Origin of the sequence: Acinetobacter sp. V91_7 (assembly GCF_031799075.1) — a bacterium.
In the GTDB taxonomy this organism is placed as follows: domain Bacteria; phylum Pseudomonadota; class Gammaproteobacteria; order Pseudomonadales; family Moraxellaceae; genus Acinetobacter; species Acinetobacter calcoaceticus.
The window spans coordinates 173,015-288,357 of sequence record NZ_JAVQNT010000044.1 but is presented as its reverse complement, the minus strand read 5'-3'; the positions used below and the strand labels follow the sequence as shown (position 1 = coordinate 288,357).

The 115,343-nt window shown below is 38.2% G+C and carries 112 protein-coding genes, 1 tRNA gene and 5 pseudogenes (2 of these 118 running past the window's edge); 61 read left to right on the top strand and 57 right to left on the bottom strand.

Annotation, left to right across the window (positions count from 1 at the left end; all coding sequences use genetic code 11):
- The 4 genes from RMB03_RS19515 to RMB03_RS19500 form a co-directional block, all read right to left on the bottom strand.
- Positions 1-1,665, bottom strand: the 5' portion of a protein-coding gene (locus tag RMB03_RS19515) for an AAA family ATPase (protein ID WP_311077298.1). 192 nt of this gene lie to the left of the window's left edge; only the first 1,665 of its 1,857 coding nucleotides appear in the window; its start codon is at positions 1,663-1,665; its stop codon lies beyond the left edge, outside the window.
- Between the two features lie 315 nt (positions 1,666-1,980).
- Positions 1,981-3,270 carry a phage integrase central domain-containing protein gene (locus RMB03_RS19510; protein ID WP_311077297.1) on the bottom strand — a complete coding sequence of 430 codons (1,290 nt, stop codon included), beginning with the start codon at positions 3,268-3,270 and terminating at the stop codon, positions 1,981-1,983.
- Between the two features lie 371 nt (positions 3,271-3,641).
- A complete protein-coding gene (locus RMB03_RS19505) occupies positions 3,642-4,424 on the bottom strand; it encodes an SDR family oxidoreductase (protein ID WP_311077296.1) in 783 nt (260 codons plus the stop codon).
- Positions 4,424-4,747 (bottom strand): nuclear transport factor 2 family protein, encoded by a 324-nt coding sequence (locus tag RMB03_RS19500; protein ID WP_311077295.1) that lies wholly within the window; start codon positions 4,745-4,747, stop codon positions 4,424-4,426. The genes RMB03_RS19505 and RMB03_RS19500 overlap by 1 nt, the downstream gene beginning before the upstream one ends.
- Positions 4,748-4,855: 108 nt before the next feature.
- On the opposite strand from RMB03_RS19500, the gene RMB03_RS19495 reads away from it, so the two are divergent.
- Positions 4,856-5,758: a LysR family transcriptional regulator gene (locus RMB03_RS19495; RefSeq protein WP_311077294.1), complete on the top strand. Its 903-nt coding sequence runs from the start codon at positions 4,856-4,858 to the stop codon at positions 5,756-5,758.
- 740 nt (positions 5,759-6,498) lie between these two features.
- Positions 6,499-7,377 (top strand): MetQ/NlpA family ABC transporter substrate-binding protein, encoded by an 879-nt coding sequence (locus RMB03_RS19490; protein WP_017391793.1) that lies wholly within the window; start codon positions 6,499-6,501, stop codon positions 7,375-7,377.
- Positions 7,378-7,530: 153 nt separating this feature from the next.
- Here RMB03_RS19490 and RMB03_RS19485 read toward each other — a convergent pair whose 3' ends face one another.
- Entirely contained in the window at positions 7,531-8,316 is a 786-nt protein-coding gene (locus tag RMB03_RS19485) for a DUF4145 domain-containing protein (RefSeq protein WP_311077293.1), read from the bottom strand.
- Positions 8,317-8,664: 348 nt separating this feature from the next.
- Between RMB03_RS19485 and RMB03_RS19480 the strand changes: the two genes are divergently transcribed.
- Positions 8,665-10,341, top strand: a complete 1,677-nt coding sequence (locus RMB03_RS19480) for a hypothetical protein (RefSeq protein WP_311077292.1) — start codon at positions 8,665-8,667, stop codon at positions 10,339-10,341.
- A 783-nt stretch (positions 10,342-11,124) separates the two neighbouring features.
- On the top strand, positions 11,125-11,694 hold the full coding sequence (locus RMB03_RS19475) for a TetR/AcrR family transcriptional regulator (RefSeq protein ID WP_311077291.1): 570 nt from the start codon (positions 11,125-11,127) through the stop codon (positions 11,692-11,694).
- Positions 11,695-11,763: 69 nt separating this feature from the next.
- Here the strand turns inward: RMB03_RS19475 and RMB03_RS19470 are convergent, their stop codons facing one another.
- Complete coding sequence (locus RMB03_RS19470; protein WP_311077290.1) at positions 11,764-12,627, bottom strand: metal-dependent hydrolase; 864 nt, start codon at positions 12,625-12,627, stop codon at positions 11,764-11,766.
- A 108-nt stretch (positions 12,628-12,735) separates the two neighbouring features.
- Between RMB03_RS19470 and RMB03_RS19465 the strand changes: the two genes are divergently transcribed.
- Positions 12,736-13,353 carry a TetR/AcrR family transcriptional regulator gene (locus RMB03_RS19465; RefSeq protein WP_311077289.1) on the top strand — a complete coding sequence of 206 codons (618 nt, stop codon included), beginning with the start codon at positions 12,736-12,738 and terminating at the stop codon, positions 13,351-13,353.
- 116 nt (positions 13,354-13,469) lie between these two features.
- On the opposite strand, the gene RMB03_RS19460 is transcribed toward RMB03_RS19465, so the two are convergent.
- Both RMB03_RS19460 and RMB03_RS19455 read right to left on the bottom strand, forming a co-directional pair.
- Entirely contained in the window at positions 13,470-14,075 is a 606-nt protein-coding gene (locus RMB03_RS19460) for a nitroreductase family protein (protein WP_017391802.1), read from the bottom strand.
- Positions 14,076-14,108: 33 nt separating this feature from the next.
- Entirely contained in the window at positions 14,109-14,894 is a 786-nt protein-coding gene (locus RMB03_RS19455) for an SDR family oxidoreductase (protein WP_056481576.1), read from the bottom strand.
- 122 nt (positions 14,895-15,016) lie between these two features.
- Here RMB03_RS19455 and RMB03_RS19450 point away from each other — a divergent pair, with 122 nt between their 5' ends.
- Positions 15,017-15,583 (top strand): TetR/AcrR family transcriptional regulator, encoded by a 567-nt coding sequence (locus RMB03_RS19450; protein WP_311077288.1) that lies wholly within the window; start codon positions 15,017-15,019, stop codon positions 15,581-15,583.
- Here the strand turns inward: RMB03_RS19450 and RMB03_RS19445 are convergent.
- The gene (locus tag RMB03_RS19445) at positions 15,580-16,737 is read right to left on the bottom strand and encodes a glycerate kinase (RefSeq protein ID WP_311077287.1); all 1,158 of its coding nucleotides are present in this window, start codon (positions 16,735-16,737) and stop codon (positions 15,580-15,582) included. The genes RMB03_RS19450 and RMB03_RS19445 overlap by 4 nt on opposite strands.
- 214 nt (positions 16,738-16,951) lie before the next feature.
- Here RMB03_RS19445 and RMB03_RS19440 point away from each other — a divergent pair, with 214 nt between their 5' ends.
- From RMB03_RS19440 to epmA, 3 genes are all read left to right on the top strand, one after another.
- The gene (locus RMB03_RS19440) at positions 16,952-17,344 is read left to right on the top strand and encodes a YkvA family protein (protein ID WP_005038789.1); all 393 of its coding nucleotides are present in this window, start codon (positions 16,952-16,954) and stop codon (positions 17,342-17,344) included.
- Between the two features lie 105 nt (positions 17,345-17,449).
- Positions 17,450-18,517: a 4-phosphoerythronate dehydrogenase gene (locus tag RMB03_RS19435; RefSeq protein WP_311077286.1), complete on the top strand. Its 1,068-nt coding sequence runs from the start codon at positions 17,450-17,452 to the stop codon at positions 18,515-18,517.
- Positions 18,514-19,488 (top strand): EF-P lysine aminoacylase EpmA, encoded by a 975-nt coding sequence (epmA, locus tag RMB03_RS19430; RefSeq protein ID WP_017391808.1) that lies wholly within the window; start codon positions 18,514-18,516, stop codon positions 19,486-19,488. The genes RMB03_RS19435 and epmA overlap by 4 nt, the downstream gene beginning before the upstream one ends.
- Positions 19,489-19,546: 58 nt before the next feature.
- Here epmA and RMB03_RS19425 read toward each other — a convergent pair whose 3' ends face one another.
- Together RMB03_RS19425 and radA are read right to left on the bottom strand one after the other, a co-directional pair.
- A complete protein-coding gene (locus RMB03_RS19425) occupies positions 19,547-20,536 on the bottom strand; it encodes a Tim44-like domain-containing protein (RefSeq protein WP_311077285.1) in 990 nt (329 codons plus the stop codon).
- An 82-nt stretch (positions 20,537-20,618) separates the two neighbouring features.
- Positions 20,619-22,007: a DNA repair protein RadA gene (gene radA, locus RMB03_RS19420; protein ID WP_004643802.1), complete on the bottom strand. Its 1,389-nt coding sequence runs from the start codon at positions 22,005-22,007 to the stop codon at positions 20,619-20,621.
- Between the two features lie 488 nt (positions 22,008-22,495).
- Here radA and RMB03_RS19415 point away from each other — a divergent pair, with 488 nt between their 5' ends.
- The 6 genes from RMB03_RS19415 to RMB03_RS19390 all read left to right on the top strand — a co-directional run bounded on the left by RMB03_RS19415 (position 22,496) and on the right by RMB03_RS19390 (position 27,997).
- Positions 22,496-23,902, top strand: coding sequence for an amino acid permease (locus RMB03_RS19415; protein WP_004643801.1), 1,407 nt, complete (start codon positions 22,496-22,498; stop codon positions 23,900-23,902).
- Positions 23,903-24,042: 140 nt separating this feature from the next.
- Positions 24,043-24,267 (top strand): LPS translocon maturation chaperone LptM, encoded by a 225-nt coding sequence (gene lptM, locus RMB03_RS19410; RefSeq protein WP_005038802.1) that lies wholly within the window; start codon positions 24,043-24,045, stop codon positions 24,265-24,267.
- Between the two features lie 22 nt (positions 24,268-24,289).
- The gene (gene lysA, locus RMB03_RS19405; RefSeq protein WP_004643799.1) at positions 24,290-25,540 is read left to right on the top strand and encodes a diaminopimelate decarboxylase; all 1,251 of its coding nucleotides are present in this window, start codon (positions 24,290-24,292) and stop codon (positions 25,538-25,540) included.
- A gap of 5 nt (positions 25,541-25,545) precedes the next feature.
- Complete coding sequence (gene dapF / locus RMB03_RS19400; RefSeq protein ID WP_003650169.1) at positions 25,546-26,391, top strand: diaminopimelate epimerase; 846 nt, start codon at positions 25,546-25,548, stop codon at positions 26,389-26,391.
- Positions 26,392-26,469: 78 nt separating this feature from the next.
- Positions 26,470-27,393: an ADP-ribosylglycohydrolase family protein gene (locus tag RMB03_RS19395; RefSeq protein WP_311077284.1), complete on the top strand. Its 924-nt coding sequence runs from the start codon at positions 26,470-26,472 to the stop codon at positions 27,391-27,393.
- Between the two features lies 1 nt (position 27,394).
- Positions 27,395-27,997 (top strand): alpha/beta hydrolase, encoded by a 603-nt coding sequence (locus RMB03_RS19390; protein WP_311077283.1) that lies wholly within the window; start codon positions 27,395-27,397, stop codon positions 27,995-27,997.
- A gap of 48 nt (positions 27,998-28,045) precedes the next feature.
- Here the strand turns inward: RMB03_RS19390 and RMB03_RS19385 are convergent, their stop codons facing one another.
- The gene (locus RMB03_RS19385; protein WP_311077282.1) at positions 28,046-28,669 is read right to left on the bottom strand and encodes a LysE family translocator; all 624 of its coding nucleotides are present in this window, start codon (positions 28,667-28,669) and stop codon (positions 28,046-28,048) included.
- Between the two features lie 174 nt (positions 28,670-28,843).
- Here RMB03_RS19385 and xerA point away from each other — a divergent pair, with 174 nt between their 5' ends.
- The 6 genes from xerA to gyrA all read left to right on the top strand — a co-directional run bounded on the left by xerA (position 28,844) and on the right by gyrA (position 36,993).
- Positions 28,844-29,734 carry a site-specific tyrosine recombinase/integron integrase gene (xerA, locus tag RMB03_RS19380; RefSeq protein ID WP_202743108.1) on the top strand — a complete coding sequence of 297 codons (891 nt, stop codon included), beginning with the start codon at positions 28,844-28,846 and terminating at the stop codon, positions 29,732-29,734.
- A gap of 461 nt (positions 29,735-30,195) precedes the next feature.
- Entirely contained in the window at positions 30,196-30,945 is a 750-nt protein-coding gene (locus RMB03_RS19375) for an electron transfer flavoprotein subunit beta/FixA family protein (protein ID WP_003650176.1), read from the top strand.
- A 17-nt stretch (positions 30,946-30,962) separates the two neighbouring features.
- Positions 30,963-31,895: an electron transfer flavoprotein subunit alpha/FixB family protein gene (locus tag RMB03_RS19370; protein ID WP_004643792.1), complete on the top strand. Its 933-nt coding sequence runs from the start codon at positions 30,963-30,965 to the stop codon at positions 31,893-31,895.
- A 75-nt stretch (positions 31,896-31,970) separates the two neighbouring features.
- A complete protein-coding gene (locus RMB03_RS19365) occupies positions 31,971-32,813 on the top strand; it encodes an AraC family transcriptional regulator (RefSeq protein ID WP_311077281.1) in 843 nt (280 codons plus the stop codon).
- Between the two features lie 90 nt (positions 32,814-32,903).
- The gene (locus RMB03_RS19360) at positions 32,904-33,863 is read left to right on the top strand and encodes an MBL fold metallo-hydrolase (RefSeq protein ID WP_311077280.1); all 960 of its coding nucleotides are present in this window, start codon (positions 32,904-32,906) and stop codon (positions 33,861-33,863) included.
- Positions 33,864-34,278: 415 nt separating this feature from the next.
- Positions 34,279-36,993 (top strand): DNA gyrase subunit A, encoded by a 2,715-nt coding sequence (gyrA, locus tag RMB03_RS19355; protein ID WP_311077279.1) that lies wholly within the window; start codon positions 34,279-34,281, stop codon positions 36,991-36,993.
- 44 nt (positions 36,994-37,037) lie between these two features.
- On the opposite strand, the gene RMB03_RS19350 is transcribed toward gyrA, so the two are convergent.
- From RMB03_RS19350 to RMB03_RS19335, 4 genes and pseudogenes are all read right to left on the bottom strand, one after another.
- Positions 37,038-38,135: an ABC transporter permease gene (locus RMB03_RS19350; RefSeq protein WP_311077278.1), complete on the bottom strand. Its 1,098-nt coding sequence runs from the start codon at positions 38,133-38,135 to the stop codon at positions 37,038-37,040.
- Complete coding sequence (locus tag RMB03_RS19345) at positions 38,132-39,262, bottom strand: ABC transporter permease (RefSeq protein WP_311077277.1); 1,131 nt, start codon at positions 39,260-39,262, stop codon at positions 38,132-38,134. Before RMB03_RS19345 ends, RMB03_RS19350 begins: the two co-directional genes overlap by 4 nt.
- A gap of 3 nt (positions 39,263-39,265) precedes the next feature.
- A complete protein-coding gene (locus RMB03_RS19340; RefSeq protein ID WP_080027618.1) occupies positions 39,266-40,387 on the bottom strand; it encodes an HlyD family secretion protein in 1,122 nt (373 codons plus the stop codon).
- A 12-nt stretch (positions 40,388-40,399) separates the two neighbouring features.
- Positions 40,400-41,888 (bottom strand): annotated as a pseudogene (locus tag RMB03_RS19335) (TolC family protein).
- Between the two features lie 385 nt (positions 41,889-42,273).
- Between RMB03_RS19335 and serC the strand changes: the two are divergent.
- On the top strand, positions 42,274-43,353 hold the full coding sequence (gene serC / locus RMB03_RS19330; protein ID WP_005038821.1) for a 3-phosphoserine/phosphohydroxythreonine transaminase: 1,080 nt from the start codon (positions 42,274-42,276) through the stop codon (positions 43,351-43,353).
- Between the two features lie 59 nt (positions 43,354-43,412).
- Here the strand turns inward: serC and RMB03_RS19325 are convergent, their stop codons facing one another.
- Together RMB03_RS19325 and RMB03_RS19320 are read right to left on the bottom strand one after the other, a co-directional pair.
- Positions 43,413-43,559 carry a hypothetical protein gene (locus RMB03_RS19325; RefSeq protein WP_005038822.1) on the bottom strand — a complete coding sequence of 49 codons (147 nt, stop codon included), beginning with the start codon at positions 43,557-43,559 and terminating at the stop codon, positions 43,413-43,415.
- Positions 43,560-43,592: 33 nt separating this feature from the next.
- The gene (locus RMB03_RS19320) at positions 43,593-44,534 is read right to left on the bottom strand and encodes a hypothetical protein (protein ID WP_311077276.1); all 942 of its coding nucleotides are present in this window, start codon (positions 44,532-44,534) and stop codon (positions 43,593-43,595) included.
- Positions 44,535-44,780: 246 nt separating this feature from the next.
- On the opposite strand from RMB03_RS19320, the gene RMB03_RS19315 reads away from it, so the two are divergent.
- Together RMB03_RS19315 and RMB03_RS19310 are read left to right on the top strand one after the other, a co-directional pair.
- On the top strand, positions 44,781-45,269 hold the full coding sequence (locus tag RMB03_RS19315) for a YaiI/YqxD family protein (RefSeq protein WP_016801978.1): 489 nt from the start codon (positions 44,781-44,783) through the stop codon (positions 45,267-45,269).
- Between the two features lie 7 nt (positions 45,270-45,276).
- The gene (locus RMB03_RS19310; protein WP_311077275.1) at positions 45,277-46,185 is read left to right on the top strand and encodes an EamA family transporter; all 909 of its coding nucleotides are present in this window, start codon (positions 45,277-45,279) and stop codon (positions 46,183-46,185) included.
- 29 nt (positions 46,186-46,214) lie between these two features.
- Here the strand turns inward: RMB03_RS19310 and RMB03_RS19305 are convergent.
- A pseudogene (locus RMB03_RS19305) lies at positions 46,215-46,295 on the bottom strand (PilZ domain-containing protein); the annotation flags it as partial.
- 149 nt (positions 46,296-46,444) lie between these two features.
- Here RMB03_RS19305 and RMB03_RS19300 point away from each other — a divergent pair.
- The 3 genes from RMB03_RS19300 to RMB03_RS19290 all read left to right on the top strand — a co-directional run bounded on the left by RMB03_RS19300 (position 46,445) and on the right by RMB03_RS19290 (position 50,875).
- A complete protein-coding gene (locus tag RMB03_RS19300; protein WP_003650195.1) occupies positions 46,445-47,680 on the top strand; it encodes a lipoprotein-releasing ABC transporter permease subunit in 1,236 nt (411 codons plus the stop codon).
- A complete protein-coding gene (locus RMB03_RS19295; protein WP_004643715.1) occupies positions 47,673-48,359 on the top strand; it encodes an ABC transporter ATP-binding protein in 687 nt (228 codons plus the stop codon). The genes RMB03_RS19300 and RMB03_RS19295 overlap by 8 nt, the downstream gene beginning before the upstream one ends.
- An 83-nt stretch (positions 48,360-48,442) precedes the next feature.
- Positions 48,443-50,875, top strand: a complete 2,433-nt coding sequence (locus RMB03_RS19290) for a DNA internalization-related competence protein ComEC/Rec2 (protein ID WP_311077274.1) — start codon at positions 48,443-48,445, stop codon at positions 50,873-50,875.
- Here the strand turns inward: RMB03_RS19290 and RMB03_RS19285 are convergent.
- Positions 50,828-51,811 (bottom strand): lysophospholipid acyltransferase family protein, encoded by a 984-nt coding sequence (locus RMB03_RS19285; RefSeq protein WP_281835158.1) that lies wholly within the window; start codon positions 51,809-51,811, stop codon positions 50,828-50,830. The genes RMB03_RS19290 and RMB03_RS19285 overlap by 48 nt on opposite strands.
- 133 nt (positions 51,812-51,944) lie before the next feature.
- Here RMB03_RS19285 and sppA point away from each other — a divergent pair, with 133 nt between their 5' ends.
- Together sppA and RMB03_RS19275 are read left to right on the top strand one after the other, a co-directional pair.
- The gene (sppA, locus tag RMB03_RS19280) at positions 51,945-52,961 is read left to right on the top strand and encodes a signal peptide peptidase SppA (protein ID WP_005038834.1); all 1,017 of its coding nucleotides are present in this window, start codon (positions 51,945-51,947) and stop codon (positions 52,959-52,961) included.
- A gap of 21 nt (positions 52,962-52,982) precedes the next feature.
- On the top strand, positions 52,983-53,792 hold the full coding sequence (locus tag RMB03_RS19275; RefSeq protein ID WP_080027613.1) for an alpha/beta fold hydrolase: 810 nt from the start codon (positions 52,983-52,985) through the stop codon (positions 53,790-53,792).
- Between the two features lie 69 nt (positions 53,793-53,861).
- On the opposite strand, the gene purN is transcribed toward RMB03_RS19275, so the two are convergent.
- Together purN and purM are read right to left on the bottom strand one after the other, a co-directional pair.
- On the bottom strand, positions 53,862-54,491 hold the full coding sequence (gene purN / locus RMB03_RS19270) for a phosphoribosylglycinamide formyltransferase (protein ID WP_311077273.1): 630 nt from the start codon (positions 54,489-54,491) through the stop codon (positions 53,862-53,864).
- A complete protein-coding gene (gene purM, locus RMB03_RS19265) occupies positions 54,488-55,558 on the bottom strand; it encodes a phosphoribosylformylglycinamidine cyclo-ligase (protein ID WP_056481524.1) in 1,071 nt (356 codons plus the stop codon). The genes purN and purM overlap by 4 nt, the downstream gene beginning before the upstream one ends.
- A gap of 135 nt (positions 55,559-55,693) precedes the next feature.
- On the opposite strand from purM, the gene cxpE reads away from it, so the two are divergent.
- The 4 genes from cxpE to RMB03_RS19245 all read left to right on the top strand — a co-directional run bounded on the left by cxpE (position 55,694) and on the right by RMB03_RS19245 (position 62,228).
- Positions 55,694-56,887 carry a chloramphenicol efflux transporter CxpE gene (gene cxpE, locus RMB03_RS19260; protein WP_311077272.1) on the top strand — a complete coding sequence of 398 codons (1,194 nt, stop codon included), beginning with the start codon at positions 55,694-55,696 and terminating at the stop codon, positions 56,885-56,887.
- Positions 56,888-56,907: 20 nt separating this feature from the next.
- Positions 56,908-57,606 carry a DnaA regulatory inactivator Hda gene (hda, locus tag RMB03_RS19255; RefSeq protein WP_132068756.1) on the top strand — a complete coding sequence of 233 codons (699 nt, stop codon included), beginning with the start codon at positions 56,908-56,910 and terminating at the stop codon, positions 57,604-57,606.
- 335 nt (positions 57,607-57,941) lie between these two features.
- A complete protein-coding gene (rbtA, locus tag RMB03_RS19250) occupies positions 57,942-59,792 on the top strand; it encodes a rhombotarget A (protein ID WP_231762735.1) in 1,851 nt (616 codons plus the stop codon).
- Positions 59,793-59,807: 15 nt separating this feature from the next.
- Positions 59,808-62,228 (top strand): CSLREA domain-containing protein, encoded by a 2,421-nt coding sequence (locus tag RMB03_RS19245; RefSeq protein WP_311077271.1) that lies wholly within the window; start codon positions 59,808-59,810, stop codon positions 62,226-62,228.
- 105 nt (positions 62,229-62,333) lie between these two features.
- On the opposite strand, the gene RMB03_RS19240 is transcribed toward RMB03_RS19245, so the two are convergent.
- The 5 genes from RMB03_RS19240 to RMB03_RS19220 all read right to left on the bottom strand — a co-directional run bounded on the left by RMB03_RS19240 (position 62,334) and on the right by RMB03_RS19220 (position 65,604).
- Positions 62,334-62,723, bottom strand: a complete 390-nt coding sequence (locus RMB03_RS19240) for a DUF3106 domain-containing protein (RefSeq protein WP_004790640.1) — start codon at positions 62,721-62,723, stop codon at positions 62,334-62,336.
- Positions 62,713-63,033, bottom strand: coding sequence for a hypothetical protein (locus tag RMB03_RS19235; RefSeq protein WP_004643705.1), 321 nt, complete (start codon positions 63,031-63,033; stop codon positions 62,713-62,715). The genes RMB03_RS19240 and RMB03_RS19235 overlap by 11 nt, the downstream gene beginning before the upstream one ends.
- Positions 63,023-63,637 (bottom strand): RNA polymerase sigma factor, encoded by a 615-nt coding sequence (locus tag RMB03_RS19230; protein WP_005045802.1) that lies wholly within the window; start codon positions 63,635-63,637, stop codon positions 63,023-63,025. The genes RMB03_RS19235 and RMB03_RS19230 overlap by 11 nt, the downstream gene beginning before the upstream one ends.
- Positions 63,638-63,796: 159 nt before the next feature.
- Positions 63,797-64,573, bottom strand: a complete 777-nt coding sequence (locus RMB03_RS19225; protein WP_056481512.1) for an RNA methyltransferase — start codon at positions 64,571-64,573, stop codon at positions 63,797-63,799.
- 59 nt (positions 64,574-64,632) lie between these two features.
- Entirely contained in the window at positions 64,633-65,604 is a 972-nt protein-coding gene (locus tag RMB03_RS19220; protein ID WP_017391832.1) for a class 1 fructose-bisphosphatase, read from the bottom strand.
- A 184-nt stretch (positions 65,605-65,788) separates the two neighbouring features.
- Between RMB03_RS19220 and RMB03_RS19215 the strand changes: the two genes are divergently transcribed.
- Positions 65,789-65,974: an NF038105 family protein gene (locus RMB03_RS19215; RefSeq protein ID WP_003650227.1), complete on the top strand. Its 186-nt coding sequence runs from the start codon at positions 65,789-65,791 to the stop codon at positions 65,972-65,974.
- A gap of 58 nt (positions 65,975-66,032) precedes the next feature.
- Here the strand turns inward: RMB03_RS19215 and pal are convergent, their stop codons facing one another.
- From pal to RMB03_RS19165, 10 genes and pseudogenes are all read right to left on the bottom strand, one after another.
- A complete protein-coding gene (gene pal, locus RMB03_RS19210) occupies positions 66,033-66,593 on the bottom strand; it encodes a peptidoglycan-associated lipoprotein Pal (protein WP_311077270.1) in 561 nt (186 codons plus the stop codon).
- A gap of 27 nt (positions 66,594-66,620) precedes the next feature.
- Entirely contained in the window at positions 66,621-67,901 is a 1,281-nt protein-coding gene (gene tolB, locus RMB03_RS19205; protein ID WP_080027605.1) for a Tol-Pal system beta propeller repeat protein TolB, read from the bottom strand.
- A 93-nt stretch (positions 67,902-67,994) separates the two neighbouring features.
- A complete protein-coding gene (gene tolA / locus RMB03_RS19200) occupies positions 67,995-69,344 on the bottom strand; it encodes a cell envelope integrity protein TolA (RefSeq protein ID WP_311077269.1) in 1,350 nt (449 codons plus the stop codon).
- Between the two features lie 3 nt (positions 69,345-69,347).
- Positions 69,348-69,800 carry a protein TolR gene (tolR, locus tag RMB03_RS19195; RefSeq protein ID WP_003650231.1) on the bottom strand — a complete coding sequence of 151 codons (453 nt, stop codon included), beginning with the start codon at positions 69,798-69,800 and terminating at the stop codon, positions 69,348-69,350.
- Positions 69,800-70,498 carry a protein TolQ gene (tolQ, locus tag RMB03_RS19190; protein ID WP_003650232.1) on the bottom strand — a complete coding sequence of 233 codons (699 nt, stop codon included), beginning with the start codon at positions 70,496-70,498 and terminating at the stop codon, positions 69,800-69,802. Before tolQ ends, tolR begins: the two co-directional genes overlap by 1 nt.
- Before the next feature lie 23 nt (positions 70,499-70,521).
- Positions 70,522-70,929 carry a tol-pal system-associated acyl-CoA thioesterase gene (gene ybgC / locus RMB03_RS19185; RefSeq protein WP_004643695.1) on the bottom strand — a complete coding sequence of 136 codons (408 nt, stop codon included), beginning with the start codon at positions 70,927-70,929 and terminating at the stop codon, positions 70,522-70,524.
- A 210-nt stretch (positions 70,930-71,139) separates the two neighbouring features.
- Positions 71,140-72,473: pseudogene (locus RMB03_RS19180) on the bottom strand (M20 family metallopeptidase).
- 205 nt (positions 72,474-72,678) lie between these two features.
- Positions 72,679-73,683, bottom strand: a complete 1,005-nt coding sequence (gene ruvB / locus RMB03_RS19175; protein WP_004643694.1) for a Holliday junction branch migration DNA helicase RuvB — start codon at positions 73,681-73,683, stop codon at positions 72,679-72,681.
- A gap of 7 nt (positions 73,684-73,690) precedes the next feature.
- The gene (gene ruvA, locus RMB03_RS19170; RefSeq protein ID WP_311077268.1) at positions 73,691-74,290 is read right to left on the bottom strand and encodes a Holliday junction branch migration protein RuvA; all 600 of its coding nucleotides are present in this window, start codon (positions 74,288-74,290) and stop codon (positions 73,691-73,693) included.
- A 93-nt stretch (positions 74,291-74,383) separates the two neighbouring features.
- A complete protein-coding gene (locus tag RMB03_RS19165; protein WP_003650236.1) occupies positions 74,384-75,724 on the bottom strand; it encodes a deoxyguanosinetriphosphate triphosphohydrolase in 1,341 nt (446 codons plus the stop codon).
- Positions 75,725-76,033: 309 nt separating this feature from the next.
- Between RMB03_RS19165 and purL the strand changes: the two genes are divergently transcribed.
- From purL to RMB03_RS19145, 4 genes are all read left to right on the top strand, one after another.
- Positions 76,034-79,867, top strand: a complete 3,834-nt coding sequence (gene purL / locus RMB03_RS19160; RefSeq protein ID WP_311077267.1) for a phosphoribosylformylglycinamidine synthase — start codon at positions 76,034-76,036, stop codon at positions 79,865-79,867.
- 76 nt (positions 79,868-79,943) lie between these two features.
- Positions 79,944-81,149 carry a multidrug effflux MFS transporter gene (locus tag RMB03_RS19155; protein WP_311077266.1) on the top strand — a complete coding sequence of 402 codons (1,206 nt, stop codon included), beginning with the start codon at positions 79,944-79,946 and terminating at the stop codon, positions 81,147-81,149.
- Between the two features lie 200 nt (positions 81,150-81,349).
- The gene (locus RMB03_RS19150) at positions 81,350-81,475 is read left to right on the top strand and encodes a KGW motif small protein (RefSeq protein WP_265092361.1); all 126 of its coding nucleotides are present in this window, start codon (positions 81,350-81,352) and stop codon (positions 81,473-81,475) included.
- A 70-nt stretch (positions 81,476-81,545) separates the two neighbouring features.
- Positions 81,546-81,866, top strand: coding sequence for an NGG1p interacting factor NIF3 (locus RMB03_RS19145; protein WP_311077265.1), 321 nt, complete (start codon positions 81,546-81,548; stop codon positions 81,864-81,866).
- Here the strand turns inward: RMB03_RS19145 and RMB03_RS19140 are convergent.
- Positions 81,859-82,659, bottom strand: a complete 801-nt coding sequence (locus tag RMB03_RS19140) for an enoyl-CoA hydratase-related protein (RefSeq protein WP_003650247.1) — start codon at positions 82,657-82,659, stop codon at positions 81,859-81,861. The genes RMB03_RS19145 and RMB03_RS19140 overlap by 8 nt on opposite strands.
- A gap of 109 nt (positions 82,660-82,768) precedes the next feature.
- Between RMB03_RS19140 and RMB03_RS19135 the strand changes: the two genes are divergently transcribed.
- A complete protein-coding gene (locus tag RMB03_RS19135) occupies positions 82,769-83,344 on the top strand; it encodes a nicotinate-nicotinamide nucleotide adenylyltransferase (protein WP_080028323.1) in 576 nt (191 codons plus the stop codon).
- 11 nt (positions 83,345-83,355) lie between these two features.
- On the opposite strand, the gene RMB03_RS19130 is transcribed toward RMB03_RS19135, so the two are convergent.
- The 8 genes from RMB03_RS19130 to dapD form a co-directional block, all read right to left on the bottom strand.
- Positions 83,356-83,718, bottom strand: a complete 363-nt coding sequence (locus RMB03_RS19130) for a glyoxalase superfamily protein (protein ID WP_004643686.1) — start codon at positions 83,716-83,718, stop codon at positions 83,356-83,358.
- Positions 83,719-83,730: 12 nt separating this feature from the next.
- The gene (locus tag RMB03_RS19125; RefSeq protein ID WP_311077264.1) at positions 83,731-84,300 is read right to left on the bottom strand and encodes a CAP domain-containing protein; all 570 of its coding nucleotides are present in this window, start codon (positions 84,298-84,300) and stop codon (positions 83,731-83,733) included.
- A 118-nt stretch (positions 84,301-84,418) separates the two neighbouring features.
- Positions 84,419-84,880 (bottom strand): peroxiredoxin, encoded by a 462-nt coding sequence (locus tag RMB03_RS19120; RefSeq protein WP_311077263.1) that lies wholly within the window; start codon positions 84,878-84,880, stop codon positions 84,419-84,421.
- Between the two features lie 18 nt (positions 84,881-84,898).
- Complete coding sequence (locus tag RMB03_RS19115; protein WP_017391842.1) at positions 84,899-85,585, bottom strand: diphthine--ammonia ligase; 687 nt, start codon at positions 85,583-85,585, stop codon at positions 84,899-84,901.
- 95 nt (positions 85,586-85,680) lie between these two features.
- A complete protein-coding gene (locus RMB03_RS19110; protein ID WP_005038873.1) occupies positions 85,681-86,097 on the bottom strand; it encodes a hypothetical protein in 417 nt (138 codons plus the stop codon).
- A gap of 16 nt (positions 86,098-86,113) precedes the next feature.
- Positions 86,114-86,782 carry a 7-cyano-7-deazaguanine synthase QueC gene (gene queC / locus RMB03_RS19105; protein ID WP_004643680.1) on the bottom strand — a complete coding sequence of 223 codons (669 nt, stop codon included), beginning with the start codon at positions 86,780-86,782 and terminating at the stop codon, positions 86,114-86,116.
- A gap of 40 nt (positions 86,783-86,822) precedes the next feature.
- The gene (gene queE / locus RMB03_RS19100) at positions 86,823-87,533 is read right to left on the bottom strand and encodes a 7-carboxy-7-deazaguanine synthase QueE (protein WP_311077262.1); all 711 of its coding nucleotides are present in this window, start codon (positions 87,531-87,533) and stop codon (positions 86,823-86,825) included.
- 78 nt (positions 87,534-87,611) lie between these two features.
- Positions 87,612-88,433, bottom strand: coding sequence for a 2,3,4,5-tetrahydropyridine-2,6-dicarboxylate N-succinyltransferase (dapD, locus tag RMB03_RS19095; protein ID WP_311077261.1), 822 nt, complete (start codon positions 88,431-88,433; stop codon positions 87,612-87,614).
- A gap of 295 nt (positions 88,434-88,728) precedes the next feature.
- Here dapD and carO point away from each other — a divergent pair, with 295 nt between their 5' ends.
- Positions 88,729-89,478 carry an ornithine uptake porin CarO type 1 gene (carO, locus tag RMB03_RS19090; RefSeq protein WP_005038876.1) on the top strand — a complete coding sequence of 250 codons (750 nt, stop codon included), beginning with the start codon at positions 88,729-88,731 and terminating at the stop codon, positions 89,476-89,478.
- Between the two features lie 90 nt (positions 89,479-89,568).
- Here the strand turns inward: carO and RMB03_RS19085 are convergent, their stop codons facing one another.
- From RMB03_RS19085 to RMB03_RS19060, 6 genes are all read right to left on the bottom strand, one after another.
- Positions 89,569-90,492 carry a CysB family HTH-type transcriptional regulator gene (locus RMB03_RS19085; protein ID WP_003650277.1) on the bottom strand — a complete coding sequence of 308 codons (924 nt, stop codon included), beginning with the start codon at positions 90,490-90,492 and terminating at the stop codon, positions 89,569-89,571.
- A gap of 28 nt (positions 90,493-90,520) precedes the next feature.
- Positions 90,521-91,582, bottom strand: a complete 1,062-nt coding sequence (locus tag RMB03_RS19080) for a sulfate/molybdate ABC transporter ATP-binding protein (RefSeq protein ID WP_003650279.1) — start codon at positions 91,580-91,582, stop codon at positions 90,521-90,523.
- Between the two features lie 11 nt (positions 91,583-91,593).
- Positions 91,594-92,478 (bottom strand): sulfate ABC transporter permease subunit CysW, encoded by an 885-nt coding sequence (gene cysW, locus RMB03_RS19075; RefSeq protein WP_004643676.1) that lies wholly within the window; start codon positions 92,476-92,478, stop codon positions 91,594-91,596.
- Positions 92,475-93,308, bottom strand: coding sequence for a sulfate ABC transporter permease subunit CysT (gene cysT / locus RMB03_RS19070; RefSeq protein WP_311077260.1), 834 nt, complete (start codon positions 93,306-93,308; stop codon positions 92,475-92,477). The genes cysW and cysT overlap by 4 nt, the downstream gene beginning before the upstream one ends.
- Before the next feature lie 80 nt (positions 93,309-93,388).
- Entirely contained in the window at positions 93,389-93,997 is a 609-nt protein-coding gene (locus RMB03_RS19065) for an alpha/beta hydrolase (RefSeq protein ID WP_056481452.1), read from the bottom strand.
- 30 nt (positions 93,998-94,027) lie between these two features.
- Positions 94,028-95,035, bottom strand: coding sequence for a sulfate ABC transporter substrate-binding protein (locus RMB03_RS19060; RefSeq protein WP_005038882.1), 1,008 nt, complete (start codon positions 95,033-95,035; stop codon positions 94,028-94,030).
- 263 nt (positions 95,036-95,298) lie between these two features.
- On the opposite strand from RMB03_RS19060, the gene pabC reads away from it, so the two are divergent.
- The 4 genes from pabC (at position 95,299) to RMB03_RS19040 (ending at position 98,343) form a co-directional block, all read left to right on the top strand.
- Complete coding sequence (gene pabC / locus RMB03_RS19055; protein ID WP_311077259.1) at positions 95,299-96,111, top strand: aminodeoxychorismate lyase; 813 nt, start codon at positions 95,299-95,301, stop codon at positions 96,109-96,111.
- 1 nt (position 96,112) lies between these two features.
- Positions 96,113-97,183: an endolytic transglycosylase MltG gene (gene mltG / locus RMB03_RS19050; RefSeq protein WP_017391848.1), complete on the top strand. Its 1,071-nt coding sequence runs from the start codon at positions 96,113-96,115 to the stop codon at positions 97,181-97,183.
- A gap of 9 nt (positions 97,184-97,192) precedes the next feature.
- Positions 97,193-97,792 (top strand): dTMP kinase, encoded by a 600-nt coding sequence (gene tmk, locus RMB03_RS19045; protein ID WP_311077258.1) that lies wholly within the window; start codon positions 97,193-97,195, stop codon positions 97,790-97,792.
- Between the two features lie 134 nt (positions 97,793-97,926).
- Positions 97,927-98,343 carry a PaaI family thioesterase gene (locus tag RMB03_RS19040; RefSeq protein WP_003650294.1) on the top strand — a complete coding sequence of 139 codons (417 nt, stop codon included), beginning with the start codon at positions 97,927-97,929 and terminating at the stop codon, positions 98,341-98,343.
- A gap of 57 nt (positions 98,344-98,400) precedes the next feature.
- On the opposite strand, the gene nadB is transcribed toward RMB03_RS19040, so the two are convergent.
- Positions 98,401-100,044 carry an L-aspartate oxidase gene (nadB, locus tag RMB03_RS19035; protein WP_311077257.1) on the bottom strand — a complete coding sequence of 548 codons (1,644 nt, stop codon included), beginning with the start codon at positions 100,042-100,044 and terminating at the stop codon, positions 98,401-98,403.
- Between the two features lie 230 nt (positions 100,045-100,274).
- On the opposite strand from nadB, the gene RMB03_RS19030 reads away from it, so the two are divergent.
- From RMB03_RS19030 to RMB03_RS18970, 13 genes are all read left to right on the top strand, one after another.
- Positions 100,275-101,651 (top strand): Do family serine endopeptidase, encoded by a 1,377-nt coding sequence (locus tag RMB03_RS19030; protein WP_045429606.1) that lies wholly within the window; start codon positions 100,275-100,277, stop codon positions 101,649-101,651.
- Positions 101,652-101,776: 125 nt separating this feature from the next.
- A complete protein-coding gene (locus tag RMB03_RS19025; protein WP_056481435.1) occupies positions 101,777-102,229 on the top strand; it encodes a thioesterase family protein in 453 nt (150 codons plus the stop codon).
- 20 nt (positions 102,230-102,249) lie between these two features.
- On the top strand, positions 102,250-102,798 hold the full coding sequence (locus RMB03_RS19020; protein ID WP_231764764.1) for a GNAT family N-acetyltransferase: 549 nt from the start codon (positions 102,250-102,252) through the stop codon (positions 102,796-102,798).
- Between the two features lie 183 nt (positions 102,799-102,981).
- The gene (gene lepA, locus RMB03_RS19015) at positions 102,982-104,799 is read left to right on the top strand and encodes a translation elongation factor 4 (RefSeq protein WP_003650302.1); all 1,818 of its coding nucleotides are present in this window, start codon (positions 102,982-102,984) and stop codon (positions 104,797-104,799) included.
- Positions 104,800-104,875: 76 nt separating this feature from the next.
- Positions 104,876-105,703 carry a signal peptidase I gene (lepB, locus tag RMB03_RS19010; RefSeq protein WP_056481432.1) on the top strand — a complete coding sequence of 276 codons (828 nt, stop codon included), beginning with the start codon at positions 104,876-104,878 and terminating at the stop codon, positions 105,701-105,703.
- 24 nt (positions 105,704-105,727) lie between these two features.
- The gene (locus RMB03_RS19005; protein WP_004643664.1) at positions 105,728-106,102 is read left to right on the top strand and encodes a DUF4845 domain-containing protein; all 375 of its coding nucleotides are present in this window, start codon (positions 105,728-105,730) and stop codon (positions 106,100-106,102) included.
- Complete coding sequence (gene rnc, locus RMB03_RS19000; protein WP_004643662.1) at positions 106,074-106,766, top strand: ribonuclease III; 693 nt, start codon at positions 106,074-106,076, stop codon at positions 106,764-106,766. Before RMB03_RS19005 ends, rnc begins: the two co-directional genes overlap by 29 nt.
- Before the next feature lie 11 nt (positions 106,767-106,777).
- Positions 106,778-107,800, top strand: coding sequence for a GTPase Era (gene era, locus RMB03_RS18995; protein ID WP_080028321.1), 1,023 nt, complete (start codon positions 106,778-106,780; stop codon positions 107,798-107,800).
- 17 nt (positions 107,801-107,817) lie between these two features.
- Entirely contained in the window at positions 107,818-108,015 is a 198-nt protein-coding gene (locus RMB03_RS18990) for an NF038104 family lipoprotein (RefSeq protein WP_004643661.1), read from the top strand.
- Between the two features lie 9 nt (positions 108,016-108,024).
- Positions 108,025-108,738 carry a DNA repair protein RecO C-terminal domain-containing protein gene (locus RMB03_RS18985; RefSeq protein ID WP_311077256.1) on the top strand — a complete coding sequence of 238 codons (714 nt, stop codon included), beginning with the start codon at positions 108,025-108,027 and terminating at the stop codon, positions 108,736-108,738.
- 13 nt (positions 108,739-108,751) lie between these two features.
- On the top strand, positions 108,752-109,477 hold the full coding sequence (gene pdxJ / locus RMB03_RS18980) for a pyridoxine 5'-phosphate synthase (protein ID WP_311077255.1): 726 nt from the start codon (positions 108,752-108,754) through the stop codon (positions 109,475-109,477).
- Positions 109,478-109,483: 6 nt separating this feature from the next.
- Complete coding sequence (locus tag RMB03_RS18975) at positions 109,484-110,128, top strand: tRNA-(ms[2]io[6]A)-hydroxylase (protein ID WP_132068806.1); 645 nt, start codon at positions 109,484-109,486, stop codon at positions 110,126-110,128.
- A gap of 299 nt (positions 110,129-110,427) precedes the next feature.
- Positions 110,428-111,186, top strand: coding sequence for an SDR family oxidoreductase (locus tag RMB03_RS18970; protein ID WP_209831293.1), 759 nt, complete (start codon positions 110,428-110,430; stop codon positions 111,184-111,186).
- A 187-nt stretch (positions 111,187-111,373) separates the two neighbouring features.
- Here RMB03_RS18970 and RMB03_RS18965 read toward each other — a convergent pair.
- Positions 111,374-111,449 (bottom strand) — tRNA-Asn (locus RMB03_RS18965).
- A 52-nt stretch (positions 111,450-111,501) separates the two neighbouring features.
- Between RMB03_RS18965 and RMB03_RS18960 the strand changes: the two are divergent.
- Positions 111,502-111,642 (top strand): annotated as a pseudogene (locus tag RMB03_RS18960) (hypothetical protein); the annotation flags it as partial.
- Between the two features lie 41 nt (positions 111,643-111,683).
- Positions 111,684-112,115, top strand: a complete 432-nt coding sequence (locus RMB03_RS18955; protein WP_209831292.1) for a hypothetical protein — start codon at positions 111,684-111,686, stop codon at positions 112,113-112,115.
- Positions 112,116-112,130: 15 nt separating this feature from the next.
- On the opposite strand, the gene RMB03_RS18950 is transcribed toward RMB03_RS18955, so the two are convergent.
- Entirely contained in the window at positions 112,131-112,568 is a 438-nt protein-coding gene (locus tag RMB03_RS18950; RefSeq protein WP_045429637.1) for a PaaI family thioesterase, read from the bottom strand.
- Between the two features lie 186 nt (positions 112,569-112,754).
- Here RMB03_RS18950 and RMB03_RS18945 point away from each other — a divergent pair, with 186 nt between their 5' ends.
- The gene (locus tag RMB03_RS18945) at positions 112,755-113,171 is read left to right on the top strand and encodes a GFA family protein (RefSeq protein WP_311077254.1); all 417 of its coding nucleotides are present in this window, start codon (positions 112,755-112,757) and stop codon (positions 113,169-113,171) included.
- 87 nt (positions 113,172-113,258) lie between these two features.
- Here the strand turns inward: RMB03_RS18945 and RMB03_RS18940 are convergent, their stop codons facing one another.
- A complete protein-coding gene (locus RMB03_RS18940) occupies positions 113,259-114,494 on the bottom strand; it encodes a pyridoxal phosphate-dependent aminotransferase (RefSeq protein WP_311077253.1) in 1,236 nt (411 codons plus the stop codon).
- A 207-nt stretch (positions 114,495-114,701) separates the two neighbouring features.
- Here RMB03_RS18940 and RMB03_RS18935 point away from each other — a divergent pair, with 207 nt between their 5' ends.
- On the top strand, positions 114,702-114,881 hold the full coding sequence (locus RMB03_RS18935) for a hypothetical protein (protein ID WP_045429644.1): 180 nt from the start codon (positions 114,702-114,704) through the stop codon (positions 114,879-114,881).
- Between the two features lie 32 nt (positions 114,882-114,913).
- On the opposite strand, the pseudogene RMB03_RS18930 reads toward RMB03_RS18935, so the two are convergent.
- Positions 114,914-115,343 (bottom strand): annotated as a pseudogene (locus RMB03_RS18930) (diguanylate cyclase domain-containing protein) (its annotated part continues 1,007 nt past the right edge of the window); the annotation flags it as partial.

Sequence of the window (115,343 nt, the reverse complement as noted above, 5' to 3'; positions counted from 1 at the left end):
GTATGCATTGTTAACTGTGTAAGCATCTAGAGCAGTCTTTCTATCTGCTCCTGACTTTTGAGCATTTAATTGGGCTTTTATATATTCAGCATCTGCGAAAGTATCATTTTGATGAGTTATGAATGCTTTATCTAAATCAGTGAGAATGGAACAATAGCTGCGGATTCTATCTTCATGAAATAGATCAGATATATGCTTAAATACCGTCCCGTCCATTTTTATTAGGCTAATGCCCATCTCTTCTAGGCTTACTCCTAGCGTCTTTTTGACTAGTGCTGGTATAAGTATTAATTCTGCATCACCCTCTACGAGAATTACACTTTTTGCAAATAGAATGTCACTTCGGATAGCATCAAGATATCTTTCAATACATCGAATATTGTCAAGTTTTAGATTGTTAGAGGGCGCATATACTTCAGTCTTTACATCTTTCCTCGAAAGTATATTCATAGACGAAATATTTGACACAGAGCTTATTTGTGTAGAGTGAGTTGATACGAATACCTGTGTGTTTTTAAAGTTGAAATTCTCAAAAAGTGTTTTCTGAATATGATTATGAATATGAGCTTCAGGCTCTTCAATCATCAAGAAGTGGGTGATATGTTCTTCGTTGTCACGAATTGATTCATATTCATAAAGTTTTAGTGCTAGATATATAAGGTTCGCCCCACCAAGGCTAAGGTCTTCTATTCTTCCAGTTCCTTGATAGCTTAAAGAGTCTTCTATTACTAGACCAAGAGATTGGATTAACTCGATAAAATCTTCTGGAAGCTGTGATGATACTTGGATCTTAGGTGAATAGGTTGAGCCTATGGTATTTACTAATGAGCGAGAAATGTCATTGCTGAGATTTTCGATTTCGGGTATTGAGGAAATTTTTTGATTCACTTTAACTATGTCATTAACAATACTTTTGTCATCATTGATCTGTTTACTTCTTAAGGTTAGTAGCTTGTATAGAGGATTAGTTTTGTAATATTTTAGATCTGCAACTACATTTCTAAGTGCTTTTACGTATGTACAGGCAACTTCATTTACTAAAGAAAAATATGGAGGTTTTTTATTCCCAATCAGTTCTTCACTTTCTAAATTTGGGTCTGGGAATATATATTGTTTAAAGTCTCCTACGTGGTCTCGGTATACGCTTTCGTCAGTGAGGTCGATTTTTGTTCGAACAAATGCTACAGGCTCATAAGTTTCTCTTGATATTGTGTGTGAGGAGCAGAACTCAAGAATTTTATCTTTACGAGTACCAAGGTCTTCATGATCATTACTAATTTGGTGAAGCTCTTGTCTGAATGAAAATTTCGGCCTAAAAATAAAGGTGTAAGTTCCTTTCGTTGAGGTTTCTTGGTCTTCTCCATCATTTAATATGTAGTTCGCTAAAACTTGCTGTTCTTCTGTATCCCCTAAACCAGCAAAATTGAGAGAGATTATTATCCAATGCCCAAACGCTTCTCCTAGTCCTCTGTGAAAATCATCTTTGGAAAGGAATTTCGCATTAGCAGGCAATGAGTCATCTAGAATTAATCTCATGGCTTGGAAAACATTGGTTTTACCTGAGGCATTTTCGCCAATGATGTTGTTTACCGATTTTCTTTTGAACTTAAATTTTTCCTGTTTGAAGTTTTTATAGTTAACGATGGATAATTGGCTAATATACATGATGTTATGGCGCCTTAAACTCTTGTTGGATTTGTAATGTCATAGATTTATTGTGTAGCATAAAATCATGTGATATGGAATCAAGAGTTTATGGAATAAGTTAAACATTCCATTGAATACTGGTAAAGCAATCTAATACGTAAACCAAACCTGATAGCTCAGGATATGAAATATCATATTTCTAATCCCTCAGACTAAATGGAACTGGGGGGTAGCATTAATACAGAAACTTATAAAGCTCCTTTGAGTCGATTGACTCCAAGTGAAGTGGACTAACTGTGTAGGGAGATGGCTGAAGAATTCGTTTTTTGTTACCTAGTTACAGTATGTACTAGATGTACTAGCGAACTCAGCCCAATCTTCCATTAATCCCTTACGTTTTTCTAGATAAGCTCCACGTAAGTAAGCTGCTTCAACTTCATCTGGTAGCTTGTGTGCTAATACATGTTCACAGACTTCACGAGGATAATCTGTTTTATCGGCTGACCAATCACGGAAAGTCGAACGAAAACCATGTGTTGTGATCACTCGATTTTGCTTAGGATCAATATAGCCAATACCATCTTCTTTTAATTTCTTGTCATGCATCCGTTTAATTAAAGTTGTTAAAGACATATCGGACAACATACCACCGCGTGGAGCAGGGAAAATAAAGTCACCTAGTTGAGGATGCATTTCTTGATAAAGTAGTTCAAGTAATCTAATTGCTGCTTGTGATAAAGGAACTCGATGTTCTTTATCAGCTTTCATTCGTTCTTTTGGAATAATCCAGATTTTATTTTTAAAGTCGATTTCTTTCCATAATGCACCAAATACCTCACCTGAGCGACAAGCCGTTAATATGGCAAATTCTAATGCTTTGGGAGAAATTCCAATTCGATGTCTCAAGTCATGAATAAAACTAGCCACTTGCATATACGGTAATGAAGGATGAGGTCTGGACTCTTGCTTTAAATTTCCAAGAATGGGTTCTAAGTTACCTTTCCATGATGCGGGATTATCTCCAACAAAATATTCCATAGCTTTAGCATAATCGAAAATAGTTTCTATTCGACCACGAACCCGTTTTGCTGTTTCATGTATTTCTATCCAGATAGGCTCAAGTGCTGCAACAATATCCGTTTTAGTAATAGAGCCAATCACCCGATCACCAATAACAGGATAGATATAGGTTTCTAGAGTAGATGACCACTGTGCAATATGTTTTTCATTTTTGAGCTCACGTGTTTTCTTCTCAATTACAATCTTGGCGCATTCACGGAAAGTTTTTTCACGCTGTTGTTTAAGAAGTAAAGCTTCGCGTTGTTCCTGTTTATGTCGAAGAGGATCAATTCCGTTTCGGATTTGTAATCTTAGTTCAGTAGCTTTTGCTCGTGCTTCAGCTAAAGAAACTTCAGGGTAGGGACCAAGACCAATATCATGGCGATGTGGTTTTAGCTTTCCATTTTCACCAAAGTGCTTTCCAAAAGTAGCGCGTAGAATCCATACACGAGAATTACCTTCAACATTCAAACATAAGCCATCAACACCCCCTACAGAATGTCGTCCAGTCTCTTTAATTTTTGATACACTGAGTGCTGAAAGCTCTTTAGATTTTTTTGGCATCTACCTTTTACCCCACAACCTACCCCTCAAAGAATATTGGAAAGAGCTAGATTGTGCAAGACTGTATTGGATGATTTTTGTTTTAATATATTGAATTATATAATTATTATTTATTATATTGGACTGTATAAGACTGCTGTTAGACGGACACCGCTTCCGCCAAATTCTTAAAAAGCCCTTGTTAATGACGAGGGCTTTTTTTTATGCCTGTTATTTTATCTTCAGCCCACCTCATGCTAAAACGTAGATTGGAATAGTCCGAATCCCCTATTCTTATTTTCTCAGCCATTTTTTTAATTGAACAGTCTAGTGTAATTATAAACTGCTCAAGTGAAGAGAAAATATAGTATGGGAGTGATTCAATATGACTATTAAATTGTAGGAATCGTCCCACCATCAATCACATATTCAGTACCTGTAATTGCAGACGCACGGGATGATGCCAAAAAAGCGATAAGATTTGCTATTTCATCAGGTTTAGCAGGTCGTCCCATAGGAATTCCTCCGATTGAATCCATAACTATCTTTTTACCACCCTCGTAATCTGTGCCAGCTTGTAAAGCCAGTCGCTCTGCAAAAGCAATAGATGCCTCTGTTTCAATCCATCCGGGCGAGACTTGAACAACCCGAATACCTTTAGGAGATATTTCTTTTGATAGGCTTTTACTATAAGTCGCTAGTGCCGCTTTTGCAGCAGCATAAGCTGTCGTAGCTTCTGGTAACGGAAGTGAGCGTTGTATTGACGTAACATGGATTACAACACCTTGGCCTTGCTGAATCATATCGGGAATTAATTGACGATCAATACGTATTGCAGGCATCAGATTTAGGTGAAGTTCTTTATACCATTCTTCATCGGTTAATGCTGCGAATCCACCTGCTGGTGCAGATGAACCACCAAGAATGTGTATAATTATGTCCACACCGCCTAATGTCTCTTGTACCGCTTTGACGACAGTTTCACAACCTTCTGGAGTTGTGAGATCAGCAGAAACAAAATGTGTATTATTTGGTAAATAATCTGGTTGAGTTCTAGCAGTGGTTAATACTGTTGCACCAAGTTCATGGAATAACTGAACTGTGGCAGCACCAGTACCTTTTGTACCTGCCGTGATTAAGGCACGTTTTCCTTTTAAAGTAATAAAATCTTGCATTAATAAATCCTCAATTTAACAACTTTGCCATTTTCAAGTGTGAACTGAAACTTAAGTTTCACAGGACTATTCGGAAAGTTGCCGCTCACTTGTGTTAAAACCGTGCTGATATGGTCTGCATTAAAAACCTCAATAAGTTCAAGAAAATATTGGTATTTTTCTTTCATTGCTAGCCACCATGTACGAATTTCCACAATTCCTCTGTATAGACTATTTTCATCTTCAACAATGGCAGAGTCAGAAAAAATTTGGTTTAAAGCATCTACATCGTTTGCTTGATTAGCATCAAAGTATGCGCTAACCACTTTTGGTATATCTTTCATGAGTCGCTCTTTTTTGAATGATCCAAATTGGTGTTTTAAATTTTATAATTTGACGATTGTTCTAACAATCCGTATAAAATGGGATGTTTAGTTGAATAAATCAGGATAATGGAAAAAGCAAATTTAAATGATCTAAAAGCAGTAATGGCAATTGCCAAACGCGGAACGTTTCGTGGCGCTGCGATTGAACTTGGGATGTCTACAACAGCTTTAAGTCATGCAATTAGTAAATTAGAAGAAAATTTGGGTGTACGTCTGTTTAATCGAACAACACGTAGTGTCTCATTGACAGAGGCAGGCAGACTTTTTGTAGAACAAGTCGGGCCTGCTCTTCAGGATATTCATAGCGCTTTAGATATTGTACGTTCGCAGAGAGAAACACCCTTAGGTACATTAAGAATCAATGCGGCCGCATTTGCAGCGAGAGAAATTATTTCTCCTGTGATTATCGAATTTCTTCGACGTTACCCAGAAATGAATATTGATTTGGTGACTGAGGGTAAACTTGTTGACATTATTGCTGATGGTTTTGATTTAGGTATTCGTGTTGCCCATCTTGTTCCAAGTGACATGATTGCAGTGTCTCTTGGTAAACTTCAAAGATATGTTGTTGTTGGTTCGCCTGAATATTTTGAGCGTTACGGAAAGCCAAAAATACCAACAGATCTTTTTAAACATAAATGTATTCGAGTACGTCTCCCTGATGGTGCATTATTTAGCTGGAAGTTTGAAAAAAATGGAGAAATTATTCAAATTGATGTGCAAGGACCGATTACCCTCGATGAAGCAAGCTTATCAAGAGCTACAGTATTAGAGAACATTGGCCTAGGATACTTTATGGAACAGGATGTTCGTGCTGAAATTGAGTCAGGTCAACTTGTTTCCGTGTTAGAGGATTGGATGCCTTGTATGTCTGGACTTTGTTTATATTATTCAGGAAGACGTAACCAATCTGCTGGTTTAAAAGCCTTCCTTGCTCTAGTTCGTGAAGTAGCCATGAATAATGAGTAATTCGTTGTATATGAATTTTGAGTAGTGGAATTAGAAAAAATAGTCTTCACTTATAATTGTTTAAAGAATCATTTATTTTTTACCTGATTATTCCTAACTTGTTAGAACAATAATTCTTTATGTTTTTCTAAATGAGTTCCACGTTAACGTATAATTTTTATCCCACAAAGAATATTATAAAGAGCTAGATTGTGCATGATAATGTTGGATAGATTTTTTCTAATTTTTTGAAATATATATTTTTATTTTTTAGCCGTATCAGAGAAGAGTTAGATAAAAACCGCTTCCGCCAGATTCTTAAAAAGCCCTTGTTAATGACAAGGGCTTTTTTTATGCATAGGACATAAATTACAGTCATAGTTAGCTTAAATATTGCTAACAAATCCTGAAAATTTCATATAAATCAAATAAGTACATATTTTAATCAAAACTGTTTTATTTATATAATATGTTTTTTATTATCAGTGCCTTACCAAGAGCACGTCTATATATCAAAATCGAACAAGTTATTTGTAGAATATTCACTTATTGATATATGATGATCCAATATTTAGAAACTGATTCAAAACATAATTCTATTGTTCAGCGAGCAAGATCAAGGAAGAAATAAGGCTGAATTCAGGCTTCTAAACCCTTATATATCTGGAAATTACTTCCAGCCAAATATTGCATTTCGACCCAATGGTTGGGAATGCTTCGCTCTTTTGTAGAGTAGGCGTTTCCTATTTTAGGATGTATCTATGAAGAAATTATTTAGTGTCTTGTTCAGCGCATCTGTACTCACACTGACCGCATGTAATAAACAACCTGCACAAACTGAAAATACAGCACCAGCTAAAGACAAAACTGAGTCAGTACGCACAATTAAACTTGTTTCAACAGGTTCAGACACTGACGTATGGAAATATGTTGCAACGCTTCCTGAGACTAAAGAAGCGGGCATTAAACTCGAAGTGACTAACTTGACTGACTACGTTGTGTTGAACACATCTGTAGCAAGTGGCGAACAAGACGTAAATGCGTTCCAGTCATTTAACTATTTAGCAGCTTACAACGCTTCAAATACTGCTAAAGTTGCTGCTGTTGCAACAACTTACTTGGAACCAATGGGCCTTTATGCAAATAAAGTTAAAACTGTTGATGAGTTCCCACAAGGCGCTACAATCGCGATTCCTAACGATACTGCTAACGAAGCGCGTGCATTAACATTATTACAGTCTGCTAAACTCATTAAACTTAAACCAGACTTTGACCCTGTAAAAGGGACAACGAATGACATCGCTGAAAACCCTAAAGGTTTAAAATTAAAACCAATCCAAATGACAACAGCAGTTCGTGTTAAAAATGACGTTGATGCAATTGTATTGGGTAATACATTGGCACTTGAAGGCGGCTTAAACGTACTGAAAGATTCTATCTTCCGTGAACCTATTGACCAGTCTACAAAGCTTTATGTGAACTTATTAGGTGTGGCTGAAGCGAATAAAAATGACCCGATCTATACGAAACTTGGTGAACTTTATCACTTACCTAAAGTACAAAAGTTTGTGAGCGAAAAATTTGCAGGTACAAAAGTTGAAGTGAACAAACCTGTTTCTGAGTTTACTGACATCAAATAAGTAATTTATTTAATTTAAAATTATTTTAAAGCTAAGCCTCGGTAATCGGGGCTTAGCTTTTTTATTTAGAGTATTGTGAGTAAATTAACCAATAGTATATAAATGACTATCATTTTTTATTCCATGTAATAGTCATTTATATAGAATATTGTTTTAGAGCTCTTTTTGTGGTCTTCTTTTATTCGTAGTTTCTCTTACTTTGGGAGTTTCACCTTTGGGACTTTTTCTAAGAGGGACGCCAGTCTCAAGTTTTTTTTGTGGCTCATCATATTTATAGTATGCAAATAAGAGCTGAATAAGATTAATAAGAATACTTAAACTAAGTTTATGTTTTTTTATGCTGTTTGCTTCTGCTCTATGAGCGGCATCATTCCCTATATAGCGGATATCATCAAGTAACTCCCTTTGTTTAGTTGAGATATAACCTTCACTTTCAAATTTTTTTAAAATTACTCCTAAATCATCATCTTTAATAAAGTGTTTACATATTTGCTCTAACAATGTTCTCAATCCTAAACCCGATAAAATTTCAAGCTTATTATTAAGAGCTATAACGACTTCATTAAATGTCTCTTGAATAGAGTCGGGAAGGAGATCAATGACATGATTTATATTGCCTAGCTCTTTATCCCTTGTAGGATAATAGTTAGGGCGTGTAGTTCTTACCCATTCAGATTGACCATATTCATCAGACACTTCTTCCATATCATAAGTTGAATAGAAATCTGTTCTATATGTTATAGAGTCACAATTTATACATTTTAATAGATCGTGTTCAGCATAATAGTTATCATCTTCAGTGCTTTCATGAGTTTCTAAACCAACTATGAATTCATGTTTTATTTCACTTTTGCAATGCAAGCAATAAATATTAGTTAGGCTCTTGGATATATTTCTCGAGTTATATGGAGTATTAGGAAGGATATATGTAATATTCATTTTATGTATGTTGCTATAAAAATTAGTATAGTACTCTCTTATCTAACATGTTGGTATAGAAACAAATAAGAATTTAGTATAAATAGATATTTTTTAAAATGTTTTGATTGGGTTTGATAAATAGTTAATTATATAAATTTATAAGATGATTATAATGATTTTTATAGTATATCCTTTTAAAGTAATTTGAAAATGTAGCTGTGGGATAGTTTGACTCTTATTTAGGTGCTAATAGTTTTTATTTTTTAAAATTACATTGATAAGACGATAATAAAAAAACATAATCTTATTGAAAAATAAAAAAATAGCTCTATTTTAGTTTAATTATGAGTAAAAAGAGTTTAAACGATGAACTTGGATTCAGAAAAACAAGAGTACGAAGAAAGATTAAGGTATCGACTTAAAATTCTTTCAGAGAAATTAAATGAAGGTAAAGTTAAATTTGCTAGACACCTAGTTGATGATTTTAAAGAAAGTATGAGAAAGATTAAATATGATGAAAATGGCGAGATAGTTTTAGATTCTGTTGATGGACGCATCCGTTCAATGGCTCTTGGTATAGAACAAATTGATAGTCGAGATAAATTAAAAAAACAAATTTCGTTGGTTGAAATTCAAAACCTATATTTTGAACTCATAGAGCAAAATTTTGGAGAATTTTATGACAAGATGAATGAGCTAAGAGAAAATCCTCATAATATTGCTGATTTTTTATCTAGGAAAGAAGATTTTGTTGATGGAATGGTTGAGCAAATCCCAAGTTTCATGGAGGCAATTTTAGAATTTTGGAGAAATGTTGGTGACGTGGGATATTGGCATTTAGAGGATAGCTTTGACAATATTACTGGAGTATTTGGAGGGGATCTGTTTCCAGCTCATGACGAAAATATTGCATCTAAATGTGGTATCTATACGGATACTATAGTTTTACCTGATCCTTATGTTAGATCTATTCATGTATTCAAACACTATCCTAAAGAAAGCAAAGTTTATTTTCTGATTAAGCATGCGCTCAATTTATTAAAGTATAAGAAATTAGCTTGTACAGATACGGGAAATCCTATTGTAGTTATTCTTCCAGATTTATCAAATTTAGAAGAAAATGGTAGAGATTTTATTTATCAATTCTCTCAACAGGATGCTTTAATTCATGGTAGTAAAATATTTGGAAGAAACTTTGAAAATATAGAGGAATTTGATGGATTTTGTTTAAGTTTAGATACTGTGGAGAAAACATTAAAAGCAATAAAAAATAAGGAAAGAGTTTTATTTGATAGTGAGTGGAAAGATTCATTGGATACTCAAATTAAAAGAGCTTTAAAATCTAATGAAATGAAAGCTTATGGTCGAACAGAACCGGGATTATTATTCCGAATGCAAACTGTAGGTAGAATGACAGTTACTAATGAGTTGCTACTCAAAGCTCGACAACTTTCAGGAACTCCAATTATAGAAGCGGCAACTTCTTGGCAGTTCTTTAACTGGAAATTGGAATATGATGCTGAGCAGGCTCAGGAATATTATGGTTCTGAGAACTTACATATTACTAAAGGCTTGACTGATTTATCTCAAACTGATTTACCTTGGCTAGGGAATATTCCACCTGAATCATTATTAGAGTTACGAAAGCAAGGCGCTTTAGAAGAAATTAGAAGTATCTTAGGCACTAATATTAAGGAGCTAATAAAAACTAATCCTACTAATTGTTTTAGAACTAGGGATCAGATATTAGAAAATATTGAACAAAGCTTTGATAAACATAGGAAAAAACTTGATGAGTTAAGGGCAAAAAATTGGAAATTTGCTGGAAAAGATATTGGCTCATGGGTTGTTACAGGAACTTTAGGAATAGGTGCTGCTTTAACTGGTGAGGCAACGTGGGGGTTAGGAGCTTGGGTAGCAAATGAAGTTATGGATGCGCCTAAATTAAAAGAAATACCACAAAGATTTCGTGATTTGGTTGATCAAAATAAACAAGTAAAGCAATCGCCAGTTGGAATGCTTTTTAAAGCAAGTAAAAGTTGATCTATTAATTTCCAATGTCTTCAACTAAATAGCTTTAATGTTTTTCGGTTGTAGTTTCTCGCTCATTGTAAGATAGAGTTGATAAAAAAGCGGTTATTAATTTAAAACTAGCCGTTTTTTTATTTTCGATATTTTCATTTCATCATTTACCATTTCTATTCTTAACTATCAAAACTAATATATCTATGTAAATTTCAATCCCTTTATAAACCCCCATTTAACAATAACTCACTCATTATTTATCCTTACTTTTTAATGATCTAATTTAAAACAAATGTCATTTTGTGTGCTTGACTGCAATAGGGCGGAGCACTATCCTTTGCCTGCTGGCCACATTGCCAGTCGGTTTTAGCAGACCGCATCAAACGTACATTAAAAGTTTCATACTTTTAGTGTTGAGCCCTCGTGCCCCCTCTGCGGCGGAACGGGAGGGGGACACCTTCGGGTGTGCTGGCCACGTTTGACCAGTCTGCTAACCCCCTTTCGTTCTGCCACCATAATTCCTATTCATGTCTGGCAGAACTCCCAATAAAAAGGAGTTGGCTTTGCACATCCATTATTTCTTGGCAGCCTTTGCCAAAGTCTATATCGACACAACTTAAACTTTTAAAGCAGTTTGATGGCCATTGGGCTTTTCAGGCTTTAAATCGTCACGACCAAAAGCTTAATCAACAATAAAACTTGAGATGTGCCAAGCACAGTCTTTACGGCTTTGCTATGCCTTTTTTTCTCCCAAAAAAGTATCTCGCTTATCTACAACAATAATTTTATAACGGTAAAACTATGCGACATTTAGTGATCTCACCACGTGCCATACAAGTCGTAAATAAATCGATTAATCTATTTCACAACCACGGATTTCATACCGTTGGAATAGACAAAATCGTGAAAGAATCTCAAATTCCAAAAGCGACTTTTTATCATTATTTTCATTCTAAAGAACGGTTTATCGAAATCTGTATGACTGTGCAAAAAGAACGCTTAAAAGAAAAAGTAGTATCAATTGCTGACTACGACCAAGGTGCAGGTGTAATGGATAAACTCAAAGCACTTTATCTTTTACATACCGATTTAGAAGGGCTGTACTATTTATTATTTAAAGCCATTTTTGAAACGAAACTGACCTATCCCAAAGCCTATCAAATCGCAGTGAGGTATAGAACATGGCTACTGAATGAAATCTATAGTCAACTTATAAAACTAAAAAACGATGCGACTTTTCAGGATGCCAAACTATTTTTATATATGATTGAAGGCGTAATTATTCAGCTTTTAAGCTCAGATAAAACAGGAGAGCGAGAGATGATATTAGAATGTTTTTTGAAGCAGTTTAAATTTGGCGAGCCTATGTAATCTCTACACATTTTTAAAGGAAATCAAATTTGTAAAAGCCCTCAGATGAGGGCTTTATATATTGCTTTTCTAGCTGAGCGATTCTTTGAGAAATCCTTCTTGGCCAAATAGCTTTTCTCGGAATTCGGCTTCGAGGCGCTCTGTTTGCATGTGTAAAGGATCAAAATTTTCATCTCTGACATCAAGCATATCCACAAATGCTTTCGATAAAATTCCTAACCGATTAACTCCTCCAAATCCTAAATAAATACCATCTTTCAACTGTTTTAAGGTGAATCTAATATCTTTTCTTTTCAAAATTTTTATCCAATATTCAAACATAATAGGCATGATAAGTTTTGAAACTCTAGCTAAAGCTGCTTTTCTGTTTTTGCTAGAATTTCCTCCTATTGCATTTAATACATCAAATGCGACCGATTTATGTTCAAGTTCTTCGAGTGCATGCCACTCCCAAAGATTTCTGCTCTCTTGCGTGGTTTTTTGTTTAATTAACTGGTCTGTGAGTAATAGGCGAGCGAGTGTAGCTGTATAGTGTTCCATTACTACTGTCGCCGCGACTTGTTCGACTGTTGAAAGTTTACGTAATTTATCCAATCGTGCTTTGGTTTTGGCCTCAATCTCTATCACTTCAGGATAATTAGAATGGATGAGATGATTGTTCAGTGTTTTATGTTCACGGCTATGAAAGGCTTCTTGAGCAATAAAGGCTCTGATATCTTCTAAAAGTTTTTCATCCTTAATTTGGCTTCGAACATTTCTGATACTTTCAATAAAGAACATTTCACCTGGGGGAAACATAGCTGAAAGTACAACGAATAAAGACGTAACGACAGGATTTTCTTCATAATAAAAAGAGTAACTTTTATTCACATCGTAAGAAAGTTCAACATTACGACGAACAATTTTTTGATTTGTAGCGAGAGCTGTATTCATTTTTTTAACTCATCTTTAAAAAAACAATTGATCAAATTTTGATTTCAACTAGAATTTATCAATGAATTTATACGGAAAAAAGACGGATTTTTTGAAGGATAAAAAATAATGGTAACTATAAGAAAACCAAAACAAAATAGAGCTAAAAACACATTTGAATCTATAGTGAGTGCAGGATTTATATCTGTTATGAAAAATGGCTTGGACCATACAACTGTACTTAAAGTGTGTGAGATAGCAGGCGTAGGATCGGGAAGTTTTTATGAGTATTTCAAAAATAAAGAAGCACTTTTTATTGAGATGCAGCAGCACTTTATTATGGAAATATCCAAAGTCATTTATGACGTAATTCCAGAAATTTTGGATTTAGAGATCCCTGAAGCAATCAGAAGAATTTTTTTAAAAATCGGTGAATTTTTGGCGAAGGATAATAATAAATATTTTTATTGGCTCAGTGTTTCTTCTAAATATAGTACTGAAGCAAGTCATGTAAAAGCTGTAAAAGCGATTAATGTGTTGGCGATTGAATATGCGATGAAGCATCCTGAAGTATTAAAAATCAAAAACTTAAAAATGATGGTTTATATTTTGATTCATTCAAGTATTGCCTTAACGATGAACTTTTTTGCTTCACAAAATATGGGTTTTACTTTTGAAGAGTTAGTTGACTGCTTAATTAATCTTACGATGTCATACATTGAGAATGAGAGGAATAAGGTGGTTTAATTTTCTGTTCGCAAATTTATGATTTTTAGTCCCTAAATGCTTGCCAAATTAAAGGCTTCCAACTATTCATATTAAAATTAAGAAATAGTATGGAAGCCTAAAATCTGACTAAAAACTTAGAATGTATTTTTAATAATGACATCATCAAAAGGAAGTTTACCCACACGTGGGTAAGGCTCGGAAGCTGATTTACCAACTGCAATCATTAAACACACCACATGATCTTCAGGTAGGTTAATTAACTTCGCCATCGCATCAAAGTCAAAACCATCCATTGGGCAACTGTCTAAACCATGCTCTTGAGCAAGCAACATTAAAGTTTGAGCAAAAATACCCGCACTACGCATCACTTCGTCACGCTGGGTTTGTGGGCGGTCACGGTAATATTGATCAATTGCACCAACCATAATATTTTGAACTTCCGGAGAAGCCCCATCCCACACACGTTTAGCATCTGCTTCCCACGAGCTTACTTTTGCGCATAACACAATCAGTAATGATGCTTCAGTAACTTGTGGCTGGTCCCATGCAATCGTGCGAATCTTTTGTCTTAACTCAGCATCTTCAATCACAACAGGGCGCCAGTGTTGCAAGTTAAACGCACTTGGAGCATTTGCTAAAACTTCTTGTAATAACTGCTTTTTGTTATCGTCAGAAAGTTGAAATGTAGGGTCAAAGCGCTTAACTGCACGGCGGTTACGGATGGCATCAATAACATTCATAAGATTTTCCTACTTGAGAATTGGGTAGCAGTATTAGTTAGTTTTATAACGTTGGGCTACATCAGCCGAAGAAAAGTTTGGTAGTAATGTGATACGTGATTTTTCAAAATTATTCCATTGATTTTCGTCTTTTAGCACAGGAATTGTGATCGTTTCTTTACGGTCAAAACCAATCAGAGCTGCATCGACCAAATCATTGACATCCATTAATGGTGGAACTTGGCTTAAGTCGATGCCTGAACGTTCCCAAATTTCGGTTTTAGTTGCAGAAGGCAATACCGCTTGAACATGCACGCCATGATCTTTTAACTCTAAATGTAAGCCTTGGCTAAAAAATTGGATGAAAGATTTACTTGCGCCATAAATGGTCGAACCAAATTCAGGAGCTAATCCAAGCACTGAACCTAAATTAATAATAGCGCCTTTACCTTTGCGTAGAAGAGGTTGCGAAATTGCATGAGACAACCGAACAACCGCAGTCATATTTAAAGTAATGAGTTTTTCAATGTCTTTAATATCTTGAGTCAAAAAGTTTCCGTTCAGTGCAATACCTGCGTTATTTACTAAAATTTCAATATCTGCATCATTTTTGAGTACATCTTCAATTTTACTGATGTCTTGATCTTTTGATAGATCGGCTTGAATGAACTCGACTTGAACACCGTATTTTTCTTGAAGGTCTTTTGAGATTTTATCTAAGCGGTTGGTGTCTCGTGCAACCAAGATTAAGTTATGGCCACGTTGAGCAAATCGGTCTGCATAGACAGAACCAATTCCTGACGAAGCTCCTGTAATAAGTACTTTTGATTGAACTGACATGTGATGTCTCCACGCTTTAATTTTAGATGATGACTATAATCTAAAATATACAAGTTTTGATGTCAATCATAATCAATGTATAATTATGAGCGGTAGGGTGAATAAAAAGTGAGTAGGCCAACATGAAAGTCAGTAAAACTCAGGTAAAAGAAAACCGAGAAAAAATTGTTGAAAAGGCGACTCAAGTCTTTCGTAACAAAGGCTATGACGGAGTTGGCATTGCCGAATTAATGTCTAGCGCAGGCTTTACTCACGGCGGCTTTTATAAACATTTCACTTCGAAAACAGACCTTGTCTCGATTACCGTTAAGCACGGGCTTGAGCAGATTTTAAAAAGAATAGAAGGTTTAAACTTAACTCAATTTATTCAGCTTTATGTGTCTCGCACTCATCGAGATAACCGAGATTTGGGTTGTACCTTAACAGCATTATCTTGTGATGCTGCACGACAGCCAGACGAAGTAAAAGTCGAATTTGAAGAGGGTATTGAGCAACTTATTCAGTTCATTATGAATGAACGAGCCAAACAAATTTCTTTGGAAACGCCAGAGTTGAGAAAGCAAGCAATCAACATTCTTGCCCAATCTGTAGGGGCAATTGCCTTGTCTCGCGCATGCCCAGACCAATCCATGTTTAGCGATGAAATATTGGAAAGCTGTAAAGAGAGCCTTTTAAAGTTAGCCGATTAAGCTTTTTTATCTTTCAAGCTGGTTTGGCTAAACTTAATTAACCTCGCAATATCCACTGTTCGCTCATAAATGAGTTCTGCTGCTTGTTCGCAGGCTTGTTCTAATGTGATTGGACCATTTGTTAGAGAAAAAGCAGCCGTAACACCGTGCTCATAAAGCGCTTGGTAGCCTTCGCCTAAAGTACCTGCAATCACAATAACAGGTACATTTTTCATTTTTGCGACTCGACTCACACCAAAAACTGTTTTGCCACTTAAGGTTTGTTGGTCAAATTTACCTTCACCCGTAATGACCCAATCCGCGTTAGAGATTTTATGAGCAAGCTGATTGAGCTCAGCTACAACATCAACTCCAGCTTTAAATTCAGCATTTAAATAACTTTTTGCTGCAAAGCCTAAACCTCCAGCCGCGCCAGAGCCAGCTTCATCTCTTTTATCGAAACCCATAAGTTGGGCAGAGACATTGGCAAAATGGGCAAGGGCCTGCTCAAGTAATTGTACTTGAGCAGGGGTAGCACCTTTTTGTGGACCAAAAATATAGGATGCGCCGTTTAGGCCGCAAAGTGGATTGGTGACGTCGGCAGCTAATAAAAAACGTGTCTGTTGAATGCGCGGGTCGAAATGGGTTAAATCAATTTTTGACAATGTTTGTAAAGCGAGGCCACCAGTGGGTAAAACATGTTGGTTTGAGTCTAATAAACGTGCACCTAATGCAGTTAACAAACCAGTGCCGCCATCGTTAGTTGCACTACCACCCACTGTTAAAATGATGTCTTTCGCACCTGTATCTAAAGCATCTAAAATAAGCTGACCTGTTCCAAAAGTTGTACTCTGGCAGGCATCACGTTCTGAAGGTGGCACTAACTCTATGCCGCTGGCTTGAGCCATTTCAATCATCGCTATTTTTTGTTTTTCTAACCATCCCCATTTTGCTTGAACAGGTTTACCTAAGGGGCCAATTACGGTTTTTTTACGCCATTCACCTTCGCAGACTTCTAACACCGCTTCAAGTGTGCCTTCACCACCATCTGCCATAGGGCATAGAATCGTTTCGGCTTCAGGAAAAACCTTTTGCCATGCTTGAGCAATTGTCTGAGCTACACACAAAGCAGATAGGCTGTCTTTAAAAGAATCTGGTGCAATCACAACCTTCATAAGTTCTCTAAATATTGCTTCTTTTCAACTAATTTATACTGCTTAAAGCAAAAAAGCCTAGATAATTTGTTTTATGGTCAAGATACTTTGATTTTGCTTTATTACCTGATAGTCAAATTAAGTGGAAATTTACATTTCTATTTTTTTCTAATTTTAAGCTAAGCAGAAGTTTTATACTTTATTATCAGACTTCGGTAGGTCGGAGTGTGTCCCAATGTCTTGGTTGCAGTCTCTAAAAGATTGGGCAAAACATCTAAAAAAACAAATTATTATGCTGTGGTTTGCGTCGAAGCACCCGCAAATGCCGTGGTTACCAAAAATTATTGCTGTTGTGGCGGTAGCTTATGCCTTTAGTCCCATTGATTTAATTCCAGATTTTATTCCTATTTTGGGTTTGCTTGATGAAGCTTTAATTTTACCCATACTCATTTGGTTAGCTGTTCGCTTTACGCCCAAACACGTCATTTTAGAGGCGGAACAACAAGCTGAAGAATGGCTTGAACAACAAGAACGCCGTCCTCAAAATTATTTGGTCGCTGTGTTGATTATTCTAGTTTGGATAACTTTGGCTGTGATGGCTTATTTCTATTTTAGCGGTGGTTTATAAGTTCTAAAGGTTCAAGATATAGAGTACTAATTTAAAGGCATTAACATTGTACTTTGCTACAACTCAAAGGATAATAACGTTTTTATAAGCTATGAGTTGCAGACAATGAAAATCGTCGCAGATGAAAATTTGGCATTTACCGATTACTTTTTTTCAGAGTTTGGCGATATTCAACACCATGCAGGGCGTACCTTAACTCATGCAGATGTAAAAGATGCTCAAGCTTTATTGGTTCGCTCGGTAACAGCAGTTAACGAGAGTTTAATTCGAGACACTTCAATAAAATATGTAGGTAGTGCCACAATTGGTACCGATCATTTAGATATTCCAGCTTTAGAAAAACAAGGGATTACGTGGGCAAATGCGGCAGGTTGTAATGCCCAAGCAGTTGCTGAATATGTAATTACTGCTTTACTGCATTTAGATACCAACCTTTTAGAACAACAAGAAAAATTTACCCTAGGCATTATTGGGCTTGGAAACGTGGGTAAACGTTTAGCATATATGGCTGAGTTGCTTGGCTGGCGTGTGATTGGCTTTGACCCCTATGTACAGTTAGATTCAATTGAAAATGTGAGTTTAGAAACGCTCTTGCAACAAGCGAATGCAATTTCAATTCATGTGCCTTTAACTAAAAATGGTGAGCATGCGACGTATCATCTTTTTGATGAGCAAGCGTTTGCAGCACTTCAACCTAATACAATTTTAATTAATAGTGCGCGTGGCCCAGTCGTTAAAGAAGCCGCTTTAATCGAAGATATTCAGCGTACCAAACGTAAAGTCGTGCTGGATGTATTTGAGCATGAGCCAGTCATCTCAGAAGAGCTTCTTGATATGTTGGCTTTGGCCACACCGCATATTGCTGGTTATAGCCTTGAAGGGAAGGCCCGTGGTACACAAATGATTTACGAAGCATTTTGCCAAAAATTTGGGTTCAATATAAATAAGCGTTTCGAGACACAATTGCCTGCGTGCGAAGATTATTTTTCAGGTAATGATTTAAAGGCTGTGTTAAAGCAAAAATTAACTCAAATTTATGACATTGCACAAGATGACGCCAACATACGTGCTTGTATTAAAGACGGCAAGGTTGAGCAAAAAGCATTTGATTTATTACGTAAGAACTATCCGCTGCGTCGCGAGTGGGCAGCACATGGAGGGCCGCAGGCATGAGTTTAAGTTATCAACCTACTTGTTCAATTGATGCCTTAAAAGCTCGTGCCAAGCTCTACACCCAAATCCGTCAGTTTTTTGCAGAACGTGGCGTCATGGAAGTTGAAACACCGATTGTTTCACAAGCAGGTGTCACCGATGTGCATTTAGCGTCTGTTCAAGCTTTGCGTCATATCAATGGCAAATTGCAAACTCAATATTTACAGACTTCACCTGAGTTTGCCATGAAGCGATTATTGGCAAGTGGTAGTGGGCCGATTTACCAGATTTGTAAGGTTTTTCGAGATGATGAACACGGGCGTAAACACAATAGTGAATTTACGATGCTTGAATGGTACCGCCCGAGTTTTGATCTAAAAGCTTTAATGCATGAAACCGCTGATTTATTGCAAAGCTGTTTGCAGCATCGTTTTGGTGAAGTTCGTCCGTTTATTCTAAGTTATAAACATGCCTTTCAGGACCGTTTAGACATTAACCCATTACAAGCAACGTTGAAGCAACTCAAAGATACGGCAAATCGTGTGGGATTAAACCTTGATTTAGGTGACGACCGTTTAGCTTATATCGATTTATTATTTTCGCATTTTGTTGAACCAAGTTTGGGGTTTGATGCACCTGTCTTTTTAACTGACTTTCCACCAGAAATGGCATCTTTGGCAAAGGTAAAACTTGATGAAGATGGGGAAGAGGTTGCTGCCCGTTTTGAGGTTTATATTGAAGGTTTAGAACTAGCAAATGCCTATGACGAATTGCTTGATGCTGAGGTGTTACGTTCACGCTTTGAAGCAGATAATGCAGAACGGGCTAAGCAAGGGCTTCATGTCATGCCTTTAGATGAACACCTATTAGCTGCTTTACCTCATATGCCAGAATGTTCGGGAATTGCTTTAGGGGTGGACCGTCTATTAATGGTTGCAATGGATCAGGTCAAAATTGAAAAAGTCATTACATTTCCAGCAGACATTGCTTAAAAACTAACAAATAAAAAAGCCACAATATTGTGGCTTTTTTATTTAGAGCTTATTCAATTTAAGCTTGTTGAATACCTGCAACAACCCAGTCTTGCTGAGAGCCAGCAGGTTTAACAAAGTGCCAGATTTCAGTAAATGGTTGTGGCAAGCTGTTTAAATCTTCACTCACATTACCTGTGAAGCGTACGCTCACAACGTATTGACCATTTTCATTCGCACTGTCTACAACCATCGCATTAAGATTGCTAAATTCGGCAACGTCTTGATCTTGGTTTTCCATGATGTCGTTATACATAGAAGTATAAAGTTCTGGTGTTAAGTAACGGCGAATTTCTTCAATGTTACTTGCAGTATTCATCGATTGGATGTGATTAAAACGTTGACGCGCGATACGCAAGAACGCAGCTGGTTCACTACCATCTGGAAGTTGATTGCCATTGCTGGTTGTTACACCGCCAAAAGGAGCTTGGGTTGCAGCACCACCAGTCACAGACTGACCAAAGATGTTTGTATTATCTCCAGCATTACGTGGTGTCGCTTGTGGTGCAGTAGAACGGCCAAATGGGTTTTGACCGCCGTTGTTTGGTGCGTAAGGATTATTACCCGCTAATTTTTTTTTTGCGCCCAATTTGCGGAATACAAAAAAGGCTAAAGCTGCTGCAAGTAATACCCAAAGCCAGCTAGGAATTCCGCCTTTCTTCTCTTCTTGTGCTTGAGCAGCTTGGTCTGTTCCAGCTTGAGTTGCTTGATGTTCAGTTGATGTTGGTTTGTCATCAGCTAAAGCATTTGCTGCAACAGCACCTACGGCAGCACCAGCCACACCAGCTGCAACCATTGAACCAACGCCTGGACCAGATCTTTGAGGTGCAGTAGCAGGTTGTTGAGCAGGAGTCACTTGACGAGGTTGTTGATAAGACTGGCTTGAAGTAGTCGAGCGTGCCATACCGTGGCTTTTACCACCACCTGCACGTTTAGCTTCAGCAAGAGGCGAAATTGCTAAAGCAGCCATTAAAATACCGGTAATCAAGCCACGCTGGTGTACTTCCATAGGAAATTCCTGTTTAAAATTAATTTGTAATAGTATTTATGAAGGTATTTGCGCTAAATTTCAACTATAAAAGTATGTTTTTTTATGTCAATTCCTCACTAAGTTGCATTGCTTCGGTCAATGCTTCATGCAGACGGGCAACCGCAATGACTTGTACGCCTGGAATTGCTTTTTGCGGCGCATTACCTCTTGGTAAAATGACATATTTAAAGCCATGTTTTGCAGCTTCTTTTAAACGTTCTTGACCATTAGGGACTGGACGAATTTCACCCGAAAGACCAACTTCGCCAAAAACTGCAAGTTGTTGGGGTAGGGCTTTAGTGCGTAGACTTGAAGCACATGCTAACAAAACTGCTAAATCGGAACCTGTTTCAGTAATTTTTAAGCCACCCACAATATTGACATAGACGTCTTGTCCTGTGGTTTGGACACCGCCATGACGATGCATTACAGCAAGTAGCATGTTTAAACGGTTTTGTTCAAGACCTAATGCGACACGTCGTGGTTGGCCTTGTGCATCGTCAACTAAAGCTTGTACTTCGACTAAAAGAGGGCGGGTCCCTTCACGGCTAATCATGACAATTGAACCGGGGATCGCTTCATCATAACGACTCAAGAAAATGGCAGAAGGGTTAGCAACTTCACGTAGCCCTTTATCTGTCATGGCAAATACACCCAGTTCATTGACCGCACCAAAACGGTTTTTAACAGCACGAATCATTCGATAGCGTGAGTCGGATTGACCTTCAAAGTAAAGTACACAATCCACCATGTGCTCTAAAACACGAGGGCCAGCAAGTGCACCTTCTTTGGTCACATGACCAACAAGAAATAGCGCCGTGCCACTATTTTTTGCATAACGTGTAAGTAATGCAGCAGATTCACGAATTTGAGAAACACCACCTGGTGCCGATTGAAGTGTTTCGGTGTAAAGCGTTTGAATAGAATCTAAAATAGCTACCGCAGGCTTTTCTTGTTCTAAAACCTCACAAATTCGTTCTACACAGGTTTCGGCCATGGCTTTTAATTTGTCAGTAGGCAAATCAAGACGTTGAGCACGAAGAGCAACCTGAGATAAAGATTCTTCACCCGTAATATAAAGTGCAGAGCTTTTCGCGCTTGCCATGTGGGTCGCTGTTTGTAACAGAATGGTCGATTTACCAATACCGGGGTCACCGCCGATTAGTACAACTGAACCAGTAACTAAGCCTCCGCCAAGTACACGATCAAATTCGCTAATCCCTGTCTGTAAGCGGGTTTCATGGGAAACTGAGACTTTATTGAGTGTTGTAATATTGGCAGCTTGGCCTGCATAGCCCCCAGTTTTGGGACGTGCTCGGTGTGCAGTGGTAGGCTCAAGTTTGACTTCAGTCAAAGAATTCCATTCACCACACTCTGAACATTGACCTGCCCATTTAAGATGATCGGCACCACATTGTTCGCAACGGTAAACAGTTTTGACTTTGCTCATATTCGACTTCAGTTAAAAACTTCTTAATCAATAGTAGAAACAGAGTATAGCAAAACCAAAATAGAGAATCAGTTTTGAGGTGGAATACATTTTGCTTAATTTAAAACAACGAAAATATCAGGTCATTGTCATGTGTTAAATAAATTGAAAGATTAAGATCGAGAAGGGGTGTTTTTAATAAACAGATGAAGGACTGAAATGAAATTGAATACTAGAAAAACGGTCAATTGAGTCGTCTTTTTAATTTAAAAATCAGACAAGTTCAAGTCATGTTTTTAGACCGTAAAGTGCGTTGTATTGCTATGGGCTTGTGCGTATTATCAGATTTAATTGTATGTAGCTTGAAATCATCAGCAATACAGATAAAAATCGGTTAGCTGAAAAATTATCAAAAAATATACATTTAAAAGATACCTGCAAATGGTGCGATATCGTCTTTTTGATTTTAGCTAACGGACTAAAAAAAATTACTGGAGTGTATTGATAAGATGTCGAATCAAAATCTGAGTGAGTCTCATGAACAAGGTGAGCTCCATCGTAGCCTCTCAAATCGGCATTTACAGCTGATCGCGATTGGCGGTGCAATTGGTACGGGATTGTTTATGGGATCAGGCAAAACAATTAGTCTTGCTGGCCCATCAATCTTATTCATTTACCTGATCATTGGTGTGATGGTGTTTTTTGTCATGCGTGCGCTTGGCGAACTACTTCTTTCAAATTTGGCCTACAAATCATTTATTGATTTCACAACAGATTTAATTGGCCCATGGGCAGGTTATTTTGTAGGCTGGACGTATTGGCTATGCTGGATCACAATTGGTATTGCCGATCTGTCTGCAATTATCTATTACTTACAATTCTTTAATAATGGTCTACCTTTCTCGCCTGTCGAAGGTGCCATGATCAGTGTTGCGGCCATCGTATTCATTATGGGCTTGAACTTGTTAACAGTTCGCTTGTTTGGTGAATTGGAGTTTTGGTTTGCGCTTATTAAGATCCTTGCAATTATCATTTTAATTGCTGTGGGTTTATGGATGATCTTTACAGGCTTTACCTCGACTACTGGTGAAGTGGCATCCTTTACTCATTTGTGGGCAAATGGTGGTTTCTTCCCAACAGGGGTGCATGGTTTCTTAGCAGGCTTCCAGATTGCGATTTTTGCTTTCGTTGGTGTAGAGCTGGTTGGAACAACGGCTGCGGAAACTAAAGATCCTGAACGTAATTTGCCTAAAGCAATTAACTCAATTCCAATTCGTATCATTATTTTCTATGTGTTCGCATTAATTATTGTAATGTCAGTAACACCATGGAATCGAATTGATCCAGCCATCAGTCCATTTGTAAATTTGTTTAGTCAAGCAGGTGTTGCAGCAGCAGCAATCTTGATGAACTTAGTCGTATTGTCATCAGTGATGTCATCGATGAACAGTGGCGTGTTTTCAACAAGTCGTATGTTATTTGGTCTATCACGTGAAGACCAAGGACCTAAAGCTTTTGGTAAATTGAACAAACGTGCAGTACCTGCAAATGCATTGTATTTTTCTGCTGCGTGCTTATTGTTAGGTGCGGCTTTACAGTATTTTGTGCCAAATACCGTTGAGGCATTTACACTTGCAACAACACTTTCAACGATTCTGTTCATTTGTGTGTGGTTGTTAATTATCTGGAGTTACATCCGCTATTACACTACGCGCCCTGAACTACATGCCAAATCAACATTTAAATTGCCAGGTGGTTTATTTACATGTTGGATCACCATTATTTTCTTTGTTGGCATGATTTATGTGTTGTCTTTAGAGCCTGATACGTTTAAAGCGCTTAAGGTAAGTCCAATCTGGTTTATTATCTTGCTCATTGGTTATTTCTTCTTCTATAAACCACGCAATAAAAAATAATTAAACTTATTTGGTTATGACTAAACGCCGGCTGAAAAGTTGGCGTTTTTTATGCATATTGTTTTTCTCTTTAAGTTTACTCTTTAGCCGCTTGCATGATCACGGTATACTGCATCGAATTGTTTAAATCAGGTGCTCAGATGCGTCGTGTCATTTGCCTCATCAGTTTATTGAGCAGCAGTGTTTTGCTTAGTGCTTGTGGTCAGTCAGGAGTATTACAACTACCTTCTGATCCAAATTATGACAAACGTGCAAAATACTTGCTCTATCGTAATAAAGAACCAAAACAAGTTGTGCAAAACGATGAAAAGGCTGAACAGTCAGCCGAATCTTCAACAGCTCCAACCCAAACAACATCACCTTAAGCTTTGAAATAAGGACACCTTCATGAGTTTCACCCGCATTAATGGAGTATTGCACGCAGAGCAATGTTCTCTGGAGCAGCTTGCGCAGCAATTTGGCACACCGTTGTATGTTTATTCAAAAACAGCTTTTGAAAAACATTATCTAGATATGGACCGTGCTTTTGACTTTATTGATCATCAAATCTGTTTTGCGGTGAAATCTAACTCAAATTTAGCTGTTCTTAATGTATTGGCAAAACTTGGTGCGGGTTTTGATATCGTATCTGGTGGTGAGCTTGCACGTGTTTTAAAAGCGGGTGGGGATGCATCTAAAATTGTTTTCTCAGGTTTAGGTAAAACCGAAGTTGATATTGAAACATCATTAAATGCGGGTATTGCCTGCTTTAATGTAGAGTCATATGCAGAACTAGACCGTCTTCAAAAAGTTGCGGCTCGTTTGGGTAAGAAAGCTCCTATTTCTTTACGTGTAAATCCTGATGTAGATGCAAAAACACATCCTTATATTTCAACAGGTCTTAAAGAAAATAAATTTGGTATTCCAAGTGATACCGTTTATGAAACCTATCAATATGCTGCGTCTTTACCCAATCTTGAAATTATTGGGATTGACTGCCATATCGGTTCGCAATTAACCGAGACTAAGCCATTTGTTGATGCTTTAGATCGTGTCATGTTGATGATTGATGAATTAAAAAAACTTGGCATCAATCTTAAACATATTGATATTGGTGGTGGTTTAGGTGTTTGTTATAAAGATGAGACGCCGCCAAGTGTTGAAGAATATGCCAACTCAATGAAACCTGCTTTAGAAAAGTTAGGTCTCAAAGTTTATATGGAACCGGGCCGTAGCATTAGTGCAAATGCAGGCGTGCTTTTAACAAAAGTTGATTTGCTTAAACCAACGAGCCACCGCAACTTTGCCATTATTGATGCAGCAATGAACGATTTGATTCGCCCTGCGTTATATGAAGCGTGGATGGATATCCAACCTGTGGTACCAAGTTCAGATACTGAAGAAAAAACTTGGGATCTTGTTGGTGCAATCTGTGAGACAGGTGACTTCATTGGTAAAGATCGTTCATTGGCTTTAAAAGAAAATGACTTGTTAGCTGTTCTCGGTGCTGGTGCTTATGGTTTTGTAATGAGTTCAAATTACAATACACGTGGACGTGCCGCTGAAGTAATGGTATCAGGCGATAAAGCTCATTTGATTCGTGAGCGTGAAACAGTTGAATCCCTTTGGGAAAAAGAACGTTTATTGCCTGAGGAGTAAATGAGATGTTATTAGAATTTACTAAAATGCATGGCTTAGGCAATGACTTTATGGTGGTTGATCTGATTAGCCAACGTGCTTATTTAGATACAGAAACAATTCAACGCTTAGCTGACCGACATTTTGGTATTGGTTTTGATCAGCTTTTAATTGTTGAACCACCAGATTTACCAGAAGCAGATTTTAAATATCGTATTTTTAATGCTGATGGTTCTGAAGTTGAACAATGTGGTAACGGTGTCCGTTGTTTTGCTCGTTTTGTACATGAGCGTCATTTAACGAGTAAAACCAATATTACTGTTCAAACCAAAGCCGGTATTGTAAAGCCAGAACTGGGGCAAAATGGTTGGGTACGCGTGAATATGGGTTACCCGAAATTTTTACCAAATGAAATTCCATTTGTTGCTGAACAACCAGAAGCTTTATATACGCTTGAGTTAGCCAATGACCAAAACATTAGTATTGATGTGGTCAATATGGGCAATCCTCATGCTGTAACTATTGTTCCAGATGTACTCACAGCAGATGTTGCTGGCATTGGCCCACAAGTTGAGTCACATAAACGTTTTCCTGAGCGTGTGAATGCTGGTTTTATGCAAGTAATTGATGAAAACCATGTGCGCCTTCGTGTATTTGAACGTGGTGTAGGTGAAACACTTGCATGCGGTACAGGTGCTTGCGCTGCTGCGGTAAGTGGTATGCGCCGTGGCTTACTTGCTAATTCTGTAGAAGTTGAATTGGCTGGCGGTAAGCTGCAAATCGAATGGCAAGAAGGCGATGTGGTCTGGATGACTGGTCCAACAACCCATGTGTATGATGGGCGTTTGGATTTACGTTATTTCCAAGGCTAAATTAGATTTGTCTTAGGGGAAAGGGTTTAAAATAAGGCCTTTCCCCTTATTTTTATAAGAATAAATATTGAGAGAAAAATGCAAAATAGAATTAAAGGAGCAATTTATGGTTTGCTGATTGGTGATGCAGTCGGTGTACCTTATGAATTTCATTCAGCGTCACAGCTCCCACCTTATTCGCATATTGATATGATTCCACCTAAAAATTTTAGGCGAACTTATCCCGATATTCCAATTGGAACATGGTCAGATGATGGAGCCCAGGCACTGTGCTTATTAGCATCACTATTGTATTGTCAAAAACTTGATAGTATCGATTTTGCTAACCGTCTTCGCAATTGGTATCGTTATGGTTATATGGCGGTTGATTATCAAGTGTTTGATATTGGTGTACAAACTGCTCAGGCATTAAAGCGTTATGAAGCTGGGGTGTCTGTAGAAGAGATAGCGAATACAGATGAACATTCGAATGGTAATGGAGCGTTGATGCGTACATTACCTTTGACATTATGGCATAGGGGATCAGATCAGCAATTAGTTGAGTTAGCCTATCAGCAGTCCCATTTGACCCATGCTCATCTCCGATCAAAAATTTGTTGTGCTTTATATTGCTTATGGGCAAAATATTTATTGAAAGGACAAGCAGTTAATGATGCTTGGAAATCTAGTATTTCAATACTGATGCAACTTTATAAAAATAGTGTTAATGAACAGCAAGAACTCGATAATATTCTTGATTCAACACATGAGAAAAAAATATCAGGCAGTGGTTACGTAGTAGATTGTTTACATTCAGCCCGTTTTGCTCTGCAACAAGATAGTTATCAAGACGTCATTAAAACAGCTATTGCCTTAGGACAAGATACTGATACAACCGCTTGTGTTGCAGGAGGATTGGCAGGAATTGTGTTTGGATATGAAGGGATTCCTGAAATATGGTTACAGCAGTTAAGAGGGAAAGAAATGCTTGAACCATTATTAAAACAATTAGAAGAAGCATGACATGAATTTAATTTTCTTACCCGGTGCGTCAGGAAGTATTAGTTTTTGGCAGCCATTAATTGAAAAACTACCTCAGCAATATCATACAAAAATTATTGGTTATCCGGGCTTTGGAGATACACCCGAATCTGTAGAGGTCAAAAATTTTGAAGACTTAACAAACTATGTTCTTAATCAAATTAATGATGAGTCTGTAATTATTGCTCAATCTATGGGTGGCATTTTTGCTGTTGCCGCAGCGTTGCAAAAACCTCAATTGGTTAAAGGGCTTGTCTTGATTGCAACTTCCGGTGGAATCAATCTTGAAAGATTCAATGTACAAGATTGGCGTGAAGCATATCGCCAAGCATTTTTAAAATATCCAGATTGGTTTGTTACTACCAATATTAACTATGAAGAATTTTTGTCAGATATAAGCGTCGAAACTTTACTAATTTGGGGCGACCAAGATCCAGTGAGTCCAGTTGAAGTCGGGACATACTTAAATCAGATATTTAAAAGTTCAACATTGCATATTGTTAAAGGGGGAGATCATCAGTTGGCAGAAAAATATGCAGATGAAGTTGCAATCCACATAAAAGACTATTTAAAAAAGCTAAAGTAACTCTTTAAGTTATATTAAGCGTGCTAGGTACCAGCACGCTTTTTAGATTTACTTTTTACTCAAAGCCAATTTCAAAGCAAACAACACAAAAATACTGCCTGTAATACGGTCCATATATTTCACAAATTTAGGTTGCTTTAGATAACGTGACAGTGGTTGCATAGCCAAAATTAATAGAGTTGACCATAACATTCCAATTACTACATGAATCATCACAAGCCCCATGACCCAAGTGACAGCCGATGCTTGCGGTGGAATAAATTGGGGAAGAAATGAAATATAAAAAATGCCAACTTTGGGATTAAGTAAGTTACCCAAAAAACCTTTAATAAACCAATTTTGTGAAGTGGTTATATTTGAATTACTCCCTTGCATATCTGCAAGTTGACTACGCGGTTTTAAAATCATATTCAAACCCAGCCATGCAAGATAAGCGGCCCCCATCCATTTCAATAGATTAAAAGCTAAATCAGAAGCCATGAGCAAAGCACCCAGACCACAAGCAACTACAATTCCCCACGCGATACAGCCAAGGCTAATGCCTACTGCTGCTTGGAATGCTTTAGATTTACCTTCAAGTGTAGCGGTACGAATAATTAAAGTCGTATCCAGACCCGGGGTAAGCGTAAGTAAGGTAATTGCAAGTAGATAGGGTATGAGTATGGTGGTCATGGCAGCAAGGTTTCGACAAATACTTGAGCTAAAGTGTAATACATATATAAGGTAGTGAGTTGTTATGCTGTACGATCTCAATTTTCCTGATCAACTACTTTTTGGTACACTGAAAAAAATAAAATGAGCAAATAAATGGAGAGCAATTTGGATTTTGCATTACAACTGCTCTCAATGTGGTTAAAAGAAAGAAAAATTCAGAACCAGTCTGAGCACACGATTACTGCTTATGAAAGAGACGTTAAAAGCTTTCTTGAGTTTTGTGATCTCAAACAAATTGATTTAAGAAATGTTGAAGCTTCAGATTTGCGTGAATATTTGGCCCAGCGTGTTGAGCAGGACCAGTTAAGTTCAAGCAGTATGCAGCGTCACCTCACTTCCATTCGCCAGTTCATGAAATGGGCAGAACAAGGAAAATATCTAGAAATTAATCCTACTGATGATTTTAAGCTCAAACGTCAGCCTAGACCTTTGCCCGGTATGATCGACATAGAAACGGTTAATCAGATTTTAGATCAACCTATGCCTGAAAAACCGATTGATCAGCAACTGTGGTTACGTGATAAAGCTATGTTGGAGTTGCTTTACTCAAGTGGTTTGCGTCTGGCTGAACTACAAGGTTTAACAATTAAAGATATAGATTTTAACCGTCAACTGGTCCGTATTACGGGTAAAGGAAATAAAACCCGTATTGTACCATTTGGGAAAAAGGCAAAAGAAAGCCTATTGAATTGGTTAAAAATTTACAAAATCTGGAAAGGCCATTTTGATCAAAATGCTTTTGTTTTTATTTCTCAAAGAGGTGGCGTGTTAACCCCACGTCAAATCGAGAAGCGTGTAAAGCTTCAAGCGCAAAGAGCCGGTGTGAATGTCGATTTACATCCTCATTTATTGCGGCATTGTTTTGCTAGCCATATGTTATCCAGTAGTGGTGATTTACGATCGGTGCAAGAAATGTTGGGGCATAGCAATTTGTCTACCACACAAATTTATACGCATATTGATTTTGATCATTTGGCGCAAGTCTATGATCGAGCTCATCCAAGAGCGCAAAAGAACGAATAGATTTAAAAACTATCTTAATAATAAAGTTGACTAAAATAGCAAGTCTTATACGAATGTAGACATCATTTGTATTTTTTTAGAAATTTGTTTAAGAGAAATAGGGAAAATAGTCAAATTGACCATTTTGATCTTTGGACATTTTGTCAGTACCCCTGAGTCAAAAACATCTTATCTCGATTATTTAAAGGCGATCTTATGTTTCTGGCTAATAAGCTAAATAAGATAAAAAGATAATAAAAATCAATATATAAAATAGAGTGTAAAAAGAATGAAATAGCACCTAATAAGGCACAATATTTTTTTTATGAACTGATGGTTTCATTTTTTTTGTGCTGTTCTGGAAAATTGTGACTTGACCGAAATGCCAAACACATTGCAAGATAGGGTACCTAAAAAATTTTAATTGAAGAGTTAATATACTTTTCTCAACATTTACTTTTGCTAGAACAGCCGAGGATTACATGAAGGCTCTTGTTGCTGTAAAACGCGTGGTTGATGCCAACGTCAAAGTTCGTGTTAAGCCGGACAATAGTGGGGTTGACCTTACTAACGTTAAAATGTCAATTAACCCATTTTGTGAAATCGCAGTGGAAGAAGCGGTTCGCTTAAAAGAAAAAGGAACAGTATCAGAAATCGTTGTTGTTTCTGTTGGTCCTAAAGAAGCTCAAGAACAAATCCGTTCTGCAATGGCTTTGGGTGCAGACCGCGGTATTTTGGTTGAAACCACTGATGAAATTGGCGCTTTAGAAGTTGCTAAAATTTTAAAAGGTGTTGTTGATGCTGAAAAACCAGAACTTATCCTTCTTGGTAAACAAGCAATTGATGATGACTCTAACCAAGTAGGTCAAATGCTTGGCGCATTATTAGGTGCGGGTCAAGGTACATTCGCTTCTGAAGTGAAAGTTGATGGCGGCAAAGTACAAGTAACTCGTGAAGTTGACGGTGGTTTACAAACTGTTGAACTGGCACTTCCTGCAATCATTACAACTGACTTGCGTTTGAATGAGCCACGTTATGCAGCTTTGCCTAACATCATGAAAGCTCGTAAGAAGCCACTTGATACTAAATCTCCTGCTGATTATGGCGTTACAGCTGGTACTAAGCTTAAAACTGTTAAAGTTGAAGCTCCAGCAGAACGTAAAGCTGGCGTACAAGTGAAATCTGTAGATGAGCTTGTTGAAAAATTGAAAAATGAAGCGAAAGTGATCTAATACGGAAGGATAAAATCATGAGTATTTTAGTTATCGCTGATCACAACAACCAAGTACTTAACGGTGCTACTTTAAACGTTGTTGCTGCAGCACAAAAAATCGGTGGTGATATTACTGTATTAGTTGCTGGTTCTGGTGCTCAGGCAGTTGCTGATGCTGCTGCTAAAGTTGCTGGTGTAAGCAAGGTTTTACTTGCTGACAACGCAGCTTATGCAAACCAGTTAGCTGAAAACGTAGCTGCTTTAGTTGCTGATTTGGCTAAAGGTTACAAATACGTATTAGCTGCTTCTACAACGACTGGTAAGAACATTCTTCCACGCGTTGCAGCTCTTCTTGATGTAAGCATGATCACAGATATTATTTCTGTTGAATCTGCTAACACATTCAAGCGTCCGATCTATGCAGGTAACGCGATTGCTACTGTTCAATCTGACGAAGCAATCATTGTTGGTACAGTTCGTGGTACAGCATTTGATCCAGTAGCTGCTGAAGGTGGTTCTGCTACCGTTGAAGCAGTAAGTGAAGCGAAAGATGCAGGTATTTCTAATTTTGTATCTGAAGAAATCGTGAAACTTGACCGTCCTGAATTGACAGCTGCTCGCATTGTTGTTTCTGGTGGTCGTGGTGTAGGTTCTGGTGAGAACTACCATAAAGTACTTGATCCATTAGCTGACAAGCTTGGTGCAGCACAAGGTGCTTCACGTGCGGCAGTTGATGCAGGCTTCGTACCGAATGATTTCCAAGTTGGTCAAACTGGTAAGATCGTTGCACCTGACCTTTATGTTGCTGTAGGTATTTCTGGTGCGATCCAGCATTTGGCTGGTATGAAAGATTCTAAAGTTATTGTTGCAATCAACAAAGACGAAGAAGCGCCAATCAACAGTGTTGCTGACTACTGGTTAGTTGGTGATTTGAACACTGTAGTACCAGAATTGGTAAGCAAGTTGTAATTTACAGCTTGTCACTTATTCAAAAATGCCCTTGTGGTATAAATAGCCAAGGGCGTTTTTATTTAGATCATCATTATGAATATCAATTTTTCTGCTTCCGTAGAGGCTCATCAGTTGCATCAATCACTTGTGAGATTAGCAAGGGCAGATATGGCGCGAGATTATTTGTGTATTCGATCTAAAAATCAGCATGGCCTGTCAAATATTAAAGTGAACCAGTTGCACATGGGCATCATTTTGCATGGTCAACAACACCTAAATATCCAAACAACAAAAATCAATTTAAGTGCTGGCCAGCTGTATATCGTGAAACCCGATACGATTATTGATGCAGTTAATCTGCCAGATCCAGTGACGGGTGAATATTTAACTATTCTTGTACCCATGTGTGAAGAGGTGATTCAAGCTGCACAGATGATTTGGGCTAAACCAGTTGTAGACAAAACTGAGGCCATATTAAAATTTTCAATCGATGATTTTGCTACACATCTAGCCGAGTGGCAGACGGCTTTGTTTGATAATGATCTGGTGAAAGCCCGTTTATGCATTGCTTCTATACTGGTACAGTTATGCCAACAGCATTATTCAGATGTATTAATTCTACCTCCACCTAAATTGGCAAAAATAATTCATGATTGGGTGATAGATAATCCAGAACACCATTGGCAATCGAGTGAGATTGAAATGCGTTTAGGTGTGAGTAGTGCAACACTTCGCCGCAAACTTAAGCATGAAGAAACGTCCTTAAGAGAAACGATTACTCATGCACGCCTTGCTTATGCACTTGAGCTGTTATATTCAAATAAATTGCCCATGAAAACCATTGCAGCAAAATCGGGTTACCAATCTGTTTCTATCTTTCGTGAACGTTTTATACAGCGTTATGGTGTAGATCCGACTGTGCTTGCTGTCGAATAATTCAATTTGAGCGATTCACACCGATTTTTGAGCGATTTAGATAGATAAAAATGGATAGAGTTGAGGTATTAAAATACCAAGGATTCTATTGTGAAATTATTAAAATCAATTGCGATATTATGGCTAGCAAGCGCCAGTGTTATCACACATGCTCAACAAAATTCCAGCGTTCATCAGGTTGATGGTTATTTTTTACAACCTGTAGGCAATCTCAAAGTAACAGCATTATTTGATGGAGAACTAGGATTACCTCGTAGTGATTTATTGGGTATTTCAGCTGAAAAAGCGAATCAGTTATTTACAGAAAATTTTGTTCCTGTAGATGAACATAATCATATTGTCACAGATTTCTCTGCCTATCTTGTTCAAACACCTACACAAAACATTTTAATTGATGCAGGTACTGCAAAATGTTTTGGTCCAACCTTGGGCTATGTACGTGAAAATCTGAAGAAGGCGGGGGTACAGCCTGAACAAATAGATACGATCTTGATTACACATGCTCATCCTGATCATTTATGTGGAATTACGCTAGATGGCAAAATGGCTTATCCGAATGCCAAAGTGTATTTAGCTAAAGAGGATGTGGACTACTGGACATCGACTGTTAATGAAGCAAAAGCCACTGATTTTTTTAAGCCAATATTTAAAATGACCAGAGATGCATTAAAGCCTTACCAGGAGGCTGGTCGATTGATTGCTTTTACTAAAGCTTCTTTTAACGTACCTAATGTTCAACTCATAACGACTCATGGGCATACGGAAGGTCATTCATCTTATTTGGTAGATGGGCAGAAAGGGCAAAAGTTCTTAGGTTTAGGTGATGTTGTACATTATGCGGCAGTACAATTTCCTTACCCCGAGGCAAGTTATAAACCTGATACTGACTCTAAGCATGCGATAGCAGTCCGTAAAAGTATTTTTGAGCAAGCCTATAAAAACCAATGGTGGGTGGGGGCGGCACATGTTGCTTTTCCTGGTATAGGACATATTGGTAAAAATTCAAAAGGATATCAGTGGGTTCCTGCTCAATATCGACCTGTAAAATAAAAACTCTAAAATGATTTTTAAAGAAATCAGAAGAATAATAGATTTGACTAAAAACAAGAATGTTCAAGCTAAATATCGTTGAACTAAACTAATTAAAAAAGTTTTATTTTTAAGAATAAATAAAAAGTGCTCTCTAGGGAGCACTTTTGTATTGGTTGTATTTTAGTCGAATTGTGCAGTTTTTAAAAATACATTTAAAAGCAGAAATGTCTAATTTTAACTTGTTAATTCTAATGGAATTTTTATTGTAAAAAAATGCTATTTTCAGATTGTTAAACTCCCAGTTAATGAGCAGTTTGTGCTATAGTATACAGCTATATTTTTTTCGACTTTAGTTCAGTTTCCGGAACTAAATTTTTTGCAAGATCAAGACATATAAGCAGATGGAAATTTCTATCTGTAAGAAGGAGTATGCATGAGCGTATCGGAAATCCGACCGATTGCCATTGAGGATGAACTCAAGCATTCATATTTAGATTACGCGATGAGTGTAATCGTATCTCGTGCATTGCCGGATGTGAGAGACGGTCTAAAACCTGTTCACCGTCGTGTGCTATTTGCCATGCACGAATTAGGCAATGACTATAACAAAGCCTACAAGAAATCTGCACGTGTTGTTGGGGACGTAATCGGTAAATATCACCCTCATGGTGACTCAGCTGTTTATGAAACCATTGTACGTATGGCTCAGGACTTTAGCTTACGTTATTTATTGGTAGATGGTCAGGGTAACTTCGGTTCGATTGATGGCGATAGCGCAGCTGCAATGCGTTATACCGAAGTCCGTATGACAAAGTTAGCGCACGAACTTCTTGCAGATCTAGAAAAAGACACTGTTGACTGGGAAGATAACTACGACGGATCTGAGCGTATTCCTCAGGTGGTTCCGACACGTGTTCCAAACTTGCTAATTAATGGTGCTGCCGGTATTGCTGTTGGTATGGCAACAAACATGGCACCACACAACATGACAGAAGTTGTGAATGCATGTTTAGCCTATGCCGACAATCCGAATATCTCGATTGAAGGATTGATGGAATATATTAGTGGTCCTGATTTCCCTACAGGCGGTATTATTTACGGTAAATCAGGTATTGTTGATGCTTACCGTACAGGTAAAGGTCGACTACACATTCGTGGTAAGTACCATTTCGAAGAAGATGAAAAGACAGGTCGTATAACCATCGTCTTTACTGAAATTCCATATCAAGTTAACAAAGCAAGAGTTATTGAGCGTATTGCCGAGTTAGTTAAAGAGAAAAAACTTGAAGGTATTTCAGAGCTTCGTGATGAGTCTGATAAAGACGGTATGCGTATTGCGATTGACTTGAAACGCGGTGAAAACGCAGAAGTCATTGTAAATAACTTATTCTTAAATACACAGCTTGAAAACTCATTCAGCATCAACATGGTTTGTCTTGACAATGGACAACCAAAATTGATGAATCTGAAAGATATTATTGCGGCATTTATTCGTCACCGCCAAGAAGTAGTGACACGCCGTACCATGTTCGAATTGCGTAAAGCACGTGAACGTGGTCATATCTTGGAAGGCTTAACCGTTGCCTTAGCCAATATTGATGAAATTATCGAAACCATTAAAACTTCTGCTAACCCAGCTGAAGCGCGTGAGCGTTTACTAGCAGGTGAGTGGGCTGGCGGTGGTGTCGTTTCTTTACTCGAAAAAGCTGGTGCTATTTCTGTTCGTCCAGATGAAATCGAAGGTGAAAACCAAGATCGTCCATTTGGCTTGTCTGAATCGATTTATCGTCTATCTCCAACGCAAGTAGGTGCAATTTTAGAATTGCGTTTACATCGTTTAACGGGTCTTGAGCAAGATAAATTACATGCTGAATATACTGAAATTTTAGGTCAAATTGCTGAACTTACGGCAATTCTTAATGATTTCAATTTATTGATGGCTGTGATTCGTGAAGAATTAGCACAAGTATTACAACAGTATGGTGATGGACGTCGTACGGAAATTATTGAATCGCGTATTGATTTTAGTCGTGAAGATTTAATTCCAGAAGAACAAGTTGTATTAACGGTTTCACAAACAGGCTACGCAAAAACTCAACCGCTTTCTGACTATCAGGCTCAGCGCCGTGGTGGACGTGGTAAGTCTGCAACTTCAATGAAGAGTGATGACTTTATTCAACATCTCATTGTAGCTTCAAACCATGCGACTGTGCTGTGCTTTACTAACGTAGGTAAAGTATACCGACTTAGAGTGTTTGAAGTGCCTCAAGCATCACGTGGTGCAAAAGGCCGCCCGATTATAAACTTGTTACCTTTAGATGCGAACGAAACAGTAACTGCGATCTTGCCGTTAACAGAGTTCCTAGAAAACCATTACGTATTTATGGCAACAGCTTCAGGTACAGTTAAACGTGTTGATTTAGAGCAGTTCTCTAACATTCGTTCAAATGGCTTACGTGCAATTGAACTTAATGAAGAGGATACCTTAATTGGTGTTGCGATTACTGATGGTAATCAGCAAATCATGTTGTTCTCAAATGAAGGTAAGGCAATTCGTTTTGCTGAAACTGATGTGCGTTCAATGGGGCGTACTGCTAAAGGCGTCCGTGGTATGCGCGTTAGCATTGCAAGCAACACTTTAAGTGAAGAAGATGCAGAAATTGAAAATGATGAATCTGATGATAATGAAGATTCAGCAGAGTTAAGTGTAGTAAGTCGCATCGTATCACTTGTTGTTGTTCCTGAAACGGGTGAAGTGCTGTGTGCGAGTGCCAATGGTTATGGTAAACGTACTCCTGTAAATGACTTCCCAACCAAAAAACGTGGTGGTAAGGGTGTTATTGCAATTAAGACAAGTGAACGTAATGGTGAGCTTGTGGGTGCGGTATCTATTGATGAAAGCAAAGAACTGTTGCTTATTTCTGATGGTGGTACATTAGTTCGTACTCGCGCGGCAGAAGTTGCAATGACTGGTCGTAATGCACAAGGTGTACGTCTAATTCGTTTAAGCGAAGAAGAAACCTTGGTGGGTGTTGTGTCTATTGAAGCGGTTGAAGATGAAGAAGAGTTTCTCGAAGGAGAGGTTGATACTTCAGAATTAGATACCGAAGATGCAGTGTCTACGAATGACGATGCATCAGAAGAGTAAGTAGAAATTAAATAAAAAAGGAAGCGTAAGCTTCCTTTTTTATTTTATGAAGAAGATTTTTTAACAAGTCGATAATAAGCTAAGCACATTAATATTAATCCGGCTGTCGCAAGAAATATCAATTTTGGTACAACCGTTGCTAAAGGAACACCCATCTGATTAAGTTGTACAAACATTTGTACGGCATGTGTAGAGGGTAAACACCAAGCAAACCATTGTAACCACTCGGGCATGGCTTGATGAGGCCATGCAGCTCCAGTTAATAAGAATAAAGGTATAGAGCTAAACACAATAATATGTCCAGCACGTTCTGGCATATCTAAAAGTGAGCCAATCAGCATGCCTAATCCAATCACACAACTAACAAAAATAGGAACGGCGACTAGCAATCCAGTAAAGTTCCCACCATGTGGATAGTCATTGAACCATAAGGTAAAACCGAAAAGATAAAAACATCCTAAACAGCCAATGGTAAATATACTTGCAAAAATTCCAGCGAAGCGAACACCTGTAATTTTTTGGTGTTGTTCACGGTAGCTTGCGATTAGCATCGCTAAACTTAACACAATCGTTTGATGGATAATTAAACCTGCAACAGCTGGAAAAATATAACTTCCATATCCTGAAAGCGGGTTAAATAACGGGACTTGATGAATAGAAAGGGCCGGTTGGAAATGTGTGCGCTCTCCAAATCTTTCAATATATTCTTTTAATGTGGCTTCAATGGATGTGGCTAAACCTAAACCAATTTCTTTAGTTTTTAAAAAGTTGGTTGTGCTCAGATATAAGCCAATCCCACCTGTTTCTCCTCGGCGTAAGCTTTGAGTTAGGTTGCTTGGTAAAAGTAAAATACCATCGGCCTTTTGTTCACGCACCATTTGTTCAGCTTGTAAGAAATTACTTGTAACGGTAACAATATGAACATGTGGACTATTTGCACTTTGGCCGATTAATTGAGAGGTTAATAGGCTTTGTTCTTCATCAACAATCACAATTGGAATTGATTCAGCACGTTCTGCTTTATAGGCAGTGGGATAAAAAAAGCTATAAAGAATGACCGATAAAATCAGAGTTGTGAAAACCGAACTATTACTAACAATATCTTTAAATGTTTGCCCATAAGCCTTTAAAAAGTCTTTCATGGAGTTGCTCCCCGAATTAATTTTTTAAGCAGTAGAGAACTTAAAAAGAAGTAAATAAGGCAGTAACCCAGAAGTATTAAAAAGGGAATCATTGAAATGAAAAGTGGACTACCAATCACCCATTGTTCGGTTTGCAGCTTGGCATAAGGTGTATAGGGAATAATGAGTGACCAAAATTTAGTGAAAATCGGTGCATTATTTAAAGGCAAAGTAACGCCTGCAAAACTTAAAGATGAGCCACCATAGACGGCAATAAAGCCAAAAGTTTTACTTAAATTTTTAGTGGCAAGAATGACCGTACTGCTAATCAGAGCATAGGCAAAATAAAGTAAGAACTGTGCAACCAGCAATAAACTTAAGGAACCCGCTACGAACCAGCCACGGATTTCAACTAGCCAAAACATCCATAACCATGTCCATACACAAAAAATAAGGCTATAGAGCAAATTTTTAGCCAATAAGCCTTGAATAAAATTTTCTCGGTTCACCCATTGAGTGAGGGTATTACGTTTTAGTTCTTGTCCAATTGCAAAAGCAACACAGCAGCATAGCAACAGATGCAATACGGCAGGAACCATAAATGGCTCTAAATAAAACTCATAGCTCATGCTTGGGTTGTAAAGCGTTGATACTTTTACATGAGCTGTAGGTACATCTAAATAGGGAATATTATTTGCAAGATAACTTTGGCCTGCATAGTCTGCTAAAGCATTGAGGGTACTTACCAGCATTGCTGAAGAAATCGTATTTCCCACGCTAAAGAAAGACTGGTTAAAAGCAATGCTGATTTGAGCATCTTGCGCTTTCACAAAACGCTTTTCAGCACCGTCCGGAATGAAAACATAACCCCAGATTTTAGTTTCATTCAGTAATTGTTCCGCTTCAGTAGAACTTGCCGTAATCGTTTTAATATCTACCGTATGATTCAACGAAAGATACTTCTCAATATTGCGGCTGAGTTCACTTTGGTCCTGGTCAATAATCGCAATCGGTAAGTGTTCAGCTTTACCTGCGTAAAACATGCTGCTAAACAAAAAAATGATAAAAGCGGGGATAAGTGTCACCATGCACAAATCCCATTTATTGCTTTTTAGATAGTTTAGTTCACGTAATATACTGGCAAACATGCGTTATTTTTCTTCTTTAATTTTAAATAGAACACTCATACCCACTTTTAAATCTTGCACTGGTTTTTCAGGTACAAGATGAAGTTTAAAGCTACGAATATCATAGCCTCCAGTTTGGCGAGTAGTTTTTATAGTGGCAAATTCACCTTCAGCATCAATATTCTTAATTTTAAAAGTCACATTTTGATTCAGTGCAGGAATAAAACCTTCAAGGGTTTTATTTTTATAAACAGAGGCATATTGATTTTCACCCACGTTTAAGCTGACCCATAAATCATCATCTTCTAAAATGCTGACAACAGGTACACCCATAGCAACTAACTCGGAAGGCTTCCCGTAAGTTTTTGAAATTGTACCGGAAATAGGAGAGAATAAACGTGTCTCAGCCTCAAGTGCTTTTGCTTCGCCTACAGCTGCTTTTGCAATTTCAACCTGTGCATCTGCTGTAGATTTTTGTTGGCTCGTACTGCCACGTTTTGCACGAGCATATTGTTGATAAGAGGCTTCACTTAATTCTTGGGCAGAAGTTTGAGCCGCTAGCATTTCATCTCGTCTTTGACGAGAAATGACACCTTGTTTATATAAATTTTCACCACGTTGGTAAGTGGTTTTTGCAAGGTTTGCTTGTGCTTTGGTGCTTTGCCAGTTGGCATAAAGAGTATCGATATTTTCTTGCTGAGAACCGCGGTCTACCGTAGATTGAAATGCTAAAGCTGATTGTAAAGCTGCCAAGGCTTGTTGCTTTTTAGCTTCTATTTCTGGGCTAACCAAGCGAACAAGTGGCTGGCCTTTGGAAATTTTCTGGCCTTCTTGTACATAAATTTCTTCAATACGACTTGGAACTTTCGTACTCACATGAATAGTTTCGGCTTCAACCCGACCTTGTAGCTCAATAGGCTTTGGCTGATAACTTTTCCACAAACCAAAAATAATTAAACCTAATAGCGCAATAATTACTAAGCCAATAATCAGTTTAAGCTTGGAGTTCTTAGGTGGTTGAGAGTCACCGTTATTTATGTTTGATTCAGGGGTGTCACTCGCTTGATCGTTTTTTTGAGATTGGTTAATTTCTACCGTATCCGCAGCAAGAGAATCCTGTTCTGAATGAGATGATTCTTGATTCATTTTATACTCCTATTAACGGATATAGTCGGTATGTGGTTGATTAACGTAAGCTTTAAATTGATCAATTGAACCGTGACTTTGCAATAGAGTTGCGAGTGACATGACATATTTATAGGCATTTAAAGCCATTTCAGTTTTTAAAGCACTTAAAGCATTTTGTGCATCAATCACTTGGGTTGCAGTACCCATTCCTTCACGGAAAGACAGTTCTTGAATACGCAAGTTTTCTTGAGCGGCATTTACGTTTCTTTGTAAGAGTTGATGGCTTTGCTGAGCAGAGTTGAGTTCGTTATATGACTTATTCAGAAGTGCCTCAATTTCTTGCTTGGTACGTTCGGTCATAAGTTCAGAAGCATAACGCTTTAATTCGGCAGCATGGATATTCTTATTTTTATCTACACCAGAGAATAGGTTGTATTTTGCCATTACACCTACAATCCAGTTTTCATTTTCATCAAGGGCATATTCACCAAATGCAAAAAGACTTGGTTTTTTTGCGGCTTGTTGAGCTTGAATATTTACGTTAGCCAGTTGGGTATCCATCTGCATTTTTTGTACAAGACTGGATTTTTGCGAATAACTGGTTAAAAGTGATTCTAGAGTTTGGCTTGGAGTGTTATTTACAAATAAAGGGGTACTTAAATCTACATTATTTTGTTGATGTAGAAGATTGTTAAGGCTAAAGCGACTGGCATTTAAGTTGGCTTGAGTACTTTGTAAAGTACGTTCCGCATTATTGCGAGCTACTTCAAACTGCATGCGTTGTCCTTTACTAATAAACCCTTGTTGTTCGAGCTTTAGGGCATTGCTGTAATGTTTTTGCATAGCATTAAAGTTGAATAAACTACTTGCTACCAGTTGCTGCTGTAATTGAACATTAAAATAACTTTGTACAACTTCAAACCGCTGTACATCTTGTTGCTGCTGACTTGAAAGTTCTGAACGCTGTGCTTGAATGTTGGCTATTTTTTTTGCACTGCTGGTTAAACCACCTGTATATAGGGGCATAACGACCGAAATAGAAGGGCGTACAACCTGATCTTCTACAGTCAGATTCGCATAGTCGGGAAAGCGATTTATACCATCATGAATAGTTTGATTTGCACCTTCTTGAACTTGTCCAAGCACATCCGATGGAATGACATTGTTCCACTGTGAAAGTTTGTCGTTGAACCCCTGACTTAAATCATTCTCAAGCTTTTGTTTAAAAGAGGCGAGGGGGACGTCTGTTTCGCTATGAAAGGCATATGCTCTAACATTTAAATCAACTCGAGGTAATCCGAGTCCTTTCACTGCTTCAGCTTCTAGTTGAGACGCTTGCTGCAAAGCCTGATTAGCTTGAGTGCTATATGAACTCTTTAAAGCTTGTTGTTCCGCTTCAGCATAGCTTAAGCTTTGAGCATATAAATGATTTGTGAAAAAAAAGTCCTAAGGCCAAAGCAAGATGCTTGGGTTTAAAGAAAAAGGGGCAAATAGACTGTCTATATCGATGTACTGGCATTTTAAATAACAATTTCTGGCATCCCTTATAGTTTAAATTTCTTGTTATTAAATTCAATTATCATCTTGTTTCTTATACATTTGTATAGAAACAAGATAGTTTAAGCTCCCTTTAATTCTTAAATATTATAAAGCCCATATTTTGTACTACATATCAAAGTATGTGAAATCATAATCACAAGTCAAGTTGGTCTTTACTCAATGAAAATGTTTTAAACTGATAAAATCACAAATAAAAGCAAAGAAATAAATACAACAATAATTGAAAAAATGATCATAAATACAGTCCAGCATTGAAATATTTACTTGAGAAGCTGCTGCAAGCTTAAGCAATCTGTGGTTAAATGCCATTTTTATTGTGTTTGACTTTATACAAGGGAAAAATCATGCGCGCGTACAATTTCTGTGCTGGTCCTGCTGCATTACCTACTGCCGTTTTAGAAAAAGCTCAACAAGAAATGTTGGATTGGCATGGTAAAGGTCTATCCATCATGGAAATGAGTCATCGTAGTGCTGACTATGTTGCTATGGCTGAAAAAGCTGAAGCAGATTTACGCAAGTTAATGAATATTCCAGAAAACTATAAAGTACTGTTTTTACAAGGCGGTGCGTCATTACAATTTTCTGCGATTCCTTTAAACCTTTTGGGTAAGAACAATAAAGCTGATTATATTGATACAGGCATCTGGTCTGAAAAAGCGTTAAAAGAAGCAAAACGTTATGGCGACATTAATGTTGTAGAAGCTGGTATTAAAGTAGATGGTAAGTTCGCAATTTCTGAACAAAGCGAATGGAATTTATCTGACGACGCAGCCTATGTACATTATGCCGATAATGAAACGATTGGTGGCTTACAGTTTGCAGGAATTCCTGATGTAAAAGCTCCACTCGTTTGTGACTATTCATCAAGTATTTTATCTGCTCCATTAGATGTGACCAAGTTTGGTTTGATCTATGCTGGCGCACAAAAAAATATTGGTCCTGCTGGTTTAACAATTGTCATTATTCGTGATGACTTACTTGATCAAGCTAAACCAGAAATTCCAAGCATCTTGAAATATGGTGACCAAGCGAAAAATGGTTCTATGGTTAATACACCATCGACTTATGCTTGGTACTTGTCTGGTTTGGTATTTGAGTGGTTGCTAGAGCAGGGTGGGGTAGATGCTATCCATAAAGTTAACCTTGCAAAAGCTCAGTCATTATATGGTTATATCGACTCAAGCGATTTCTACAATAACCCGATTGCAATTCCAAACCGTTCAATTATGAATGTACCGTTTACCTTGGCAGATGAAGCTTTAGAAAAGCAATTCTTAAAAGAAGCGGAAGCAAACCATTTATTAAACTTAGCTGGACATCGCTCTGTCGGTGGTATGCGTGCAAGTATTTACAACGCAGTGCCTTTAGAAGGTGTACAGGCTTTAATCAACTTTATGGATGATTTTGCAAAGCGTAATGGTTAAGCAAATCAAATAAATAAAGCCCTCAAATGAGGGCTTTATTTTTGAATAAATTTTATAAACTAAAAAGGAACTAAACCAAACTGGTGCATGAATATGGCAGCTAAAAACATACCCAATACAAAAAAGCAAAACGCACCAGTATCGACCTTTACGCGCAGGCTACTAGATTGAATGAGGCTGGTAGTTTGTTCGGGTATAATCTTCATTCAATAACCTAATTATTAAAATATTAGTGAAATTCAATTAGTTTCACCCTTTTTAGCACAAATAGTCGCCTGAATCCAGATATTACCGCGAATATATTCGCCAATATTAAAGTTTTTATACAAATCGTTTTTGGTTGCAATGCGCACTAATATGGCAGGAAGATCATCTTCTAAAACCAAAGTAACATCATAAAGGGTATATTCTGCCCCCATAAATGTCATAGAAGTTTTGCCAACAATATTACCTTGGAACCATGCTTCATCTTCTTGACCAAGATTTTCACCATATAAATAAGCGACCATTTTTGAAAAATCAACGGTTACAGGTTCTTGATCTTCTGGAGTTTTTGGTTGCCATTCATTAATGAGTTCCTGTAAATTTTCAGGAGCAACACCATTATGTTCAGTCAAAATCGCATTTAATGCACGGTGATGTTTAATTGAGGCTGGGTCATCAACAACGATTTTTTCGCCTGCTGGAACAGGTTCTAATTCATAAGCCCATGCATTAAATTGAACTTGATAGTCTTTAGTTTTGTCATATTGACAAGCGTTAACGCTAAATAAATTATCAAATGCGTAAACCGTTGTATCTTTATTTAGTTTTAAACTTAAAACAGCTTGTGTTGCAGAGTCACAAGTAATGATACGTTCAATTTTCGTATTATATTGATATGGACTTTCAAAACTTGGAAAGGCTGTTTTGAGTGCGCGAGGTTTCTGATTTTCAACCGCAATAATCTGGTTGATTGTAACTTTTTGGTTTTGTGGGCCTTGAATCAACCAAAAAGATTGATCCATATCTTCTTCATGTTCGCATAAGCCCATTGGCATTACGGGTGCATCAAGTGCTAGTCCTAACCATTTTGGTACATCTGTTTCGGGATGGGACGTCAATAGATTCCAATGTTCGCCATGACTACCAAAATTTTGGTCATTTACTTTAATAACTTCTGGACTGTTTTGATTTTTCATAAGCATGATGCTGTTGGGTTCACATTACTTGTTATATTAAATCGAGGGTGTTTGCTATTTTTCAAGTCACCATATGTAAATTCTCTTGTAAAAGCACATATTTAGTCATTGAAAGATAGATATTGCTGCTAATAATAAAATAAAAGGTAGATCTGGCTCTTAAAAAACTTAAACACTAAATTAAAAACAAGTTTAATGTTTATTACTATTCACCTTAGAAAAGCATCTGTTAGACTTATATTTTTAGTGGAAATAGAGAATAACTTGCTACCATTTAAGCTATGGGTAGATGCAGATGCTTTACCAAGAATATTACGTGAAGTGATTTTGCGCGCATCAGATCGTTATCAGTTAGAAGTCATCTTTGTTGCTAATCAAAATGTTGGGATTACGCCTTCTGTTCGCATCAAGTCAATACAGGTTTTAAGTGGTGCAGATCAGGCCGACAAAGAAATAGTTGATCGTATGATTGAAAATGACATTGTCATTACGCAAGATATTCCATTAGCGGCTCAAGTAATTGAAAAGGGTGGCGTTGCTATTCATCCTCGAGGTGAGGTTTATACAACTGCTAATGTTAAAGCGCGGTTACATCTACGTGACTTCATGGATACGCTTCGTGGCGCGGGTGTGCAAACTGGTGGACCGCCACCTATTTCCGAGCGGGATAAGCGTGAATTTTCGAGTGCATTAGATCAAACAATTTTAAAGCAAAAACGTAAAACAGCTAAGTGAGCATCGCATGCCATCGCAAACCAATTTGGCTTTAACCTATGCCTTGTTAGTGTTTATATGGGCAACAACTCCCTTGGCCATTGTTTGGAGTGTGTCCGATCTACATCTTATGTGGGCATTGTTGTTACGCTTTTTTATTGCATTGCCTTTAGCAGTAATCATATTACTGATTTTAAAAACGCCTTTTCCAACTCATCGACAAGCTATTCATAGCTATGTTGCCGGATCTTTTAGCTTAATTGGTTCTCAAATTTTCACCTATGCCGCTACCCAATATTTAAGTTCAGGCATGATTGCGCTTATGTTTGGTTTAGCACCCATTATGGCTGGGCTGATTGGCCGTTTTGCATTTGGTCAGCAACTTTATAAGTTGCAATGGTTAGGTATGGCTATTGCCGTAAGTGGTTTAGCGATTATTTGCTTGAATGGATCGAATCAGCATGTGCATCCGTTTGGCATTGTTCTCATGCTGATCAGTGTTTTTGTCTATTCTTTTTCAATTTTCTGGGTTAAGAAAGTTAATGCACAAATTCAGCCTATGGCTCAGGCAACGGGCTCTATTTTAGTTTCTTCAATTTTGGCAAGTTGTCTTATTCCATTTATTTGGCAATATGCACCAACACATTTACCAGAAGCTAAATCTTTATTTGCCTTAATTTATACGGTACTGATGGCTTCATTAGTTGCCATGTTTTGTTATTTCAAGCTTATACAAAATATTCAGGCAACGACTTTATCTTTAACGACAGTTATTACGCCAATGTTAGCCATGATGATTGGAGCTACTTTAAATCATGAACAACTTTCGATTATGGTTTTTGTAGGTGCTTTAATTATCCTGTTTGGACTATTTTTATATTTCTATAAAGACATTCAAGCAAATCGAAATTTTGTCCGACATATTAAGCCTAAATAGGAGAAGATTTGGGTAATTTGTTGAGCTTATTCATTAAATTGTTCTAATTCGTAGCGAAATGCATGATCAAATTGATCTCCCAACTTAAGTAGTAGAAAATAGCGCAGCAATATAATATTAGGATTGTTAAGGAAAGATCAGAACTTACTGATTTTTAAACCTTAATACAGCATCTAACGATATGGCCAAATAGTAGATGTGGATGCGATTTGACATGAGCATCTGCTATTTCCCATCAATCACCTTGGATTTAGAAGGTATGTTTAAACCAATCTCACTGTATATAGGGTTGAGATATACTCGCGCAAGACGCAGTAATCATTTTATTTCTTTTATTGCATTGGTTTCGATGGTCGGTTTGACACTAGGTGTCGCTGTGCTGATTACGGTACTTTCTGTGATGAACGGTTTCGATCGCGAATTAAAAAACCGTGTTTTGGGAATGGTTCCGCAAGCGACAGTTTCATCTACACAAATCCTCACGGATTGGCCTGAACTGGTAAAACGAGTTGAACATCATCCACATGTAACTGGGGTTGCACCTTTTACCCAATTGCAAGGTATGTTAACCGCGCAAGGGCAAGTCGCAGGTATTATGGTGACGGGTATTGACCCAAAATATGAAAAGAATGTGTCTATTATTCAAAATCATATTGTTGCTGGTAGCTTAGATTCACTTAAAAAGGGTGAGTTTGGTATTGTTCTTGGTAAAGATATGGCCGATTCATTAGGCTTACGTCTAAACGACAGCGTGACATTGGTTTTACCTGAAGCAACGCCATCTCCAGCAGGTGTAGTACCTCGTTTCAAACGCTTTAAAGTGGTTGGTATTTTTAGTGTAGGTGCTGAAGTCGACTCTATGGTGGGTTATATCGCCCTATATGATGCGTCAACCCTATTACGCTTACCAGATGGTGCTCAAGGTGTCCGTTTAAAACTAGATGATATTTTTGCCGCGCCAAAAGTTGCGGATGACTTGGTAAAAAGTTTACCAAGTAATTTCTACGCGACGAACTGGACCTATACGCATGGCAATCTGTTTAATGCCATTCAAATGGAAAAAACACTAGTTGGTTTGTTACTTGTACTTATCATTGTGGTTGCAGCATTTAATATCGTTTCGTCTTTAGTGATGGTTGTTACTGATAAAAAATCTGATATCGCCATTTTACGTACATTAGGCGCGTCGCCATCGATGATTACTAAAATATTTATGGTGCAAGGTACTGTCATTGGTGTGATTGGTACAGTTGCGGGTACGGTTTTAGGTGTAATTTTGGCTTTAACCATTAGTGATATCATTTCATGGTTTAACAATGTGTTGGGCCTAAATCTATTTGATGCTTACTTTGTGCATTACCTACCTTCTTATTTAAGATGGCAAGATGTGACGATTATTGTGATTGTATCTTTACTTTTAAGCTTCTTGGCGACTATCTATCCGGCGCTTCGTGCTGCCAAAGTTCAACCTGCCGAGGCACTGCGCTATGAGTAAAATTGTTTTAGAAGCAAAAGATATCTATAAACATTTTGATGATGGTAAATCTAAGGTTGAAGTCATTAAAGGTCTTTCTTTACAAGTTGAAGCAGGGCAGTTTGTTTCGATTGTTGGTGCGAGTGGTTCAGGTAAAAGTACTTTACTTCATGCGCTAGGCGGTCTAGAGCAACCAACGCAAGGACAAGTATTTTTAAATGGTCAGCGTTTTGATAATTTAGGTGAAGCCGAGCGTGGTTTTCAACGTAACAAATACCTCGGTTTTGTTTATCAATTTCACCATTTGTTACCTGAGTTTACTGCGCTTGAAAATGTGGCAATGCCTCTTATGCTTCGCCCAGATAGCCAATACAAATCGGTAAAAGCACAAGCTGAATATTTACTAGACCGAGTGGGTTTATCTCATCGTATGGATCATCAGCCAGGTGAGCTTTCAGGCGGTGAGCGCCAACGTGTCGCTTTGGCCCGTGCTTTGGTCACTCAACCTGCGGTTGTTTTGGCTGATGAACCAACCGGAAACCTAGATCGTAAAACGGCTTTAGGCATTTTTGAATTATTGACCGATCTTAAGAAAGAACTCAATATGGCAATGCTCATTGTGACTCATGATGAACAGTTGGCGCAGGCAGCAGATTCAATCTTGCATATGGAAGATGGTCTTTGGGTGAGCGGTTCTTAAAAAATTGTCATTAAATCACATTGTTAAAGCCCACTCAGTTGGGCTTTAATTTTGCCCCTAAAAAGATAACGATATGATTTTAAATGTTAAAGCTTATTTTAGTGGGGTGGGTTGTAGGTATTGCATTTATGGGAATAGATCTTCCTTTAATAATGCAATATGGTTGGATTGGTAAAGTTGTCCTCTTTATCAGCTTTATTTTTTATATTTTTAAGCAGCACGTCGTTGTAAATCGTCCTCTATTAAAGGCAGGTTACTGTTTAATTTGCGGTCTAAGCCTTTTTATTATAGGTCATCAATATGCTCAGCATGCCTTAAATGAAAGACTACAACTACGGGAGATACAACTTGAGTCTTTAGACATTGTTGTGTATATAGACCGAATAAGTGAAGAAAAAGATAATAAGACACAGCAACTCGCTCAGGTTCCAGGGCGGTCATCCCATGTGGTGAATTGGTTGTTATATTTAAAAAATGAAAATGAGAGTGCATTAATAGAGGGGCCAAAATTACAATTAGGTCATTACTATCGAATTTCGGGTAAAACCAGACCAGCTCATAGTTATGCAGTATCAGGTGCTTTTGATCAGGAGCAATGGTTCATTCAACGAAATATAATGTCAGGTTTCAGTGTTCAACATATTGAACCTTTAAGCTCTGATGAAATTTATCGATTGGGTTATCAAAATCATTTACAACAGCAACAAAAGTTTTTTACTAGGCAACAATTAAATATAGAAAAATTGCGCCTAAAATTTAGATTGATGCTAAAAAAATCTTCCTTACAGAACAAAGGATTGTTATTAGCACTTCTAACAGGAGATGAAAGCCTTTTAAATGAACAGATTAAAAATCAATTTAAGCAGTTAGGAATCTCTCATTTGTTGGCCATTTCAGGGCCTCATGTCCTCATTTTTGCAATTATATTGTTATGGGGTTTACATCAATTAGTACGACGTTATTATCCTCAGCTTTATTTATGGCAACCCAAGCAAATATTGGCAATGATTCCGTTATGTTTCGGTGTTTTGATTTATACAGCTTTTGTAGGCTTTGAAATTCCAGCCTTAAGAACGTTACTTTCAGTATTTTTATTTGCCTTTTTATTGTTGGTAAAACTACCTGTTAAGCCATTTTCACTCTTGTTTTACAGTGCAAGTCTACTTTTGCTTTTCGATCCATTTAGTGTCTTATCGGCAGGTTTTTGGCTCTCTTATGGTTCTTGCTTTATTTTATTACGCATTTATCAAACCATAGTACAGACTCCAAATCTTGCTTCAGTGAGTCTGCTATCTAGAATAATTCTTTTAAGCAAAACCCTCATTGAATCTCAGGGCAAAATATTTATCGCCCTATGTCCCCTAATGCTGATTTTCTTTCAACAAATTTCATGGGTTGCACCTCTCACAAATATTATTGCAGTTCCTTTGCTAGGAGGAATTATTGTTCCTTTGAATATTTTTGCTGCTTGTGTGTGGCTTATTTTTAATTCAATTGGAAATGCACTCTTTCAGATTAATGATATTTTGCTCAGTATAGTGCTGACATGTTTTAGTTTTTTAGAGAAGTTATCTCTACCGTTGCAAGGTTTAAGCCTGACACCACTTGCTTTAGTGTGTCTTAGCTGTGCCATTATTATTTTATTTTTACCGCGTGGTATTTTACCGAAATCTTGGGGGCTCATATGTTGTTTACCCTTAATCATTCCAAATAAGTCATCCCAGCAAATCCAATTAAATATTATAGACGTAGGCCAGGGCCAAGCGATTTTTTTACAACATTCAGAGCAGACATGGTTAATTGATACTGGCGGTTCTTATGATGAGAAGGCTTTTAGTATTGGTCAAAATGTAATGATCCCATATTTACGTCAGAAAGGTATTAAACAATTAGATCATATCGTGTTATCTCATCTTGACCAAGATCATAGTGGTGCATTTCCGGCGATAAGTCAGGCTTTCCCTATCAAACAAGTTATATCGAATGAGTTGTGGAAAGAACAGGTTAAAGAACCATTTACTTATTGTCATCAAGGACAAAAATGGCAATATCCACAATTAGATATTGAGATACTTTGGCCTAAAGAAAATGATTTAAATTTAGTTTCTTCAAATCAAAATCAATACTCTTGTGTCGTTTATATTCATTTAAAACAGATAAAAGGTTATCAAAACTATTTAATTATGGGGGATGCAGGATGGGAAGCAGAATATCAATTGATAAAAGAATATCCTGATTTAAAGGTAGATGTTTTGGTATTAGGCCATCATGGTAGTAAACATAGTTCTGCCTATGACTTCTTAGCGACTTTAAATCCCAAGCTTGTTGTTGCCTCTGCCGGTTTTAATAACCGATACGGTCATCCAAGCAAAGAGGTGATAGCGAGAATACAAGCACTTAATATTCCTTTTAAAAGTACAATTGAGCAAGGAACATTAAGTTTTGTATCTCAGAATCATCAAATGGTTTTATACACTCGACGTTTTGAGCGCACTTGGCTTCACAGGAATTTGTGAAGCTTCTGCTTTAAGCTTATCTACAATTTGAAGAGCTTCAGCGGGATCAATATTATAAATATTATCTAAAGCAGGGTTTGCTTTAAAACGTTTATAGCTCCAGTGGTAATGTTCTGGATAACGATGGATGAGTTGTTCAATAGCCTGATGAATGACATAAGTTCCATCATCTGCACTACCTTCGTAGATTTTCTCATCCATAGGTTCAACGTGCATTGTAAAGCCGTCATTTTCGTTACGAATCGCGTAAAGGAATAAAGCTTTTGCTTTAGTCTTTTGAATAAGCTTGGTACTTAAATTACTTGAGGCAAGGGGAACACCAAAATAATTGATCATACTGCCGCCGACATTAGGCGTATGGTCAGGCAAAATTACGGTAGTTTCACCTTGTTTTAAAGCTTTAAAAATTTGTCTTACACCAGTTTCGTCAGTAGGAACCAAGTGGGCTTGTTCACGACTACGTGCTTCTCGAACAAAACGGTCTGCATCTTCATTTTTTACTGGCTTGTATAAAATTGTCATTGAAGTGAATTGTGAACACCAAGCATTCAGGACTTCCCATGTACCAAAATGTGGAACAATCAAAACTACACCTTTTTTTGCTGCAAGTGCTTCGTGAAAGTAATGTTCACCTTCAATATGATGAATTCTTTCGATATTCTTACTATTTGATGAACCCCAAATACTTAAAAATTCAAAGTATGAGGTGACTTCATTACGAATAGCTTGTTGCGTAATTTCTATTCGCTGCTGTGGCGTTAAATGTGGAAGGGCGATTTGTAGGTTTAGTTCTATACTTTTTGATGTTTTAGTAATTTTTAAAGTATTGATTAACCCTGCCAACATACGAGCAAGAAAACGTCCAAATTGAATTGGCTGGCGGCTAAAAGTTTTGAGTAGGTAGTAGTTCATGCTTTTTGTATCTAATTTGGTCATCTATCGCGGGAAAAAGGAAGCAATAATTAAAAAAAGATAAAATTATTATAAATGAAATCATATTATTTAGACAGTTTTTATCAAATCAACGTATATAATGACATCATTTTAGATTAATTTGGATTGGAATTTTATGTCCGATTGGCCGCCAAAACCACAAAATGAACCTATAATCCCTAAACAAAATGGACCAGAATGGCAAATTCTCGAGAAGGCTGTGCTTGCCTCTGTAGAGGAACAGCGTCGTAGCCGCCGTTGGGGTATCTTCTTTAAAACATTAACTTTTATTTATCTATTGTTCATTATTGTACTCATGGGTAAAGGCTGCTCAACCAGTAAAGAAGGATCTGCTGTGAGTAGCAGCAGTGCTCATCTGGCAGTGGTAGATATTATTGGAACTATTGATGCTTCAAGCAATCAATCTGTGAATAGTGAAGATACCAATAAAGCGCTTAAGCGTGCTTTTGAGGCATCAAATAGTAAAGCTGTTGCACTTAATATTAACTCACCTGGCGGTTCTCCAGTTCAGTCTGATGAAATCTGGCAGGAAATTCGTTATTTAAAAAAACAGCATCCTGATAAGAAGGTTTACGCCGTTATTGGTGATATGGGTGCATCGGGTGCGTACTATATTGCTTCTGCTGCAGATGAGATTATTGTCAATCCATCGAGTTTAGTGGGCTCAATTGGTGTCATCATGCCTAACTATGGGATTACTGGTTTAGCTCAGAAACTTGGTATCGAAGATCGCACTTTAACAGCAGGAACGAATAAAGACATTTTAAGTATGACAAAACCGATTGATCCTGCACAAAAGCAGCACATTCAATCTGTTCTTGATAATGTTCATACTCACTTTATTACCGCAGTTAAAGAAGGGCGTGGAAAGCGTTTGAAATCGAATGATCCAGCTATTTTTTCTGGTTTGTTCTGGACTGGTGACCAAGCAATCCAGTTAGGAGTTGCTGACCGTTCAGGTAACATTACGAGCTTGATGCGTGAACTAAACCTTGATAATAAAGTTGACTACACAATTGAGCGTAACCCATTACAATCAATTTTAGGTCGTATGGGTGCACAGATAGGGCAAGGGGTAAGTGAATCTATTGCTCAAGAAGTGCAGACTCGTCAAAGCGCAAAATTACAATAAAATCTGTTTTAGGATAGCGGTATGTCAATGAAACCAGTTATACACTTTGCTCATGCGAATGGCGTACCCTCAAAAGTGTATCAAAAACTGTTTGACCAGTTGAAAGGGGAATATGACATTATTTATGTTCCCCTGATTGGTCCTGATAAACGTTATCCTGTGACTAACCATTGGCCTTCTTTGGTTGATCAGGTGATTGATAGTATTGTACGGCAGGCGAAAGGACGTAAAGTCATTGGACTTGGGCATTCTCTTGGTTCAGTTTTAACTTTGATGGCCTCTTTTCAGCGTCCTGAACTCTTTTCTCAAGTGATTATGTTAGATCCTCCTCTTATTTTAGGACGATATTCATTTGCTTTTCATATGGCAAAATTATTTCGTCCTAAATTAGTTGATGCGATGACACCAGCAGGCTTATCTGCACGTCGTCGTGAACATTGGGAATCGAGAGAACAGGCGGCCGAATTACTGCGTCCTAAAGGCTTTTATAAAGATTTTGATGAAGATTGTTTTCAAGCTTACATTGACTATGCTTTGAAAGAAGATTCGGTCCGAGGTGGAGTTACTTTAACGATTTCTCGTGAAGATGAAGTTGCAATTTTTCGGAAAAATCCTTCTTGGTGGTGGCTACCAATGCCAAAACCTAAGATGCCTGTGCATTTAGTTGTGGGTAAAGGAAGTGATTTCTTAAAAAGAGGCTTTCCTCAAATGGCAAAGCGAAAAATGGGAATTCCGTTTACCGTGGTTGAAGGGGGACATATGTTCCCTCTAGAACATCCTATTGATACAGTGAACTCTATAAAGAAATTGATTCATACTCAGCCAAATTAATTTTTAAACGTATAAAAAAAGGACATGCTGGCATGTCCTTTTTTTATTTTTGCTTTTAAGTAAAATATTTTACCAATTTGCAAAACGAATAGGGTGTTTAAGAATTTGATCACGGAAATAGGCTTGGCCATTTTTCCATGTAAGTTGACCGTTACATAACCACTCTGCTACTTGTGGGTAGATAAAGTGCTCAAGTGTATGTACTCGATCTGCTAATGAAGCGGCAGTATCATGTTCTTTAACTGAAATAGCGGATTGGGCAATTGATTGACCAGAATCTAGTTCAGCAGTTACAAAGTGTACGGTACAACCATGTAAACGATCACCTGTATTTAAAACACGTTGATGAGTGTTCACGCCTTTGTAAGCTGGAAGAAGTGAGGGATGTATGTTCAGCATTTTCCCTTGCCATTTATTGACAAAGGTGGGAGTTAAAATACGCATGAAGCCAGCTAAAATAACTACATCCACTTGCCAAGCCAAGAGTTGTTGATGCATTGCTTCATCAAACACTTCACGCGTTGGAAAGTCTTTATGGGAAATAACAGCCGTAGCAATATTGGCTTTTTGAGCACGCTCTAGGGCATAAGCATCTGCTTTATTAGACAGTACACCTACAAGTTGCCCTGATAGATTTGCATCTATCAAGGCTTGTAAATTACTGCCGTTCCCAGAGACTAGAACAGCAATTTTTATCATGCAAAGATCACACGAATTTTTTCGTCTGCACCTTCCACTGATTCAGCATTTTCTTGGATGTGTCCAATTTTCCAAGCTTTTTCACCTTGAGCATTAAGCACATCAATTGCTTTTTGTGCATCATTTGCATCAACAGCAATGACCATACCTACGCCACAGTTAAACGTACGGTACATTTCAAAGCGTTCTACATTGCCTTCGCGTTGCAGGAGTTGGAATAATTCAGACCATTCCCAAGAAGCTTCATCAATGACAGCTTGTGCACCATTTGGTAATACACGTGGTAAGTTACCTGGTAAACCGCCACCAGTGATGTGTGCCATAGCATGTACATCAACTTGTTTACATAGCTCAAGAACTGGTTTTACATAAATACGAGTTGGCTCCATTGCTACATCAGCAAGAGGACGGCCATCAATCGTTTGAGTTAAATCAACATTTTTAACGTCTAAAATTTTACGTAATAATGAATAACCATTTGAGTGAGCGCCACTTGATGCAACACCAATAAGCACATCACCAGACTTTACTTTAGAGCCATCAATAATTTTACTTTGCTCAACAACACCAACAGCAAAACCAGCAAGATCGTAATCTTCGCCTTCATACATGCCTGGCATTTCTGCGGTTTCCCCACCTACAAGTGCGCAACCTGCAAGCTCACAACCTTTACCAATACCAGTAACAACATTTGCAGCAACGTCAACATTTAAGTGACCAGTTGCATAATAATCAAGGAAGAATAATGGTTCTGCACCACAAACTAAAAGGTCGTTTACACACATAGCCACAAGATCTTGGCCGATTGTGTCATGACGATTAAGATTAAGTGCCAAACGTAATTTAGTTCCTACACCATCGGTTCCAGAAACTAAAACAGGCTCTTCATAACCTTTAGGAATTTTGCATAGTGCACCAAAGCCACCAAGTCCGCCCATTACTTCAGGACGACTTGTACGTTTAGCGACTGACTTGATACGATCGACCAGTGCGTCGCCCGCTTCAATGTCGACACCCGCATCTTTATAGCTTAAACCGGTATTTGGGGTAGAAGTTGAGTTGCTCATAAATGAAGTCTCCGCATTGGCGGCAGATTATAACCTGAATATACGAAACTCTTATGTTATTTATGCTCGAAAATGCTATCTTTAATAAAAATATTTTTTCATTTATAACGATTAAATCAAAAAAGGCTAGATTTTATGCAAGATCGTATACTGCGCCGTATTTTTTTACTCGCAGGTATTGTATTGCTGGTATGGGTATTGTACTTACTCAAGCCTGTAGTCATTCCTTTTATCGGCGCTTTTTTCCTGGCTTATTTATTCAGTCCTCTTGTTGATGTTCTGGTAAAAATCAAGTTGCCTCGCTGGTTAGCAATTAGCGTGGTGTTTATAGGAATAGGCGTAACCCTAACCATCGCATTGTGGTATTTGGTTCCTCTAATTTGGAAACAATTGGTTTACGCCCGAGATAGTATTCCAGCTGGTATTCACTGGATTAACGCGACCTTTTTGCCTTGGGTATCTTCAACTTTTAATCTACAGGCAATGGAAATTGACACAGAGCAGATGTCTAAAGCTGTGATGGAATATGTTCAAACCAATTATAGTGCCGATAGTATTCAGTCAGTGTTATTAAAGTTGGCCCAGTCTGGTTTGAATTTTATTCAAATTGGTGGAACAGTTGTTTTAATTCCAATTATTGCTTTTTATTTTTTACTAGACTGGGAACGTATGTTACAGAACTTACGTCGTCTCATTCCACGTCGATATGAAGCAAATACTTTACAGATCGTTGGCGAATGCCATAGTGTTTTAGGGGCATTTGTTAAAGGTCAGTTTCTCGTCATGCTATTGCTAGGCATAGTATATGCAGTTGGTTTGCAGCTCATTGGTTTGGAAGTTGGTCTTATTATTGGTATGGTGGCTGGCCTAGCCAGTATTATTCCTTATTTAGGATTTGCAGTAGGTATTATTGCAGCGGTTATCGCAAGCTTGTTCCAGTTCGGATTGGACTGGATGCATTTATTACTCGTTGGTGTAGTTTTTATGATTGGCCAAGCGGTAGAGGGCTATATTCTACAGCCATTCTTACTGGGCGATAAAATTGGTCTATCTCCTGTAGCAGTTGTCTTTGCAGTATTAGCAGGTGCACAGCTTGCAGGTTTCTTGGGAATGTTAATTGCATTGCCTGTTGCGGCTGTTATTGTGGTGTTGTTGAAACACTTAAGAGATAACTATGAAAGAAGCTCCCTTTATGCTTCACCGTCTGCGTTAGTCATACAACAAGGTGATATTAAGCAAATTCATGTAGAAACCGAAAGCACTAAGCTTGATCTTGAGGTTAAAACACAGCAAGATACAGATACACTGAAACCATCTGACCAGAAATAATTTCAAGGTTAATTCGATATATGCGTCAACTCCAACTGGATATAGAACCTCAACTTGATGCCCGAATCAGTGATTTCTCGGGACCAAGTTGGGGGAATGTAGTTGATGCTGTGCGTCAACTACATGCTGGTCTGGTCAGTAGGTTTTATATCTACGGTGGGGCAGGGACAGGTAAGAGTCATTTACTTTCGGCAATTTGTGACTCTTATTTAGAAATAGGCAAATCTGCAATTAAAGTTTCTTTGCTTGAACTTCTTGATGCTCCTATCGAAGCAATTACTTCTTTAGAGCATTATGACCTTGTTGCTCTGGATGATATTGAATCGATTAGTGGAGTTCCTCATTGGCAAAAAGCTGTCTTTCATTTAATGAATAATCACGATGGGCAGTTGGTATTTTCTTCGCGTGTAGCGCCTATCGAATTAAAGTTGGAATTACCAGATTTACAATCACGACTTACGCAAGCTGTTAGTGTTAAAGTGCCGAGTGGAAGTTTATATGCGGACCGCTATGCTTTGGTGACATCTGTAATGTCTAGACGTGGTATTCATTTTGATCAGCAAATTGTTGACTATTTATTGCTGCATGGTCCTCATCAAGCTTCTCTTTTGCTACAGACAGTTGCCCAATTAGAAAAATTACTCAAAGGCGAAAAAACAAAACTTTCGAATGCAACGTTAAGACAAATTTATGCTTTGATTGATGAATATCAACAATAGATATTCTTTCATTTTGGTTTATTGCTTTGCCTAAATTTATAAAAACCTATTAAAAATAGAGTCTCTGGCACAAGATTTCTAATTTTAGAGCACTGGCCTATATATCTTTTTAAATCTCTTTCTAATTTTTAATGATTCACATTTTTGTATTTAAAAAAGTTTTTTAAATGTATGAAGCTTTTTGTAATCTGATTCAAAAATGACTCTATAGACCGACCAAAATGTCTTGAGAAATTCTACTTGCTGTGACAAAGTACGCACAAAGGATGCGATTGCAAAAGTGAAAATTTTGCAATATTGACAAAAAAAATGAAAAAAGATGTAAGGAGATGGGTATGCTCAAACGGAGCATTGCTTTTGCTTTATTGGCTGCTGCTGGACACGCTTATTCTGCCGATATTCAAGTCACAAGTTTAGTTGATGAAAATGCAGATGATAGTTTATGTACATTACGCGAAGCTGTAGAGTTATTGAATAAACGTAATTCAACCAATTCTTCAGTAGTTGACTCTGTAAAAAATGGTTATCATGGATGTACTGGTAGTGACTCAACAAATATTATTCTGCAAAGGGATAAAGAGTATACACTTAAAGAAAAAATAACGATTACGGCTCCTTTAATAATTAGTACTGCGAAAAATGATTCTACATTAGTTGATACTGATCAACCAGGTTCGCATAACGCTACAATAAAAATGATTGGTACAGATGGATTATTTATAGTTGATGATGCAAGTGTTGAAAAAGCATCGATTTCTGTTTCGCTAACTGATCTTAACTTACAAGGTGCTGGTTTAAAATCTAAAGCCGTCACTGGTGGGTTGATCGATAATCATGAAATGTTGAAGATCCAAAACTCTCGTTTAATCGATGGATATGCAGCTCAAGGGGGAGCAATTTATAATAGAGGGCTTGTCACAAAAAGTGGCCAGACTTATGGTTTCGTCACTATTACCAATACTCTTATTCAAAATAATAAAGCAACACAAGGTGGAGTAATTTATAGCGAGCAGCCTTTGTATTTAGTCACGCAGTCTGTGATTCGAGACAATGAAGCTAGTTCAGCAGCTGGATCACTTTTTTTTAATGCAAATAAATTTGATGATGCAAGTACAGGTGGATACTTAAGTCAGCGCGCTACTGGATTGAGTAACAGTACTTTTTTCCACAATAAAGTAGGTTTTATTGCAAATATTCGAGATGGAATGTTTGTAAATAACATTACCATGATCAAAAATGACAAAGGGCTATTTCTAGATTCCCCCCAAGGTAATGCTTCTATTTCAAATAGTATTTTAGTTGGGAATACAATCAATTGTCAGGCTGGTACTGCGGATAAAGCAATCATACAAAGTAATTTAGTTACAGCAGAATGTAATAGGAACGCGACCTCAAAACTTCCAAATATTATCTATCCTAATAATGAAAAATTAATTGCAGGAACTACAGATGAAGGTGTCTGTGATGTAACAGCAAAAGAAGGGTTGCTATGCCCATTTAGTACGCCTAAAGATAGCTTCCTAGGTTTTTTTAAACCTCGACTGTTAGAAAGTTATAATACTTTAGCTGACTCCTTAATTATTAATAAAGGTCGTTTATATAGTGACGGCACATCAGTTGGATTAGCAAGCTGTGAAACTGTTGATCAACGTGGGAAAAAACGTAGTGGTTATGATGAGCTGTGTGATCTTGGTGCAATCGAATATATTTTAGATACAGAGATATCATCAGTAGGTCAAGATATTAGATACGGGCAAGTTGCAAAATTTAATATTATGGGGTCTCTAAGTGAAGCAGATTTGGTTACGCCTGCTACGTGTAAGCGATTGTTTGGTGAGCGGGCTGATGGAAAAGAATGGCAACCTGGATGTCTTCGAATTAAACAAAGTACAGACACCCCAATTTCTAAAGGCACTATAACTCTAGATCAAAATGGAAATGTAATTTATACGCCAAACGGTAACTGGCATGGTGCAGATATTTTTAGCATACAGGTTGTTACGAGTATTTCTCGTTTTAATGAAGGCGTAGAGTTTCAATATATCACTATCCCGACAAGAATTGTTCAGGACCCTTTATCTGGAATTGAAGACAAATCTGTGAGTGCTGGAGGTGGAGGTAGTGTTGGTAGCGGCTTTATTTTAAGTTTATTAGGTTTGATTGCTTTACGCCGTTTCAAGTCATAATCAGGGATGAGGACTATGAAAAATTATAAAAAAGCATTATTAGCATTAGCTGTGCTTGCAAATATGCCACTTTTTGCGGATACCACAAATAAAAGAATTGAGGTTACAACTTTTGCTGATGAAGATGGTGAAAATACGAATGCATGTTCATTAAGAGAAGCCATTAAAGTTGCAGAAACTCGTAAATCCGCCTATGGATGTACTGTTTTTAGTTTGGATGCCGATCAGGTAATTCAACTAAAAGCAGGGACTTATACTTTAAATAAAGAGTTAGTACCAAATGCTAATATTTCTATTTATGGTTATGGAGAGCGTGAGCAAGATAAAATTTGGTCAGAAAAGAATGTCTTAACAAATGATTATCCTGCATTACCTCTTCTTCAAACTCGTATTAATGCGGCTGGTAAGTCACGTATATTTAATACAGCAGAAAATCAAAAAGCCTTATTTTTACAAAATATTATTTTAGAAAATGGTATGGCTTCAAATCAAGGTGGGGCTATTTATGCGGGTGGCGATGTTACCTTATTAAATACACAAATTTTGAATTCGCAAGCACCGAAAGGTGGAGCTGTCTTTCTTGGTGGCAATGAGGTAGACCTATCGATAAGCCATTCCTTGCTACAAGGTAATCAGGCGACTACTGGTAGTGTGTTTGCAATGAGTTGTCTTAATGGTACTGAATATGCCAAACGAGAAGTTGCTTTTACATCTTCAAGTATTATCAAGAATGGCTCAAGTAACTCGGCTAGTACATTTGAATTTTGTGGTGAACCGAAAGCCACTTTTACAATTAATACAATTGCTCAAAATATTGCAAGTACTGTAAATGGAGTGATTTTAAAATTTACAGGAGATGCGATTCCTGGTAGTACAACGAATCCATCAACCATTTTAAGTGGTGGAAGTAGTTTAAAACTACAAAATAATACTATTGTCGAGAACAATGCGCATACTACTTTTCTCTATGATAGTTTAGGTGGGAAAGAGTTAAATTTTAATATAATTGGATACAACCCAGTTGGTTATGCTTGTCGATATTTAGCAGGCTCAGCAGCAGATTTGAAAAACACTGGTCTTAGATTATCTTTTAACGCACTCAATTTAAGTAATAACATTGATAAATGTGATTTACCAAAAGAAGTACTTTCTTCGGCCAATAAGACAATTGATATTTCAGGCGTTCCATTTAGCTCTTTACTTGAGCGCCATGAAAAAGCTACAGCAGTAACAGGTTTTTTACCACTTTATTTTCCATTGTTAGCTGCTGGAAAAGAAGATTTAATAGATGTAGACCCTGAGGGTAAAGCTATATGTGCTGATATAGATCAACGTGGTTTAGCTCGACGCCCAACTAATAAATTATATTATCAGCCAGACAACATTGCTCGTAATAGCTGTGATATAGGTTCTGTAGAATTAATGAAATTGACTGCTGGTGATTTAAGAGGTTTGGGGAATGAATCACTTACTACTTTACTTGAGGGATATCAAACACAATATGATACTGCAGAAAAAAATCTCACTAATCCACTTTATTCATATTTGTGGGACGCCTTAAAAATAGATTTTGCAAATTATAAAAATCTTCTCGATCAAACTAAAGCAAATGCAAAATATCGAGCTATCTATATTGATTTGAAGGCAAATGGTTTACCTTTGCCAAATGAAGATAGCAATCATCTTCTAAAATTTTTTAATAGTACGGATTACAATATTAAAGTCGAGACAATAGGGACTGGTCTAATCGACGATAAGGTATATAACATTAAAGATAAGGAAGAAAAAGTACTTAAATGTGAGTGGAACTCAGCTTTACAGCAAATTATTTTTTATAGATTAGATGATTTAACCACGACAGCTGGTGACAATAATTACTGTAAATATACCGTAAGTACTAAGGATGGGGCTATCCAGTCAACAGGTTTGTTAGAGGCCAAATTTGACAATATTGCGCCAGTAGCAAGTGATAGTAAGGTCATATTCCAATATTTAGCAAATGAAATAATTCCATTAAATTTACTTAAATATGCGAATGATGATGGGGATGGTCCAGCTAATACACTTATTACAAAGCCAAATAAACCTCAGTTTGCAGACTTGCCTATCTATTTACCAAGTAAAAGCTCAAAAGATGGAATTTTTACGGTCGTGAAGGCCGATAGAGAGGGTCCTTGCCCAGGTGATGATAAGGATAATACTTGTTATGGTGGTAATATTTATATTCAGGCTAAAAATAGTTTTAATAACTTCAATGATACATTAACTTATTACGTATATGACGCTGATAATAAGATTTCAAATGCTGGTACTCTAAGTTTGGTTAGCAGTAATACTGCTGCTGGAGGTAGTAGTGGAGGCGGTGGTGGTAGCTTAGGAATTTTATCTATAGCATCTTTACTTGGTTTAGTGGTCTATAGACGCTATCGTAAGTAATTCTTATAAAATAAAAAGCCTCCAATTGGAGGCTTTTTTATGGAAATTAGAGCTAGAACCTATATAAGTCATGAAACTCACGGTGTGTGAACTTCACATACTTATTTAATGTTCTAAATACTTATTCATATATTCTTCACGAATAGCTGTCCTTTCTTCACCATTTGCTTTAAGCATACGCTGACGTAAATCATTACGCTCTTGTGTACTCATTTTTTGCCATGCTTCACGCATTTTTTCTTTTTCAGCATCGGGGAGCTGAGTAAACCAGTCCATACGTTGCTGTAGGTTCGTACTTTGATTCGCTGGTAACTCTTTTAAGCTCTGGTAACGTTTAATAACTGCACGTTGTTCCTCTTCAGAAAGGGCATTCCATGTGTCATCAACTTGTGTATTGGCATCTTTAGAAAAAATCCAAAATCGTTCAAAACCTGCAAAACTGGTTTGCAAGAAACTTAATGAACAAAGGATAAGAGCTAATTTTTTAGCTGCCATGTTGTACTTTATCCTCACCCAAGACCATTAGCATTTCTAAATCTTCCACCATTTGGGGGGATAATTTAGGATTTACAATCACTTGATTTTGTGGCTTATCAACAATATCTGCTGAATTAGGTAAAATTACAAAACCTGTGATCGCTGCTGCAAGTGCAAAACCAGACATTTTCCAGACACTATAAAAAGAGGCTGGTTTTTGTTGAATATGGTCAAGCACATGATTCATGACCACTGTTTTATTTTTATGGTGATGTGCCAAACTATCAAGTTTAGACGTCACCTTTTTAGTGAAATCATCATGATTCATCAGAACCTCCCAAGGGATTTAAATGGGCCAAGTACTCTCTAAGTCCCTGAATTGCTCGGTGATAATGGGTTTTTACACTACCTTCGGTACAGTTCATGATCTGAGCTGTTGTGTGTGTGTCAAAACCTTCCCACGCACGTAACATAAATGCCTGTTGTTGACGAACAGGTAATTTTGAAATCGCTTCTCGAATTTCTTCGATAGTTACTGCTTGATCGAGAAAATCCGCAGGATTAATGGCTTTTTCATCAACTACATCAATGATTTCATCATCGTCATTGTCCAGACTAACTTTTTTGAAGAATGAAAATGGGTTTGCTCTACGAGATTCTTTGCGGCGCCAATCCTGAAGTTTGTTGTTTAAAATCGTATAAAACAGGGGATACCATTCTTCTGTACTTTTATCGGCATAAGATTTGTGTAAAGCAATAAATGCTTCTTGAACCAAATCCATTGCAATACCTTGTTGACCTTGGGTAGCACTCTCCATCATCACCAAAGCACGACCAGTTACATCTTGCATGAAAACTTTCAGGCGTTGTTCAGCCGTGCTTGCATGAGCACTAGATGTTTCCGATCGAGACTTTTTCGGTGCTAAATCCATGGAGATGGAAAATCCTGTCATTGGACATACCCACCTTATCTTCAATATATCTCTTATATAACGTTGAAAAGAGGTGGGAGGTTGACAACAATCGGCTATTTTTTACTAGTGTAATTGATTTTTTTCACAAATATGTGAGATGTAAAATAAATTAACGTTTTATTGGCGTTGACGAACCATCTCAAAAAAACAAATAGATCCTGCAATTGCTACGTTTAATGACTCTTGTCCACCTGGTTGAGGAATAGTCACTGATTGTGCGTGATCTAATGCGTAATCACTAGCACCTTGACCTTCATTTCCTAAAATCCATACACAGGGTTTAGAAAGATCTTGTGAATAGAGGCTTGTTGAGCGATGTGAGCTTGTAACAAAAACTGGAATAGGAAATTTTGGAAGAATATCTGTGAGTTGGAAGTTTTCAAAACAATGTAAGCTAAAATGCGCTCCCATACCTGCTCTTAAAACTCGCGGAGACCAAAGTGATGCAGAGCCTTGTGTGCAAATAATTTGTTTAATATTTGCTGCTGCTGCTGAACGTAGTAAGGTGCCTACGTTACCAGGATCTTGGATATTCTCCAGAATTAAAGTATCTACGTTATAATCGATCGTTGATGCAGTTTTAGGCAAATCGATAATAGCTAAACAAGGCAGACTCGTACCTAAAGTACTTAAATCTCTATATAAAACTTCACTAATAACAAAGATATGACCTTGATGCAGTTCGATTATTTCTTTTAAATCGTCGTGTTCTAATGCTTGTTCTGTCGTAAATAAAGAGAAAAGCTTCTTCTGTTGCTGTAGCCAAGCTAAACAAAGGTGAGTGCCTTCAAGGACTGTTTGTTGGTGTTTTTTTCGGGCGTTACTAAGTTCGATTAATCCACGCAAATGTTTAATTTTTGCATTGTCTTTTGATTCTAAAAAAATAACAGCCATAAGGAAATATCCAACAAAAGGGCACCATCATACTATGATGCCCTAAGTAATTAAAATTATTAATGATAGCTTGTTACGCGTTCAACTTCATTTTTAGAACCAATAATCACAGGAACTCGTTGATGAAGTTCTGTTGGTTCAATGTCTAAAATGCGAACACGGCCTGTAGTTGATGCACCACCAGCTTGTTCAATGAGCATACTCATTGGATTCGCCTCATACATTAAACGCAAGCGACCCGCTTTTGTCGGATCTTTTAAGTCGTATGGATAAAGGAAAATACCACTGCGGCATAAAATACGGTGAATATCACCCACCATACATGCTACCCAGCGCATGTTGAAATCTTTTTCACGAACAGAGGTTTTACCTGCAAGTAATTCATCAATATATTGTTTTACAGGATCTTCCCAATGACGCTGATTAGAAGCATTAATTGCAAACTCTTGAGTATCTGCTGCAACTTGAACATTGTCAGTAGTGAGCAAGAATGTTTGAGTTTCTGGGTCTAAAGTAAAGAATGCTACGCCATTTCCCACTGTTAAAGCCATCATGGTTGATGGGCCATAAAGTACGTAACCCGCAGCAACTTGCTGTGTACCAGCTTGCATGAAATCTTCTGCTTGTGTTACCGCATTTTTTGCCGGCAGAATAGAGAAAATTGTACCTACACACATATTAATATCAATATTACTTGAGCCATCTAATGGGTCAAATAAAACCAGATATTTCCCATTTTCTTGGGCTGGTGTGAACTCATCAAGCTCTTCAGAAGCAAGACCACCTACTTGAGGATGAACTTTTAATGCATCGATTAAATAGTCATTAGAAATCACATCAAGTTTTTTCTGTGTTTCACCTTGAACATTTTCATTACCAGCACTTCCTAAAATACCAGCGAGCGCACCTTTTTGTAAGGCTTGATCGATAGTTTTACAGGTTGTGGCGATAGTATCGATGACTTGAGCCAACTCCGGTGTTAGATTCCCTTTTTGTTGTTCTAAAAATTGGGACAAGGTGAGGTTGGACATAGAAAATAGCTCCTGTGCTTCAAGCATCAAAATGAGTCAGATAAATACGTGGCATATTCTAGATGAGAATGGCACAAAATAAAAATTATCTTACTTTATTTGTGTTGGATTTATGCTTACAGATCCCATTTTAAATGGTATGTTGATTATATAACAACGGACTGTATATTTTAGGAGAATCGAAATGACAACAAAGAAGTTTGATGCGACCCCAACGGCAGGTGAACCAATCAATCTAGATGAAATTTCGAAAGAGAATGTTCAGGATGCTTGGAAAGATTATGAGGCAAAACCTGAATATAAAGATTTTAATAAGCATGATTTGATTGAATCGATGCAACATTCTGAAGAAGAAAAGAAATCTTCCTAAGTTTTGTTGTTATAAAAAAACGCTCATAAAAATATGAGCGTTTTTTTATGCGTATTCTTTATTTTAATAAAGGAGGTACTGCTTCGTAATTAATTTCAACGCGGCGGTTTTCTTTCCACGCAGATTCATCATGTCCTGCATTAACAGGAGCTTCTTTACCATAACTTACAGCTTCAAGTTGCTGTGGGTTTACGCCATTGGTAATTAAGTAACTTTGCACAGCTTTAGCACGACGCTCGCCTAAAGCCATATTGTACTCACGTGTACCACGTTCATCTGTATGACCAGTTAAAGCAACTTTTGAATTTGCATTTGCCATAAGAAATTGTGCGTGAGCTTGGAGAGTTTGATAGTCTTCAGTAGATAAGTCACTGCTGTCATAATCAAAATGAACAACGCGTTTAGCCAAAGCAGCTTTATTTGATTCAGTCACACCTTTCGATGAAGCACCTGCCAAATTTTGAGCATTTAATGCTGCATCTTCACTTAAACCAGAAGTGTTTACCGTACTTGGATTTGTACCAGTTGTTGTAGTCGCTGCCGGTTTGCGGCTAGCACAACCTGTCATCACAAGTGCTACGCAAAGAAAGGGTAAAGCTAAATATTTGATTGATTTCATGATCATCTCCATCAATGGAATTAAAAGTTATTTTGGTGCCCATGCCGGTTCACGTACTTCACCTTGTTCACTTGGTAAATTCATACGGAAACGTCCATCAGTAGACATAATAGACAACAAGCCACGGTTGCCTTCACGAGTTGCGTAGACCACCATTTGCCCATTTGGTGAGAAACTTGGTGATTCATCTAAACTGGTTGGGGTAAGAATATTGGTGATGCCAGTATTAATGTCCTGAATTGCAACTTTATAACTGCTGCCACTTGGGCGATGAACAAGAGCAATCTTTTTGCCATCTGCACTTAAAGTTCCACGTGCATTAAATGAACCTTTAAACGTTAGACGTTTTACTGAGCCATCAGCAAAGGTATAACGATAGATTTGAGCAGAACCACCACGGTCAGAAGTAAAAATAAACGATTTTCCATCTGGTGTATAACGTGCTTCAGTATCAATTGCCGAGTCGTTTGTCATACGTTTGACTTGGCGAGTTGATAAATCCATTTGATAGATTTCAGGGTTGCCATTCATAGATGCTGTAAATAGCATTGATTGGCCATCAGGTGAAAAACTCGGTGCGCCATTTAGGCCTTTAAAGCTTGTGAGTACTTCACGTGTCCCTGTAGATAAATCTTGTAAATAAATTGCTGGACGTTTGGTTTCAAATGAAACATAAGCAATTTTCTTAGCATCTGGTGTCCATGCTGGTGAAAGAATTGGATCACGAGATGACAAAACAGTTTTTGGTTGTTCACCATCCGTATCTGCAATTTGTAAAGTATAACGTTCTGCAGGAGTTGCCGGATTTCTGAGTACATACGCAATACGGCCACTAAAATCACCCGGAATGCCTGTAAGTGCCTGATAAATAGCATCACTTACCATATGGCCAGCTTGACGTATACGTGAAGCAGGTACATTTAAAAGTTCATTTAAAATGTATTGCTGCTTTTGTACATCATAAAGTTGGTAATGAACTTCAAAACCTGTAGCTGTTTGTTTAATTTGTCCAGTAACTACATATGGAATTCCGGCAGCTTGCCAGTCAGAAGCTTGAATCTGATTGATTGCAGCATTAGCAGGTAAATTTTTAGATGAGCTTGTAAAGCGTCCAGAACGATTTAAGTCAGTTTCAACAATAGGAGAGAGCCCATTGTCATTATTAAACGGGACAATAGCAATTTTAGGTGCCTGATCTGGTGCTTTAGCAATTTCCAGATATAACTGGGCAAAAGCAGTTGTAGGAGCTAGAGGGCTTAATGCGGTGATCAATGCTAAAGATAGCAGGTGTTTGCGGCTCGTATTCATAAGTTTAAAGTCATAGCTGGTATTTTTGTGACTGTTGATTTTGTAGCATAGTTACATGCCTTAAACTATTTAAAGCATGTAACTCTTTCAAAATTATTGCGCTCTAAATGTAGAGGTAACACTTCTTGCTTCGCGCCTTGCATCTGGGTCTGATGGCATAGGATATGGCGCAGAGGCTTGAATTGCGGCCTTAATACTTGCATCTAAAGCATCATCTCCGCTTGAACGCGTGATTACAATTGAATTGACACTTCCCGAATCTGAGAGGGTAAAACGAACACCAACTGTTTTACCACTACTGCCCGTCGGAACATCCCAAGAGCGTCGAATTTTTTGCTCAAAATCACGTCTAGCTGAAGAAGCAACTTTTTTAGCCTCAGCTTTCTTTTGAGCTGCCTCTTCTTGTGCTTTTTGAGCAGATGCAGCTTTTGCTTCAGCCTCTGCATCAGCTTTACGTTTAGCATCGTCAGCAGCTTTTTGTTGTTTGGCTTTTGCATCTGCTTCGGCTTTACGTTTAGCGTCGTCATTGGCTTTTTGCTGTTTAGCTTTTGCATCGGCGTCAGCTTTACGTTTAGCGTCGTCATTGGCTTTTTGCTGCTTGGCTTTTGCATCAGCCTCAGCTTTACGTTTAGCATCTTCATTTGCTTTTTGCTGCTTAGCTTTTGCATCGGCGTCAGCTTTACGTTTGGCATCTTCATTTGCTTTTTGTTGCTTAGCTTTAGCATCGGCTTCGGCTTTGCGTTTAGCGTCGTCATTGGTTTTTTGCTGTTTAGCTTTTGCCTCAGCTTCAGCTTTACGTTTAGCTTCTTGCTGTGCTAAAAGTTTAGCGTTTTCAGACTTTTGAGCCTCACGTTTCAGCTTTGCATCGGTCTCCGCTTTACGCTTAGCCTCTTCAGCGACTTTTTGTCTAGCCTTAGCATCTGCTTCAGCTTTCGCACTTTGTTCGGCTTTACGTTTTTGTTCAGCTTCCGCTCTTGCTTTAGCTTCAGTTTGACGTTTAGCTTCAGCCTGCTGCTTTTGTGCTTCCTCTACACGTTGCTGCTCTGTTGCTTGTTTAGCTTTCGCCGCTTCCTCAGCCTTGCGTTTTTGTTCAGCTAATTTTGCTTGTTGTGCCTGTTCAGCTTTTTGCTTTTCAGCAGCGAGCTGCTGTGCAGTCGGAGGAGGGGGCGCTGCTGGAAGATTTTGAGGAAGAGTTTCATCCACAATAGGGCTTAATACCTCTTTTGCTTCATTTGTAGCAGTTGTCTCTTGTTCAATTTCTTTCGCTAAAGGCGGGGGTAAATCTTCTGGCTTAACTAAAATAGTTGTTAGCTTTTTTGGCTGTTCAGGTGGTTTACTCAAGCCTAAAAAAAGCAAGCCAACAATGGCAATTGCATGAACTCCAATTGTAAAGCTCAATGCAATCGCATTTTGTTTAAAGTGTGGCTTTTGATTTTTATTCATAGCTTATTTTAAAGGCTCTGTCAGAAGGCCAACTTGAGTTAAACCTGCTTCTTGTAAACTTGCCATCAGTGATACGACCTCTCCATAAGGACGAGACTTATCACCATTGACTAAAACTGTGAGTTGTTTATTTTCTTGTTCAGCTTGTTTTTGAGCATCGCTTAAAACTTCTTCAAGTTTTTCACGAGATAATGGCTCACTATCTTTGTAATCTTCATACTGAAGATAAATATTGCCATCTTTACCAATCGTTACCATAGCAGGCATATCTTTTGATTCGATTGGATGGTTATTTGCTTGAGGTAAATCGACTTTAATACCACTAGTAATCATGGGAGCAGTCACCATGAAAATAACCAAAAGTACGAGCATAACGTCAATATAAGGTACGACGTTCATATCACTTTTTAGTGGTTTTTTTATGCGCTCAAAGCGCCCTGAACGCTGAATTGCCATTATGCATCTTCCTGTGATGAACCCACAGACTGACGTTGCAATAAAGCAATCATCTCTTCAGCAAATAAAGCACGATCAGAGTAAACACTTTCGCTTTTAGAAGTGAAATGGTTAAAAGCCAATACGGCAGGAATTGCAGCAAATAAACCAATTGCGGTTGCAATAAGTGCTTCGGCAATACCCGGTGCAACAGTTGCCAGAGTAACTTGATCAACAGCAGCTAAACCGATAAAGGCATTCATAATGCCCCAAACAGTACCGAATAGACCGATATAAGGAGCTACAGAACCGATACTTGCTAAACTACCTAAGCCATATTCTAGGTGGCTCTGATCACGACTCAAACCTACACGTAAAATACGTTCAGTTCCTTCGATCGTTTGTGAAACAGGAGCCTGACGTTTTTTAAGTTTAAAAAATTCACTCAATCCTTGATAAAAAATATCTTCAAGACCTGAGCGTTTTGAGTTGAGTTGAGCATTGTTGTAAAGCGTATTGAGTTCAGCACCAGACCAGAACATTTTCTGGAAATGTTCATCTTCTTGATGTGCTTTTTTATAACTCATATGTAACTTGGCAATCAGATACCAACTAAAGATTGATGCTAATAATAAAATTAGCATGACCAACTGAACGACTGGACTTGCCTGTAAAATAAGGTCAGAAATATGCAGGGTTGATTCAATGTTTGTTGCCATAGTTACATATGCCGGTTGTTTTTTTAGTCTTGTTCCAATTCTTTACGAATAAGATCACGTATTTCTTCTGGAAGACGACGAGCTATCAGTTCTTTGCTTAAACATGCCAACTCAACCTCGCCAGAAGCAAGCAAGATTTCACCACGATAAATATTTTGTTGCAACACAAATGACGCAGCTTTACATGAAACTACACGTGCTGTAACAGTAATTAAATCATCCATTAAAATAGGACGCATGTATTTTACGTCAATTTTGTGTACGACAAAGTTGTAATCTTTTTGATGCCAGTAATGATCAACGCCAGAAGCACGGAGCCATTCAGTACGGGTACGTTCCATATAGCGAATGTGGTTGGCATGGTAAACAATACCACCTGCGTCCGTATCTTCAATATAAACACGAATGTTGAATTCAAAATGATTCGCCATGAGAGGATTCCGTTTTAGTTCACTATAGAGCTTTGCATTTAAAATATGACTGCTGAATAAAACATCAATTTTATTCGAAGCCACGTATATGCTTTAAATACGGGGCAGTTTAGCAGATTGCATACTAAGTCCTATGGCACAACCTTTCAATTGCGATTGCTGTATTTCTAGTCTAAAAACAGTACATCTTATGGCTAGCATGCTTTTAAATTATGACGGCTTCCATGTGGTTTGAACTTGTTTTGATATATTCGGATAATCTAATACGAACCTTACATGTAACTCGGTTCCTGTTTTTAAGGCCTTGTCATCTACAATAAAATAAGGATTATGATTTGGTGCAGCCTGACTTACGTCTTGGTTTTCTGGTGTAGCTCCTAAGAAAACAAAGAATGAAGGCATCAGTTTGCCATAATATGCAAAATCTTCACTTGCACTCGCATTATGATCTAAAACATGTAATTTTGAATCTCCAGCAACTTTGGCTAAAGTTGGCTGAATAAGTTGAGTAAGGGTTTTATCATTCATGGTCACTGGTGCATAAGGTGCAATTTCAACTTTAGCAGTTACATCATTGGCTTGAGCATTATGCTCTATCATGACCGGTAAGCTTTTTAAGATATTATTTCTTATTTGTTCGTTATTGGAGCGAATGGTCCCGATCATATTGACCTGTTCAGGAATTACATTTCCTGCAGTGCCGCCTTGAATATTGCCGATACTGATTACGCCCATACCTTCAGTCAGATCTGTTCTTCGGCTAATAAGACTTTGTAAATTGTTAATCATGAGCGCAGATGCATAAATTGGATCTTTGCCTAACCATGGGGTAGAGCCATGGACCTGTTTGCCATTGACCTGAATACGTAAGTGATCTGCACTATTTAAAATGGCCCCATCTTTATAGTAAAGATGACCACTTTTCATGCCTGCCATGACATGCATTCCAAAAATAGCTTCTGGCTTATAGTTTTTAAAGGCGCCGTCTGAGATCATTTTTCTAGAACCGATTTGATCGCCATGAGTAAAGTTATCTATATCTGCACCACCTTCTTCAGCAGGTTGAAAAACAAAAACAACTGTGCCCGATATTTTATCTTTATTAGCAGCCAAAATTTTTGCTGCGCCTAATAACATTGCAGTGTGTGCATCATGTCCACAAGCATGCATCACATAAGTTTCTTTGCCTTGATAAATTGCTTTTTGTTTACTTGCAAAGGGTAGGCCGCTTTTTCTTCCATCGGCAGAGCATCCATATCCGCTCGAAGTGCGATGATAGGGCCGGGTTTGTCACCTTTTAAAATGCCGATTACGCCAGTTTTTGCATAACCAGTTTTGACCTGAATGCCATAAGATTTCAATTCTTTTTGAACAAGGGCAGATGTTTTAAACTCCATATTGCCCAGTTCAGGATGTTGGTGAATGTTTTGTCTTAGCTGAATAATCTGATTTTCATTTTGTTGAGCAGCATCATTGACCCAATCTGCTAGGCTTAGCTGACTTATGAGGGCGAGTGGCAAAAATAAAGTGGCTTTCTTATACATGTCCTTATCCTAAAAATATTATTGTTCATAAGATTTAATATCTTGATTTCTTATAATTCAGTTTTTAAAAATATTAAAAAATCAATAAGGTATAAAGAAAGACTTAAAAGGTATCGAGTCGCTAATTAATTGATAAGACAATTATTATTTTAGTTAAATAGAATAGTTAAATTAAAAAGAGGAAGAGAAAACTCTCTTCCTTTGGCTAGTTTTTAGGCTCAGGTGGCGTCAGTCCAAACTGTAAATAAGATTGATTGGTTGCAATACGGCCTCGAGCAGTACGCATGACATAACCTTGTTGAATTAAATAAGGTTCAAGAACGTCTTCAAGAGTACCGCTATCTTCAGCCATTGCTGCTGCAAGTGCTTCAACGCCAGCAGGACCACCATCAAAGCGCTCTAGTAGCATGCTCAAATAACGTCGGTCTAGGGTGTCTAAGCCTGCCTTATCAACATTGAGCATATCAAGCGCACGTTGCGCCATGTCATGTGTCACTTCACCTGTACCTTTTACTTGTGCATAGTCACGCACACGACGTAATAGACGATTGGCAATACGAGGTGTTCCACGTGCGCGGCGTGCAACTTCTTCTGCACCCTCAACTGTAATTGGCACATTCATTAAGTTTGCAGAGCGCGACACGATGTGAGTTAGGTCTTCTACAGAGTAAAACTCAAGACGTTGCACAATCCCAAAACGGTCACGTAGTGGTGACGTAAGTAAGCCCGCACGTGTAGTCGCAGCGACGAGTGTAAAAGGTGGTAAATCCAGTTTGATTGAGCGAGCAGCAGGACCTTCACCAATCATGATATCCAGTTGGTAATCTTCCATCGCTGGGTAAAGAATTTCTTCAATAACTGGAGAAAGACGATGAATTTCGTCAATGAACAAGACATCGCCTTCTTCAAGGTTGGTAAGCATTGCAGCTAAGTCGCCCGCACGCTCCAAAACTGGCCCCGAAGTAGATTTAAGATTACCGCCCATTTCACGCGCAATAATGTTGGCAAGTGTGGTTTTACCCAAGCCGGGTGGACCAAAAATCAGCGTGTGATCGAGTGCTTCACCACGACCGCGAGCAGCGCCAATGAAAATTTCCATTTGTTCGCGTACTACAGGTTGCCCAATATAGTCGGCAAGTGAAGTTGGTCGAATCGCCCGATCAAAATGATCTTCTGGTTTTTCTGCTCCACTGATTAAACGGTCTTGCATAATTGTTTTACTTCATCATTGATTTTAGAGCAGCGCGAATAATATCGGCTGATTCGGTGTAATCGGCTTTAACAGCAGCAACAGCTTTTTGTGCCTCAAGTGGCTTGTAACCTAAAGATTGCAAAGCTGCTTCTGCTTCTGCCACAGGAGGGTTTGCAGCAAACTGAATTTGAGGCAGGGTAGTCGCAGAAGAAGTTCCTTGAGCCAATGTTTTGAAACGGTCACGAAGTTCGATCATTAAGCGTTCAGCGGTTTTTTTGCCAACACCCGGAACTTTGACCAACGTGTTGATATCGTCATGCTCAATTGTGTGCACAAGTAACTCAACACTTAACGTCGATAGAATCCCTAATGCCATTTTCGGGCCGACACCATTTACTTTTAATAAGGTGCGGAAAATTATTTTTTCTTGAGCATCAATGAAACCGTAAAGCTGTTGAGCATCTTCACGGACAACCAAATGCGTCCATAACGTAACTTTTTGGCCTTTTTGTAATTGGCAAAATGTTGAAAGTGGCGTATCAATTTCATAACCCACACCATTTACATTCAGTAAGACAGTAGGGGCTTCTAGGGCAAACACTTCGCCAATTAAACATCCGATCATAGAGTAATTTCACTTATTCATAACTGTAAATCTGGTCGTTCTAACATTAATTGAAAACGACACAGGTTTTATTTCTTTCTATATCAAGCCAGCTTAAAACAAGCCAATTTTATTACCTTGTAACTCTTGAGCCAAGCTATAAGCCTGATGATCTGAGAACTTACTGATAATATCGAGTACTTGCATAATATTACTGTAGTGATTATTGCTAAAGTTAGCACCATACAGATTAAGGATAGACATTAAACGTTGTTCTTTAAAGCTCAAAGATTTATGTGGCGTGGTCAAAGGCACAAATGCATCCAAAATGGTTTGCAAACTTTGATGCGCAATAATTTCTAAACCAGACTTTTGTGGATGTTCAAAAATTTTATCACGTGCCAGATTTTTGGCTGTTTCGATACCAATTGCAATATCGGGTGAGCAATATTGTAAAAGGTTGCCTTTAAGCTGACCGGTAATAATTTCATAATGATGTTTAGCAAAAGCTGTAGTAACTTCATCCACAAGACGTTTCATGACGCGACCACGTAATGCTGAAATCTTTTGTTGCCACGTACTGTCTGGGTGTGACAATTCTTCAGGCTGACCATAATCGGCAATAAGATTTAAGAAAATTGGTTCAACTTCTTGGTAACTCAGCATATTTAAGATAATGCCATCTTCTAAGTCAATTAACGCATAGCAAATGTCGTCAGCGGCTTCTAGTAAGTAGGTCAATGGGTGACGACAATAATGATATTCACCTAACTGAATAAGCCCGAGTTGTTCAGCAATCTGTTTTAAAATTTCTTTTTCAGACTGATAACAGCCAAACTTTGCTCGTTGATGGGAAGGACGATCACCTTGTGAAGCAATGGTTTTTGAAAGCCATGGATACTTTAAATAAGCACCTAAGGTTGCATAGGTTAAACGCATACCTCCATCATTTGGATGATAATCAATGCGGCTTAATAAACGTAATCCTTGAGCATTACCCTCAAACTGACGAACATCGGCTTCTTCTTCTGGACTTAATTTTTTTAAAAAATCATCATGTGATGCATCATCGAACCACTCACGAATTGCATATTCACCTGCATGCCCAAAAGGTGGGTTACCAATATCGTGAGCCAGACAGGCTGCTTGAATAATTGCACCGACATCGGCAGGAGAAATCCAGACAGGTAATTCATTTTTTATTTTTTCTGCTGCGAGCATACCCATTGAGCGGCCAATACAGGAAACTTCAAGTGAGTGAGTTAGGCGAGTGTGAATGCCATCATGCTGTGCGAGTGGGTGAACTTGCGTCTTACGGTTTAGCTGACGAAAACTTTGAGAAAATATAATGCGGTCATAATCTTTATGGAATGGGCTACGAGCCAGTTCTGTACTGCTTTTTTTACTACCTAAACGAACTGCAGAAAGCAGCTCTAACCAACGCATTTGTTCCATTTATCATTATTCAAAACTGTAAAACCTGATCATGCCAAAAAAAAGTTAAAAGCACTAGCTTGGTGCGACATAGTTTGTCTTAGTTCAGGTTTTATTATGTTATTGAACAAACATGAAACAATTTATTTTTAGCTAGAATACCTAAAAAAATGATTTTGAACAAAAAACTAATCACTTCTTGCAGAATTAGGTTACAGAATACTGATTCTACATCTAGCTGATTTTAGCAAGAAGCAGTAGAATATGCGCTCTCTCTAAAGTCACATTGCGGTAAGGTTCACAAGACCTGCCCGTGGAGCCAAAATCAACATGTTTATCGTGGCCGGTGCAGCAGCACATTCTTCTTTTAAGAAAGCTCAACTATTAACACGTTTATCGTCAATTAGTTCTGTTCAATCTTTTGACAGCCAATGGGTCTATTTGTTTGATCAAGCGCTCAACGAGCAGCAACATCAATCTGCTTTGCAATTATTGAATGACGGTGAGTCTTTTGAACTTCGTCAATCTGCAAGTGATGAGATTCAGATTTTAGTTACACCACGTGTGGGTACTATTTCACCTTGGTCTTCTAAAGCAACTGATATTTTCAAAAACTGTAATACGCCAGTGCATCGTTTAGAACGTGGCCTTTTATTTACGTTAAAAGGTGTTTCTGAACTTTCTAATGAAGTTAAACAAGTACTTCATGACCGTATGACAGAAACAGTTTTTGCTCAAATTGATGATGCAAAAGCATTATTTTCAGAAACAGCTCCAAAACCATTAAATTCAATTGATATCTTGGGTCAAGGCAAAGAAGCTTTGGTTAAGGCGAATAATGAGTTTGGTTTTGCGTTATCTGAACAAGAAATTGATTATCTAACTGAAGCATTCGGTAAGCTTGGTCGTAATCCAAATGACATCGAGTTGATGATGTTTGCACAGGCAAACTCTGAGCACTGTCGTCATAAAATCTTTGGATCTGAATGGACAATTGATGGTGAAAAACAACCATTATCATTGTTCCAGATGATTAAAAATACTTATAAAGAATCTCCAACTGATGTGTTATCGGCATATAAAGATAACGCTTCAGTGATTGTGGGTTATGACACGATGCGTTTTTATCCGAAAGCGGATGAAAATGGTCACTTTGTTTATAAATATAAGAGCCAAGCTGCTCATATTTTAATGAAGGTTGAAACTCATAACCACCCAACAGCAATTTCTCCATTTGCTGGTGCTGCAACTGGTTCAGGCGGTGAAATCCGTGATGAGGGGGCAACAGGTCGTGGTGGTAAACCAAAAGCTGGTTTAACAGGTTTTACAGTTTCGAACTTAAACATTCCTGGTTTTGAACAACCTTGGGAAGAAAACTACGGTAAACCTTCACGTATGGCATCGCCATTACAAATCATGATTGAAGGTCCATTAGGTGGCGCGGCATTTAACAATGAATTCGGCCGTCCTGCATTAAATGGTTATTTCCGTACTTTCGAACAGAATGTAAATGGTGAAGTGAAAGGCTTCCATAAGCCAATCATGATCGCTGGTGGTTACGGTAATATCCGTCCAGACCATGTAGAAAAAGATGCGATTCAACCAGGTGATTTACTCATTGTCTTGGGTGGCCCTGCAATGTTGATCGGTCTTGGTGGTGGTGCTGCATCTTCAGTAGATAGCGGTACAATGGGTGAAAGCCTTGATTTCGCGTCTGTACAACGTGAAAACCCAGAAATGGAACGCCGTTGTCAAGAAGTGATTGATACTTGCTGGCGTTTAGAAGACTTCAACCCAATCGTTTCTGTACACGACGTTGGTGCTGGTGGTCTATCAAATGCTATGCCTGAACTTGTGAATGACCATGAGTTAGGTGCTGTACTTAATCTTCGTAAGATTCCTTCATTAGAGCCTGGCATGAGCCCAATGGAAATCTGGTCAAATGAAGCACAAGAACGTTATGTTCTCGCAATTCGTCCAGAATCTTTGGATCAGTTTGAAGCAATCTGTGCGCGTGAACGTTGTCCATTTGCTGTGTTGGGTGAAGCAACAGAAGCACGTCACTTAACAGTTGAAGATCCATTGTTCCAAAACGATGCTGTTGATATCCCAATGCAAGTAATGCTTGGTGGTACGCCACGTATGCAACGTTCTTATGAAACTATTGAACGTAGTGGCGATGAGTTCGATGCTTCAAAAGTTGATTTGAAAGATGCGATTTTCCGCGTATTGAAAAATCCTACAGTTGCGTCTAAATCATTCTTGATTACCATTGGTGACCGTTCAATTACAGGTATGGTTGCACGTGACCAAATGGTTGGTCGTTGGCAGGTTCCTGTTGCAGATGCAGCAGTAACAACAACAAGTTTGCAAGGTTTCACTGGTGAAGCAATGGCAATGGGCGAACGTCCACCAGTTGCATTGTTAAATCCAGCGGCATCTGCTCGTTTAGCAGTTGCTGAAGCAATTACCAATATTGCATGTGCGAACATTGAACAAATTAGTGATATCAAACTTTCTGCAAACTGGATGGCTGCAGCTGGTCAAAAAGGCGAAGACCAAGCATTGTTTGAAGGCGTGAAAGCAATTGGTATGGAAATGTGTCCTGCTTTAGGAATTGCGATTCCAGTAGGTAAAGACTCACTTTCAATGCGTACAACTTGGAATGACGACGGTGAAGATAAAGCCGTAACTTCTCCAATGACTGGTGTAATCACTGCGTTTGCTCCAGTGACTGATGTTCGTAAGACCTTAACACCTGAACTTAAAAATTTAGAAGATTCAGTACTTGTACGTATTGATTTATCTAAAGGTCAGTTCCGTTTAGGTGGTTCGATTCTTGCGCAAGTATATAAAGCAATTGGTTCAATCACTCCTGACGTTGATAGTTTTGATGATTTCAAAGCGTTCTTTGCTTTAATCCAAGACTGGAACAACCGTGGCTTGATTCAGGCTTACCATGACATCGGTGATGGTGGTTTATTAGCCTCTGTAGCTGAAATGATGTTTGCTGCGCGTTTAGGTGTTGCATTAGAAGACCAAACTCAAGCAAGTTTGTTTGCAGAAGAAATTGGTGCAGTACTTCAAATCAAAGCAACTGATTGGGAAGCTTTACAAGCAGAAATCGCTGCTTCTAGCTTGAAAGATGCAATTGCTGTAGTTGGTCGTGTAAACAACACAGATCAATTATCTGTAAGTGGTTTAACTTTAGATCGTGCTGAATTACAACAAGCTTGGTCTGAGGTATCTCATCAGATCCAACGTCTACGTGATAACGTAGAAACTGCTGATCAGGAATTTTCATTAATTACTGATAATGCGCACCAAGGTTTGATTGCTAAACCAACATTCGACTTGAATGAGCCTGTTGAAGCGCCGTTTATCAACACACGTCGCCCAAATATGGCAATCTTGCGTGAGCAAGGTGTAAACGGTCATATTGAAATGGCGGCAGCCTTTGATAAGGTTGGTTTCAATACTGTTGATGTGCACATGAGTGATTTACTTGCTGGTCGTGTTAGCCTAAGTGATTTTGAAGGTTTGGTGACTTGTGGTGGTTTCTCTTACGGTGACGTAATGGGTGCTGGTGGTGGCTGGGCAAAATCAGTATTGTTCAACGCTAAATTACGTGATCAGTTTGAACAATTCTTCCATCGCGATGAAACGTTCAGCTTAGGTATCTGTAATGGTTGCCAAATGTTGTCACAATTAGCGCCACTTATTCCAGGTGCTGAACACTGGCCACGTTTCCACCGCAATATGTCAGAAGTTTTTGAAGCTCGTAGTGTAAACGTTCGTGTTGAAAAATCTGTTTCTGTATTGCTTGATGGTATGGAAGGGTCGATTTTACCGATTGCTGTTGCACATGGTGAAGGTCGTGCTGTTGCAAGTGAAAGTGCTCTTGCTGGTTTAAATGCAGGTAACCAAGTGGCATTACGCTATGTTGACAGCCTTGGTAACCCAACTCAGCACTATCCATTGAACCCAAATGGTTCACCTGAAGCGATTACTGGTGTGACTTCTAAAGATGGTCGTGCAACCATTATGATGCCACACCCAGAACGTACTTTCCGTGCGCTTCAGCATTCCTGGAAACCAGAAGAGTGGACTGAAGACGGTGCATGGTTGCGTATGTTCCGAAATGCGCGTAAGTTTATTGGTTAATGTAAAGATTGAAATAAGCCACCGTAAGGTGGCTTATTTATGTGTAATAGAATATTAAAAATAGTGGAGAAGAAAAATGAAATCAAAAATCCATTTTCGTGAGTTTGCACTGCTCATGGCATTACTCATGTCGATTGTTTCTTTTTCTATTGATGCAGTTTTACCAGCTTTAGGTGAGATTGGACGTATTTTTGAATTAAAAAATAATAACCAGTCGCAATGGGTCATCATTGGTATTTTTTCTGGAATGACAATCGGGCAGCTCATTGCAGGTCCATTATCCGATGCGATCGGGCGTAAACGGATTTTATTCACAGGAATTATTATTTATTTTCTGGGAAGTTTATTGTGTTTTTCCACACAAAGTTTTGAATGGTTCTTAGTCGGGCGTTTTATTCAAGGTATTGGTGTTTCAGGGCCTTACGTTGCTTCTATTTCAATCGTTAGAGATAAATACAGTGGAGCTCAAATGGCTCGCATCATGTCTTTAATTATGATGGTATTTATGGTTGCTCCAGCAATTGCACCGAGTTTAGGGCAACTCATTATTCATTTCTTTGGTTGGCGTGAAATCTTTGTTTTATATATGGTCTATGCCACAGTTGTGGGAGCGTGGGTCGCTTTACGACTAGAAGAGACTTTACTTCCCGAAAATCGTTTACCTATGCGTATAAAAGCATTTCAGGAAGGCTTTAAAGAAGTTGTGAGTAATAAAACCACCATGAGCTATCTATTGTGCGCTGGATTCTGTTTTGGTGGATTTATTGGTTATTTAGGAACGTCACAGCAAATATTCATGCAGCAATTTGGTAAAACAGGGCAAGAATTTAGTGCTTACTTTGCTGTGCTTGCGGGTGTGATGGGAATCGCATCATTTACAAACTCTAAAATTGTCATGAAGTTTGGCATGCGTCCAATCTGTATTTATGGCTTTCTAGGTCTGTGCTTAATTTCTTTGATTTTCTTGTTGATTCAACTTGCGGGTGTAACGGTATCATTTTGGATGTTTATGCTTTATGCCTGTATTTTGTTTTTATTGTTTGGAACCCTATTTGGTAATTTAAATGCGATTGCGATGGAACCGATGGGGCATGTTGCTGGAATGGCATCGGCTATTATTGGTGCAGCTTCCTCTGTATTGTCACTTATTCTTGCTTCTATCATTGGGCAGTTATATAACGGTACATTAGTTCCAATGACCTGTGGTTTTGTGATTTTGTGTGGTTTAGCTTTTGCTATGACAATATATGAGAATAGATATTTAAAGAAATCGGATGCTTAAAATTATAAAGATGAAGATAGATTACTGAATTTTAAACTTTTCTTCAGACTAAGATTTGCATATGGATGAGTGCTGTTCTTTTAAGTGTTTTAGACAACTTATGAGACTATAGACATAGAGCTATTTATCCCCGTATGCTTGGTTCAAGGTTGGTTCAATTTTTGCTTTCTCTGTAACAACGATAAAAATCGGAGATCAAAATGATGAAAAACAAATATCACATAAGAACGTTTTATAATAAAGATAAAGGCTGGCGCTTATTTGGCTTGGCGCTTGCTATTCAAATACTTTTTATTGGAGCAAATTATTTAGCAATGATGAGCTGACTTTGCTTCTAAAGCTTGCTTAGCGGTATGATCTAAACCTTGTTCATAAAAGTTTTGAGTCATTCTTGTTATGTTAAAGCTGATTTATTACGTGCCTGAGTCACATCTTGAATTAACTAAACAAGCCATTTTCTCTGCTGGTGCAGGTGGTATCGGTAATTATGAACACTGCGCATGGCAAGTAAAAGGAATAGGGCAGTTTAAGCCAGTTAAGGGAGCTGATCCTTATATTGGGCAACTGAATGAACTTGAGCAAGTTGATGAGTGGCGTGTCGAAACAATTGTGCTTGAAGAAAAAGCAAGTGCGGTAGCGAAATCTTTAAAGGCAAGCCATCCTTATGAAGAGCCTGCCTTTGAGTTTATTCAAATCATAGAAATTGATTTTAATTAAACTGAGAGAAATCTGGTTTACGTTTTTGCATAAATGCTTGAACAGCCTCTAGCATTTCCGGTGAGCGCACACGTTGCATAAAGATTTCAGCTTCATGATCAACACATTCAATAATTTGTTCTAAATTATGCTTCATGAGTGCTTTGGTTTGTTTTAAAGATGCAAGAGGCAAGGCCGTTAATTGTTGAGCAGTTTGTTGAGCTGAAACATAAGCATCTTCAACTACTTCATTGACTAAACCTGCTTGCACCGCTGTTTCTGCATTAAACTTTTTCGCAGTAAATAGCAGCTCAGCTGCTTTATGGTAGCCAGCTTGTTGAACAAGTAATTGACTTGCGCCACCTTCTGGAGAAAGACCTAGGCTTACAAATGGAATTTGGAAAAGAGCGGTGTTGTCAGCAAAAACTAGATCTGCATGCAATAAAATTGTAACGCCAATACCAATTGCAACGCCTTTTACCGCAATGATAAGTGGTTTTGATAATTTGGCAGCGGCTTTAAGTAAAACGAATGGTGGGACTTCTCCTGCTGGGCCGATGTTAGGATTTTGTACAAAACCCATGAAATCTTTCATGTCATTGCCAGCTGTAAAATCTTGTTCTACACCGCGTAGAACGACTACTCTAACTTCTTTATTGAGATCGGCTTCATTCAGTGCTTTGGCAATCCATAAATAAAGTTCGCCGTACAATGCATTTTTTGCATCTGGGCGATTTATGGCTAAGGTGAGTACGCCACCTTCTAAATTTGCGTTTAAATGTTGATGAGGTTGTTGAATACAGCTAAGTGTCATCGTACTATCCTTGCTTTAAACCACGTTGTTAATTTTTAGGTTCTCATTATGGCGCATATTTTTTGTAATGAGCGTTACTGATGAGTTCATAAAAAGTGAAAATCTAATTATGTATAAATTTGACTATCTCGTTTTTATAGGTCGTTTTCAACCATTTCATTTGGCTCATATGCAGACAATTGAAATTGCCTTACAGCAAAGCCACTATGTGGTTTTGGCATTAGGCTCTGCGCAAATGGAACGTAATATTAAAAATCCATTTCTTGCAATTGAACGAGAGCAAATGATTTTATCTAATTTTTCATTAGATGAGCAAAAACGTATTAAATTTGTGCATGTGGTTGATGTTTATAATGATGAAAAATGGGTGAAACAAGTCAAATCTTTAGTGAATGGCGTGATTGAACCGAACTCAAAAGTAGGTTTGATTGGGCATTTTAAAGATGAGTCTTCTTACTATTTAAAACTTTTCCCTGAATGGATTATGGTTGAGCTTGATAGTTTGAAAGATTCTATTTCAGCTACTCCGATGCGTGAGGCTTATTATCGTGGTGAAATTCAAACTGAATTTTTTCCTGTAGGAACCATTCAGTTTTTGGATGAATTTCAAAAAACACGTATCTATCAGCAACTTCAGCAACGCTTTGAAGAGGATGACCTCTCTAATCTAGATGAGTTTGAATAAGAGCATATAGCTTAAGCATCTGCCCAAAAGATAATTCGGTTGGAAAACGGATCGGTGATACTGAGTTCAAGTGTTTCCCAATCTGTTTTTTCAACTTGAGGTTTGGCGAACTTATAATCTTTTTGACTCAATTCACTATGCAGCTCATAAATAGGTTCCCAATAAATGCGGATTGCACTATGTGGGCTTGCATCTCCAAAATGCTCAGATAAATGAATAACGCAATCATCTTTGGAAATTTGTAGATATAACGGAAAGTTATCTTCAAATTGATGTTGCCAATCAAGTTGGAAACCTAAGAATTCAAGATAAAATGATTGGGCCAAATCAACATCAAAAATTCTTAAAATTGGGGTGATTGAACCTGATTGCATCATTTTTTCCTTTTAACGTGTACCAAATTGTTGAGTCCAATAGCTCTTTTGTTTTGCAGACTGATCGGAAGCACAAGCGATTGCGTAAGTTGTAAATTTGGGATTCATTAGATTACTACAATGTAGAGGGCTCGGCAGCCATTTAGACATAACTTCACTCAAAGTTTTCTGGCCGCTAGCGACATTTTCACCATTGGCTTTACCGAGAGTAGTATAGCGTTTCAAACGTGCTTTTAAGTCTAGTCCTGTTGAGCTCACATGTCCGAGAAAGTTATGTTTTGCCATATCTTCACTATGAGAAAGTGCACCTTTATATAAATTAGTATTCCAACTCAGCGGTTTAGCAGCAGGGAAAAATTGTTGACCACACTGGCGTGGTTGTTGGCGGATCTGGTTAATTGTATTAAGTATGGCCTGTTGATAAGCCGGGTTTTGTAAATCTTGGCAGCTTATTTCAATGGCAGTTTTCTGAATTTGAGCAATTGATGGGGTGGTGTCGGTTGGCATGGGTAATGTATTTGCACTACATGCACCGATAAAAAGAGTCAAAGGCAGTAAAGAGTAATTTTTGAGTAGACTCATGTGAACGCCTTAAAATAATTATTCTAATGTTTTTATCATACGCCAAAGTAAAATTATTGAGCAATTCTTTGCAATAAAAAAGCGAGTTCGATACTCGCTTTTTTATTGCATAACTTTATTAAGCCGATTGAAGGGCTTTTAGGTCTTCAAGTACTTGTTCAGCATGTCCTACTGCTTTGACTTTACGGTAGCTTTTAACTAAGGTTTTGTTATGGAAAATGAAAGTAGAGCGTTCAATTCCCATAACTTTTTTGCCATACATGTTTTTTTCTTTAATGACATCAAAATGATTACAAAGTACTTCTTCTTTGTCACTAATGAGGTCAATCGTGAGCGCTTGTTTTTCAGTAAAGTTTTGATGGGCTTTTACTGAGTCGCGCGAAACACCAAAAATACGTGTACCCAAAGCTTCAAATTGGTCTTTTAAACAAGAGAAACCGACTGCTTGTGTTGTACACCCTGGGGTTGAATCTTTTGGGTAGAAATAAATGATTAACCATTCATTTTCGACCTCGGCCAAGTTCACTTCACCGTGGGTAGTAGGGAAAACCTGATGTGGTAATTGAATATTCTCAGTCATTTCTCATCCTTCAAAAAGCTAAATTTGATCTAATTCAAGTGGTAAAAAAGCATATTCTTCATGATAAACAATATCGAGCTTTCTTACAGGAATTGGTTTGTTAAAAATTGGACCGTCAATCACAGTGGTATGAAATTCACCGCCTTCACCACATGGATCAATACCGCGATTCTCAAGTTCTTGGATATATTCTAAGGTTAAAGTTTTTCCTAAATCTTCAATTGTCATGCCTAGTTTTAAGTTTACTGTCACAATGACACTACGGAAACCAAGATTGATAAACTCTTCAACAACCTCATGATGTGGACGTAGCCAAAGAGGCATGCCTAATTTGAGTCCCACTTGTTGAGTGATCCGATCATGCCAACACCCATGTTCAGGCATATCAAGGTCACCTGTAACGAGTACCTCGGCACCTTGTTGTTTTGCCTGAGTTAGTAATTCAATAAATTTAGCTTCATAGTCATTCCAACTTGATGAAGCCATAAATACTGGTAGGCCGATTGCTTTAGCTTGTGCTTGAATAATATCAAGTGGCATAGCATGTGAACGAGAGCGCTGACCTTGTTCTTCCAGCATGACGATGAGTCCACTAACCGTACCAGTTTGCATTGCATGGTAGAGTGCAAGGGAGCTGTCTTTACCCCCACTAAATGAGACAATAGACTGTTTGTTAATTGCGTTGGTTTTCCATTGTTCTTGCATGATTTATTTCAAATGAATTGGTCAAGATCGATTTTATTTTAACAGAGCACAAAAAAGCCTGCATAAATGCAGGCTTAATTTGGAATAACAAAAGCTTATTTTTTAGGAGCTTGTTGTTGAGCTGCTTTCATAGCCTCTTCAGTTAATTTTTCAAGCTTAGTTGTTAACTGAGGACCGAAACATGCTTTAAGATCACGGTTTTGTTGTTGTACAAATCCTAGAGAGCTTGGGCTTTTCTTCGCATTGATTGCACTTTGGATTTCCCATTTTTGTGCTTCAGTTACTTTACCTTGTGCTTCAACTTGGCAGCTACAGAATTTGCTAACTTCAGATGAACTTAGTTTACCGCCTTTAGCTGTTTGATCTTTACAAACGTTAACTAATGCACCTTTAACGTTAGTACTTTTATATGCTGCTTGAACTGGGTTTTCCGCAGCATGTGCTGCACCAGCCATAAGAGCAACAGTTGAAAACAAAGATGAAAGAATAAGATTTGATTTTAACAACTTCATAAATTTTACCTACTTATTACGGTATATAGCGTGTTGGGTCGGCAACACCGGCCTCGATAAAGCCTTCTTTACGCAAACGGCAACTGTCACATTTGCCACACGCACGTCCTTGAGCATCTGCTTGGTAGCAAGATACCGTTTGACTATAGTCTACGCCATGTTCAATCCCTAAACGTATAATATTCGCTTTGGATAAATGTAACAGGGGTGTTTCAAATTTAAGTGGTTTTCCTTCCACGCCAGCTTTGGTTGCTAAACGTGCCATATTGGCAAAAGCGTCAATAAATTCAGGGCGACAATCAGGATATCCTGAATAATCAACGGCATTGATACCAATAACGATAGCTTCAGCATTGAATACTTCTGCTGCTGCTAAGGCATATGAAAGAAAAATTGTGTTACGTGCTGGTACATAAGTTACAGGAATGCCTTCTTGTAATTGTTCTGGTACAGCAATGTTATGGTCTGTAAGTGCAGATCCACCTAAATTAGCCAAATCAATATTAATTACACGATGTTCAACACCTGCACGTTGAGTTAATGCTTTTGCTGCATCTAGTTCAGTGGTTGAGCGTTGACCATACATAAAACTAATAGCAATACATTCATAGCGTGCTTGTGCCCAAGCTAGGCAAGTGGTTGAGTCTAAGCCGCCTGAAAGTAAAACAATGGCACGAGGGCGCATATTTTTCTCCATATTCGGAATGATTTATTTTATTGAGTGATTAGCGACCTGATTCGTCATTCCACAGCAGTTTATGTAACTGAAGTTGGAAACGAACAGGTAATTTATCATCCAGTATCCACTGTGCCAGATCACGCGCTAGACGTGGCAGGCCAACAGCACCTTTTTCAACTGCAAAGGCAGGGGAGAACCAAACGGTACTGACTTTTTTATGCAGTTGATATTTTTCAACTTGTTGCTTTGACCATTCATAATCTTCGCGGTTACAAATGACGAATTTAATTTGGTCATGCGCAGTCAAATGATCAAGATTGCTGATGAGGTTACGATGTTCCTCACCAGAAGTTGGAGTTTTTAAATCGAGAACTTTAGAAACACGCAAATCTACTTTTGAGACATCGAGCGCGCCACTGGTTTCTAAAGAAACATCAAAGCCAGCTTCACATAGACGTTGTAATAAAATCAAACAGTTTGGCTGTGCAAGTGGCTCACCACCAGTTACACAAATATAAGGCGTTTGAAATTGTGTAGCTGTTTCAATGATATGTTCAAGTGAAAAACGTTCACCACCTTCAAAAGAATAAGTGGTATCACAATAGCTACAACGTAATGGACAGCCCGTTAGACGAATAAATACAGTCGGTAGGCCAGAGGCATTTGCTTCACCCTGCAACGAGTAAAAAATCTCGGTAATGCGTAAACCGGACGCAGGGTCTGAGACAGGGATTGCAGAGGAACGTAAGGAAGCCATTCTAGAAATACCACACTATATAAAAAATAAAATCTCTACGATCAGTGTTGACCGTAGAGATGTTTGATCAAACTGAAATTAGTCAGCGCGTAACAAATCGTTCAAACTTGTTTTTGCACGTGTTTGCGCATCAACTTTTTTCACAATAATTGCAGCATATAAGCTGTATTTACCATCAGCAGACGGCAGGCTACCTGCTACAACAACTGAACCTGCTGGAACGCGACCATAATGGATTTCGCCAGTTGCGCGGTCATAAATTTTAGTCGATTGACCAATGAAAACGCCCATTGAAATTACTGAGCCTTCTTCAACAATAACGCCTTCAACGATTTCTGAACGCGCACCGATAAAGCAGTTGTCTTCAATAATGGTTGGGTTAGCTTGTAATGGTTCTAAAACACCACCGATACCTACACCGCCAGACAAGTGAACATTTTTACCGATTTGAGCACATGAACCTACAGTTGCCCATGTATCAACCATTGTGCCTTCATCTACGTAAGCACCGATGTTGACATAAGAAGGCATTAACACTACGTTTTTAGCTTGGAAGCTACCACGACGTGCTACAGCAGGAGGAACAACACGAACACCTGCTGCTTTAAATTGTTCTTCAGTCCAACCAGAGAATTTAGTTTCAACTTTGTCGTAGAAACGAAGATCACATGACTCGATTGGTTTATTGTCATTGAGTTTAAATGATAATAAAACAGCTTTTTTTAACCATTGGTGAACAACCCATTCACCATTGATTTTTTCAGCAACTCGAAGTTTACCGTTATCTAAACCAGCAATTGCTTCTTCAACAGCTTGGCGAATTTCGCTTGGGCAATCTGCTGCAGTAAGGTTTGCGCGGTCTTCAAATGCTTGCTCAATGATCGTAGAAAGCTGAGACATGATCTTCCTTCCATAAAAAATTTTAAAGATTTTACACTAATTTGTGACAAGAATCTTTGAAAAAACGTGTTACGTTTAATCGAGAGTATAAATGAGGTAAATGAAATTAAGCTTATTAGATAATCAAGTGTTTTTTACACAAAAATGATTTGAAAATAAAAATTTAACTCAATTTGTATCAAAAAATAACAGAAATCTAGCATTTTTTGTATAAAAAAGAATCTAAGCTGTCTTTATTATGATTTTAGTCACAAGATGAATAAATTAAAAACAGAGCCTTTTTAAGGAGAAAACCATGAAAGTATTACGTGTATTAGTAACAACTACTGCTTTATTCGCTGCTGGAGCAGCAATGGCAGATGAAGCTGTTGTTCATGACAGCTACGCATTTGATCAAAAACAATTACTTCCTGTGGGGGTTCGTGCTGAAGTAGGTACAACTGGTTACGGTGGTGCTTTATTGTGGCAAGCAAATCCATATGTAGGTTTGGCTTTGGGTTATAATGGTGGTGACATTTCATGGACAGATGATGTTTCTGTGAATGGTACGAAATATGACCTAGACATGGATAACAACAATATCTATTTAAATGCTGAGATTCGTCCTTGGGGTGCTAGTTCTAACCCATGGGCTCAAGGCCTATATGTAGCTGCAGGTGCTGCTTATCTAGATAATGATTATGACTTGGCTAAACGCATTGGTAATGGTGAAACATTATCTATTGATGGTAAGAACTATCAACAAGCAGTTGCTGGTCAAGAGGGCGGCGTAAAAGGTAAAATGAATTATGAAAATAATATTGCCCCTTATGTAGGTCTCGGTTTTGCTCCTAAAATTAACAAAAACTGGGGTGTGTTCGGTGAGGTAGGTGCATACTATACTGGTAATCCAAAAGTGCAGTTAACTCAATATAATCTTGCTCCTGTGACTGGCAATCCAACATCTGCTCAAGATGCAGTAGATAAGGAAGAAAACGAAATTCGTAATGATGATAAATACAAATGGTTACCAGTTGGTAAAGTTGGTGTGAACTTCTACTGGTAAGATCTAAAAGAAAAAACGAGCTGCGGCTCGTTTTTTTGTATTTAATAAAAATAAAAGAGCTAAAAAGCTCTTTTATTTTGTTCTTAATTTTTATTCATCTGGATAAGCAATTTTCTTAAGGGCTTTAATATCGGCATCAGGTGAGCATAAAGAAATAAACTCGTAACCATAACCGCGTAGTAGATGACCTTTACGAACCGCAATCCATGTCGTATTGACACCAAAAATATCGGTTTTAGTTTGTTTTAAACGATGATCACGCTCTGTGTCGTAAGCTACCGCATTAACAATTCCGACCCCCATGCCCAATTCGACATAAGTCTTGATAACATCCGCATCAAGAGCTGACATCACGATATCTGCATCGAGGTGAGCTTCTTCAAAGGCTTTGTCAATCTTAGATCGACCTGTAAAACCGCCATGATAAGTAATAAGTGGATAGTCCGCTAAAAGTTCAAGCGTAATCTTGTCTGCCTTCACTAAAGGATGATTTTGCGGTGTGATAATACTATGTTGCCATTGATAGTAAGGAATACTCGCTAGATTTTCTTCAGTCGTTAAAGACTCTGTAGCAATTCCAATATCAGCCTCACCTTGTAAGAGCATTTCTGAAATTTCAACAGGGCTGGCTTGTTGTAAAATCAAATGAACTTTAGGAAATAACTTCTTAAATTGATTGACGATTGGAGGCAGTACATAACGTGCTTGAGTATGGGTCGTCGCGATCGTTAATGTTCCTTCATCGACTTTATTAAAGTCTTCTGCAAGACGTTTAATATTTTCAGCATCAACTAACATGCGTTCAACGATGCCAAGAAGAGATTGTCCTGGTTCGGTTAAACCTAAAAGACGTTTACCTTTTCGTATAAAAAGTTGTACACCTAGCTCATCTTCTAAATCTTTAATATGTTTACTTACGCCCGATTGAGACGTGTAGAGTGCAGCCGATGCTTCGGTTAAGTTAAAGTTTTGGCGTACAGTTTCTCGGATAATTCTTAATTGTTGAAAGTTCATTCACACTTTTCCTTACCAAATATATTTCTTAAGCAACTTGATCTGCAAATAAGTGCAGTTGAGATGCACTTACCCAAACGGTTTGATTCGGTTTAAACGCATGTAATTTTGCAGCTTCATTGCTTAGAGCAATCTCAATTAAACGTCCATTACGGTCTTGTAATTCCGCCACAACTTTTCCAGCAATCCAGATTTCACGTACAAAAGTCGCTTCAATAGTATTCGCCTGAGGTTGCGAGTGAATATGTAACTCATCTGGACGCGCAAAAGCAATCACTTTTCCTTGAGGCGCCTCAACTAACGTTGGTAATTGAATACGGTCATTGCCAATACGGATAATACCGCCTGTGTTTTCACCTTCAAAACGATTTGCCTGACCCAAGAAATCAAATACAAATGGTGTTGATGGTTTTTCATAAACCTCACGAGGCGAACCGATCTGCTCGACATTACCTTTATTCATTACAATAATTTGATCGGCAACTTCAAGTGCTTCTTCTTGATCGTGGGTCACGAAAATTGAAGTAATATGCAATTCATCATGTAAGTTGCGTAACCAGCGGCGTAATTCCTTACGGACTTTGGCATCTAGCGCACCAAATGGTTCATCAAGTAATAATACTCTTGGCTCTACTGCCAAGGCGCGGGCTAAAGCAATACGTTGACGTTGTCCGCCCGAAAGCTGTGCAGGGTAGCGGTCTGCCAAAAATCCAAGTTGAACCAAATCAAGTAAACGAGTAACGCGTTTTTTAATTTCAGCTTCTGAAGGACGTGTTGCACGTGGACGAACACGTAAACCAAAGGCAATATTGTCAAATACCGTCATGTGACGGAATAAAGCATAGTGTTGAAATACAAAACCGACCTGACGCTCACGCACATGTACATTGGTTGCATCTTCGCCTTCAAGTAACACTTGACCGCCATCTGCTGACTCTAGGCCCGCAATAATACGAAGTAGGGTTGTTTTACCGCAACCAGATGGGCCGAGTAGGGCAACCAGTTCACCTTCAGGAAAGTCTAGGGAAATATTTTTAAGCGCATGGAATGCACCAAAGTGTTTTTCAATATTTTTAACTTGAATACTCATGATTTCATTCCTTACGAATCAGTTGAATGCGGTTCTGGTTTGTCTTGATGTAGTTCTAACCACGTTTTCAATACCAGTGTTAATAGGGCTAAGAAAGCAAGTAATGAGGACACGGCAAACGCTGCGCTAAAGGTGTACTCGTTATATAAAATTTCGACATGAAGTGGCAGGGTATTAGTTTCACCACGGATGTGACCAGAAACTACAGATACAGCGCCGAACTCACCCATTGCACGGGCATTACATAGAATCACGCCGTAAATTAAACCCCATTTAATGTTTGGTAGAGTGACTTTCCAAAAGGTTTGCCATCCTGATGCACCGAGTACAATCGCTGCTTCTTCTTCTTCAGTTCCTTGAGCCTCCATGAGTGGAATTAACTCACGTGCGACAAATGGAACAGTAATAAAAATAGTGGCTAAAACAATTGCGGGTACGGCATATAAAACTTTGATGTCGTGTTCCATTAACCATCCGCCAAACCAGCCTTGCGCACCAAAAATCAATACAATCATTAAGCCTGCAATAACAGGTGAAACCGAAAAAGGCATATCAATGATGGTGGTTAAAATTGCCTTACCTCTAAACTGGAACTTAGAGACAGCCCATGCAGCGCCAACACCAAATATCACGTTAATTGGTACAGCAATTGCTGCGGTTAATAAGGTCAATTTCACTGCCGATAGCGTGTCTGGATCAATCAACGCTTGAACATAGACTTCAAGTCCTTGTTTAAACGCTTCTACAAAAACCAGAATGAGTGGCAACATTAGGCAGCTTAAGAAAAAAATCAGAGCCACGGTAATGAGTGTGTAACGTACCCAAGTTGGTTCACGTGTCGCATCTCGTGATTGCAATTTAAGCGCAAGCGCATTGCTGTCAGTATGTAGGTTCATGTGAAATTTCTCCCTGTACGACGGTTTGCCCACGCTTGAAGTAAATTAATGGCAAATAAAATGATGAAAGAGAGAACTAACATGACCGCAGCAATTGTTGTTGCGCCTGCATAATCATATTCTTCAAGACGTGAAATGATCATGAGTGGAGCAATTTCTGTTTTAAACGGCTGGTTACCCGCAATAAAAATAACTGAACCATATTCACCCACACCGCGGGCAAATGCTAAAGCAAAACCTGTGAACAAAGCTGGTAGTAATATCGGTAAAATAATTTTAGTAATCGTCTGCCAGCGATTTGCGCCAAGTGCTGAAGCTGCTTCTTCAAGCTCAGTTTCGATATCACTGAGTACTGGTTGAACTGTTCTTACAATGAATGGAATACCAATGAAGACCAATGCCAACGTAATACCGATTGGGCTATATGCGACCTGAATGCCTAGAGGTTCAAGATATTGACCAATCCAGCCAGTAGGTGCATAGAGCGAAGTCAGTGCAATACCTGCAACTGCAGTTGGAAGAGCAAAAGGTAGATCGACTAATGCATCAACCAGACGTTTCCCTGGGAAGTTGTAACGTACAAGGCACCAAGCCAGAAGTAAGCCAAACACAACATTAATAAATGCTGCTATTAAAGCTGAACTAAAACTGAGTTGAAGCGATTTTAAAATACGTTCAGACGTTAAAATTTCCCATAATCCGTCCCATCCAATTCCAAATGATTTGATAAAGACTGCGGCTAATGGAATAAGCACAATAAAAGACACATAGGCGAGGGTGAAGCCCAAAGATAGACCAAACCCAGGCAGCACTCGGGATCGCTGCGACATGATATTTCCTCAAAGAGAAAAGCCTGCTGAAACCAGTAAGCGAATAAATAAAGATAAACGGTGCGATATAAAGATGGGTATTAAGCAAATTTCAAAGAGAAATGAGTTTTTACCGGGTCGATAGATGAGTGACTACACATCGAATCTTCTGGAATCAGATAATTCAGCAAATCTGGAAATGGTCCAAAACCTGAAGCAACATTAATATGGCCGACTTCACCAAGATTAACTGGATTTAATTTCCACGACTTAGCAAGTTGTAAAGCATCAAAAAAGCCGAGCCATGGATCATTTTCACTAATGAGCAGAGATGTTGGGACATCAATTTTTAACTGATGAAAATATGCTTTGTAGTCGGTCAAGCTATGGCGGGCAAAACCAGCTTCCCCAAAGCGTGCTGGATTTGCTGGAGCAACCAAAATAAGTTTCTTAACTTGGCTCTTTAACTCTGGATATTCAGCTAAAGCAGCAACACTCGTTAAGCAACCGAAACTATGCGCAACAATTTGTACAGGAGCTTGCGCTACTTGAACTGTTTTAACGAATTGTTCAACCCATTCACTTAATACTGGTCTATCCCAGTTTTTTTGCTCAACACGAGAACTAGACACGAGTTGACGCTGCAACCAAGATTGCCAATGCTGATGTTCACTTCCACCTACACCCGGAACAATTACAGTGTGAATCATGTCTGTTCTCCTTATCTTTAGTACAAAGAATTACTTCTCTGTACTATTGATTTTCACGATTTGATCGAAAACACCACCATTGTCGAAGTGTTGTTTTTGTACCTTCGTCCAACCACCAAATTCTTTGTCGATGGTTACAAGTTTCAATGGCTTAAATACATTGCTGTATTTCTTAAGAACGGCTGCATTGCGTGGACGGTAGAAGTTACGTGCTGCAATTTCTTGGCCAGCTGGTGAATACAAGTAGTTGAGGTAACCTTTTGCAATCGTGAGGTTGCCTTTTTTAGTCGCATTCTTTTCAACAATTGCAACTGGAGGCTCAGCTAGGATCGAAAGAGAAGGGGTAATAATTTCAAATTTACCCGGCTGTTCGCGAAGCGCTAAATGTGCTTCATTTTCCCAAGCAAGTAAGACGTCACCAATGCCACGTTCAGCAAAAGTAGTGGTTGCGCCACGAGCACCCGAATCTAGGACTTTAGTATGTTTATAAATTTGGCGAACGTACTCTTGTGCTTTTGCATCATTACCACCTGGTTGATGTTTTGCCCAAGCCCAAGCTGCAAGATAATTCCAACGAGCGCCACCAGAGGTTTTAGGGTTTGGTGTAATAATTTCTACGCCTGGTTTGATTAAATCACCCCAGTCTTTAATTTGTTTAGGGTTACCCTTACGTACTAAAAACACAATTGTTGAGGTGTATGGGGTAGAGTTCTGCGGTAACTTTTTCTGCCAGTCAATTGGAAGTAATTTTGCTTTTTCAGCAATTTCATCGATATCTGCTGCAAGTGCTAATGTCACTACATCTGCATTTAAGCCATCGATAACAGCACGTGCCTGTTTACCAGAACCACCGTGTGATTGTTTAAACTCAATATCTTGACCAGTACGTTGTTTCCAGTAAGTACCGAACTGTTTATTGAAATCTGTATATAACTCACGAGTAGGGTCGTAAGAGACGTTTAAAAATTCTTGAGCTGCAAATGATGAAACTGAAAGAAGTGCAGCAATAACCCCGACTTTTAACTGAGAAAAACGCATGAGATAATCCCTCAAAAAATATGAAATGTTCAAAACATGAACGCAGAATAGCGCTAGTCTTTATTCTAAAAAAATAATAAAAAACGAATTTAATATGAAAAAAATAGAAATAGTAAAAACAGATAAGTTATTCTTAAATCTTGATATACAACAAGTTTCAAAAGTAGATACGAAATCGGTATAATTTTTTAAAATCAGTCATTTATTATTTAAATGAAAGGTGTTGTATTGTTGGATCGTTTTAAGCAAAGGGTGGATTAAACATGTGGTGTTTTAAAAATGGTCAACCTGTTGAAACCATTCCTTTACTGGATCGAGCATTTCATTATGGAGATGGGTGCTTCACCACAATTCGTATTTTTCAAAACCAGATTGAGCTTAAAGAAAGACATTGGGGACGCCTAAAACTTGCATGTCAAAAACTGTTTTTAACTGCAGATTTTGAATTAATAGAACAGAGTTTGCAGCAACTACAAAAACAGCATCTTGTGCTCAATGGCACTTTAAAAATTGTGATCAGTCGTGGGGTAGGTGACCGTGGTTATAGTTTGCCAAAGCATAATGCTGATATTTATATCTGGTTTTATCCGAAAGCTTTAGAGCCATTTCAGCCAGACTTTATTCAGTGTGGCGTTTTAAATCAGGCTTTAGGTTTAACCATGCCGAGCTTAGTCGGGCTTAAATCTTTAAACCGTCTTGAACAAGTATTGCTAAAAAAAGAAGCAGATCAACTAGGGTGGGCTGAAGCATTAGTTACTGATGTACAAGGTTATATTGTTGAAGGAGTCAGTAGTAATTGTTTTATTCGTTTAAATGATAGATGGATTACTCCCGAACTTCGCTATAATGGCGTCCACGGTGTAATGCGGGCGGAAATTTTAGCGCGTATGCAGCACCATGGAATTGCCTGTGAAGTACGTATAATTGAGCTAGATGAAGTATCTGAAATACAAAGTCTATTCTTTTGTAATGCTTTACATCCTATGCGAGTGGTCACTCATTTAGGAGCGAAAACGTTAGAAACACAGGCATGCATAGATTTATTTCATCTCCTTAACTTAAATCAGATTCATTAATATGCCGAAGCCACCTGTGAATGCGAAAGCAAAAAACGCCAAGAAAAATAACAAAAAACAAGCTCCAAAATTTTCTAAGCGATTGGTTCTAATTGGCCTGTTTATTGTTTTAATTTCTACTTGTGCCATTTTATGGTCGAGTCTATTTAAAGCTTATCCGATTGAAGGCAAAAAACAGATGTTATCCATTACATCGGGTGAAACCTATTCTGGTTTTATTGATCGGTTGGCGAAAGAAGGCAAAATTAGCTTTCCAGTGGTATTAAAGCTTTATCAGAAATTTATGATTCATGACAGCATGAAAGCTGGTGTGTATGAAATTGAACAGGGAATGAGTGTAAGAGAAGTATTAGAGATGTTATCTGATGCAGATAATGCTCAGATGAACCGTGTTTTGGTCATTGAAGGTACAACTTTTAAACAGCTTATCACTGCATTAAAAAATGATAAAAACGTAGAAAATACAATATTAGATTTACCTGATGATCAGCTTATGAAGGCGCTTGGCATTCCTTATGGACACCCTGAAGGTTTGTTTGCACCTAATACGTATTTCTTTGCAAAAGGTGAGACTGACAAGAAAATTCTTACCGATTTATATCATCGTCAAATCAAAGCTCTAGATACAGCTTGGGCAAATCGTGCACCGAATTTACCTTATAAAGATAAATATGAAGCATTAATTATGGCTTCTATTGTTGAGAAAGAAACAAGTTTAGATAGTGAACTTACACAAGTTTCTGGGGTTTTTGTCCGCCGTTTAAAAATTGGTATGCGTTTACAAACGGATCCAACTGTTATTTACGGTATGGGTAATAACTATAAAGGTAACATTACCCGAGAAGATCTCCGTACCCCAACAGCATATAATACCTATACTATTAATGGCTTACCACCAACTCCAATTGCTTTGCCAAGCCAAAAAGCAATTGAAGCTGCGTTGCATCCAGATGATTCAAACAATATCTATTTTGTAGCAACTGGTAATGGTGGACATAAATTTACGGCAAGCTTGCAAGCGCATAATCAAGCGGTGCAAGACTATTTATCCGTGTTGAGATCGAAGAAATAAGGAAAAGAGATGTTTATTAGCTTTGAAGGCACGGAAGGTGTAGGTAAAACTACGCTTATTCGAAAAATTCATCAGTATTTTGAAGAGCAAGGCAAACAAGTTGTTTTAACCCGAGAGCCAGGTGGTACTCCGCTAGCTGAACAAATTCGTTCGATGCTTTTGGCGGTGAATCATGATGAAAATATGAGCCATGATACCGAGCTACTACTCATTTATGCGGCACGTGCTCAACACTTACAACAAGTCATTATGCCGGCTTTAGAGTCTAATAAAATTGTTTTAAGTGATCGTTTTACCGATGCAAGTTTTGCTTACCAATGTTCTGGTCGTGGTTTAAGCCAAGATAAGTTACAGCTTTTAAATCAGAACTTTGTTTCACGCATGCCAGAAGTGACTTTCTGGTTAGATGCCCCGATTGAACTCGGGATGGATCGTGCGCGTGAACGTGGAGCTTTAGACCGTTTTGAACAAGAAAAGTTAAGCTTTTTTGCTAAAGTTCGTGAAGGTTATGAAACCTTATGGAAAGCTGAACCCGAACGGATTAAGCGTTTAGATGCTACACAAAGTCCTGATCAGGTATTTGAACAGGCATTGCAATATTTAAGATAAAAATTGATTGGCCACTCTTATTTTTATGAGAGTGGTTAAAAATGACGACAATTCTGGTTTGAATCGTCATAGAAAATATTCTTCATTTTCTTATGCTATCTTACATATGATTTATAGATTGAAGAATAACAAGGATGAAAAGCTCAAAAGAAGAAATCGTGGCATTTCTTGAAAAGGAATTTCCACCAAGTCTTGAACATTGCACTATTGAATCAGTCACGCCCAAGGCTGCGGTTGTTTATTATCATGTCGATCAAAGACATCAACGTCCCGGTGGCACCATATCTGGCCCAACCATGATGACCTTAGCAGATTTTGCTTTATATATTGCAATCTTAGGTGAAATCGGAATTATCGGTTTAGCTGTGACGACTAACTTTAATATTAACTTTTTACGCAAACCCGCAGGTGATCAAGACTTACGAAGTGAGTGTAAACTCATGAAAGTAGGAAAGAGCTTGGTGGTGGGTGAGGTTTGGATTTATTCAGTCGGTTTGGATGAACCCGTTGCACATGTGACCGCGACTTATTCAATTCCACCTAAATCATAAATATCAAACCAAATAAAAAGCACAGTCTGAACTGTGCTTTTTTTTGTTTTATAAGAATTACAGCTCTGTATTAACCAATGGCTGTTCTACTGCAAAGTTTGGAGGTGTTAAAACAGTTTTACGAATTTCGCTCGAGGTTTCAGGATAATCGAGTGTGTAATGGAGACCACGTGATTCTTTACGTTGCATCGCACAACGAACAATCATTTCAGATACGAGCACAAGATTACGCAGTTCAATCAGGTTCTTGCTCACACGATAGTCTTGATAGTATTCGGTAATTTCACGCTTTAACATTTCAATACGGTGTAAAGCACGTTCTAAACGTTTCGTAGTTCTGACAATACCGACGTAGTTCCACATGGTGGAACGTAACTCATCCCAGTTTTGTAAAATCACCACATCCTCATCTGGATTGGTGACTTGAGAGTCATCCCAACTTGGTACTTCTGGTAGTTTTAAATCTTTATCAAATTTATTTTCGATGTCTTTTGCTGCACTCATGCCATAGACGAAGCATTCAAGTAATGAGTTACTCGCCATACGGTTTGCGCCATGTAACCCCGTATAAGATGTTTCACCAATAGCATATAAGCCTTCAATATCGGTCTGGCTATTTGAGTCAACCACAACACCACCACAGGTGTAATGAGCTGCTGGCACCACTGGAATCATATCTTTGGTAATGTCGATGCCCAATTCAAGCAATCGCGCATAAAGTGTAGGGAAGTGCTCTTTGATAAACTCTGGTGATTTGTGCGTGATGTCTAACCACACATGGCGAATACCGAGGCGTTTAATTTCATGGTCAATGGTACGTGCCACAATATCGCGTGGAGCCAGTTCTGCACGTTCGTCAAAACGCAGCATGAAACGTTCACCATCAGGCAAGCGTAAATACGCACCTTCACCACGCATCGCTTCTGTAATTAAAAATGAGCGAGCTTGAGGGTGATAGAGACAAGTTGGATGGAACTGATTAAATTCCATGTTGGCTACACGGCAACCTGCACGGTAAGCCATAGCAATACCGTCACCAGTGGCAATATCAGGATTAGATGTGTACAGATAAGCTTTCATCGCCCCGCCGCAAGCAAGAGCGGTAAATGGTGCAAGAAAGGTATGAACCTGTTCTGTATTTTCATCCAATGCATATAAACCAATAGCGCGATTCGTTTGGTCAACATGTCCTAATTTTTGCGAAGTAATTAAATCGATCGCAATATAGTTTTCAAAAATAGTAATATTTTTACGTTCTTGGGCACGTTCAACCAAGGTGGTTGAAATAGCTTTACCTGTTGCATCAGCCGAATGGATAATACGGCGTTGTGAATGACCGCCTTCGCGTGTTAAATGAAGTTGTTCATCTTCATCTAAAGTAAATTGCACGCCTTGCTTTAAAAGAAAATCTACAGAAGGACGGCCGCCTTCTACGGTATGTTGTACCGCATCCATTTCACACAAATGAGCACCTGCAATCATAGTGTCATTGATGTGCTGTTGAATAGAGTCAGTCTCATCAAGAACAGCAGCAACACCACCTTGAGCGTAGAAGGTACTTGCTTCGGTTAAAGCAGCTTTGGCTAAAACTGCAATATTAAAATGATTTGGTAACGATAAAGCCAGACTTAAACCAGCGCCGCCGCTGCCCACAATAATCACGTCAAAGTGGTGAATTGTCTGTAAATTAGGCATGTCCATTCGCAACAATCTAAAACGTCCGCTAATGACACCCCTTTTTATCTAAAAAGGCAAGAGCTTAAGCGCTCTAACTCAGAGAAAAATTGCAATTGGCTTAAAAAGTTGCAATGCGTAAAATAATGATTGTAAGGTTGCCTTACAAATAAACATATTGTTACGCACAACTCCAAGGCGTTGTGATACAAAAGTTTTATTCTTATTCTCGTAGACCAATTGTGGGTGAGCACCAAATGAAAACTCGCTATTTACAACAAGGAATGTATGCAGCGGTATTTACAGTTGCTGCTGTTCAAGCAAATGCTACTGTTGATTTTTCAAACCTCGTTGAACAAGTTAGTCCAGCCGTGGTGAGTGTAAACGTCGTAAAGAAAATGACTCAGGATGAACTATTGCAGCAGCAAGTTCCTGAAATTTTAAAACGTTTCTTTGGAAATCAGGTCATCATTCCACAGCAACAGGGTCCACAAGAAAAAACCGCATATGGTAGTGCATTCTTTATTAGTAAAGATGGTTACCTACTCACCAACCACCATGTGATTGAAAATGCCTCACGCATTAGCATTACTTTAAATGACCGCCGTGAAATTGATGCAACTGTGGTTGGTAGTGATGAGCGTACAGACGTTGCATTGTTAAAAGTGACTGGAAATAGTTATCCAGCTTTACGTGTAGGAAATGTTGACCGTTTACGAGTGGGAGAGCCCGTTTTAGCAATTGGTTCGCCGTTTGGTTTTGACTATTCAGCTTCGGCAGGTATTGTCAGTGCTAAATCACGAAATATGAGTGGTGAAACGTCGGTACCATTTATTCAAACTGATGTTGCGCTAAACCCAGGTAACTCTGGTGGTCCATTATTTAACCAAAATGGTGAAGTAGTCGGGGTAAACTCTCGAATATTTAGTGGTACTGGCGGCTATATGGGCTTGTCTTTCTCTATCCCGATTGACGTAGCGATGGATGTGGCCGAACAGCTTAAAACTAAAGGTAAGGTAACACGCTCTTATCTTGGTGTGATGATGCAAGATATTGATCGTAATCTTGCCGATGCTTACAAGTTACCAAAACCTGAAGGTGCTTTAATTACTCAAATTTCTCCGAACTCGCCTGCACAAAAAGCAGGCTTGCGAGCCGGTGATGTGATTTTGAAATATAACGGTAATCCGGTATCACGCACCAGTGAATTACTCTACGCATTAAACAAAGTACAGCCGAATCAAACTGTTCAGTTTGAAGTATTACGTGATGATAAAACCCGTAATATTTCAGCAACTTTAACAACTGCTCCAGATGAAACGCCTGCCACAGGAGCACAAAGTGCTGTATCTAAAGGACCAGTTTTAGGAATGAGTATTCGTGATTTGGCTGAACCAGAAAAAAGTGCTTTAAGTGTAAAAGGTGGGATCTATGTACAAGATGTTCGCCGTGGTGGTTTGGCATCATTGTCAAATATCATTCCGGGTGATGTGATTGTTCAAGTCAACAATAACCAGATTTTAAATAGTCAGGATTTTGCAAAAGTTGTTTCTAACTTGCAAAAAAATACGGTAGCACGTGTTGCAATTATTCGTCAGGGACAACGCGCAATGCTTGGTTTACGTATCCAGTAAACTTAAAATGAAACAATGAGCCACCCTAAAGATGGGTGGTTTTTTGTTATTTATCTTGAGCGTATAGTGATATCTACCTACACTTATTTCAGTTTAAAAGTTAATAAATAAGAGTGTGAACATTCGTGAGTAGTATTTTTGATTTACATATTCAGGTACAGCCACATCATATTGATGCGTTAGGACATGTGAACAATGTGATGTATGTACAGTGGATGCAGGATGTAGCTGCTGCTCATGTTGAAACGTTGGGGGTAGGGGTCACTAAATACCTCGAGTTAAAACATGCAATGGTCGCGGTTGAGCATCATGTGCAATATCGTAAAGCTGCATTTGAAGGCGAACAAATTGTATTACGCACATGGTTAGATGATATCAACGCTCTTTATTCTTTCCGCCAGTATGTATTTTTCCGTCCATCAGATCAGGCCGTATTATTTGTTGGAAATACCAAATGGGCATGTATTGAAATTGCCACAGGGCGCCCAAAACGAATGTCTCCAACTTTTACTCATGCATACAAACCGCTTAATTCAAGCATAAATCCTTATGATTTTACTGTTTCATATGTTAGCTAGTAAAAAAGAGAGGCTGAAATTTGGAGTATTCATTTTCCATAGAAACCGATCGATTGGTTTTAAGTGATCTTACAGATGATGATAAAGATTTTGTCTTTGAATTATTTTCAAATTCAAGCGTACTCGAATTTTATGATTTAAAAGCCTTTACTGCATTAGAAGAAGCTCAGGCTCTAATTGAAAAAATGCATAAAAAATGGGACCAACGGCTAGGTTTTAGACATGCTATTCGTCTTAAACAAGATGCAACTATGTTGGGAACATGTGGAGTAAATGCTGTCAAACCGATTGGTGATGATTTTGCGGTAGTCATTGGTTATGAGCTTCATCCTCATGCATGGGGTTCGGGATATATGCATGAAGCTCTTACAGGGCTAATTCATTCTTTAAAACAAGAGGGATTATTCCAACGAAAAATAAAATATGTTTGGGCTGAGATATTTGAGCCCAACATTAGATCCCAGCAAGTTGTTCACAAACTTGGTTTCAAATTGATTGGAAAGACAGCTAATCATACTGGCAATAATTTATCTGCAAGCCTGCTTAGGTTTGAGCTAAAGCTGTACTGATTTACATACTCTTCAAAGAGAAATAGGTTGTTATGTTGAGAAGTTTAAAAAGCTTTTTTAAAAGGAAGAATTTATGTCTTTTTCATATCTGCAATCTGTTATAATCGCACGCAATTAATTTAACTGCTTTGGCTGTGTATTAAAACAAGCTACATAGCACTCTATATTTTCTCAAGGTAACCCATGGCGCAAGCTAAAAAATCCGTCGATATCAAAAATATACGAAATTTCTCGATTATTGCTCACATTGACCATGGTAAGTCTACATTGGCTGACCGTTTTATTCAGATGTGTGGTGGTCTACAAGATCGTGAAATGCAAGCCCAAGTCTTAGACTCAATGGAGCTTGAGCGTGAACGTGGGATTACCATTAAAGCCGCTTCTGTCACGCTATATTACACTCATCCAAATGGTCAAGAATATCAACTTAACTTTATTGATACTCCTGGGCACGTAGACTTCTCGTATGAAGTTTCTCGTTCATTAGCCGCATGTGAAGGTGCGCTATTGGTTGTAGATGCTGCGCAAGGCGTAGAAGCACAATCAGTTGCAAACTGTTATACCGCAATTGAACAAGGTCTCGAAGTTCTTCCTATTTTAAATAAAATTGATTTGCCGCAGGCTGAACCTGAACGTGTAATTCATGAAATTGAAGAAATCATCGGGATTGAAGCAACAGATGCACCGACTTGTTCAGCAAAAACTGGTTTAGGTGTTGAAGGTGTTTTAGAACGTTTAGTCGATGTTATTCCAGCACCTGAAGGCGATCGTGATGCTCCATTGCAAGCATTAATTATCGACTCATGGTTTGATAACTACTTAGGTGTAGTTTCTCTTGTACGTATTAAACAAGGTCGTATCCGTAAGGGCGACAAAATGTTGGTTAAATCGACAGGACAAACTCATCCAGTAACTTCAGTGGGTGTATTTAATCCTAAGCATACTGAAACAGATATTCTTGAAGCTGGTGAAGTCGGTTTTGTTATTGCGGGTATTAAAGATATTTTTGGTGCACCAGTAGGTGACACTATTACCCTTGCTGCTACACCTGATGTTGCAATTTTACCGGGTTTTAAAAAGGTTAAACCGCAGGTTTATGCTGGTCTTTTCCCGATTGATGCGAGTGACTTTGAGCCATTCCGTGAAGCGTTACAAAAATTACAGATCAATGACTCGGCTTTGTTCTTTGAACCAGAAAGCTCAGATGCATTAGGTTTTGGTTTCCGTTGTGGCTTCTTAGGAATGCTACACATGGAGATTGTACAAGAGCGTTTAGAGCGTGAATATGACCTTGATCTAATCAGTTCTGCACCTACCGTAATTTATGAAGCATTAACCAAGAAGGGCGAAACGATTTATATCGATAGTCCATCAAAAATGCCAGACGGATCTACTGTAGAAGATTTGCGTGAGCCGATTGCAGAGTGTCATATCCTTGTTCCTCAAGAGTACTTAGGGAATGTAATGACCCTATGTATTGAACGCCGTGGTGTTCAAAAAGATATGAAATTCTTAGGTAATCAAGTTTCTATTACCTTTGAAATCCCGATGGCTGAAGTCGTTATGGATTTCTTTGATAAATTAAAATCATGTTCTCGTGGTTTTGCATCGCTAGACTATAACTTTGTGCGTTTCGAAAGTTCAGCTTTAGTTAAGGTTGATGTATTAATTAATAGTGACAAGGTTGATGCCTTGGCTATGATTTGTCACCGTAATGACGCGCGTCATCGTGGTATTGCATTGGTTGAGAAAATGAAAGATTTGATTCCTCGCCAAATGTACGACGTTGCTATTCAAGCGGCTATCGGTGCACAAATTATTGCTCGTTCTACTGTAAAAGCAATGCGTAAAAACGTATTAGCGAAATGTTATGGTGGTGACGTTTCACGTAAGAAAAAACTACTTTCTAAACAAAAAGAAGGTAAGAAACGTATGAAACAAGTGGGAAGTGTTGAAATTCCACAAGAAGCGTTCTTGGCTGTATTGAAAGTAGAAAGATAAGAAATGAGGGTGGGAGAAGTAAGATATTACTTTTCCCCCACTTTAAGACAAGCAGCTAGGCTGCGAGTGAGGTCATGTGGATTTTGATTTTAATTTAATTCTTGTTCCAGTTACGCTGATTCTATTTGCAGTGTGGTTGTTAGATAAATTTGTATTCAAACAGCGTGCAAATAAAGGGCGCGGGAACGAAAATTTTGTTATTACATGGGCCTATGACTTTTGGCCAGTTTTAGCTGTAGTACTTGTACTTCGTTCATTTCTTTATGAACCATTTAATATTCCATCAGATTCTATGGTACCCACTTTAGAAACTGGTGATTTTATTTTGGTTAATAAATTTGATTATGGTGTGCGTTTACCTATCGTCAATAAGAAAATTATTGATGTAGGAGAACCAAAGCGCGGTGATGTGATTGTATTCCGTTATCCACCTCAACCTACCATTAGCTATATTAAACGTGTAATCGGTTTGCCGGGCGATCATCTTGTTTATGATCATGGACAATTGATTATTAACGGACAAAAAGTACCGAAAGTATTAACACAGTTTAGTCGCGAAAAAGATGTGTTAGATACTCCAACGTCTATTTATCATAAAGAGACGGTTGGTGAACACACCTTTACAATGCGAGAGCTTGAAGGCGTAAATGTGGCACGTCAAGCACCGTTTATCAACTATGTTGAAAATGGTAAATATGCAAACCAAGACGGTTTATATTGGGAAGTGACTGTTCCAAAAGGACATTACTTTGCAATGGGAGATAACCGTGATCAAAGTGCAGACAGTCGTTTTTGGGGCTTCGTTCCTGAAGAAAATCTAACAGGGCGAGCATTCTATGTCTGGATGCATAAAGAACCGGGTTTACATCTTCCTAACTTTGGCCGAAATGGAAAAATAGATTAAAAACAACCATTAGGAAAAAAAGAAATGCGTAAGGCACAACAAGGTACTTCGTATTTAGCAATTTTATTTGGGGTGGTTATATTTGCAGTTGCAGTAAAAGCTGTACTTGCAGTTTGGCCAGCATATTGGGATGATCGATTGATTAATAATCAAATAGAAGAGCTTTTGCAAGAAAGCTCTTCTGAGATCACACCACAGAAGTTTGTGACACAAATGGATCAGCGACTGGAAATGAACAATATTCGTGATCTCCACTTTAAAGAGATTGCGCAAGTGTTTAATCAGTCTGGTCTGACAGTCAAAAAGAAATATGAAGTAAGAAAACCTTTCTTATCAAATATTGATTTAGTTTTAACATTTGAGAAGAGTTTTGATAAAACATCAGTTCAAACTAAGTGATCCTCGCTTATTGAGTCGAATCGGATATCAATTCAAGCAGCTTGAGTTGTTACAGTTAGCTTTGACTCATCGTTCGGTGAGTCATAAATACAATTACGAGCGCTTGGAGTTTTTAGGCGATTCATTATTGGGCATGATTGTTGCCAATTATCTATATCATGCCTATCCCAATGAAAACGAAGGTCGCCTAACGCGTATGCGAGCGACTTTAGTTCGTCAGGAAGCTTTAGGTAAGATTGCAACCGATTTGCAACTTAGTCGGTGTTTAATATTAAGTACGGGTGAATTGAAATCTGGTGGTCATCATCGTGAGTCAATATTGGCTGACACGGTAGAAGCGATTATTGGTGCAATTTATATTGATAGTGGTGATCTCAACTTACTTACAGATATTGTGCTAAAATGGTATGTACCCTATTTAGACCATATTGAACCTACGGATCAACTTAAAGACCCGAAATCACGTTTACAAGAGTATCTACAAGCACGTAAAAAACCTCTCCCTGTTTACGAGGTTGTAGATATTCAGGGTGATGCACCTCACCAGCACTTTAAAGTTGAATGTTTGATAGATGGTTTATCAAAGATTTATGGTGAGGGTTCAAGTCGTCGTTTTGCCGAGCAGGCAGCAGCGGCGGAAATTTTAAAGTTATTGGAGCAATAACCTGCATGTCGATGCATTCTGATCAAATCAATCCAGATTCAAATGATAACCAAGATCCTAATAATCTGATTGATCAATTTTTTAGTTCCAAAGGCGTAACAATTCCTTCGGATTTTAAGAGCGGATTTGTGGCGATTGTAGGACGTCCAAATGTGGGTAAATCTACCCTCATGAACCATTTATTAGGTCAAAAGCTCTCGATTACTTCGCGTAAACCTCAAACAACACGTCATAAAATTATTGGTATTGATTCGCGTGAAAAAATGCAGGCGGTATATGTAGATACCCCAGGTATGCATAAAAAAGAAGTACGCGCTATTAATAAAATGATGAACCGTGCAGCGCATTCTGCATTACGTGACGTCAATTTGGTCTTATTTGTTATTGATGCTTATAAGTGGACCCCAAATGACGACTTAGTGCTTGAAAAACTCAAGAATGCTGAAATGCCAGTTATCTTGGTGATTAATAAGGCTGATACTTTTGAAGATAAAAGAGATATTCTTCCTTTAATTCAAGAGCGTGCCAAGCTTATGAATTTTGCCGAGATTGTTCCTGTATCTGCATTACGCGGAGCAAATCTGGAACACTTGAGTGAAACGATTGAGAAGTATCTTCCTTATCAAGCGCCTTTGTATTCATTTGATCAGATTACTGACCGTTCTGAACGCTTTTTAGCTAGCGAAATTATTCGTGAAAAAATCATGCGCCAGTTAGGTGAAGAACTACCTTATGATTTAACAGTACAAATTGAATCTTTCAAAACGGAAGAGGCTGCTGTTAATGAGAAAACTGGGCGTTTAAAACCAGCTTGTACCTATATTGATGCAACGATTTTTGTAGATCGTGCGGGCCAGAAAGCGATTGTGATTGGTGAAAAAGGTGCCAAGCTTAAAACAATCGGTATGGACGCTCGAAAAGACATGGAAAAGATGTTTGAGCAAAAAATTATGCTTACACTTTGGGTAAAAGTGAAGGGTGGCTGGTCTGATGATGAGCGTGCCTTAAAAAGCTTAGGATATAGTGATATCTAAACGATAAGGATACTGGTATGAAAACAATTACATCATTGGTCGCTATAATTGGATGTACATTGATGTTACAAGGTTGTGTATATAAGCTTGTAACCGTACCAGTAGGTATCGCTTATAAAACTACAAAAGGTGTTGTCAAAGGTACAGCAGCTGTTGTAGGTGCGGTGATCCCTGATGGTGATGATGACAAAAAAGAAAAAGAATCTGAGGAATAGTTTCTTTTTATGATGCGCAATGAAGTCCTTCATGGATATATGATTCATCACCGTAAGTACCGTGAAAAAAGTCATATTGTGCATCTTTTTACTCAGGAGTATGGGCGAGTCGATGGTATTTTAAGACAGACTCCGCCCCCTCAGTATCAACCTATCCGATTACAAGCAACTGGTAAAAGTGAGCTGAAGAACTTTACTAAGTTAGAAATATTAAATCAGCCTGTTTTCTTTTTTGGTGACGCCTTTTTTGCTGGATTTTATTTAAGTGAAATCATTCTTCGGCTATGTCCACTAGAAGAGGCAATGCCTCAATCTTTTGAGCAATATCAGTTAACTCTATTGCAGTTACAGCAGCTCGCTTCTAATGATCAGCCCGATCTTTTTTTAAGACAGATATTACGCCAGTTCGAACATGTGCTTTTGCCTGAACTTGGGTACGCACTTGATTTTTCAATTGATACTCAGCAACAGCCAATACAGGCTCATCAGTTTTATCAATTTCAAGTGACCGAAGGTTTTGCTCCCGTTGCACAGGCGAGTCGTTCCTCTTTGGCAGGAAAAGCGATTTTGTCTATGGTGGACTATGAGCAAGGGCAGGATTTTTCTCACGACCAACTGCAATTATTAGGTAAACTATACCGTCAAATGATTACATCGCTTTTAGGAGATCGTCCCCTAAAAAGTCGACAATTGTGGATTCAAAATACTCAAACTCAATCGTAATTAGGATTTTTTTATGGCTGCATTGCTTGGTGTAAACATAGACCATGTTGCTACTTTAAGACAGGCGCGCGGTACTACTTACCCAGACCCTGTAGAAGCTGCTCTTATTTGTGAACAAGCTGGTGCAGAGGGGATTACCTTGCATTTGCGTGAAGATCGTCGCCATATTCAGGATGATGACGTACGCCGCATGCGACCATTACTAAAAACACGCATGAATCTAGAGTTGGCTGTTACTGATGAAATGGTCGAGTTTGCGAAAGAAATTCAGCCACAGCATGTATGCTTCGTTCCTGAAAGACGCCAAGAAGTAACAACTGAAGGTGGTTTGGATGTAGTAGGTAACTTTGAAAAAGTTAAAGCTGCAACTCAGGCCTTAGCCGCTATTGGTTGCGATGTATCATTATTTATCGATGCTGATCTAGCTCAAATTGATGCAGCAGTTGCATGTGGCGCACCTACGATTGAGTTGCACACGGGTGCATATGCAGATGCCGCAACGGAGCAAGATCAACAGGCTGAATTGGCGCGTATTATTAAAGGTGTTGAATACGCAGCTTCAAAAGGTTTGGTGGTAAATGCTGGTCATGGCCTTAACCTTAAAAATATTGCTCCAATTGCTGCTATTTCACAAATTCATGAGTTAAACATTGGGCATTCAATTATTGCGGAAAGCATTTTTGTAGGTCTTGTTCAAGCTGTCAAAGATATGAAAGCAGCAATTCAGGTGGCAGGATAATTGGTTATGTCGAGTATCAATTACGATGAACTAATGCAACCTGTTTTGGTCTTTTTAGGATGTCAAACGCCAAAGGCATGGCTGGATGAGGCAATCAATAATTTAGATATCTTGATGCAAGATCATGCTAATTGCGAAAAAAAAGCAGCTAGTACAGCAATGAACTTAATGTTCCGCTATAGTTTTTTTCCTGATTTGCAAGTAAAGCTTGCACAACTAGTACGGGAAGAAATGCTCCATTATGAACAGGTGCTTGAGCTAATGGCCAAGCGTGGTCAGAAATGGGATGGCTTAAGTGCAGGGCGCTATGCAGGTGGGTTGCGTAAAGAGATTCGTACTTATGAGCCAGAAGCTTTAATTGATGTACTTGTGGTAGGTGCTTTTGTTGAGGCGCGCTCATGCGAACGTTTTCATGCACTTGCCCCACGTGTAGATGAAGAGTTAGGACGCTACTATCGCTATTTGCTTAAGTCAGAGTCTCGTCATTTTGAAGACTATTTGGCACTTGCACTCGATGTTGCAAAAACTGCAAAAATGAAAAATCCTAAAGAGGATATTCAGCAGCGCATTGAGCATATTCGTGAGGTTGAAAAGAACCTGATTTTAACGCCTGACGATACCTTCCGTTTTCACAGCGGTGTGCCTGCATAATCAAAACAGTTGTGAATAAAAAAGTTTATCTTTCTAGGTAAACTTTTTTTATTTTAACCTTTAAATTTTTTAATTATTTTTTATAAGTGGTTAGCATCTGGGATGCGGTATTTATTACCTGATACTCCTGATAAAATCATATCTATATAATTAATTTCCTTAAATATTGTTATCCATAATTAAATTTTTTAGAAAAATCTTTTATTTTTTAAAGTAATAACGAATATTATGTAAATATAAAGATAGGTTTTTTCATAATCGGTTCAACTAAAGTAGTCGAATATTTTAAGGATATAAGAATGTTAGCATTAGTTACAGGCGCTTCTGCGGGTTTTGGTTATAGTATTTCAAAAAAACTGATTGAGTTAGGTTATAAAGTTATTGGCTGTGGAAGACGAGCAGAAAAACTAAAAGAATTACAGCAAGAGCTTGGTGAAAAATTCTATCCGCTCGTATTTGATATGACAGATACGGTGGAAAATATAAATAAAGCATTGGTTGATTTACCAGCCGAATTTCAAATTAGTCAAATTGATTTATTGGTTAACAATGCTGGATTAGCATTAGGCCTAGAGCCAGCAGATAAATCAGATTTGGATGATTGGTACACCATGGTAGATACCAATATTAAAGGATTGATTACTGTTACGCGGTTAATTTTACCGAATATGGTGAAGAAAAAGTCTGGTTTAATCATCAATATGGGATCAATTGCAGGTACATACCCATATCCTGGTGGTAATGTTTATGGTGCAACCAAAGCATTTGTGGAGCAATTTAGTTTAAATCTTCGAGCTGATCTGTCAGGTACTGGCATCCGAGTGACTAATATTGAGCCAGGTCTTTGTGGTGGTACAGAATTTTCTTTGGTGCGTTTCAAGGGCGATCAGGATAAGGTAAATAGTCTGTATGATAAAAAGAACCCAATCTTGCCTGAAGATATTGCAAATACGGTAGCGTGGGTCGCATCACAGCCTCCACATATTAATATTAACCGTATTGAAATGATGCCGACTTCTCAGTCTTTTAATCCTTTAAAAGTTGTTGAAGTAGAATAATAAGTTTAAAAATGACCTAAGAAGAGGATTGAAGGTGATATCTCTTTTTGATTTGGATTAGGTCATTGAATGAAATTAGTAGATTAATAATTAAATCCTCTACGTCATGATAGGGGATTTTTTTATAGTTATTGAAAAAAATATAGCAAAAAAAAGCCCGCTTTAATGCTGCGGGCTTTTTAGTATTTGGCTCTCCCACCTGGGCTCGAACCAGGGACCTGCGGATTAACAGTCCGTCGCTCTACCGACTGAGCTATGGGAGAATCTGCATGCGATTATAAGGAGATTTTGAGAAGGGTCAAGTGAAAATCACCATGTTTCCTTCATTTTTGTGTTGTATGCTTTTTATTTGATCAGTTGAGCGGTGAGCTGAGAAATTACTTGCACTTTAAAAATTCAATTGCTAGATTCAAAACAGAACAAGCGTTTGAAGAAATTCAAACAGTGTGGATTTAAACCAACTTGCCAGCACTAAAATGGCTAAATCGGAGATAAGTATGAAAACACTTACTATTGCTTCTATTTTTTCTAAATTTGATTTTTATCAAAGCAATTATCTCAATATTTTAAGTCGACCAGACTCTTATTACATACCTGTAGAGGGTGCATCGACTGATGCTTATCCTTTTAAAAAGCAGGACTTGTACTTAGGTGATTTATTGCAGCTTTGGTTCAGTTCTAAATGGAATGTGCATAGTTCACTAAAAGTTTTAAAGTGTTCAAAAGCATTAGATCAATCTAAACCCCTATATATTTTTCAATTAGAAGGGGAGTTACTGCTGGGCAAAAATAAAGTTCTAGCTTGGTCTACTGAACATCAAGAAGTTATAGAACTTCAACTTAAAAATATTTGGGCACCTTATGTAGTGGCTCAAACTTGTGATCGTCCAGATAATCCAGATTACTCAATAAAAAAGGCAGCGGTTTAAGGCTGCCTTTTATGACTATGAACGAATAATCATGCAGGTTGCTGTTGCATAGGCATAAAGTTTACCTTCCTCATCAATAATCTTTCCTTCGGAAATTCCTAAGTTTTTACTTATGTTAATGACTTTACCTGTTGCAATTAAAGGATGGTTTTTTGGAATAGGGCGGCACATTTTTACGTTAAGATCGATTGTTCCGTAACCTACACCAGCGGGTAACATCGTATGTACTGCACAGCCAGTCACAGAGTCTAAAACTGTAGCCGCAAAACCACCATGTACGCCCCCTAGCGGATTTAGATGATTATGATCTGCTTGCGCTTTAAAAGTAACAGAACCTTCTGAAATTTCAGTAGGTTGCATAGGTATGGTTTTACTAATACTTGCTGCTGGAATATGGCCATCAATCATCGCTTGTAAAAATTCAAGACCAGTCATTTCCATGGGATTTTTCATTTTTGAGTCCTTTAATTTTATAAGTTCTCAAATGGAACTTAATTTTAAATTATGACGTAAAAGTACTATTGTCAAGTTAGAAAAATGAAGTGATAAGTTCAGTTATAGTTTACGAACTTGTAAATTTTAATTAGACAGAATATTTTATGAAATTAAAAATATAAAACTTATCAATGGGAAATAATAATGAACGGTCAATGTTTATGTGGTAAGACTACATTTGAGGTAGAGCTAAAAAATCATGATGTGCATGTTTGCCATTGTTCGATGTGCCGCCGACAAACTAGTGGTGTCATTATGACAATTGATGTGGTCAAAGATAGTTTAAAGTTTATTCAGCAAAAGCATCTGAGTATTTTTAACTCTTCTGAATGGGGAGAACGAGGTTTTTGTAATGCTTGTGGAACAACAATTTTTTGGAGAACGAAAGATCAAAGTTACTGCAATATCAATGCATTTTCTTTAAATGAGCCAGTAGAAGATTTGAATTTGGATATGGAAATTTTTATTGATTCAAAACCCGATTTTTATACTTTTCAAAATGATACAAAGAAATTGACTGAGGCACAGGTCATGGCTTTATTTAATTCTGCTGAGTCATAAATAGTAGCTACGAATAAAATTTTTAATCTTCTATTCATAAAAAAGAGGCCTCAACTTGAAGTTGAAGCCTCTTTTTAAAATTATAAATTACTTAGCTGTTTTTTCAGCTTCAATAGAAGCAATTGCAGCATCTACATCTTCAATTGAGTCAGCAGCTTTTTTGATACGTGCTAACGCATCAACGAGTACTTCGTCAGCTGTTGCATATGAAATACGCATAAAACCGCCTAGACCAAATGCATCACCAGGTACTACTGCTACGCCAGTTTCTTCTAGTAACCATTCAGAGAATTCTGTGCAAGATTTTAAGCCTTTTGCACGAATAAGAGGGCGAATGTTTGCATAGGCATAGAAAGCACCGTCAGCAGGCAAGCAAGAAATACCTTTGATTTCATTCAAGCCATTAACAACTAAGTCATGACGGCGTTTGAACGCTTTAATCATTGGTTGAAGTACGTCTTGAGGACCATTCAATGCAGCTTCAGCAGCAACTTGTGAAATAGAAGTTGGGTTTGAAGTTGATTGAGACTGGATTTTTTTCATTGCGCCAATGATTTTTGCTGGGCCGGCTGCATAGCCAATACGCCAACCTGTCATCGCATATGCTTTAGAAACACCATTTAAAACAATCGTACGATCATATAAATCTGGAGCAACAGTTGCGATGTTGTAGAACTCATCTTCCCAACGAATTGGTTCATACATATCGTCAGATGCAACAAACACTTGTGGATGGCGACGTAGTACTTCAGCTAAAGCTTCTAATTCAGCTTTGCTATAGATCATACCTGTTGGGTTAGATGGGCTGTTTAATACAACTAAACGAGTGTTAGGAGTAATAGCCGCTTCTAATTGTTCAGGAGTAATTTTGAAACGTTGGTCTTCACCACATTTCACAATGACTGGAGTACCTTCAGCAATAATGACCATATCTGGATAGCTTACCCAGAAAGGTGCTGGAATGATAACTTCATCGCCTTTGTTTAATAGAGCAAGTGCCAAGTTAAAGAAGCTTTGCTTACCACCACATGAAACCAAAATCTGATTTGCTTGATAATCAAGATTATTATCGCGTTTAAATTTAGCAATAATTGCTTTTTTTAACCCAGGAGTACCATCTACAGCCGTATATTTGGTGAAACCATTATTAATCGCTTCAATTGCAGCATCTTTGATGTGTTGAGGGGTATCAAAGTCTGGTTCGCCAGCACCTAAACCAATCACATTCTTGCCAGCAGCTTTAAGTTCAGCAGCTTTGTTGGTTACAGCAAGTGTAGGGGACGGTTTGATGGCATTGACACGATCAGAAAGACGTACGTCCACGGCAATATTCCTCTTATGGGATTAAAAAATAAAAAGCATACTATCTTATCGCAAAAATTAAGTAATTTGCGGATGTGAACCTTTTCAGATGTAAAAAAGTTTAGTTTAGTAATCATCTTAAGCAATATTTATTCAATTGAAGCTTTTTTAGAAAGAAATGAGAAAATCATTTATAATAGGTCGCAATCGAAATTTCGAGAATGAATCATGACTGAGCAACAGCCAAAACAGAAAAAGGCTTTGGTGAAATTGCCATTCCCAATGCCGAATGATAGCAATGCAGCCGACGACGCGGTACACAACCAAGTGCGTCCAAAACCAGAGCAATACGCAGATAGAACGTGGATGCCTCCGCGTGGTACTCGTCGTTCTATGGGAAAACGCTAATCTCGAAAACAGGCAATATGCCTGTTTTTTTATTGATTAAATAAAATTTCCTGATAGTAGCTTTTTTTCTTTTGGTACATGTGATGGTCAGCTCGCTTTAACATGTCCTCAATTTGTTCATTTGCTTGAGTTGTTGCATGTCCAATTGCAATGCTAATTGGGTGGCTTGAATAATATTGATTGTCGATATTAAAAAGCTCTTGAATGGTTTGAAGCATAATTAGAACATTCGCCTCATCTGCCCCCGGCATTAAAATTACGAATTCATCGCCACCTATTCTAGAAGCCGTATATGCTGTATTTAAAATGGCCTGACTTAAAATATTTCCGACGCGGCGCAATAAGCCATCCCCAATATCATGACCAAACTGATCATTTGTTTCTTTTAATCCATTCATATCTAAGAAAATTGAAGAAACAGGTCGAATAATGCTTCGGTTTAAACGATTAAGTTCCTCTGTA

What these genes read in the sequence shown, in the direction of transcription:
- RMB03_RS19510 (WP_311077297.1), bottom strand. Translation starts at nt 3,270, where the DNA reads ATGCCAAAAAAATCTAAAGAGCTTTCAGCACTCAGTGTATCAAAAATT.
- RMB03_RS19505 (WP_311077296.1), bottom strand. Translation starts at nt 4,424, where the DNA reads ATGCAAGATTTTATTACTTTAAAAGGAAAACGTGCCTTAATCACGGCA.
- RMB03_RS19500 (WP_311077295.1), bottom strand. Translation starts at nt 4,747, where the DNA reads ATGAAAGATATACCAAAAGTGGTTAGCGCATACTTTGATGCTAATCAA.
- RMB03_RS19495 (WP_311077294.1), top strand. Translation starts at nt 4,856, where the DNA reads ATGGAAAAAGCAAATTTAAATGATCTAAAAGCAGTAATGGCAATTGCC.
- RMB03_RS19490 (WP_017391793.1), top strand. Translation starts at nt 6,499, where the DNA reads ATGAAGAAATTATTTAGTGTCTTGTTCAGCGCATCTGTACTCACACTG.
- RMB03_RS19485 (WP_311077293.1), bottom strand. Translation starts at nt 8,316, where the DNA reads ATGAATATTACATATATCCTTCCTAATACTCCATATAACTCGAGAAAT.
- RMB03_RS19480 (WP_311077292.1), top strand. Translation starts at nt 8,665, where the DNA reads ATGAACTTGGATTCAGAAAAACAAGAGTACGAAGAAAGATTAAGGTAT.
- RMB03_RS19475 (WP_311077291.1), top strand. Translation starts at nt 11,125, where the DNA reads ATGCGACATTTAGTGATCTCACCACGTGCCATACAAGTCGTAAATAAA.
- RMB03_RS19470 (WP_311077290.1), bottom strand. Translation starts at nt 12,627, where the DNA reads ATGAATACAGCTCTCGCTACAAATCAAAAAATTGTTCGTCGTAATGTT.
- RMB03_RS19465 (WP_311077289.1), top strand. Translation starts at nt 12,736, where the DNA reads ATGGTAACTATAAGAAAACCAAAACAAAATAGAGCTAAAAACACATTT.
- RMB03_RS19460 (WP_017391802.1), bottom strand. Translation starts at nt 14,075, where the DNA reads ATGAATGTTATTGATGCCATCCGTAACCGCCGTGCAGTTAAGCGCTTT.
- RMB03_RS19455 (WP_056481576.1), bottom strand. Translation starts at nt 14,894, where the DNA reads ATGTCAGTTCAATCAAAAGTACTTATTACAGGAGCTTCGTCAGGAATT.
- RMB03_RS19450 (WP_311077288.1), top strand. Translation starts at nt 15,017, where the DNA reads ATGAAAGTCAGTAAAACTCAGGTAAAAGAAAACCGAGAAAAAATTGTT.
- RMB03_RS19445 (WP_311077287.1), bottom strand. Translation starts at nt 16,737, where the DNA reads ATGAAGGTTGTGATTGCACCAGATTCTTTTAAAGACAGCCTATCTGCT.
- RMB03_RS19440 (WP_005038789.1), top strand. Translation starts at nt 16,952, where the DNA reads ATGTCTTGGTTGCAGTCTCTAAAAGATTGGGCAAAACATCTAAAAAAA.
- RMB03_RS19435 (WP_311077286.1), top strand. Translation starts at nt 17,450, where the DNA reads ATGAAAATCGTCGCAGATGAAAATTTGGCATTTACCGATTACTTTTTT.
- epmA (WP_017391808.1), top strand. Translation starts at nt 18,514, where the DNA reads ATGAGTTTAAGTTATCAACCTACTTGTTCAATTGATGCCTTAAAAGCT.
- RMB03_RS19425 (WP_311077285.1), bottom strand. Translation starts at nt 20,536, where the DNA reads ATGGAAGTACACCAGCGTGGCTTGATTACCGGTATTTTAATGGCTGCT.
- radA (WP_004643802.1), bottom strand. Translation starts at nt 22,007, where the DNA reads ATGAGCAAAGTCAAAACTGTTTACCGTTGCGAACAATGTGGTGCCGAT.
- RMB03_RS19415 (WP_004643801.1), top strand. Translation starts at nt 22,496, where the DNA reads ATGTCGAATCAAAATCTGAGTGAGTCTCATGAACAAGGTGAGCTCCAT.
- lptM (WP_005038802.1), top strand. Translation starts at nt 24,043, where the DNA reads ATGCGTCGTGTCATTTGCCTCATCAGTTTATTGAGCAGCAGTGTTTTG.
- lysA (WP_004643799.1), top strand. Translation starts at nt 24,290, where the DNA reads ATGAGTTTCACCCGCATTAATGGAGTATTGCACGCAGAGCAATGTTCT.
- dapF (WP_003650169.1), top strand. Translation starts at nt 25,546, where the DNA reads ATGTTATTAGAATTTACTAAAATGCATGGCTTAGGCAATGACTTTATG.
- RMB03_RS19395 (WP_311077284.1), top strand. Translation starts at nt 26,470, where the DNA reads ATGCAAAATAGAATTAAAGGAGCAATTTATGGTTTGCTGATTGGTGAT.
- RMB03_RS19390 (WP_311077283.1), top strand. Translation starts at nt 27,395, where the DNA reads ATGAATTTAATTTTCTTACCCGGTGCGTCAGGAAGTATTAGTTTTTGG.
- RMB03_RS19385 (WP_311077282.1), bottom strand. Translation starts at nt 28,669, where the DNA reads ATGACCACCATACTCATACCCTATCTACTTGCAATTACCTTACTTACG.
- xerA (WP_202743108.1), top strand. Translation starts at nt 28,844, where the DNA reads ATGTGGTTAAAAGAAAGAAAAATTCAGAACCAGTCTGAGCACACGATT.
- RMB03_RS19375 (WP_003650176.1), top strand. Translation starts at nt 30,196, where the DNA reads ATGAAGGCTCTTGTTGCTGTAAAACGCGTGGTTGATGCCAACGTCAAA.
- RMB03_RS19370 (WP_004643792.1), top strand. Translation starts at nt 30,963, where the DNA reads ATGAGTATTTTAGTTATCGCTGATCACAACAACCAAGTACTTAACGGT.
- RMB03_RS19365 (WP_311077281.1), top strand. Translation starts at nt 31,971, where the DNA reads ATGAATATCAATTTTTCTGCTTCCGTAGAGGCTCATCAGTTGCATCAA.
- gyrA (WP_311077279.1), top strand. Translation starts at nt 34,279, where the DNA reads ATGAGCGTATCGGAAATCCGACCGATTGCCATTGAGGATGAACTCAAG.
- RMB03_RS19350 (WP_311077278.1), bottom strand. Translation starts at nt 38,135, where the DNA reads ATGAAAGACTTTTTAAAGGCTTATGGGCAAACATTTAAAGATATTGTT.
- RMB03_RS19345 (WP_311077277.1), bottom strand. Translation starts at nt 39,262, where the DNA reads ATGTTTGCCAGTATATTACGTGAACTAAACTATCTAAAAAGCAATAAA.
- RMB03_RS19340 (WP_080027618.1), bottom strand. Translation starts at nt 40,387, where the DNA reads ATGAATCAAGAATCATCTCATTCAGAACAGGATTCTCTTGCTGCGGAT.
- serC (WP_005038821.1), top strand. Translation starts at nt 42,274, where the DNA reads ATGCGCGCGTACAATTTCTGTGCTGGTCCTGCTGCATTACCTACTGCC.
- RMB03_RS19325 (WP_005038822.1), bottom strand. Translation starts at nt 43,559, where the DNA reads ATGAAGATTATACCCGAACAAACTACCAGCCTCATTCAATCTAGTAGC.
- RMB03_RS19320 (WP_311077276.1), bottom strand. Translation starts at nt 44,534, where the DNA reads ATGAAAAATCAAAACAGTCCAGAAGTTATTAAAGTAAATGACCAAAAT.
- RMB03_RS19310 (WP_311077275.1), top strand. Translation starts at nt 45,277, where the DNA reads ATGCCATCGCAAACCAATTTGGCTTTAACCTATGCCTTGTTAGTGTTT.
- RMB03_RS19300 (WP_003650195.1), top strand. Translation starts at nt 46,445, where the DNA reads ATGTTTAAACCAATCTCACTGTATATAGGGTTGAGATATACTCGCGCA.
- RMB03_RS19295 (WP_004643715.1), top strand. Translation starts at nt 47,673, where the DNA reads ATGAGTAAAATTGTTTTAGAAGCAAAAGATATCTATAAACATTTTGAT.
- RMB03_RS19290 (WP_311077274.1), top strand. Translation starts at nt 48,443, where the DNA reads ATGTTAAAGCTTATTTTAGTGGGGTGGGTTGTAGGTATTGCATTTATG.
- RMB03_RS19285 (WP_281835158.1), bottom strand. Translation starts at nt 51,811, where the DNA reads ATGACCAAATTAGATACAAAAAGCATGAACTACTACCTACTCAAAACT.
- sppA (WP_005038834.1), top strand. Translation starts at nt 51,945, where the DNA reads ATGTCCGATTGGCCGCCAAAACCACAAAATGAACCTATAATCCCTAAA.
- RMB03_RS19275 (WP_080027613.1), top strand. Translation starts at nt 52,983, where the DNA reads ATGTCAATGAAACCAGTTATACACTTTGCTCATGCGAATGGCGTACCC.
- purN (WP_311077273.1), bottom strand. Translation starts at nt 54,491, where the DNA reads ATGATAAAAATTGCTGTTCTAGTCTCTGGGAACGGCAGTAATTTACAA.
- purM (WP_056481524.1), bottom strand. Translation starts at nt 55,558, where the DNA reads ATGAGCAACTCAACTTCTACCCCAAATACCGGTTTAAGCTATAAAGAT.
- cxpE (WP_311077272.1), top strand. Translation starts at nt 55,694, where the DNA reads ATGCAAGATCGTATACTGCGCCGTATTTTTTTACTCGCAGGTATTGTA.
- hda (WP_132068756.1), top strand. Translation starts at nt 56,908, where the DNA reads ATGCGTCAACTCCAACTGGATATAGAACCTCAACTTGATGCCCGAATC.
- rbtA (WP_231762735.1), top strand. Translation starts at nt 57,942, where the DNA reads ATGCTCAAACGGAGCATTGCTTTTGCTTTATTGGCTGCTGCTGGACAC.
- RMB03_RS19245 (WP_311077271.1), top strand. Translation starts at nt 59,808, where the DNA reads ATGAAAAATTATAAAAAAGCATTATTAGCATTAGCTGTGCTTGCAAAT.
- RMB03_RS19240 (WP_004790640.1), bottom strand. Translation starts at nt 62,723, where the DNA reads ATGGCAGCTAAAAAATTAGCTCTTATCCTTTGTTCATTAAGTTTCTTG.
- RMB03_RS19235 (WP_004643705.1), bottom strand. Translation starts at nt 63,033, where the DNA reads ATGAATCATGATGATTTCACTAAAAAGGTGACGTCTAAACTTGATAGT.
- RMB03_RS19230 (WP_005045802.1), bottom strand. Translation starts at nt 63,637, where the DNA reads ATGGATTTAGCACCGAAAAAGTCTCGATCGGAAACATCTAGTGCTCAT.
- RMB03_RS19225 (WP_056481512.1), bottom strand. Translation starts at nt 64,573, where the DNA reads ATGGCTGTTATTTTTTTAGAATCAAAAGACAATGCAAAAATTAAACAT.
- RMB03_RS19220 (WP_017391832.1), bottom strand. Translation starts at nt 65,604, where the DNA reads ATGTCCAACCTCACCTTGTCCCAATTTTTAGAACAACAAAAAGGGAAT.
- RMB03_RS19215 (WP_003650227.1), top strand. Translation starts at nt 65,789, where the DNA reads ATGACAACAAAGAAGTTTGATGCGACCCCAACGGCAGGTGAACCAATC.
- pal (WP_311077270.1), bottom strand. Translation starts at nt 66,593, where the DNA reads ATGAAATCAATCAAATATTTAGCTTTACCCTTTCTTTGCGTAGCACTT.
- tolB (WP_080027605.1), bottom strand. Translation starts at nt 67,901, where the DNA reads ATGAATACGAGCCGCAAACACCTGCTATCTTTAGCATTGATCACCGCA.
- tolA (WP_311077269.1), bottom strand. Translation starts at nt 69,344, where the DNA reads ATGAATAAAAATCAAAAGCCACACTTTAAACAAAATGCGATTGCATTG.
- tolR (WP_003650231.1), bottom strand. Translation starts at nt 69,800, where the DNA reads ATGGCAATTCAGCGTTCAGGGCGCTTTGAGCGCATAAAAAAACCACTA.
- tolQ (WP_003650232.1), bottom strand. Translation starts at nt 70,498, where the DNA reads ATGGCAACAAACATTGAATCAACCCTGCATATTTCTGACCTTATTTTA.
- ybgC (WP_004643695.1), bottom strand. Translation starts at nt 70,929, where the DNA reads ATGGCGAATCATTTTGAATTCAACATTCGTGTTTATATTGAAGATACG.
- ruvB (WP_004643694.1), bottom strand. Translation starts at nt 73,683, where the DNA reads ATGCAAGACCGTTTAATCAGTGGAGCAGAAAAACCAGAAGATCATTTT.
- ruvA (WP_311077268.1), bottom strand. Translation starts at nt 74,290, where the DNA reads ATGATCGGATGTTTAATTGGCGAAGTGTTTGCCCTAGAAGCCCCTACT.
- RMB03_RS19165 (WP_003650236.1), bottom strand. Translation starts at nt 75,724, where the DNA reads ATGGAACAAATGCGTTGGTTAGAGCTGCTTTCTGCAGTTCGTTTAGGT.
- purL (WP_311077267.1), top strand. Translation starts at nt 76,034, where the DNA reads ATGTTTATCGTGGCCGGTGCAGCAGCACATTCTTCTTTTAAGAAAGCT.
- RMB03_RS19155 (WP_311077266.1), top strand. Translation starts at nt 79,944, where the DNA reads ATGAAATCAAAAATCCATTTTCGTGAGTTTGCACTGCTCATGGCATTA.
- RMB03_RS19150 (WP_265092361.1), top strand. Translation starts at nt 81,350, where the DNA reads ATGATGAAAAACAAATATCACATAAGAACGTTTTATAATAAAGATAAA.
- RMB03_RS19145 (WP_311077265.1), top strand. Translation starts at nt 81,546, where the DNA reads ATGTTAAAGCTGATTTATTACGTGCCTGAGTCACATCTTGAATTAACT.
- RMB03_RS19140 (WP_003650247.1), bottom strand. Translation starts at nt 82,659, where the DNA reads ATGACACTTAGCTGTATTCAACAACCTCATCAACATTTAAACGCAAAT.
- RMB03_RS19135 (WP_080028323.1), top strand. Translation starts at nt 82,769, where the DNA reads ATGTATAAATTTGACTATCTCGTTTTTATAGGTCGTTTTCAACCATTT.
- RMB03_RS19130 (WP_004643686.1), bottom strand. Translation starts at nt 83,718, where the DNA reads ATGCAATCAGGTTCAATCACCCCAATTTTAAGAATTTTTGATGTTGAT.
- RMB03_RS19125 (WP_311077264.1), bottom strand. Translation starts at nt 84,300, where the DNA reads ATGAGTCTACTCAAAAATTACTCTTTACTGCCTTTGACTCTTTTTATC.
- RMB03_RS19120 (WP_311077263.1), bottom strand. Translation starts at nt 84,880, where the DNA reads ATGACTGAGAATATTCAATTACCACATCAGGTTTTCCCTACTACCCAC.
- RMB03_RS19115 (WP_017391842.1), bottom strand. Translation starts at nt 85,585, where the DNA reads ATGCAAGAACAATGGAAAACCAACGCAATTAACAAACAGTCTATTGTC.
- RMB03_RS19110 (WP_005038873.1), bottom strand. Translation starts at nt 86,097, where the DNA reads ATGAAGTTGTTAAAATCAAATCTTATTCTTTCATCTTTGTTTTCAACT.
- queC (WP_004643680.1), bottom strand. Translation starts at nt 86,782, where the DNA reads ATGCGCCCTCGTGCCATTGTTTTACTTTCAGGCGGCTTAGACTCAACC.
- queE (WP_311077262.1), bottom strand. Translation starts at nt 87,533, where the DNA reads ATGGCTTCCTTACGTTCCTCTGCAATCCCTGTCTCAGACCCTGCGTCC.
- dapD (WP_311077261.1), bottom strand. Translation starts at nt 88,433, where the DNA reads ATGTCTCAGCTTTCTACGATCATTGAGCAAGCATTTGAAGACCGCGCA.
- carO (WP_005038876.1), top strand. Translation starts at nt 88,729, where the DNA reads ATGAAAGTATTACGTGTATTAGTAACAACTACTGCTTTATTCGCTGCT.
- RMB03_RS19085 (WP_003650277.1), bottom strand. Translation starts at nt 90,492, where the DNA reads ATGAACTTTCAACAATTAAGAATTATCCGAGAAACTGTACGCCAAAAC.
- RMB03_RS19080 (WP_003650279.1), bottom strand. Translation starts at nt 91,582, where the DNA reads ATGAGTATTCAAGTTAAAAATATTGAAAAACACTTTGGTGCATTCCAT.
- cysW (WP_004643676.1), bottom strand. Translation starts at nt 92,478, where the DNA reads ATGAACCTACATACTGACAGCAATGCGCTTGCGCTTAAATTGCAATCA.
- cysT (WP_311077260.1), bottom strand. Translation starts at nt 93,308, where the DNA reads ATGTCGCAGCGATCCCGAGTGCTGCCTGGGTTTGGTCTATCTTTGGGC.
- RMB03_RS19065 (WP_056481452.1), bottom strand. Translation starts at nt 93,997, where the DNA reads ATGATTCACACTGTAATTGTTCCGGGTGTAGGTGGAAGTGAACATCAG.
- RMB03_RS19060 (WP_005038882.1), bottom strand. Translation starts at nt 95,035, where the DNA reads ATGCGTTTTTCTCAGTTAAAAGTCGGGGTTATTGCTGCACTTCTTTCA.
- pabC (WP_311077259.1), top strand. Translation starts at nt 95,299, where the DNA reads ATGTGGTGTTTTAAAAATGGTCAACCTGTTGAAACCATTCCTTTACTG.
- mltG (WP_017391848.1), top strand. Translation starts at nt 96,113, where the DNA reads ATGCCGAAGCCACCTGTGAATGCGAAAGCAAAAAACGCCAAGAAAAAT.
- tmk (WP_311077258.1), top strand. Translation starts at nt 97,193, where the DNA reads ATGTTTATTAGCTTTGAAGGCACGGAAGGTGTAGGTAAAACTACGCTT.
- RMB03_RS19040 (WP_003650294.1), top strand. Translation starts at nt 97,927, where the DNA reads ATGAAAAGCTCAAAAGAAGAAATCGTGGCATTTCTTGAAAAGGAATTT.
- nadB (WP_311077257.1), bottom strand. Translation starts at nt 100,044, where the DNA reads ATGGACATGCCTAATTTACAGACAATTCACCACTTTGACGTGATTATT.
- RMB03_RS19030 (WP_045429606.1), top strand. Translation starts at nt 100,275, where the DNA reads ATGAAAACTCGCTATTTACAACAAGGAATGTATGCAGCGGTATTTACA.
- lepA (WP_003650302.1), top strand. Translation starts at nt 102,982, where the DNA reads ATGGCGCAAGCTAAAAAATCCGTCGATATCAAAAATATACGAAATTTC.
- RMB03_RS19005 (WP_004643664.1), top strand. Translation starts at nt 105,728, where the DNA reads ATGCGTAAGGCACAACAAGGTACTTCGTATTTAGCAATTTTATTTGGG.
- era (WP_080028321.1), top strand. Translation starts at nt 106,778, where the DNA reads ATGCATTCTGATCAAATCAATCCAGATTCAAATGATAACCAAGATCCT.
- RMB03_RS18990 (WP_004643661.1), top strand. Translation starts at nt 107,818, where the DNA reads ATGAAAACAATTACATCATTGGTCGCTATAATTGGATGTACATTGATG.
- RMB03_RS18985 (WP_311077256.1), top strand. Translation starts at nt 108,025, where the DNA reads ATGATGCGCAATGAAGTCCTTCATGGATATATGATTCATCACCGTAAG.
- pdxJ (WP_311077255.1), top strand. Translation starts at nt 108,752, where the DNA reads ATGGCTGCATTGCTTGGTGTAAACATAGACCATGTTGCTACTTTAAGA.
- RMB03_RS18975 (WP_132068806.1), top strand. Translation starts at nt 109,484, where the DNA reads ATGTCGAGTATCAATTACGATGAACTAATGCAACCTGTTTTGGTCTTT.
- RMB03_RS18970 (WP_209831293.1), top strand. Translation starts at nt 110,428, where the DNA reads ATGTTAGCATTAGTTACAGGCGCTTCTGCGGGTTTTGGTTATAGTATT.
- RMB03_RS18955 (WP_209831292.1), top strand. Translation starts at nt 111,684, where the DNA reads ATGAAAACACTTACTATTGCTTCTATTTTTTCTAAATTTGATTTTTAT.
- RMB03_RS18950 (WP_045429637.1), bottom strand. Translation starts at nt 112,568, where the DNA reads ATGAAAAATCCCATGGAAATGACTGGTCTTGAATTTTTACAAGCGATG.
- RMB03_RS18945 (WP_311077254.1), top strand. Translation starts at nt 112,755, where the DNA reads ATGAACGGTCAATGTTTATGTGGTAAGACTACATTTGAGGTAGAGCTA.
- RMB03_RS18935 (WP_045429644.1), top strand. Translation starts at nt 114,702, where the DNA reads ATGACTGAGCAACAGCCAAAACAGAAAAAGGCTTTGGTGAAATTGCCA.